This is a genomic window from Franconibacter sp. IITDAS19, assembly GCF_023079515.1.
In the GTDB taxonomy this organism is placed as follows: domain Bacteria; phylum Pseudomonadota; class Gammaproteobacteria; order Enterobacterales; family Enterobacteriaceae; genus Franconibacter; species Franconibacter pulveris.
Genome location: NZ_JALJCP010000005.1, coordinates 1 through 114680 on the forward strand (window position 1 = coordinate 1; position 114680 = coordinate 114680).

Consider the following 114680-nt stretch of genomic DNA (forward strand, 5'->3'; position numbering starts at 1 on the left):
TATGACCGGGTTTTTTGCTATTCAGCGGTACAGCAACGCCTTCTCCTGCCCGCTAAATCAGCTACTGAAAATATCCCACCCTCAGAACGAAAGGCCGTATATGTTTATGGATAGCTCACTTTACCTGTAAAGTCCCGCAAGCTTCCTTCAAAGCCCCTGTTCATCTCTCTGCGTTTTCAGCCATAAACGAATAAACCCGGCAATCTGTTCAACGTTATTAATATCAAATTGTGGAAGGGCGCTGCTAAGTTCAGTGTCTGTAGCAATAGCGATAACAAACTCATCAAGCCGCAGTTCATCAACCCTGTGTCCGGCAGCTTGTCGAAACAGCAGTAGTTTTGGCAGAGCTTCCTGTTTAAACCCCTCCACCAGAATAAGATCTAATGAAGCGGCGTCCATACGACTGGCCAGATAATTTAGATCAAGCTCCGGTAACTCCGGGGTTTCAGTCATCAATGCCCAGCGTTTTTGGCTGGCGACCAACGTCTGATACGCGCCGGCATGACGTAATTCATAACTGTCTTTACCTGGCTTATCGACATCCATCTCATGATGGGTATGTTTGATAATCCCAACGCGAATGCCCTGCTGACGCAGCAAGGGAATAAGCTGCTTGAGCAACGTTGTTTTCCCCGTACCGCTCCATGCGGCAATACCCAATAGTGGAACCATTATTTTTCCTGCCAGTAAGCCAGATCGTCCGTTGTATTAACGTTAATAAAACAGGCTGCTTCGTGATGAAAAGAGACACTATGTCCGCCCCTCTCGTGCAGAAACTGCATTACGCGACGTTCGCCTTTCACAAGATAATCGTAAAGCGGTTTTTCCAGTGAGCAATGAAGCAGTGCGAGGGTAGGATGATCCCGCTCTCCATCATGCACCCAGACGGCGCAAGCGTCCTGTCGCTCTTGCCATAGCCTTTCGGCCAGATCTGGCGGAATACGCGGCGTGTCGCAGGGGCAAAAGAGATACCATTCGCTTTTCATTTTTTGCATCGCAGCAAGCATGCCTGCCAGCGGTCCCGGGTAGTCTGGCAGCGTATCGCTGATAACCTCTAAACCGCTTTGTCGGTACTCTTCTGTATTACGATTAGCATTAATGGCGACTTGTGAAACCTGCGGAGATAAACGCTGAGCAACATGCTGCCAAAGCGGCATGCCTCTCAATAGCTGTAAACCTTTATCTTTACCCTGCATGCGTTTTGCCTGCCCACCTGCCAGAATTACACCGGTTATTAGGTTATTTCTCACAATGTATACCACCTCTTTTCTTGTGGGTTTGAGCCTGCTAACGTGTCATTCTCAAGCAAAAGGAGCTTATTATGAAGTGCAAACGCCTGAATGAAGTTATCGAACTGCTGCAGCCAGCCTGGGAAAAAGAACCCGATCTCAACTTGCTGCAATTTTTGCAGAAACTGGCGGCTGAGTCAGGTTATACCGGCGATCTCGTTGACCTCTCTGATGACATTCTTATTTACCATCTTAAAATGCGCGACAGTGCCAAAGATGCCGTCATTCCTGGCATTCAGAAAGATTACGAGGAAGATTTCAAAACCGCCCTGCTGCGCGCCCGTGGCGTAATTAAAGAGTAAAACCTTGTAAGCGGATCCACCACGAAGGTCACAAGATGCTATCCTGAGCCATTCGCTTTGCTTTGCGGCTATTGGAATGACAGATAAAGCTTTTACTTTCCAGACATTACATCCGGATATGATCATGGACGCCCTGTTCGAACAGGGTATCCGTGTTGATTCGGGCCTGACCGCGCTTAACAGCTATGAAAACCGCGTCTATCAATTTCAGGATGAAGATCGTAAACGCTACGTAGTGAAGTTCTATCGTCCGCAGCGCTGGAGTGCGGAGCAGATTGGCGAAGAACACCAGTTTGCGTTGGAGTTGCTGCAGGACGAAGTGCCGCTCGCCGCCCCGCTGCGCTTTCATGGAGAGACGCTGCTTACCCACCAGGGATACTATTTTGCCGTGTTTCCAAGCCTTGGCGGACGTCAATACGAAGCTGATAACCTCGATCAAATGGAGTGGGTAGGACGCTATCTTGGTCGTATTCATCAGTGTGGACGGCGCATGCGTTTTCAGCATCGTCCTGATATTAGCACTCAGGAATACTTAATTGAGCCCCGGCAGGTTTTTGAACAACACGCGCTTATTCCCGCTTCGCTCAAAGCCGCTTTTCTTAGCGCAACGGATAAGTTAATTGAGGCTGTGACAGCCCAATGGCATACCCGTTTTGAATCGCTTCGTTTGCATGGCGACTGCCATCCGGGCAATATTCTCTGGCGCGATGGTCCTTTGTTTGTTGACCTTGATGATGCGCGTAACGGTCCCGCTATACAGGATCTCTGGATGCTGCTCAACGGTGATAAAGCCGAACAGCGCATGCAGCTTGAAACCATCATTGAAGCGTACGAAGAATTTATGCCCTTCAACCTTAACGAGTTGTCCCTGATTGAGCCTTTGCGCGCTATGCGTATGGTCTATTACCTTGCGTGGCTGCTCCGCCGCTGGGACGACCCCGCTTTTCCCAGAAGTTTTCCCTGGCTTGCCGAGGAGGACTACTGGCGCAGACAGACTGCCATTTTTACCGAGCAGGTCAGGGTTCTTGGTGAACCCCCACTACAATTAACGCCAATGTATTAATCAGTAATATTCAGGAGAAAGTTGATTATGAAAAAAATTTGGCTGGCGCTGGCAGGCATGATCCTGGCTTTTAGCGCCTCGGCGGCGCAGGTTACCGATGGCAAAGAGTATATTACTTTGCAAAAACCGGTAGCTGGCGAACCCCAGGTGCTGGAGTTCTTTTCCTTCTATTGCCCGCACTGCTACCAGTTTGAACAAGTGCTGCATGTCTCCGACACGGTGAAGAAAAAACTGCCGGAAGGCACCAAAATGACCAAGTACCATGTCGAATTCCTGGGCCCGTTGGGTAAAGATCTGACTCAGGCGTGGGCGGTAGCAATGGCGTTGGGCGTTGAAGATAAAATTACTTCACCAATGTTTGAAGCTGTACAAAAAACCCAGAGCGTTCAGACTGTCGCAGACATCCGTAAGGTGTTTGTCGATGCGGGCGTAAAGCCGGAAGAATACGACGCGGCATGGAACAGCTTTGTGGTGAAATCTCTGGTCGCGCAGCAGGAAAAAGCGGCTGCCGATTTACAACTGCAGGGCGTGCCGTCCATGTTTGTTAACGGCAAATATCAGCTGAACCCGCAGGGTATGGACACCAGCAATATGGACGCGTTTGTCCAGCAATATGCGGATACCGTGAAATTCCTCGTCAGCCAGAAATAATCTCGATAATAAAACGCCGGTCATCGACCGGCGTTTTTGTATTTCTCTGCAATGTGTTCCAGCATCGCATCCTTCTCACTCCACAGGCTATTCAGCCAGAGCTGGAAACCACGCTTGAAGTTTTTATCGTTTACATAGTCTCCATGTAATTCTTCAGCAATCGGCAGTAAATTTACACGTACGACGATCCGCGTAAGTTTACCGCTGAGCATGTCATAGAAAGGTCTCTCGTTATTTTCCGGATAGCTCAGCGTCACATTGAGTAATTTATCAAACTGCTTACCCAGGACATTCAACGCCATAGCGATCCCTGCCGCTTTCGGTGGAAGTAAGCGTTTATAAGGAGAACGCTGCTGCTGACGTTTTTCTTCCGTAAAGCGCGACCCTTCCACAAAATTAACGATAGTCGTAGGGTGGTAACGGAATTTTTCACAGGAACGACGAGTGGTTTCTACATCTTTGCCGCGCCTTTCCGGATGACGCAGGAGATAGCTGCGTGAATAACGGCGCATAAAAGGCATATCCAGCGCCCAGCAAGCCAGACCAATGAAAGGGACCCAGGCAAGCTCTTGTTTCAAAAAGTATTTATTCATCGGGATATGTTTGCGGAATAATACGCACAGCACCACGATGTCGGCCCAGCTGTGATGATTGCAAATAAGCAAATACCAGTTCTTCTTGTTAAGCCCTTCTAATCCTTCTACATCCCATTTCAGACGCGGATTTAAATGGAGCAGTATGGCTAACCCCTCGCACCAACAATACATCATAAAATTGCAAAAGGCGGAGACGGAACGCCAGACCGACGGGAAAGGTAAAATAAGCTTAACGATGCCCGCCGCAATGATAGGGATAGAGCAAAAAATGGTTACCATGAAGGTAAGCGCGATACTAAGAACCAGCGTTATCGCGGCGAGTAATCTCGGCATAATGGCTTTTTCAACGAGTAATAATAAAAGAATATGGGCAATAAACTGAAGGAAACGATCTTACCAGAAAACCGCGGTCAGCAAGACGCCTAAACGTAACCGGGTTTAAAAGCGACAAATTTGTAAAAGAAAATAGCAGCTTAATAATCCAGCTAAGCTTTTTATATCCACATTAATATCTTACCTTAATGAGATAGTTAACCAAATTATTAATAACATAAATAATTGATCCACATGGATTTTTAGCTTGCGAAGCGGGAAAATTATATTTCGTTATTAATGGCTTAGAAAACTGTGCACAAAGTTATCCACAGACGGGCTCTGGAAGCGATCTCGCGGATCGACAATTCTTTCGCCTCCGGTGGCCTGAAAAGTTCATGTTTTTTGCCAGGCTATGGCATCCTTTATCCATAACTTGATAATCAGGCACGGACACATGGTTCAGATCCCAGAAAATCCCCTTATCCTCGTTGACGGCTCTTCTTACCTCTACCGGGCTTATCACGCTTTTCCACCGCTGACCAACAGCGCAGGCGAACCGACAGGTGCGATGTATGGCGTACTGAATATGCTGCGCAGCCTGTTATTGCAGTATCAACCAACGCATGCGGCGGTGGTTTTTGATGCTAAAGGAAAAACGTTCCGCGACGAATTGTTTGAACACTATAAATCCCATCGGCCGCCCATGCCGGACGACCTTCGCGCGCAGATAGAACCGCTGCATGCGATGGTGAAAGCGATGGGGTTGCCGCTGCTTGCCGTAAGCGGTGTAGAGGCGGATGACGTTATCGGCACGCTGGCGAAAGAAGCTGCTGCTGCAGGCCGCGCGGTACTCATCAGCACCGGCGATAAAGACATGGCGCAGTTGGTTACGCCGCAGGTCACCCTTATCAACACGATGACCAATACGATCCTTGGTCCGGAAGAAGTACAGACCAAATATGGCGTGCCGCCGGAGCTTATTATCGATTTTCTGGCGCTGATGGGGGACTCCTCGGACAACATTCCAGGCGTGCCGGGCGTAGGTGAAAAAACCGCGCAGGCGTTGCTGCAGGGGTTGGGCGGGCTTGATTCGCTTTATGCCAACCCGGAGAAAATCGCCGAGCTTTCATTCCGTGGCGCGAAAACCATGGCGGCGAAGCTTGAACAGAACAAAGAGGTCGCTTATCTCTCCTATCAGTTGGCCACCATCAAAACGGATGTGCCGCTGGATCTGAGCAGCGAGCAGCTTGAAGTACAGCAACCGCTGGTGGATGACCTGCTGGGGCTGTTCAAACGCTATGAGTTCAAACGCTGGACCTCAGATGTCGAGGCCGGGAAGTGGCTGCAGGCCAAAGGAGCTAAGCCCGCCGTTAAGCCGAAAGAGACCATCCAGATAGACGCGGAGCCCGAAGAAGAAGCGGTAGCGCTCTCTTTTGAAAATTACGTCACCATTCTTGATGAAGAGACGCTGCAGGAGTGGATTGGCCGTCTGAAAAAGGCGCCGGTTTTCGCTTTTGATACCGAAACCGACAGCCTTGATAACCTGACCGCCAGCCTGGTCGGCCTCTCTTTCGCCACTGAGCCGGGGCTCGCCGCCTATGTACCGGTGGCGCATGATTATCTGGATGCGCCGGATCAGCTCCCGCGCGAGCGCGTGCTTGAACTGCTTAAGCCGCTGCTGGAAGATGAAACGCTGCTGAAAGTGGGACAGAACCTGAAATATGACCGGGGCGTGCTGCAGAACTATGGCATTGAACTGCGCGGCATCGCATTCGACACCATGCTGGAGTCTTATATTCTCGATAGCGTCTCTGGCCGTCACGATATGGACAGCCTCGCCGAGCGTTGGCTTAAGCACCAGACCATCACTTTCGAAACCATTGCCGGCAAAGGTAAAAATCAGCTCACTTTTAATCAGATAGCGCTTGAAGAGGCGGGGCGTTACGCAGCGGAAGATGCTGACGTAACTCTGCAACTGCATCTGAAGATGTGGCCGAAGCTGCAAAAATACGCCGGCCCGCTCAATATCTTCCAGAATATCGAAATGCCGCTGGTGCCGGTGATTTCGCGCATTGAGCGTAACGGCGTGAAAATCGACCCGGCCGTGCTGCACGCGCATTCGGAAGAGATAACGCACCACCTGGCGGAGCTTGAGCAAAAAGCGCATGAAATTGCAGGCGAGCCGTTTAATCTCTCTTCAACCAAGCAGCTGCAAACCATTCTGTTTGAGAAGCAGGGCATCAAACCTTTGAAGAAAACGCCTGGCGGCGCGCCGTCCACTTCCGAAGAAGTGCTGGCGGAGCTGGCGCTGGACTATCCGCTGCCGAAAGTTATTTTGCAGTACCGCGGTCTCGCGAAGCTCAAGTCGACGTATACCGACAAGCTGCCGCAAATGATCAACCCGAAAACGGGCCGCGTTCATACTTCTTATCACCAGGCCGTGACGGCGACCGGACGGCTCTCCTCGACCGACCCGAACTTGCAGAACATCCCGGTGCGTAATGAAGAGGGCCGCCGCATCCGTCAGGCGTTTATCGCGCCAGATGACTATCTCATCGTCTCTGCGGACTACTCGCAGATTGAACTGCGCATTATGGCGCATCTCTCTCGTGATAAAGGTCTGCTGAAGGCGTTTGCCGAAGGCCAGGATATTCACCGCGCCACCGCCGCGGAGGTATTCGGCCTGCCGCTGGAGAGCGTTTCTGCTGAACAGCGCCGTAGCGCTAAAGCGATTAACTTCGGTCTGATTTATGGCATGAGCGCTTTTGGTCTTTCTCGTCAGCTGAATATTTCTCGTAAAGAATCCCAGAAGTATATGGATCTTTATTTCGAGCGCTATCCGGGCGTACTCGAGTATATGGAGCGCACCCGTAAGCAGGCGAAAGAGCAAGGCTATGTTGAGACGCTTGAAGGGCGTCGTCTGTATCTGCCGGATATCAATGCCAGCAACGCCGCGCGGCGTGCGGGTGCTGAGCGCGCGGCTATCAACGCCCCTATGCAGGGCACGGCGGCGGATATCATTAAGCGCGCCATGATAGCTGTGGACGCCTGGCTGCAGGAAGAGCAACCGCGGGTGAAAATGATCATGCAGGTGCACGATGAACTGGTGTTTGAGGTGCATAAAGATGACCTCGAGGCGGTGTCGCAGAAGATCCATCATCTCATGGAAAGCAGCACGAAACTGGATGTGCCGTTGCTGGTGGAAGTAGGCAGCGGGGAAAACTGGGATCAGGCGCATTAACGGCGGTGGCGTTATAGCCGTTTTATGTAACTAAGCAACATAACTCATAGCATTTTGTGATGATCATTAGAATTCGCTATGTAAAGAGTGAAAAAAAACTACAAAAAGTGCTTTGTAGGTCCGGGAAAAAAGAGTAGAGTTAAAGACGTAGGGTACAGAGGTAAGATGTTCTATCTTTCAGACCTTTTACTTCACGTAATCGGATTTGGCTGAATATTTAGCCGCCCCAGTCAGTAATGACTGGGGCGTTTTTTATTGTCTGAAGAAAAAGCGGCGCGGGGCAAACCCGCACGCCATCACGCCTCTTCGGCGTTCTCGTCAGCCGTCGCGGGCGGCACCTCATTAAACCAGCTATCCAGCTTGTGACGCAGTTTATCAACGCCCATTTTCTTCAGCGAAGAGAACATCTCTACCTGCACGTCGCCGTTAAACGCGATAACCGCTTCGCGCACCATATTGAGCTGCGATTTTCGCGCGCCGCTCGCCAGTTTATCCGCTTTAGTCAGCAGCACCAGCACCGGGATCTGGCTGTCCACTGCCCATTCAATCATCTGCTGATCGAGATCCTTAAGCGGATGGCGAATATCCATCAGCACGACCAGCCCCTTCAGGCACTGGCGTTTCTCCAGGTATTCGCCCAGCGCGCGCTGCCATTTGCGTTTCATCTCTTCCGGGACTTCGGCATAACCGTAGCCTGGCAAGTCCACCAGGCGCTTGCCTTCTGCAACTTCAAACAGGTTAATAAGCTGGGTGCGCCCCGGCGTCTTACTGGTGCGCGCCAGGCTCTTCTGGTTAGTGAGCGTATTTAACGCGCTGGATTTCCCCGCGTTAGAGCGACCGGCAAAAGCGACTTCAATGCCGCTGTCGGCAGGAAGGTGGCGGATATCTGGCGCGCTGGTGACAAAGTGCGTCAGTTGATAATTCCAGTTAGTCAAAACGGTTTTCTCCGTCAGAGGATAAGCAATTGCCGGGATTATACCTGAACATGGCCGAAAGGCTGTGTTAATCCTGGCGGCAGGCTTACAACGGTCCCCCGGCGGTTTGTAAGCGATCGGCTATTCCTGCTTTAAGATTTCTCAGGAAAAATCAGTAACATGCAAAATTTAAGTTAAGTAAAACAGCAAGTTATGCGTACAGAACTTTCTGAAAGTCCTCCCGTAATGGCTTCGCTTGCTTGTGAGACGGCGAGATCCTGGTAAAGTAGACAGCACAGGCAAGGCAGCCTCGGGAGAGGATTTCCGCAAGAGGATGCTGATGCGTCAGGATGACGAGAAAAGGATTATGGCCAGGCTGGCCCGCCCAGGGAAGCGGCGTTAAAAGGGAAAAGGAAAGCAACACGGAGCGTTGCAGGCTTAGGGAAAGACAGGGGTTGTCGAAAAGCTACAGGGACGGGAAAACCGGTGACCGGTATAGAGTCAAGAAAAAGGGCGACAGGTAAATAACCTGTCGCCTTTTTTCTTTGCTTGCTTTCTGCTAGATTCCGCCGCAATTCTATACTGATCAAAACGGCTCAAGACGATATCCCATGAAGCAACCAACCTCTGCAGGGCGCAGCAAAAGCGGCGCAAAAGCGCATCGTAAGACACGCGAAGAAATTAACCAGGAAGCGCGCGACCGCAAGCGCGAGAAAAAGCACCGCGGCCATGCGCCGGGTAGCCGCGCCACAGGGGCGACCGCAGGCTCAAAAGGTAAAGGCGGTGCGCAGGCGAAAGATCCGCGTATCGGCAGCAAAAAGCCGATTCCTCTGGGCGTAACTGAAGCGCCTGCCAAAAAGCAGCCTAAACCGAAGAGCGAGAAACCGATGCTTTCACCGCAAGCCGAACTGGATATGCTGGAAAACGACGAACGCCTGGATTCCCTGCTGGAGCGCCTGGAAGAGGGCGAAACCATCAGCGCTGAAGATCAAGCCTGGGTGGATGCGAAACTCGATCGCATCGATGAGTTGATGCAGCAGCTTGGCCTCTCGTATGACGATGACGACGAAGAAGAGGAAGAGGGCCAGGAAGATATGATGCGTCTGCTGAAGGGCGGCAACTAAGATCCGATGGGCCTGCCGGTTCTGCTCATACTCCTTCCAATAGTATGTTATCTGGTGTGGTTATTCGTTAAACTACAGCGGCTGTCGCGGCGGCAGAAATGGCTGCGCAGCCGGCTTATCCCTCATCAGGCGGGTAGGCCTGTTCGCCGAACGCGTCGGCGACACCGTCGGAAGGAGTGAGCATGTCTGAGCAGTTAATCGACTGGGATCTGGCCCTTATCCAGAAATATAACTATTCCGGGCCGCGCTATACTTCGTATCCCACCGCCCTTGAGTTCTCCGAATCGTTTGGCGAGCAGGCGTTTGCCGAAGCGGTGGCGCGCTACCCAGAGCGCCCGCTTTCGCTCTACGTTCATATCCCGTTTTGCCACAAGCTCTGCTATTTCTGCGGCTGCAACAAGATAGTGACCCGTCAGCAGCATAAGGCGGACCAGTATCTCGATGCGCTTGAGCAGGAAATTGTCCATCGCGCGCCGCTTTTTGCCGATCGTCGCGTCAGCCAGCTGCACTGGGGCGGCGGCACGCCAACTTATCTGAATAAAGCGCAAATCAGCCGCCTGATGGCCCTGCTGCGCGGCCATTTCCGCTTTAACGAAGATGCGGAAATCTCCATTGAAGTGGACCCGCGTGAAATCGAACTGGATGTGCTCGACCATCTGCGTGCCGAAGGCTTCAGCCGCCTTAGCATGGGAGTGCAGGACTTCAATAAAGAGGTGCAACGGCTGGTAAACCGCGAGCAGGACGAAGCATTTATATTCGCTCTGCTTAAACATGCGCGTGAGATTGGCTTCACTTCCACCAATATTGACCTGATTTACGGCCTGCCGAAGCAGACGCCGGAAAGCTTCGCCTTTACCCTGAAGCGTGTGGCGCAGCTCAACCCGGATCGCCTCAGTGTCTTCAACTACGCGCACCTGCCGAACCTCTTCGCGGCGCAGCGTAAAATCAAGGAAGCGGATCTCCCTTCCGCACAGCAGAAGCTCGACATTCTGCAACAAACTATCCAGTCGCTGACGCAGGCGGGCTACCAGTTTATCGGCATGGACCATTTCGCCCGTCCGGATGATGAGCTGGCGATTGCCCAGCGCGAGGGCGTTTTACACCGCAACTTCCAGGGCTACACCACCCAGGGCGATACGGATCTGCTGGGACTTGGCGTCTCCGCCATCAGCATGCTTGGCGATTGCTATGCGCAAAACCAGAAAGAGTTGAAGGTTTACTATCAGCAGGTGGATGAGCAAGGGAATGCGCTATGGCGCGGCCTCGCGCTTACGCGCGACGACTGCATCCGCCGCGATGTCATCAAGGCGCTGATTTGCAACTTCCAGCTGTCGTTTGCTGAGATTGAAAGGGCGTGGGCGCTGCGCTTTGCTGAGTATTTTGCTGAAGATCTGGCGCTGTTAAAACCGCTGGCGCAGGATGGGCTGGTGGATATCAACGAGCAGGGCATCCGGGTGACGCCGAAGGGCAGGCTGCTTATTCGCAACATCTGCATGTGTTTTGATATTTACCTGCGTCGCAAAGCGCGGCTTCAGCAGTTCTCTCGGGTGATATAAAAAAGGCGGGTTTAAAACCCGCCTTTTTTAACTAAAGAAATTGACCAGCGCCGCACAGAGCAAAGCCGCTATCGCCGTTTGCGGCGTATGGCTTGCTGCCGCGCCGGCTTCGGCGCTGTGCGACACCAGTTGAATTAATGATTCCAGCATGTTGATCCCCCCGCGTGAACGCGCACGATCATACTGAACTCATTATCACAGTAAAGTACAAAATTAACGCAGTTTGCGCGAAGTGGCGGTTTTTTACACAGAGCCGCCGCGTTACTCCATGCCCAGCTCTTTAAGCTTGCGCGTCAGGGTATTTCTTCCCCAACCAAGCAGCCGCGCCGCTTCTTGCTTATGCCCCTGAGTATGACGTAAAGCGGTGGTCAGCAACGTACGCTCCATCTCCGGCTGCGCTTCTGAAAGCAAGTTTTGATGACCGGAACGCAACGCCCGATCGGCCCACTGCGCCAGCAGCGTCGCCCAGCTGTCCGGCAGGCTCTGGGAGGGGCTGTCCGGCACGCTGGTTTCAAACAGTTCGCTGGGTAGATCCTGAATCAGCACCTCCTGACCCGCCGCCATCACCGTTAACCAACGGCAAGTATTTTCCAGCTGGCGCACGTTGCCAGGCCAGGCGAGGCGGGTCAGCGCCGCTTCGGTTTCCGGATGGAGCTGTTTAGCCTCTACGCCCAGTTCGCGTGCCGCTACCTGCAGGAAATGGCGCGCCAGACGCGGGATATCTTCCCGGCGTTCGCGCAGCGGCGGTAAATGCACGCGGATGACGTTCAGACGGTGGAAAAGGTCCTCACGGAATTTCCCCTCCTGCACGCGCAGCTCCAGGTTCTGGTGCGTTGCGGCGATAATACGCACATCAACCTTTACCGGCGCATAGCCGCCGACGCGGTAAAACTGGCCGTCGGCCAGTACGCGCAGCAGACGCGTCTGCACATCAAGCGGCATATCGCCGATTTCGTCTAAAAACAGCGTGCCGCCGTCGGCCTGCTCGAAGCGACCCTGACGAATCTGGTTAGCGCCGGTAAACGCCCCTTTTTCATGACCGAACAGCTCAGACTCAATAAGATCCTTCGGTATCGCCGCCATGTTCAGCGCGATAAACGGCGCCTTCACGCGCGGGCTATGGCGATGCAGCGCGTGAGCGACTAGCTCTTTACCGGTGCCCGATTCGCCATTAATCAGCACGCTGATTGAGGAACGGGAAAGACGGCCGATAATGCGAAACACATCCTGCATTGCCGGCGCTTCGCCGATGATATCCGTGGTAGGCCCGAAAACCTGCACGTTGCGCGGCTGCTGTTGCTCCTGATAGTGGCTGATGGCGCGCTCTACCAGCGCCACCGCCTCGTCGATATCAAACGGCTTCGGCAGATAATCAAACGCGCCCTGCTGGTAGGCGCTGACGGCGGCGTCCAGATCGGAATGCGCCGTCATTATGATGACCGGAAGCATGGGATGACGCTGTTTGATCTGCTTGAGCAGCGCCAGGCCGTCCATGCCCGGCATGCGAATATCTGAAAGCAGGACGTCGGGCGTTTTGGTCGCCAGCGCGTCCAGCACTTCGCTTGCGCTTTCAAACGTGGTGCAGCTTAAGCCTGCGCCGGTAAGCGCGCGTTCCAGAACCCAGCGGATGGAGCTATCGTCATCAACGATCCAGACTATCCCTCGTTGCATAGAGACCTCTACTTCCGAATAGGCAGGTAAACCGAAAACTCGGTATGACCCGGCCAACTGTTAAATTCGATTTTTCCCGAATGCTGATCGATAAGATTTCGGGCGATGGAAAGCCCCAGACCGGTGCCGCCTTCGCGGCCACTGACCATTGGGTAGAACAGCGTATCCTGCAAGTGAGCCGGGATGCCCGGCCCGTTATCTTCCACATCAATTCTGGCGGCAAGGCGATAGCGAACGCCGTGTAAGGTCAGCTGGAAGGCGGTGCGGGTGCGCAGCACAATTTCGCCGCCTTCCTCGCCCAGCGCCTGCAACGCGTTGCGTACAATGTTCAGCAACACCTGCTCAATCTGGTCCGGGTCATGGGCGAACTCGGGCAAGCTTGGGTCGTAATCACGCACCAGCGTTACGTTTTCCGGCAGCTCCATCGACACAAGCTTCACCACGCGCTCCGCGACTTTGTGGATGCTTTCCGTCACGTGCATGCCGGGCTGCTGCGGGCCGAGCAGTCTGTCCACCAGATTGCGCAGGCGATCGGCCTGCTCAATGATCACTTTGGTGTATTCGGTTAATGTCGGGTCCGGCAAGGCTTTACTTAACAGCTGCGCCGCCCCGCGCAGACCGCCGAGCGGGTTTTTAATTTCGTGCGCCAGTCCGCGAACTAAATCGCGAGCCGCTACCTGCTGCGCATGCTGCAGTTGTTCCTGGCTCAGGCGGCGCTGGTTATCCATCGGCGCCATTTCCAACAGAATAAGCCCTTCCGGCAGCCGTTGCGCCGTGAGGGAGAGAATATGCGAGCGGCCGTCAATCACCAGCGTGACTTCGTTATCAGTAAAGCCCTGCCCTGCGTTCAGGCTCTCCTGCATCAGGCTGATGTTAAGAGAAAAATAGCTCAACAGCTCCGGCAGTGGAGTGCCATAAAGCTTGCGAGAACTTTGCGCCAGCAGCTGTTGCGCCGCCGGGTTCGCGTAATGCACCGCGAGTTCGTCATCAACCAGCAAAATACTGTTGATGAGTGAATTGAGGATCTGCCCAGCATCGGGCAGCGTGCCTGTTGCCATTCAGCAGTCTCCCAGGTTGCACCAATTTAGTGCAGTATAACGTTTTGCGACATAAAATCGCCTGAAAACAGCGCCAGCATGGAGAAAAAAGCCCATCCGAAGATGGGCTGAAAGTTTCCACGGCAACAAAAAATGACTTCGGATTAAACGCTGTAATACAGTTCGAACTCTACCGGGTGCGGCGTCATGCGCACGCGGTCGTTCTCTTCGATACGCAGCGCGATGTACGCATCGATAGCATCGTCGGTGAACACGCCGCCTGCGGTCAGGAACTCGCGGTCCTGATCCAGCGCCTGCAGGGCTTCTTCCAGAGAACCGGCAACCTGCGGGATCTCTTTCGCTTCTTCCGGCGGCAGATCGTAGAGGTTTTTGTCCATTGCTTCGCCCGGGTGGATTTTGTTCTTAATACCATCCAGACCGGCCATCAGCAGCGCTGCAAAGCACAGGTACGGGTTAGCCGCCGGGTCCGGGAAGCGAACTTCGATACGACGCGCTTTCGGAGACGCCACCACCGGGATACGGATAGAAGCGGAGCGGTTACGCGCGGAGTAAGCCAGCATAACCGGCGCTTCGTAACCCGGAACCAGACGCTTATAAGAGTTGGTGGTCGGGTTGGACAGGGCGTTGATCGCTTTAGCGTGTTTGATTACGCCGCCGATGTAATAAAGCGCCTGTTCAGACAGACCCGCATATTTGTCGCCAGAGAACAGGTTGGTGCCATTCTTGGACAGAGACATGTGGCAGTGCATACCGGAGCCGTTGTCGCCGAACATCGGTTTCGGCATGAAGGTCGCGGTTTTGCCGAAGCGGTGAGCCACGTTGTGCACGACATATTTGTAGATCTGAATTTCGTCCGCTTTTTTGGTCATGGTGTTGAAGCGGGTTGCCACTTCGTTCTGGCCAGCAGTTGCGACTTCGTGGTGGTGAGCTTCAACGACGAGGCCCATCTCTTCCATGGTCAGACACATCACGGAACGGATGTCCTGAGAAGAGTCGACTGGCGGAACCGGGAAGTAACCGCCTTTTACGCCCGGACGGTGACCTTTGTTGCCACCTTCGTATTTGGTGGAGGAGTTCCACGCGCCTTCGATATCGTCGATAGCCACGTGAGAACCAGAAATTGAGCTGCCGAAGCGAATATCGTCAAACAGGAAGAATTCCGGTTCCGGCCCGAACAGCACGGTGTCCGCGATGCCGGTAGAACGCAGGTATTCTTCAGCGCGTTTCGCGATGGAGCGCGGGTCGCGGTCATAGCCTTGCAGGGTGCCCGGTTCCAGGATGTCGCAACGAATGATAAGGGTAGGCTCTTCATAGAACGGGTCAATGACAGCGGTGGAAGCGTCCGGCATCAGCACCATGTCGGATTCGTTAATGCCTTTCCAGCCACCGATGGAAGAGCCATCAAACATTTTGCCTTCTTCAAAGAATTCGGCGTTTACCTGGTGAGCAGGGATAGTGACGTGCTGTTCTTTACCTTTGGTATCGGTGAAGCGCAGATCGACAAACTTCACCTCATGCTCGTTCAGCATCGTCAAAACGTGTTCAGCGGACATACTTAACTCTCCCGGATTTGTCATTGTCGTCGTGGTAACGAGGTCTTCAAACACTGCTTAAAAAGGCATTGGCGCCATGAATAGAATAAAGCGAAAAGTGTGCCAACTTTTAAAATGCCTGCAAAAGGCGCTATGATGCGCACCATAGTGCAAAAGGGATGCACCATTGTGGATAAATTGCACCAATATAGTGCTTGTGTGTAAAAATAAAGCACTGTGTTGGTGCAATTTGCGTTATGTCTCCCTTTTATCGCTCCGTGAAAGCGATCACAAAGCCCGGCAGCTAAACTTGTTTGGGAAGGAAGTCTGTGATCCTGTTTAGTCCTTCGATTAATACGTGTACAATAACGCGCTATTTCTAATGCCTGAGGCAAAGTTGTGATCGAAAATCTGCGTAACATCGCCATCATTGCGCACGTTGACCACGGTAAAACTACCCTGGTTGACAAACTGCTCCAGCAATCCGGTACGTTCGACGAGCGTACTGAAGCACAAGAGCGTGTGATGGACTCCAACGATTTGGAGAAAGAGCGTGGGATTACCATCCTCGCGAAAAACACTGCCATCAAATGGAATGATTACCGTATCAACATCGTTGATACCCCAGGGCACGCCGACTTCGGGGGTGAAGTAGAGCGTGTCATGTCCATGGTTGACTCCGTGCTGCTGGTGGTTGACGCGTTTGACGGCCCAATGCCGCAAACGCGCTTCGTGACCAAGAAAGCATTTGCCCATGGCCTGAAGCCTATCGTCGTTATCAACAAAGTCGACCGTCCGGGCGCGCGTCCTGACTGGGTTGTCGATCAGGTCTTCGACCTGTTTGTAAACCTGGACGCTACCGACGAGCAGCTGGACTTCCCTATCGTTTACGCTTCCGCGCTGAACGGCATCGCAGGTATGGACCATGAAAACATGGCTGACGACATGACCCCGCTGTACCAGGCGATTGTCGACCATGTTCCGGCGCCGGACGTGGACCTTGACGGCCCGCTGCAGATGCAGATCTCCCAGCTTGATTACAACAACTATCTGGGCGTTATCGGCATCGGTCGCATCAAGCGCGGTAAAGTGAAGCCGAACCAGCAAGTCACCGTTATCGACAGCGAAGGTAAAACTCGCAACGGTAAAGTGGGCAAAGTGTTGGGTCACCTGGGTCTGGAGCGTATCGATACCGATCTCGCGGAAGCGGGCGATATCATCGCGATTACCGGCCTTGGCGAACTGAACATCTCCGACACCATCTGCGATCCGCAGAATGTTGAAGCGCTGCCGGCCCTGTCTGTCGACGAGCCGACCGTGACCATGTTCTTCAACGTCAACACCTCACCGTTCTGTGGTAAAGAAGGTAAATACGTTACCTCTCGCCAGATCCTGGACCGCCTGAACAAAGAGCTGGTGCACAACGTTGCGCTGCGCGTTGAAGAGACCGAAGACGCTGATGCGTTCCGCGTTTCTGGCCGCGGTGAACTGCACCTTTCCGTGCTTATCGAAAACATGCGTCGTGAAGGTTTCGAACTGGCGGTTTCCCGTCCGAAAGTTATCTTCCGCGAAATCGACGGCCGTAAACAAGAGCCGTTCGAAAACGTAACGCTGGACGTTGAAGAGCAGCATCAGGGTTCTGTCATGCAGGCTCTGGGCGAGCGTAAAGGCGATCTGAAAAACATGAACCCGGATGGCAAAGGGCGCGTACGTCTTGACTACGTGATCCCAAGCCGCGGCCTGATTGGCTTCCGTTCTGAGTTCATGACCATGACCTCCGGTACCGGTCTGCTCTACTCCACCTTCAGCCATTACGACGACGTTCGTCCGGGCGAAGTGGGCCAGCGCAACAACGGCGTGCTGATCTCCAACGGTCAGGGTAAAGCGGTAGCGTTCGCGCTGTTCGGTCTGCAGGATCGCGGCAAGCTGTTCCTGGGTCACGGTGCGGAAGTTTATGAAGGCCAGATCATCGGTATTCACAGCCGTTCTAACGACCTGACGGTAAACTGCCTGACCGGTAAGAAACTGACCAACATGCGTGCGTCTGGTACAGACGAAGCCACGGTTCTGGTTCCGCCTATCAAGATGACTCTGGAGCAGGCTCTGGAATTCATCGATGATGACGAACTGGTGGAAGTAACGCCGCAGTCTATCCGTATTCGTAAGCGTCATCTGACGGAAAACGATCGTAAACGCGCTTCGCGCGGTTCGAAAGAAGACTAATAGCTGCGTAATGGTCGTTGCTATGAAAAAGCCGCTGAGTTTAGCGGCTTTTTTTATTGCTTCACGTCATTGCTTTTCAAACGCCGGATAATAACGTCAGAAGGAATATCTCAATCCTAAACGAATACGATACTGTTCCTTGTTATACGCATTCCATCTGTCGAGCCACTGAAGCTCCAGGTAAGGCAGCCAGTGTTGATCCACTTTATATCTGAAACCATTGGTAATTTCCCAGTGATGATCTTTACCATTTTTGCTGTGGTAATCATTCACCCGCTGGAAAAAATGCGGCTCAAAGATATAAGTGAATTGATCGGTTAATTTAAAACTCCAATAGTTTGCAAACTCATGGGTGTCATTTTTATCCATGTTCCCATTAAAGTCGGGCGTATCATAATTTGTGCGGTTGTAACGATAACGGAGCGTCAGATTAAACCAGTCAGTGAATTTATATTTAGTATCTAAATAGACAGCGCCACCTGAACCGCTTCGATTGTCATTAATAAGCGCGCCAGGCTGGAATGTTAATCTGTCGGTGGGTTTGAACAGCGGATACCATGCTTCTATCTCATTATAGCTGTGCTTCAGTTCATCCCATCGGCCGACATTATAGGCATTTGTCGCCATAATGCCTGCGCCCATGTCAAAGTTATAGCCAGCCCGAAGAATAACCTCATGCAAATCAGAGGCGGTGTTGTAGGCCTCGCGTGTTTCGACATATGCGCCTGCCAGAACAGAGCAGGACACGGAAGAAAAAAGCATAACGGTAACGACTCTTTTCATAGTTTTTCCATGTATAAAGTACAGAAAGGCCTCCCCTCCTGTTTAACAGGAGAGAATTCATGGCCGGGTTTATAGTTATAAAGTGACTGCTGACGCTTTATTTTCAGTATTAGTTGCAGATTGCTGGCACGATTTATTTTTACGCGTACTTATCTCCTCAATAATAAAAGCGAAACGTTTTTCATTCAGTTTATAAAAGAAACCCATAATTAATGCAGCTATTATCGCCAGGCCACAGGGCCAAAGAAATATAAGCTGGCGCAGACCAAGCAACGTTGTCGCGCTTTGAAGCGTATTTGGAACATAACCAATCTGCGTCAGCATAATGCCGGGTAAAAAACCGGCCAGCGCTGCGGAAATTTTTCGAGAAAAAGTATAACCGGTGTAAACCGACCCTTCGGTGCGGATCCCGGTTTTCCATTCGCCATAATCAACCGTGTCCGGAACCAGCGCCCAGTTCAGGCTATTAACAAATGCCGTCCCGAAAAAAGCCATACAGGAAAAAAACACAAACATCAGCGAGCTGCTGCCCCAAAGAAAGTTCAGCACGTCGCCGGTTGCCCATAACGTTAGCCCGCCAAGATAAACCTGCTTTTTACCAAACCGCTTTACCGCGCCAGGCACCAGGAAAACGCCGATCAGAATGCAGCCCATGCTGAAAAAGCCCATCCATGAAAGCAGATGAATATCATTCAGCACGTACTGGGTGTAATAAACCTGAATGGCGAGTTTGATATTAAAAGCAGCCAGCGTACAGAGATTAGCGATACACAGCACCAACAGCGGCGGGTTACGGAAAATGGCGCAGAACGATTTAATCATGCTGGGTTTATGATGCTCAGGCGTTACCTCCACATAGCGCTCTTGCACCCCGTTATAGCACCACCACATGCAGAGTAATCCGCAGAGGGCGAACAGCAGCGCAGCGAAAAAATAGCCCTGGGAAGGGTTGGCGTTAAAAAGCGACTGCACTGGAATAAAACCTACCGTACACAACAATAGCCCAAGCGTTGCGCCTCCCTGACGCCATGCAGCAAGCTGCGCGCGTTCGTCAGGGTTTTTAGTGATGGCGGGCACCATGGCGCCATAGGAACAGTTCATCAGACTGTAAAAAAGGCCAAACATCATAAACAGGACGGTAGCGATGGCGGTTTTTACCGTCAGGCTAAAGTCGTTAGCCATAAATTGCGCCGTGGCGACCAGCGCAACGGGTACGGAAGCATAAAGAATAAAGGGCCGGAATTTGCCATTCTCACCAATATTGCGGCGGGAATCTAACAGCACCCCGGTCAGCATATCGGTAAAAGCGGTAAAAAACTTCGCCACCAGGAAGATAACCCCGCCATAAAATGCGGGCATGCCCAGTTCATCGGTATAAAACTTCAAAAGATAAAGCGTACCGATGCAAAGCATCAGGTTTGAGCCAAAATCACCCATTCCATAGGCGCATTTTTCACGCAGGCTCAGTTTTAGCGTCAGCGGATCAGCGTTACGGTTCATCATCGCCCCCACAGCGCCCTTGCGGGCGCTCTGTCAAAAACGTTCAGGCCATACGTTTACGCATTTCTATCTCTTCAACGATGCGGACATACATCTTCTCGTTGAGGTTATAGAAGCATCCCATCGCGACTATGGTGATAACCGCCAGCACGCAGGGGTAGATAAAAATCAGCTGTCGCAGACCTTCGACCGTGCCTGCGGATTGCGCCACATTAGGCACATAGCCTATCTGCGTGAGCATTATGCCAGGGAAAAAACCGGCCAACGCCTGAGAGACTTTGCGAAAGAAGGTAAAGCCGGTGTAAACCGTGCCTTCCGACCGTATGCCGGTGCGCCATTCCCCATACTCCACCGTATCGGAAACCAGCGCCCAGTTCAGGCTGTTGACGAAAGCCGAACCAAAGAATGCCAGGCAGGAAAACGCGACAAAGCTCACCGAACCGCCGCCCATCGTGTAGTTGAGCAAATCCCCCGCGATCCATATCAACAGGCCGCTGATATAAACTTTCTTTTTGCCGAAGCGGCGCACCGCGCCAGGCATTAAAAAGACGCCGATGAAAATGCATCCCATGCTGAAGAAACCCATCCAGGAAAGCAGTATCGGATCGTTAAGAACGTACTGGGTGTAATAGACCTGAATGGCCAGCTTGACGTTGAATGCCCCCAGCGTGCAGAGGTTGGCTATACAGAGAATGAAAAGCGGTCGGTTGCCCGCAATGGCGCGAAAAGATTGTAAAAGACCAGGCTTGTGCGCCGGGCTTGCAGGCTGTGCTTCTACGTAGCGCTCTTTCACCCCGGCATAGCACCACCACATAAAAAACAGGCCGCACAATGAGAACAACGTAGCGGCGAAGATATAGCCCAGTTGCTGATTGCCTTCGATAAGGTTCATTACCGGTACGAAGCCAACCGTACAGAGCAGCAGCCCAAGCGTCGCGCCGCCCTGTCGCCATGCCGCCAGCGAGGCGCGCTCATTGGGATTTTTGGTTATAGCGGGCACCATCGCGCCGTAAGAGCAGTTCATCATGCTGAAAAACAGCCCATAGAGCATGAACAGCACAGTCGCCATCACTGTTTTGCCGGTGATTTCAAAAGGCGTGCCGACAAAATTAGCGATAGCCAGCAGCGTCACGGGAAAGGCCGCATACAGAACGAAAGGACGGAATTTGCCTTTAGGGCCGATTTTACGCCGCGAATCCAGCATGATGCCGGTACCCATGTCGGTAAACGCGGTAAAGAACTTGGCTATCAAAAAGATAATGCCGCCGTAGGTGCCAGGGAGTCCCAGTACGTCAGTATAAAATTTCAGTAAATAGAGCGTGCCGATATCCAGCAGGATATTGGAACCTAAGTCGCCCATGCCATAGGCAACTTTTTCCTTGAACGGCAGGCGCAGGGTGGCCGGGTCGGATACGTGTTGACTCATTATATTTCTCCTTCTGCCCGCAGGAGAGTGTCCTGCGGGCGAGCCTTATCAGATAAGACGTAACGCATTGAACAGCGAAGCCCATTCGCTTTGCGCACGGTAAAAGACCGGTGGTTGACCGAGAGGCGCGTTGACAGTGATCTCTCCGCCGCCGCACTCTTCGCCCGTCCAGAGGTTGACCCAGCTATCCTGAGGCAGGTAAAGCGTCCAGTCGCGTCGCCCTTCCTCATAAACGGGAGCGACCAGCAGATCGCGGCCAAAAAGATACTGGTACTTGATCGTATAAGCGCGAGGGTCGTTCTCGTAATGAAGGAACAGAGGCCGCATTACCGGCAAGCCGCTTTTGGCGTTTTGCGCAACCGCCTGTTTGATGTAGGGCTTAAGCGTTGTGAAGACTGTTGTCATTCGTGCGAAATGGGCAATAGTTTGCGCATCGCTGTCGAACTGCCAGTTGTCGCCAGGGCGGTTCCCTTCGTGGGTGCGCATCATTGGCGTAAAAGCGCTGAAATCACACCAGCGAAGCAGAAGCTCTTTGCTGCGTTTCATATCAAACAGCGTGGTGTAGCCGCCAATATCGCTGTGGTGCAGGCCATGGCCGGACATGGCTAAAGAGAGCGCGGCCGGCACCACCGACGCCAGCCCGTCATCCAGGCTCCAGTCAACGTTCTGATCGCCTGCCCACATCATCAAGGAATGTTTCTGGCTGCCGGTGTAGCCTGCGCGCATGAAGAAAAGCACTTCGCCAAGCTTGCCTGTCTCTTCCAGCGCTTCGTAGTTGCATTTTGCCCACAGCGCAGGCCAGGCGTTATGCATGATCTCCGCGCTCACGCCGTTATGCAGAAAGGTATCGGTGGGCAGATATTCACCAAAGTCCGCCATCCAGCCGCCGCACCCCAGCGCAATCAGGTTTTGCTTGATAACGCCTTTGTACCAGTCGTACGCCTCTGGATTAGTCAGATCGATAACGCCTGCGTAAAATTCGCCAAACTCAACGTGGTAGTCTTTGCCCTGCGCATCTTTTGTCAGATAACCGCGTTTCGCCGCCTCCGCACATAAGTCGCGATCGCTTGCGACATAGGGATTGATATAAGAGAGAAACTGGACGCCTTCGCGGTTCCACTGCTGGATGCGTTCAGCGAGGTGCGGGTAAAGCTCGCCGTTCCATTTCCAGTTCCACATCACGCGCTTACCAAAAGAGGTCATACGGATGCCCGACCAGTCCTGCGCCCATATGCCGTTAACTTTCACGCCGCCGTTGCGCATCGTTTCCAGCTTCTGCTGACAAACCTCGGTGCCGCCCTGAATGCCCAGCGTCACGCCGTCATAGACCCAGTCGGGTAGCTCCGGCTGGCGTCCCAGCAGGTTGGTCAGTTTTTCCAGAAGCGCAACATAGGTTTCCGCGCATTCGAAACGCAGCGTGGCGTTATCCTCCCAGAATGCCAGTTCGTGAAACTCCGGCGCGCTGAAGTCGAAGTTCATGTAACAGCTGTTATCAACGTGGCAGTAGTATTTTTGCGTGCTGACAAAGGTCGGCTGTGGAAAGAAGGTCCAGTAATAGTCGCCTCCCGCATTCTCCTTACAGTCTGCAAGCCATGTCACATAGCTCTGTTTGTTGCGGCCGACGCCCTGTTCACTGGTCCAGAGCGGGAACGGCTTGCCGCGCAGATCAAAGCAGGAGAACTGTTCGCCGCAGCCGTAAATATGATCTTCCGGCTGCGCCGCCAGACGCAGCCAGATGCGGTTATGGCTGCTGGCCTCGTTTTGCAAGCGCAACTGAAGACGGCCTGCGGTATCGGTATCGATAATCAACGTCGCGCTGACAGCATCGCCGCGAGTAAAATGGATAGTCCAGCCTGTGCGTTGTTTCGTGACAGACGCGTTAGTCAGGGCGATTTTTTCGTTTAGCTTATCTTTAATGCTGAAGTTGCCGCGAAACATCGCGATGTCCGCCTCGCCCGCGCCAGTCCACAAGCAGGGCGCCTGAGCGGTATGGCGCAAAATGAGACGCTGTTGCCAGATAAGCGTAAAGCCGTCGTTTTGTTCAATAAGCTCAAGGTCATCTGAACCCGTTTGTTGAGAAGTCATAACGATCTCCGTTGTAAGGTAGTTCGGTAAGTTGTTCGTTTCTGTTTTTGTTATTCGCCGCCGATGGAAAAACGCAGCTGATGCGTCTGACCTGGCGCCAGCGAGAGTAAGTCCAGGCCGGAATTAAACGCGTCGGGCGGACAACTCATCGGCTCAACGGCAAGCCCAATCCGGTTTAGCTTGTCGCCGGTATAAATTTGCAGCCAGGGTTGATCGGAACGCAGAAAGGTGGACATGGCCTGACGCTGGCTGGTTAACCTCACCTCCCACGCCTTCCCATTTGCGAGCGTTTTAAAGGTATGATCGACAAGCGTCGCGCCGATTTTCCGGGGCGTTGAGAACAGCAAGCCCAGCTCATGCGCATCGACTAAATGCAGAGGATGACGTTGCGCATCCACACTGAACGCCTGTTCGGCGGGTATAACGACCGTGCAGCTGTCTACTTTTTCCAGATTGCAGGTTAAATAAGGGTGTGCGCCCGCACCGTAAGGCGCAGGCTCGTCCCCTAAATTTTGCGTAGCGATGCAGGCGCTCAGGCCCGCATGCGCGTCTAATCGCCAGGTCACTTCGCAGGCAAGCATAAAAGGGTAGCCATAGGTCGGTGGTAAGAAAGCCGTTAAGGTGACTTCAGAGGCCGACTGGTGCGCAACCTGCCAGTTTTGCCACGCCAGCAGCCCATGTATCGCCGAGCCAGACTCGCTATCGTTAATCGCGGGCGTAAAGGTTTTTCCCGCGTAGTGATAACGACCGCCAGCGATACGGTTAGGCCAGGGAAGTAAAACTTTTCCCATATGGGCCGGGGGCATCTCTTCCGGCTTATGCGGAACGACCAGATGTCGCCCGAGGTAAGTCAGCTCAGCGAGGCCTGCGCCCACCGTAACGATTTTTGCCTGATAGCGCCCGGCGTTCAGCACAAGGGTTTTTCCGCTTTTATGCATGCCTGTTCTCCCTGCGTGTCGCTTATTTAGCGTTCTTATCCAGCAGCCCGGCGGCAACGGCGGGCGCTAAGCCTGGCGCGAGGGGCAGGCGGGGGATAACAAGGCAGTGCAGCAGATGGTAAATATCCTGTTTTCCGTCCCAGACTTTAGTGGTGACCTGATTATTGGCGTCCAGCTCTTGCCACCAGGAGCCGTTTTCATAATCCATCAGGTACTTAATGCAGTAGTCCCACCATTTCTGATACCAGGCTTCGTATTGCGGATCGCCGGTTACGGTATAAAGGGCATAGGCGGTACCCATCGCTTCAACAATCGGCCAGCGAACACGTTCGCGAACAATAGGCGTGCCATCCCAGTCTACGGAATAGACGAAACCGTCTGCGCCGTCTGGCGCCCAGGCATCGCGAATAGTGGCGTGAAAAAGCCCTTTTGCATCTTCCAGCAACCATGCTGGCGGCGTTTCAAAACGGGCTTCGAGAGCAGCGCGAAGGTGCAGCATCAGCCGTCCCCACTCAATCCAGTGACCCGGCGTGCCGCCGTAAGCGCGAAAACGATGGGCGGGGTTTTCTTTGTTGTAATCGCGGATAGGATTCCAGTTGGCGTCAAAATGTTCGTTAACGCGATATTCGCCTTTGCGGGCTACGTCATGAATAATTACCGAAGCGATGCGTAATGCCCGGTCGAGCCATTTCTTGTCATGAGTAACGTCATAAACAATTAAAAACGCTTCCACGGCATGCATGTTGGCGTTTCCACCGCGGTAATCCTCCGTTTTGCTGAACGCCTCGTCCCATGACTCGAGGCACATCTGCTCCGTTTCGCTCCAAAAATAGTTTTCGATAACTTCGATGGCTTCATCCAGTAAAGGGCGGGCGGCGGGATGACCAGTGGTCACTGCGCTGGCGGCGCCAAGCAAGACGAAGAAGTGTTGGTAGCCCTGTTTTGAGGCGTCTACAACGCCTTCATCATTTACACAGGCATACCAGCCGCCGTATTGCTTATCTTTCAGCGCGCCGTTAAGGGCGTTGATGCCATGCTCCACCAGCGCCAGCGCGCCAGGGCGCCCCATCGCGGCGGCAACGGCGTAAACGTGCAGCATACGGGCAGTTATCCATAAATGCGTGCCCATATCCGTTCTGACCTGGCCGTTGTTGCCCAGCCAGCCGAAGCCGGTCGGCACCGCCGCCTTTTTGCCGAAATCAAAAATGCGATCCGTTTCCTGCTCCAGCCAACGGTTATGGCTCAGCGTATTAAACCATTTCATGTTCTGTTCCTTTTCTCAGCGGCCTGCCATCATTTCGTCAACAATCTCGCCTAAGCGCTGTAATTTCGGGACGGAGATATCTCGCAGCATTGCTTGCGCGTCGGGTAAGCCGATAACGGATGACCAGACGGCGCGGCCTGCAAGAAAACCTGAGGCGCCTGCGGTCATCGCCACCCGGACGGCGCGTGGAAAGAGCTTTTCATCCACGCCCGAAGAGAGAATGACCCAGGGCATATTGATGTGTTCGTTGAGCCTTTGCGAAGCGGCGAGCAACGCCTGTTGAGGGCCTTTACCATAGAGCGGCATCTCGACTTTATAGAGATCCGCGCCGCTATCTCCCAGCTCTTTTGCCGCGTCGATAATCGCCTGCTCTCGATCAAACTTATCGCCGCGACGCGGCGGACGAACAACGGGTTCGATGATGCTTAACAGACCGCTGGCATGGCATAGCTGATTAAATGCGTTGACCATCTCCAGCCGCTGCTGCGGGTCCTCGTCGCTGCGCCATAGCACCAGCAGTTTTAGCGCTTTCGCGCCATCGCGCTTCACCGCTTCCGGGTCGATCTTTTTATCAATAATCACGCTATCGACGGGAATCCCGTTGCCGGGAATAAACTCATCGGCGGCGACAATGGTGGCGCAGCTCTTCGCGATAGCCTTTTCCTCAATGACCTGGCGGTAGCAAAATTGCTGATCCACCAGAATTGCAGAGGCATAGGGCGACAGGATCCTGGCGGCGTTAACTTTAAAGTCCGTGAGCACCCGATCGCCTACAGGGGCAGGTTCGCCCGCCGCAGCAAACATTAAACGCATGGCCTCGCGCTGATCGACAGCCAGCATGGCGAAGCCGCCAGAAGGTCGGGTGATATCGTTAAGCGTGTAGTGGGACATATCTTGTTCCTTTTACTGGTTAAATTTTGCGGGCCAGGCCAGCTGACGTTCGCACCTGTTCAAGAATGGCTGTCCAGTCCTCGCGTCCGCGCCCGGCAGCACGCGCCTGGCTGTAGACTTCGCGAGAAGCGGCGCCGAGCGGCATCGGCACCTGCAGTTGATTGGCGACGTCCAGCGCGATCCCGAGATCTTTATGGGCGAGGTCGATCATGAAGGCGGGGGAAAGATCGCCTTTCAGCACTTTATTCGGCCAGGAGGTGGTGAAGTGCCCTTTACCGGCGGGCGTACCGCTCATGACTTTCAGCGCGACATCGAAAGAGAGACCAAGCGCCTCACACAGTACGGCGGCTTCTGCCGACAACGCGTTAAGCGCAATACTCATGTAGTTGTTGATAAGCTTGACGCGAATGCCCATCCCCGGTCCGCCCGCGTTAACCAGCTCGTTGCCCATCGCCATTAAAACCGGCCTGGCGCGTTCTACCTGCTCTGGCGTGCCGCCTGCCAACAGCAGCAGCGTGCCGGCGATAGCATGATCGGAAGTGCGGCCTACGGGCACATCCATCATGCTGAAACCGCGCTGCTTCATGTCAGTAATCAACCGATCGGTCTGCAAGGGATGAATAGTGGACATATCAATGACCAGCGCTTCGCGGGATAGCCCCTCGCAGACGCCGTTTTCATCAAACAGTACGGAGCGAACCAGGTCGCCGTTAGGCAGCATGGTGATAACAAATTCTGCATCGGTAGCGGCCTGCGCCGCCGTAGGCGAAGCGGTTGCGCCTTGTTTTGCAAGCTGCTCGACCGCCTGTGGGTTTACATCAAACACCTTAAGCTGGTGGCCCTGCTTAAGCAGGTTGCTCGCCATCGGCGCGCCCATTTGTCCAAGCCCTATAAAAGCGATTACCGGCATGTTTCTCTCCTGAAAGATGTTGATGTCAACTTGTGTCAATAATTGAGCGTTTGTTCTGGTTTTTTTTGATCGTATTTGTAATTTATGGTCAAAAAATTGACAGTCGTCACTTTTTAAACATTTGATGAACTTAAAATGGCGACATTCGGAAAAGCAGAAAGGAAACCTTATGGCTCGTATCGCTTGTGTCGGTATTACCGTTTTGGATCGCATCTGGTATCTCAATGATTTACCAGGCGAAGGGGGAAAGTATGTCGCTAACAATTACAAAGAAGTCGGTGGCGGGCCTGCTGCGACAGCGGCCGTAGCCGCAGCAAAACTGGGCGCAGAGGTCGATTTTATTGGCCGTGTTGGTGACGACGACACGGGGAAAAGCGTGCTCAGCGAGCTGGAGTCATTGGGGGTAAAAACACGTTATACGCGCGTATTTTCCGGGGCGCGATCGTCGCATTCTGGCGTTTTTGTGGATGCCCATGGTGAGCGGATTATTGTCAATTATCCTGGCCCGGAACTTCCGGCCTGCGCCGACTGGCTGCAGGCGATTGACTTTTCTCAATGGGATGTGGTGCTGGCGGATGTGCGCTGGCACGATGGCGCGAAACAAGCTTTTACTCAGGCCCGCCAGCATCACGTCACCACGCTGCTGGATGGCGATACTACCCCACAGGACATTTCTGACCTGGTTGCTTTAAGCGATCACGCTGTTTTTTCTTCCCCAGGTTTACAACGGCTGACCGCAAGCAAAGCGCCTGCGGAGGCGCTTAAAAGAGCGCAAACGCTCACAGAGGGTCTTGTTTATGTCACGCAGGGAAGTGACGGTTGCTACTGGCTGAAAAATGGGACGCTGTGTCATCAGCCTGGGTTTTCCGTCAAGGTTATCGATACCACTGGCGCGGGCGACGTTTTCCATGGCGCCATGGCCGTGGGGCTGGCGCAACAGGCGCCAACGGAAGAGGTCGTTCGCTTCGCCAGCGCAGTAGCGGCATTGAAATGCACCCGACCAGGCGGACGTGACGGTATCCCTGATTGTGATCAAACCCGCTCTTTTCTGTCACTTTTTGTATAAAATGCGGGGCGTGATGGTTTTTAGAGGACAGCCTATGAGCCTTACCGAACTAACCGGTAATCCGCGACACGATCAATTGCTGACGCTGATTGCCGATCGCGGTTACATGAATATTGACGAACTGGCGCAACTTCTGGACGTTTCAACCCAGACGGTGCGTCGGGATATTCGCAAACTCAGCGAGCAGGGTTTAATAACCCGGCATCATGGCGGTGCAGGCCGTGCGTCCAGCGTGATAAATACGGCTTTTGAGCAGCGCGAAGTCTCTATGACGGAGGAGAAACGCGCGATCGCAGAAGCTATTGCCGACTATATCCCTGATGGCTCGACGGTGTTTATTACCATTGGCACCACGGTTGAGCATGTGGCGCGGGCGTTGCTCAATCATAACCATCTTCGCATTATCACTAACAGTCTGCGGGTCGCGCATATTTTGTTTAAAAACCCCCGGTTCGAAGTGATGGTGCCGGGCGGCACGCTGCGCGCCCATAACGGCGGAATAATAGGGCCGGCCGCAACGGCGTTTGTGTCAGGGTTTCGCGCCGATTATCTGGTGACAAGCGTAGGGGCGATTGAGAATGATGGCGCAATGCTGGAGTTTGATGTTAACGAAGCAAGCGTTGTCAGGACCATGATGGCGCATTCCCGTCATATTTTGCTCGCCGCCGATCACACCAAATATCATGCTTCGGCAGCGGTAGAGATAGGCAATGTCGTGCAAGCCGCCGCGCTTTTTACGGATGAGCTTCCCGGCCCGGCATTGCATAACTTGCTCAAGGCGGGGCATGTTGAAATTGTGCAGGTTAGCGCCCTTGGCGAGCAGGAAAAGCGTTAATTTTTTATGCCGGAGAGCGTTATGCTATCCGGCCGCATGCGCCGAAAACTCCCCTTTATTCCTTTCTGTTTTGCAAGCCATGCGCTTGTGCGTAGTCAAATATCGCCTTTCCCGCTACAGTTACCTCTCCATGGCCGACAGGGGAGAGTGTCATGCTCTATATCTTTGATTTAGGTAACGTCATTGTCGATATCGACTTCAATCGCGTACTGGGTGTCTGGAGTGATTACAGCCGCGTGCCGCTGGCGAATCTGCAAAAAAGCTTCACCATGGGCGAAGCGTTCCATCAGCATGAACGCGGCGAACTCAGCGACGAAGCGTTTGCCCGTAAGCTTTGCGAAGAGATGGCGCTGCCGCTGAGCTTCGAACAATTTTCCGCTGGCTGGCAGGCGGTGTTTGTCGCCCTGCGTCCGGACGTTATCGACATCATGCATAAGCTGCGCGAGCAGGGGCATCGTGTAGTGGTGCTTTCCAATACCAACCGTCTGCATACCACTTACTGGCCGGAGCAATATCCGGAAATTCGCGCTGCCGCGGATAATATTTACCTTTCGCAGGAGATGGGCCTGCGTAAGCCCGAGCCTGCTATCTACCAGCAGGTGCTCGAACAGGAAGGCTTTCGCCCCAGTGAAGCGGTATTTTTCGACGATAACGCCGATAATATTAAAGGAGCCCAACAGGCTGGCATCACCAGTATTCTGGTGACGGGAAAAGAAACCGTGCCGGACTACTTTGCGAAGCTGTCATGTTAAAAACCGTTCATCAAAAAACGCGGCCCCTCGTGGCCTGGTTGAAGCTGCTCTGGCACCGTATCGATCAGGACAATATGACGACGCTTGCCGGTAACCTGGCCTATGTGTCGCTCCTGTCGCTGGTGCCTTTAGTGGCGGTTATTTTTGCGCTGTTCGCGGCGTTTCCGATGTTTTCGGATGTTAGCCTGCAGCTGCGGCACTTTGTGTTCGCTAACTTTATGCCGGCGACGGGCGACATTATTCAGCGCTATATTGAGCAGTTCGTCGCTAACTCTAACAAGATGACGGCGGTCGGGGCGATTGGACTTATCGTCACTTCTTTGCTGCTGATGTACGCCATCGACAGCGCGCTTAACACCATCTGGCGCAGCCAGCGGACGCGGCCGAAAATCTACTCTTTCGCTGTCTACTGGATGATCCTTACCCTTGGTCCTTTGCTGGCGGGGGCGAGCCTTGCCATCAGCGCCTGGGTGCTCTCCCTGCGCTGGGCAAGCGGCTTTGACAGCATGATTGACGAAGTGCTGCGTATCTTCCCGCTGCTGCTCTCGTGGCTCTCTTTCTGGCTGCTTTATAGCGTTGTTCCGACGACTCGCGTCCCGGCTAAAGATGCGCTGATAGGCTCGCTGGTAGCGGCGCTGCTGTTTGAACTGGGTAAGAAAGGTTTTGCCCTCTACATCACCATGTTTCCTTCCTATCAGCTTATTTACGGCGTGCTGGCGGTTGTCCCGATTCTGTTTCTTTGGGTTTACTGGACCTGGTGCATCGTCTTGCTTGGCGCGGAAATAACTGTCACTCTCGGCGATTACCGAAAATTAAAAGAAGCGGCAAAAGAAGAAGCTGAGGAGCCATGATTGCATTAATTCAACGGGTCACGCAGGCAAGCGTCAGCGTGGCGGGCGAGGTGACGGGTGAAATCGGCCCGGGACTTTTGGTGCTGTTAGGTGTCGAAAAGGATGACGACGAGCAGAAAGCTAACCGCCTGTGCGAGCGCGTGCTGGGATACCGCATTTTCAGCGATGACGCGGGCAAGATGAACCTTAACGTACAGCAGGCGGGCGGCAGCGTGCTGGTGGTGTCGCAGTTCACCCTGGCGGCGGATACGGAGCGCGGTATGCGCCCGAGTTTTTCGCGCGGCGCGGCGCCGCAGGAAGCGCAGGCGCTGTACGACTATTTTGTCGGTCGCTGCCGTGAACAGGGCATCACGACCCAGACCGGACGTTTCGCCGCCGATATGCAAGTCTCGTTGACCAATGATGGGCCGGTAACCTTCTGGTTGCAGGTATGAGCCAGATTGCCGCATGGCCGCGGGTAACCAGAGAGAGTACAGCTATGTATCACCTTCGCGTACCGCAGACTGAAGAAGAACTTGAGCGCTACTACCAGTTTCGCTGGGAGATGCTACGTAAGCCGCTGCATCAGCCGAAAGGCTCCGAGCGCGACGCTTACGATGCCATGGCGCATCACCAGATGGTGGTGGACGAAGAGGGCAATCCGGTCGCCATCGGCAGGCTTTATATCAACGCCGACAATGAAGCGGCTATCCGCTTTATGGCGGTGCATCCTTCCGTTCAGGATAAAGGCCTGGGCACGCTGGTGGCGATGACGCTGGAGTCAGTCGCCCGCCAGGAAGGGGTAAAACGCGTGGTGTGCAGCGCCCGCGAGGATGCGGTAGATTTTTTCGCCAAGCTGGGGTTCGTTAACCAGGGCGAAATCACCACGCCGCAGACCACGCCGGTGCGCCACTTTCTGATGATAAAACCGGTGGCGACACTGGATGATATTTTGCACCGCGCGGACTGGTGCGCCCAGCTTCAGCAAGCCTGGTACCAGCATATTCCGCTCAGTGAAAAGATGGGCGTGCGCATTCTCCAGTACACCGGGCAAAAATTTATTACCACCATGCCGGAAACCGGCAATCAGAACCCGCACCATACGCTGTTCGCTGGCAGTTTGTTTTCCCTCGCCACCCTGACAGGCTGGGGGCTCATCTGGCTGATGCTGCGCGAGCGCCACCTTGGCGGCACTATTATCCTTGCCGATGCGCATATCCGTTATAGCACCCCGATCACCGGAAAGCCGGGCGCCATCGCCGACTTAGGCTCGCTGAGCGGCGACCTCGACCGCCTGGCGCGTGGGCGCAAAGCGCGGGTGCAGTTACAGGTGGAGTTGTTTGGCGACGATACGCCGGGCGCGGTGTTTGAAGGTATTTATATCGTCCTGCCGGCCACCCCCTTCGGGCCGCTGGAAGAGGGTGGCAACGAAGAGGAGTAACGCTTTGCGTGCTTCGCTCGTGAAATGAAGAGAACAGGGCCGGTGACGCGTTGCTTGCCGGCTCTGTTCATCCACTCGATGACGTCTCGCGTCTCCCCGTTGAGATGAGGCGCAAAGCGGCTTACGCGCCCGGCACCACGCCGCCCTGCATCACTTGCTGAATCTGCTGCCCATTGGCGCCTGTCACTTGCAGCTGACCGTTTACGCTCGGGCGCAGCGGCGCGCCCGCCGCCAGGCTGCCGCTGGCGGTCAGTTGCAGGTTGCCGTCGCCTTGCAGCGGCACCAGCGCCCATCCCCAGTTGCGCAGCACGTTTACCGGCACCGCGCGTCCGTTCAGGCTGAGTGTGACCTGGCGCTGCGGCAATTGCGAAATAGCGGCCGTGGCTTCCAGCATGCCTTGTCCGGCAAACGCGCTCAGTTCGGTAACGTTGATCGTTGAAGCGTTCGCGTTAAGCGTAATGGAAGGGCGACGTACGTCGATGCGGTTAAATGTGCCGGCGGCGGCGTTAAGCGTGGCGTTGCCGCCCCAGATCCCCCACTGGCTGTTGCGCGCCAGCTGCAAATTATTGCCATAGCCATCCAGCGCCGTAAGCTGAAAGGGGAAGAGCGGGTCAATATCAATAATCAGGTTGCGGCTGGCGGCCAGCCTTTTTACCGTGATGCTGTTAAGCCAGTCAGGCAGCTTCTGCTGCCACTGCTTTTTCCAGTCTGCCGGCAGGGTGTATTCCAGCCCCGCCAGCGCCACTTCATCCAGCACCAGCGCGCGCCCGTCGCGCAGCCAGTTGCCGGAAGCGCGCGCCATGCCGCCTTCCCAGCGGGTCGTGAACTGGCGCAGCGCAATGCCCTGCGGGGAAAAATCAGCGTTAACTATCGGGTCGAAGAAATGGAGCGAGCCGGAGATAAACTCGCTGGCGTTCATAGAAAGCCTGCCGTCTTCGCTCTGCCAGTCGCCCTTCGCAATCGTCAGGTTGCGCACGCTAACATCAAGATCCGTCGCCGCCCAGCCGGGACCTTCCAGCCTCGCGTCGGTGATTTCAAGGCGGCCCAGCGCCAGAGAAGGGATCGTAGTGAGCGGTTTGAAAAAATCGCTCAGGCTTTTATCGCTCTGCAACCGGACATCGCTGATGCGAAGACTTTCCACCACCCAGCTGCCGTCGGCATTGCGCCGGGCGGTGCCCGTCAGCGCGCCGCGCGCCACGTCTGCGCCAATGTTGGAGAGCGTAACCTGGTCTTTATCAATCGCGCCCTGAATAAAAACGTTGCTGAACGGCACGCCGTTTAGCGTCATCGAACCTGCGCTTAACTGTATATTCGCCTGAGTGCCCAGGATCTTACCGGCTTCCGGCAGCCAGGGGCTGAGGCCGCCGTTTACGCGCTGCGCGCTCAGGTCCCATTCGGTATTAGGGCTGTTAAACGCCATCTCGCTGAGCCGTAAGTTATCGGCGCGGAAAGGCAGCGGAGCGGTGGAGGGCGAAAAGTTCAGCGTGCCTTTTTGCAGCAGAATGGTGTCCACATGGGAAGGCTCCGTAAGCTGACGACTGCTGAGGCCAATATCCACCTTCTGCGCCACCAGCGTGGCGGGCTGACCATTGCGGCCAAAAGTGACGTTTTTCAGCACCAGATGCGAGGGCGAAGAGAAGCTGTGATCCATTTCATCAAAGGTGATGTGGTAGTCACTGTGGCCGTTAACCCAACTGGTTATCCATCCGGCGCCCCAACGTGTCTGCAGCAGGATATAAAACGCCAGCAGAACAATCAGAACGGCCGCCAGTAAGGTAAGAATGAGCTTTCCAAGAAATTTCATTGTCTTCCATCCTGTGAAGTTCCGGTGATGGAGTTATGCCCCATTTAGGCATATAGCTCAAGGCAGGGATTGTCAAAGAGGGTAACAGCGATGGCGGCAGGGCGCCGCCATCGGAAAGTATTACGCTTTTTCGGGCGGGAAAATCAGGTTCAGTACGATGGCGGTAATGCCGCCTGCGGCGATGCCGGAGGAGAGCAGGTTTTTCACCCAGTCCGGCGCGAACTGCAGGATAAGCGGCTGCTGGGAAACGCCCAGACCCACCGCCAGAGAAAGCGCGATAATCATAATGGCGCGGCGGTTGAGCGGCTCGCGGGAGACAATACGCACGCCAGAGGCGGCGATGGTGCCGAACATTACAATCGTCGCGCCGCCCAGCACCGGTTCCGGAATATGCTGCACGAAGCCGCTGACGGCCGGGAAGAGTCCCAGCACAATCAGCATCAGCGCCACCACAAAACCCACGTAACGGCTGGCAACGCCGGTCAACTGGATGACGCCGTTGTTCTGCCCGAAGCAGGAGTTCGGGAAGGTGTTGAAGATGGCGGAAACGCAGGAGTTAAGGCCATTCGCCAGCACGCCGCCTTTCAGTCGCTTCATGTAAAGCGGGCCGGAGACCGGTTGCTCAGAGACATCAGACGTTGCAGTGATATCGCCGATGGTTTCCAGCGACGTCACCATAAAGACCAGCATCAGCGGCACCAGCAGGTTCCAGTCAATGCCGAGGCCGTAGTAGAGCGGCGTGGGCACCATAATGAGCGAGTCATTCGCTGGCGCACTGCTTTGCGGCAACATGCCCATCGCCCACGCCAGCAGGTAACCCACGGCCATGGCGATAACCAGCGAGGCGACGCGCAGATAGGGGTTGCGTTGGCGGTTAAGCAGGATGATCACCGCCAGTACCGCGCCAGCTAATAATAGGTTTTTCGGCGCGCCGAAGGTGTGATCGTTCATTGCCGCGTAGCCGCCGCCGATAGAGGTCAGCCCTACCTGAATCAGCGAAAGACCGATAATCATCACCACCACGCCGGAAACCAGCGGCGTGATGATACGGCGCGCCAGGTGCAAAACACGGGAAAGCAGCATTTCTGTGCAGCTTGCCAGCATCAGCGTGCCGAACAGCGCCGCCATCATCGTCGGCACATCCGCGCCGCCGTTTTTCAGCGCCAGACCGCCCATGATAAGCGGTGAAACGAAGTTGAAGCTGGTGCCCTGAATAGAGAGCAACCCGGATCCCACCGGCCCCCAGGCTTTAATCTGGATGATAGACGCCACGCCGGACGCAAACAGGGACATGCTGATGATGTGCTGCGTATCCTGCGCCGGTAAACCAAGCGCCTGACAAATCAACAGCGCGGGCGTAATGACCGCGACAAACATCGCCAGCAAATGCTGACAGGCGGCGAACAGCGTTTGCGGCAGGGGTGGCCTGTCTTCAAGACGGTAAATCAGTTCACTGGCACGAGCAGGCGCAACCGATTGCGCTTTTTCAGACTCTACGGTATCAACGGACATCAACGGCAATCCCACGATGGAAAAGCGGCCATTTTATCGGACTGAATGGTAAAAGCAAACGATTGCATAACGGGCGTAACTATATTTAAACGCACCAAAAAAGGATTTTATATAACGCTTTCGCAGCCAGGAGAGGCATGACTCAATAAAAGCAGAGTCATTGCTGGAGCGCCTAAAAAGCCAGCAGGGAAGTCTGGTAAGAGGGGGAGTCGCAACGCTGCGGCTGCGGCGTAGTCATTCTTATTGTTTCCGGCTTGAATGCATAGCATCGAAAACGCCCACCTTGCGATGGGCGTGATGATTAAAGCCGTTCAATCTGCACGGTTACGGTGCTGTTAATATTACCTGCAACCGCTTCCTGATTGGTTAGCTGCACCATTTGCAAACCAAAGGTGCCTCCTTCCTGCGCAACCAGGCGACCTGTATTTAATGGCACCGGCTCATTCTGGCTATTAAAAATGCCGATTCCCACGCCTTTTGCCGCGGTTTCATCAGTCAGAGAGTTTGCCAGCACCGTGCCGTCGGCATCGTCGGCAACCCCCATGAATTTGTAGGCAATTTTACCCTCATCCGCCAGTTTGTCGCATTCCGGGCCGCCATCAACGCTGGCCTGAACGGTAACGGGAGAGGTAGCATTGTCGCCTTGTTTAATGAGCGTATCTGAGTTTTCCAGCACAGATACGGAGCTCTCACTCAGCGCTACGCTACAGGTAAATTCGGCTGGTTTCAGCGTCCCTGAAATGATGATATTAGCCGACATATCTTTAGCCTGAGCTGTGCCAGCCATAAGCAGCGTTGCGCTTATCAGGCCCGACAATAATTTTTTCATATCATGATGTCCTAATTAATGAGTACGTACGGTCTGGTATTAATGGATTAACCCAAACCGCGCCCTTTACAGACGTTCAATCTGCACCGTCAGGTTTGTCGAGACGTTACCCTGCGTCGACTCCTGGCCTTTCAGGCTCACCAGTGAAAGATAAAGGGGGAAAGAAGCCGTTAAGTTGCTTGCCTCCCCGCTCTTATTAGCACCGGGGAAGGTCGCGACCGTCACGTTGGGCGTGATGAGTTTGTGCTCAAAGTCGGTGAGTTGAATGCCAATACCCTGTGCGGCAGTACTGCTGGTATCAGTATTCGCCAGGGTATTTCCTTCGATGCTATCCGCAGTACCAAGGAATTTCAGGCCGATATTTTTATAGCCTTCATCGGCATCGCAGTTTTTGCCGCCCAGTTGCACATAAACATGGTCGTCTGCATTGAAGGGGTTAATATCACTACCCTGAACAGGCAAATTTTTATTTTCATGATGAAGGGTCAGCACATATTTGCTCATTAATACGGTGCAGCCGCTTGCCGCTGTTTGTAGCCGACCGTAAATCACCATCTCGTGCCCGATATCCTGCGCCTGCACCGGAACCGAACCGGCGATAAGCGTAGCGCCCAGAGCGAGTGTTAATGCCAGTTTTTTCATAAAAGTCTTCTCATTTAAAAAACCTGATAAACGTATTCAGCGGGTTTTTTATTTCAGAGGCGCACGACTTCAATGGTCAGTGCGCTATGAATATTGCCTGCTTCCGGCGTCTGGCCATTAAGCTGAACCATATGTAAGCCCAGGCTAATTGGCATCGCGCTATTTATAACTGGACGGTAAGTATTAATGTTGAGCGGACTGCCGTCAGTAGCATACAGACCAACCCCTACACCTTTAGCTGCGCCTTCGCTGCTATCCGTATTGGCAAGCACCGTTCCATTGGCATTATCAACTGTGCCTGTGAATTTAATCCCTACGCGCCCGGCTTGAATTTTATCGATGCAAACCAGGTCGCCTCCAACCGTAACGGTAAACGTACTGTTGATATGGGCCGCAGCGCCATCCTGTATGGGGAGTTTATCGATTGAATCTTCAAGCGCGATGGAGGTGGTTGAAGGAAGGACCGTACAATCCCCTTCGCTTGGCGCGCTTAACACACCATTAATATCCACCACAGCGGAGCGATCTTCCGCGTGCGCTGCGCCTGCCACGAAAAAGGAAGAGAGTAATAAACCCAGTATCGCTTTTTTCATTTAAATATCCTTATAAGTATTAATTGGATAAAAGTGAATTAATCCGAAAGCGCACCGGCTTACAGACGCACCAGGTCAAGGGTCAGGGTGCCATGAACGGTTCCTTCGGTCGGCGTTTGACCATTTAACTTAACCAGTTGCAGATTAACTTCACTGATTACCCCGTTAAGAGGGATCACACCGCCGTTAATATTCAGCGGTGTTTTATTTTTATCAAAAACACCAATGCCAACGCCTTTTGCGCCATTTTCGCTTACATCATTATTGGCGATTACCGTCCCATCGGCATCATCCGCAACCGCATGTAATTGAATGGAAAGCTTTTCAGGCGCCGGGCAATAACCCCCCACATTGCCGATGGAGATAGGCAAATTTTTCGGTGCTGTCGCATTGGTCCCTTGTGGAATAAGCTGGTCAGTTTGACCACTCAAGGAGACAGACGATTCGACGTAAATATAGCAGTCAGAATTACCGTTCATAACGGTGCCGCTAATCTGCAGTGAAGCTGAATTATCTTCAGCACAGGCAGCGCTGGCGGCGAATAAAGAAGAGAGCATCAATGCCATTAATGCTTTTTTCATTTCCACTATCCTTATACAAAGCAAAAAAGCCTTCGTGACATCACGAAGGCTTTAGTTATGCTTACAGACGTTCGATCTGAACGGTCAGAGAGCCCTGAACGGCGCCTACGGTTGGTTCCTGGCCTGCCAGTTTCACCAGACCCAATTTCAGAGAATAGCCGTTGGTCGTTGCAGCAACAGTATCGTTAACTTTGACAACTTCATCATCGTAATTATAAAGACCAACACCTACGCCTTTTGCTGCAACATCTGCGCTGGCGGTGTTTGCAAGAGTGTTACCGTCTACGCTATCCGCAGTGCCGAGGAATTTATAAGCCAGTTTGCCTTGGGCAAGAGAAAGCCGGCAATTGTCATCACCTTTAATATTCATGACAACAGTTTTTGAGTTAGTCAGTTTTTGACCGGATTCAACCATTGTAGAAATATCTTCATTCAGAGCGACACTGGTATCAGAAAGGTCGACAGAGCAGTATGAATCGTTAGCAGTAACGGCACCCGTTACCGACAGGGTGGCAGAAACATCATTCGGATTTGTTGTTGCCTGAGCAGCGCCAACCATGAACAGTGCGGAAACAGCCAAACCTAATACAGTCTTTTTCATAATAAATATCCTTATATTTTCCTTGAATGTGAAATAGGCGAAGCGCACTCCCCTTTATGAAAAAAAGGTAATAACACTTCCATATTTCTTATTTGGTTGTGAATCTTTTAAAGATAATTAATGCGTAGCGTTATTTGCGCCTTTACATTTCCCTTTGTGATTTTTTCATTGGTTTTGGCATAGCGCACAGCAAGGGGCAAAGCGAACCCGTTTTGCTGTTGCGGCAATATTATTTCCATCGGTCGGCCCGGGAACAGGACGCTACTGTTATAGAGCATCTCAATCCCTACGCCGGATGCCGGGTTATCTGGCGCAACATTTTTAAATATTGACGGTATTTGAGGGTCGTTCGCACCTTCAACATTAATGCTGGCTTTTTTGGTATTCAGGCATAACAAATTAACGCTCACGGGATAAGGCTTTTTAGCTTCGCTGCTGGCCAGTTCCGTTGCATCTATAGGCGGCAAATCAATTTGCGGATTTGGCACCTGAATAGCGCAGTGCGCTTTCGCTGCTAATACATTTACCGCCATATTCACTACCAGCGAGTTATCATTAAGGGAAAGCAACGAAGGCAACCGCAGGTTCAGCGTCCCACTCTGCATAGCGCCCGTTTTCACAGCTTCAAAGCGAAGCGTTAAATCATCGGTAGTAATAGCGGCCAGGGATAAATCAGCAACCGGGGCGCTGAAAGGCAAAACCCATTCTTTGCGCGTGGCGCCCGGTTTGTCATAAATCACCGTCAGGCGCAGGCCCAGACCCGGTAGAGCGGTAGCGAAAGTGTTAAATCCTGTCTGTCGCGCCGTCATTCTCCCGTTCAGCACTTTCCTCACTTTCTCCAGACATGCGCTGGTAATGGGACGATGCGAGCCGGTCAATTGCGCCAGCGAAGCCTCTTTTTTATAAAGCACGGCCCCGACCGGCTCCGCCGCCACGCGAGCCGGCAACTGCACCGTAACCGGCACCGTTAAATTAAGCGGTTCGCTTCGCTTTATGTCCTGACACTCTGCCGCTATGGTCACGGCGCTGTGAAAAACCGTCGTTAAGATTGCTGCCCTGGCCAGGCGAGAAATGGTTTTCTTCATGATTATCAATGGCACTCCACAGCCAGTAAGGCGACCGGCAGTTTTGTGCCGCTTTTCGCCGGTAATTCCACAGGCGCGGAGCACTGCTGTTTATCACCCCAGGTAAAACGCACCACGCCTTTATCCGGCGCAGTGTTCAAATAGACCTGCCCCGCATCGCCGACATAATACGTTTCGTCATTACCTTCAATGCGCGCCCGGGCGCCAAAGGGCAAATAGTCGCCGTTGTGTTTAACCGTGAGCACCGCTTTACGCCCGCTTACCGCCGCAAACCGGGCCATTACAATCGCGTCTTTCGTCGGCACGACCTGGGTAGAGGTGCTGGTAAAATCGACCTCTTTACTGGCTCGTGTATCAATGCTTAACGGGTTGCGGTGATACGCGCGTAAATCCGGTACCAGCGCATAACCGCGCGAATCGGTCGCGATATTCTGTCCGCCCTCCAGCGCCACATCCGGCGTGTTGGGAATGGCGACCAGCGCCAGGCTATTATTCGAGTAGCGGCCAGCGGTAATGCCATGGCGATGGGCGACCAGACTGCCCGACGCGTTCCATGTCATGTACTGGTTCTCATCGGCGTTATAGGTAAGGTTCATTTCGCCGTACCGGCCCTGATAGTCGAGACCTGCCGAACCGCTCTGGGTATCACTCTGGCCATGCTGCGAAGCGTAGGAGAGCTGCGTATTCCAGCTCAGATCCTGACGATCGCCCACTTTCCCGGTGATCCCGACCTGGTTCGACAGGTCGCCCTGCAAGCCGGATGTCGCCGTGTAGTTGACCATCGGCTGAACGCGCGGGAACGCTTCGCTAAGCGGCAGCGAAAGCGTCAGCGCCAGTTGTTTATCCCACTGCGGATCGCCTTCGTTACGCGTCATGCTGTAAGCCAGCGAAAAACTGACCATTTTATACGAGCCGTTCCAGCCCACCTGCCACATCCGGGAAACGGAGTTATCTCTGTTTTCGCTGCGGTTTAGCGTGGCGAAGAAACTATGTTCGTCAGTCACCGACTGGTTAACCGTCAGGTTGTACTCGCGACGTTTGCGGGTGTCGGCAAACAGTGTTTCCGAATCCGCCCAGTCGCTGAACGACAGGTAATCACTCAGGTAGTAGCGATTGTCCAGTTGGATCTGCGTATCCGTTTCCGGGATGTCATTACGGTAAGTCAAACGCACCATATCGCCGGTATATTCCGGCGAGTTTTCCCGGCGCCCTCTACTGTGCGTAACGTCCAGAGCAATGCCGCCCAGGCTCTGGAAATCAAAGCCCAGGCCAAGACTGAAGGCTTTAAATTTATCCTGATACTGACTGCCGCCATACACAGTGGCGTTAAGCGGTAACCCCCAGGACAGCGCGGCCTGCAGAATTTCAGGCTTGTCATTGCCAGAGTCTGAAGACGAAAGGTAGCGGCCCGCCGTCAGGTTATATTTTATCTGCCAGGTGCGCAGCAGTTGCGGGACGCTGGAGTACGCAACGGTACTGCGCGACTCGGAGCCATCAGCTTCCGTTACCACCACCTCGAGCTTACCGCCATTGGATACCGATGACAGATCGCCAATCATAAAAGGCCCTGGCGGCACGGAACGCTGATAAATCACGTTGCCGTTTTCACGCACCGTTACGCGCGCATTGCTTTTGGCAATACCGCGAATAATCGGCGCGAAGCCCGTGAGCTGATCCGGGATCATGTCATTGTCAGAGCTTAGCTGCGCACCGCGGAGCAGCAGACTGTCAAACACGTCGCCAGGCGTGCTGGCATCGCCCAGCGTTAATTCGCCTTTAAGGGCATGGATAGCGGTCTCGACATAATTGCTGATGCTCTTCCAGCCTTCATCTTTACTCACCGTTGCGTTGTTACGGTAGCGCCAGCGGCCAATATTGATGCCATTAGTGAGGTTGGCGTAGACCGAGTCCGATACGCTGTCATTACGCGAAAGGTATTGCTGACCAGAAAGCTGGTACATCGTGATAAGCGCAGGAATACCGTCGTCCCACTCTTCCTGTGGGACACCCATCAGCGATTCATCACGCAGCACCGTCTGGGGAATAGCGATCTCCAGCGCCAGTTTTGAGAAGTCAAAACTGGTCCTGGTGCCAGGCACCTGCTCTTCCATGGATACGCAGGTGTTTTTAAGCTCATTATCCTGTGCTTTTGAATCCACTTTGCTCATATCCACTCCCAGTGTCTGGTAAGTTTTATAAGAGAGACACGGAACCAGTTGTTTCTCTTTATTCAGTTCAAATCTGACGCTGCTGACCGTCACTACGCTGCCATTTACGCTGATATGTACCCGGTAAGTTCCGGGCGGCTGATAACCCTGGCTCAGCAGGCTGGTATCGCTGATGGCTGCGTTTCCATTCACTGCCTGTAACAGACCAGGGTCAAAATATTCACCTGCTAATACTGAGCGAGCGAAAATCGCCGTTGCTACAAAAGAGGCAAGCCACTTAATCCTTGTGCCGTGCATAACGTCCTGTTAGTTAATTAAGACGTTGTGTAAACGTTTTAGAGGTGACGCCAAAGTCGTTAATAGCGCTCCATTCCACGCCTGCGCCAGCCGCTGGATTATGTTTAAGACGATAAGTTTTGTTCCCAAAAGGCGGGATAACAGTGTTGTTGTCGATAACGGAAACCGGTATAGATTCTTTATCCACAGCGATCTCACCCAGCACGACATAAAAAGGCGACGCGTTATCCACTTTCGCCGTATTACCGGAAAGCGACCAGTGCAGATTTTTAACCGCGTCGCCCGGATCGCCTTTCAGGCCCGCAGGGCGGAAGAAAAATTTAATACGGTTGTTTATCGCCAGCACCATGCGGTTTTCAACTTTAGACTCTTCATCGTTCAAACCCGGTACGCCTTTCACGTCCAGCCAGAAAAGACTTTCACGATCGGCAGGCAAACCATTTCCCAGATAAACCACACGAATAACGTTATCGCTTTTGGGCGCGAGTCGGAATAAAGGCGGCGTTACAACAAACGGTAAATTCTTTTTAACCGTACTGTCGCCTGCATCCAGCCATGACTGAATAAGATAGGCGCGCTCTTCATTACTGTGAACCGTAACAGAAGCATCGCCATCTTTTTCGTTGTAAATCAACCTGTCAGCATTTAAAGTTAATGCCGCATGAGACATTCCTGACCAGCAAGCCGCAGTCAAAAGAGTTGTCAGGAGTAATTTTTTCATTTTAAATCCATAAGAACGCAGTGAGAAATAACCTGCGAAGTAATTAAAAATTACCTCAAAGGTGGCTTTTTATATTAAATAGAATCAGAGTCTTTCAATTTGTACGGGTAATTACGCCTAGTCGTGGGCGTCTGGTTTTTTAATTTCACTATGCCTACCCGAAAGAGCAGCGGCCTTCCAGCGTCGGTTTCAGGGTAATATTGGGAACAATAACTTCACCTCCCATACCGTCATAAACGCCAACGCCTGCTGCTAATAGGTAATAATCATGTACTGCACATTATTTATTTTTACATCCGGTCAATCTGCACGGTTACTGAACTTTGTACTGAACCGGGGGTAGGTTCCTGATTTTTTAACTTAACCATCGCCAGATGAAATGGGTAACTATTAACACCTTGCATAATGTATCTGGCGCTAACGTTCGGCGTAATAATTTCGCCTGACGCGTCATAAACGCCTATGCCCACGCCTGTTGCGGCGGCGCTACCCTCATCGGCATTGCTAAGCGCAGAACCATCTCCGGCGACGGTACCCATGAAATTGAGCGCAATGCCTTTACAGTTGTCTCCCGTTAAAAAGGCCGACACGGCATCCCGGGAAATGGCATCAGAAAGCGGTTGACCCTGTTCCGGCAAAGCAGCAACATCCTGGCTTGCCAGGTGCACCAGTGAACGGCTCAACTCAACGGCGCAACCACTGGTGCTGTCCTGTACTGACCCACTAATATCCAGCACGGCCGGAATATCATTAGCGGCAATGGCTACAGCAGACGTTAATACGCTGCTTATAGCGATGATTAATGCTAATTTTTTCATCGTGGAATCTCATTTTAGAATGGTGGGGATCTATTTAACCCAGATGGTGGAATAAATATCCCATGCATCACCATCACCAGGTTATTTTGATCATAGAGTGGCGGCATAAAAAGAGTCAAATTCCCCCCCTGCGATGTTATCTTGTCAGAGCGTTAAATGTATTCTCTTTTTGAATGTATTAAGTTTTGATATTTTGTGCGGCAGGTTTTTTATAAGAATATAGCCCGGGTAAAAAGGGCGTATTGCTAATAAATAGAGTTTTGGGATTTTCTCAATCAATCAATTCAAAAGATCCATTTATAGAAAAAATGAAGAAATGATAAGTGGACAGAAGGTGATTGACGGAGTGAATTTATTTTGTTGTCGAAGAAAGTGTAATCTATTATTTATGCATTAGAGTATTTTTCCGTTTCCGGCATCCAGCGCTCAATCAAAGCGGCAGCCTGTTCAGGAAAATACTCATGAATATGGCGGGCGATGCGCTGCACTTCAGGAATAAGCGCTTGATCGCGCAGCAGATCCGCCACTTTAAACTCCGCGTTACCCGTCTGGCGGGTACCAAGCAGTTCGCCCGGACCACGGATTTCCAGATCTTTTTGGGCGATGACAAAACCATCATTGCTGTCGCGCAGTACCTGCAGGCGCACCTGCGCCGTTTTTGACAGAGGCGCTTTATAAAGCAGAACGCAATGCGAAGCGACGGCACCGCGCCCAACGCGGCCACGCAGCTGATGAAGCTGCGCCAGGCCGAGGCGCTCGGGGTTTTCGATTATCATCAGGCTGGCATTTGGCACATCCACGCCAACTTCAATGACCGTGGTCGCTACCAGCAGATCAACGTCGCCCTGCTTAAAAGAGAGCATCACCGCCTGCTTTTCCTGCGGCTTCATGCGGCCATGCACCAGCGCCACTTTTAGCTCCGGCAGAGAGGTTTTTAGCTCTTCCCACGTCGCTTCAGCGGCCTGTGCTTCTAATAATTCTGACTCTTCAATCAACGTACACACCCAGTAAGCCTGACGGCCCTCCTGAGTGCAGGCGTGCCGTACGCGATCGATAATATCGCCACGCCGCGTATCAGGAATGGCGACGGTGGTCACTGGCGTACGCCCCGGCGGCAACTCATCAATAACCGAGGTATCGAGATCGGCGTAAGCGGTCATCGCCAGCGTTCGCGGAATAGGCGTCGCGGTCATGATGAGCTGATGGGGATGAAAGCCTTGCTGCTGGCCTTTTTCCCACAGCGCAAGGCGCTGATGTACGCCGAAGCGATGCTGTTCATCAATAATAACCAGCGCGAGGTTTTTGAACTGGACCTGCTCCTGAAAAATGGCGTGTGTTCCAACGACCATCGGCACCTGTCCGTTGGCGATAGCTTCCTGTTGCGCCAGACGTGCTTTCCCTTTCTGTTTGCCCGCCAGCCAGCCCACGTCGATCCCGAGCGGGGCAAACCAGTTGCGAAAGTTATTCGCATGTTGCTCGGCGAGCAATTCCGTGGGCGCCATCATGGCTACTTGCTGACCGTGAGAAATAGCGCGCAAAGCGGCAAGCGCCGCAACCAGCGTTTTACCGGAGCCAACATCCCCCTGCACCAGGCGCATCATGGGGATATCGAGCGCCAGGTCGCGTTCAATTTCCGCAACCACTCGGTTTTGCGCCGCCGTGGGGGTAAATGGCAGTGAGCGAAGGAACTGGGTTTTAAGCTTATCTTTCGCATCAAGCGGCAGGGCGCGATAGCGCTGCGCGCCCGCCCGTAGCGCCAGCATGCTCAGGTTGTGTGCCAGCAGTTCTTCCAGAATCAGGCGACGCTGCGCCGGATGCTTGCCGCTTTCGAGGTCGGTCAACTGTAGCGAAGGAGGGGGACGATGCAGCGTGCGGATGGCTTCCGGCAGGCTCATTAAGCCTTGCGACAGCTCTACGGGCAGTAATTCAGCAACAGGACAGGTATCCAGCACTTCCAGCGCCTGGTCTGTAAGTTTGCGAAGCGTAGCTTGTCGAACCCCTTCGGTAGTGGGATAAACCGGCGTAAGCGTCTCCTGCAGCTCGGTTGTTTCCAGATCGCCCTGAACGCGGTATTCGGGATGTATCATCTCCGCGCCGTACTGGCCGCGCTTCACTTCGCCATACGCCAGAACCCGGCGGCCATGCGCAAGGTTATTCTTCATGCCCGCGTTGAAGTTGAAAAAGCGCAGCGTCAGCACGCCGGTGCCATCACTAAGCTGGCATACCATCATACGCTTACGGCCAAAGACAATATTGCAGTTCAGCACTTCGGCTTCTACGGTGGCATACACCCCCGGCAGTAAGTCGCTAATAGTGGAAAGTTGAGTACGGTCTTCGTAACGCAGCGGGAAATGGAACAGCAGATCCTGAACCGTATGCAGGCCGAGCTTCGCCAGCTTCGCGCTCTGGCTGGCGCCGACGCCGGTAAGCGAGCTTAACGGAACCGCATCCAGCAGACGGCCTTTCATGGTTTACTCCGCAGCCTGCATTGTCGCCCACCAGCCCGCATCAGCTTCGATTTCACCGTGCTGATTAACGTGGGGGTACGCAAGTCCTTTGCGCTTAGCGACTTTTGCCAGCACCGGATAGCCGCCTTCAAACAGCAGGCGCTGTTGCTCTGCTTGAGGCAGGGTGCTGTTTTCACGTTCGTACATGCCGGCGTTTTGACGCTGGCGCTGCGCTTCATAAAGAATTAACGCGGAGGCGACTGAAACATTAAGCGATTGCACCATGCCGATCATCGGAATGATGATGTCTTGATCGGCAAGCGCCAGCGCTTCCCTGGTGATGCCGGTCTTTTCCTGGCCCATCAAAATACAGGTTGGACGGGTATAGTCGATTTCACGAAAATCCACCGCTTTATCGGACAGGTGGGTCGCCAGCACTTGCATGCCCTGCGCTTTGAGTTCGCCAACCGCATCGCCAATAGTGCGATGTGTTTTTACCTCTACCCAGCTGTTGCTGCCTGCGGCTGAAGAGGCCATGGTGCGCATCCGGCTGCTCGGCCAGACGGCATGCACCTCGTGCACGCCAACGGCGTCTGCCGTGCGGATAATGGCCGAGACGTTATGAGGTTTATGCACCTGCTCCATGCAAACCGTCAGGTCTGGCTGACGGCGGGCAAGCATTTCACGGATTCGCGCATAACGCTGAGGATTCATAACGCTAGTTTCTGTTGCGGTTAACTTTAATCACATCAGGCATAACGCGGATCTTGCGCATGATATTCGCCAGATGGATACGGTCGCGCGCCGTCAGGCGAATGAACGCGCTGTAAACGCGGCCATCTTTCTCTTCCGTGTTCAGACTCTGAATGTTACTGCCAGCCGTATTGATTGCCGCCGTCAGGTTCGCCAGCGCGCCCTGATGGTTAAACATATCTACCTTAATTTCGGTGATAAATTCCTGCTCGGTCTCTTTATCCCACTCGACCGCCATGAATTTTTCCGGCTCTTTCTGGTAACCGCGAATATTTCGGCATGATTCATGGTGAATCACGAGCCCCTTGCCCGGGCTGACGTGCGCCACTATCGGGTCGCCAGGAATAGGACGGCAGCATTTCGCAAAGGTGATAAGCACGCCGTCCGCGCCTTTAATAGGCAGGTGGCTGTGACTGGCCGAGCCGCTTTGCGAGCCTGTAGCCGATGTTTCGCCTTGCAGTAGATTCTTCGCTACTACGACGCTCATGGCATTGCCAAGACCAATCTCAGAGAGCAGATCATCAAGAGTAGCGAGCTTCATACGCTCAAGCTCACGATGGATGTTCTCCTGGGGGATCTCGGCAAGCTTGCGGCTGCCGCCGAGCGCATGGTTGAGCAGGCGGCGGCCCAGGCTTACCGAATCGTCACGCTTTAAGTTTTTCAGCATCTGGCGAATCTTGGCGCGCGCTTTTGAGCTCACGACAAAGTTCAGCCAGGCGGCGTTCGGACGAGCACCCGGCGCGGTAATGATTTCAACTGTCTGACCACTGGAAAGCGGTTGCGAAAGGGGATAAGGCTGGCGATCGACGCGGGCGCCAACGCAGGCGTGGCCGATATCCGTATGCACCGCATAGGCGAAGTCGACTGGCGTGGCGCCAGCAGGCAGTTCGACAATGCGCCCTTCCGGGGTGAAAACGTAAATCTCATCCGGGAAGAGATCGGATTTAACGCTCTCAATAAATTCAAATGAGCTGCCGGCGCTCTGCTGAAGTTCCAGCAGGCTTTGCATCCAGCGCTGCGCGCGGATTTGCGCAGTGGTGCTGCTCTCGTTGCGCTCTTTATAAGCCCAGTGCGCAGCGACACCCATTTCCGCCATCTGGTCCATATCTTCCGTGCGGATCTGGACTTCAACTGGCACGCCGTGAGGGCCAATCATGGAGGTATGCAGAGACTGATAGCCGTTCGCCTTAGGGATGGCGATGTAGTCTTTCATACGCCCCGGACGCGGCTTATAGAGGCTGTGCATCTGTCCGAGCACGCGGTAGCACGTATCCACATCCTTAACGATTACGCGAAACGCGTAAATGTCCATAATGGAGTGGAAACGTTGCTCTTTAAGCACCATCTTGCAATAGATGGAGTAAAGATGCTTTTCGCGACCGCTGACGCGGCACGGAATCCCTGCTTCCTGTAAACGGCCTTCAATCTCAGAGAGGATTTTCTGAATCATCTCTTTACGATTGCCGCGCGCCGCTTTCACCACCTCTTTGATAACGCGGTAGCGGTTGGGGTAAAGCGCTTCAAAGCCAAGCTCTTCCAGCTCCGTCTTCAAATGATGAATACCGAGACGGTGAGCCAGCGGGCTGTAGATTTCGAGCGTTTCACGGGCGATGCGGCGACGTTTATCCGGGCGCAGAGAACCCAGCGTACGCATATTGTGGGTGCGGTCGGCAAGTTTGATGAGAATGACGCGGATATCCTGCACCATCGCCATAATCATCTTGCGAAAGTTTTCGGCTTGCGCCTCTTTCTTATCGCGGAACTTAAGCTTGTCGAGCTTGGAAACCCCCTCCACCAGTTCGGCAACGCTTTTGCCAAACAGCTGTTCCATATCCTGGTAGGTGGCAGGGGTGTCTTCAATCACGTCATGCAGCAGCGCGGCCATCAGCGTTTCATAGTCGAGTTTCATCTCGGCCAGAATACAGGCCACCGCCACCGGGTGAGTGATATAGGGTTCGCCGCTTGAACGTGTTTGTCCCTCGTGAGCATCACGTGCAACGAGATAAGCCTGCTGCAGGCGCTTAATCTGGTCCTGCGGCAGGTATTGTTGAATCAGCTGATTCAGGCTTTCAAACAGATACAAGGGCTACCCGCAGCGTTATTAACGACGACCTTCAGCAATAGCGGTAACGGCCTGCAGTTCTGCGGCTTCCTGCTCCTGCTGCTCCTGGCGCTCACGTACGTCGAGGATCTGATTGTTGATCAGGCCTTCTTCGATTTCGCGCAGTGCGATAACGGTGGTTTTATCGTTTTCTTCCGGTACCAGCGGATCCTTGCCGCCTACCTGCATCTGACGAGCGCGACGAGCGGCGACCAGCACCAGATCAAAACGGTTACCAATTTTCTCTACAGCGTCCTGAACAGTTACGCGTGCCATACTAAAAATGCTCCACAGATGAAGAAATGACTGGGCATAATACTGAAAGTGGCTTCAGTCTGCCAATAGTTTGGTGATTAATGCGTCATGCCGCTGCTTCTGGCGGCTCATGCGCAGACGTTCCGCGCGAAGGATGGTTTTCAGATCGGCGAGCGCCATATCGAAATCATCATTCACAATAAGATAATCATATTCAGCGTAGTGGCTCATTTCCGCTACCGCCTGCGCCATGCGCTTTGCGATAACTTCTTCGCTGTCCTGACCACGACCGCGCAAACGTCGGTCCAGCTCTTCTTTTGAAGGCGGCAGAATAAAAATGCTGCGCGCTTGCGGCATTTTTTTACGGATTTGCTGCGCGCCTTGCCAGTCAATATCCAGGAATATATCTACGCCAGTAGCGAGAACCTGCTCAATCGACGCGCGTGAAGTTCCATAATAATTGCCAAACACTTCCGCATGTTCAAGAAAAGCATCTTCGGCGATCATTTTTCTAAATTCATCATGATTGACGAAGAAGTAATGTTCGCCATGAACTTCGCCCGGGCGCGGGCCGCGAGTAGTGTGCGAGACAGAAACCTGCGAATCGTAAAGCGGTTGCGTCTTTAAAAAAGCCTGAATAAGACTGGATTTACCTGCGCCGCTGGGGGCGGAAATAATATAAAGCGTGCCTTGAGCCATGAGTGTGTTTACGTCCTGGTGTGCCAAAAGAGGAGGCGTATACGGGCTTATTATACACGTAGCGGCTGCGCGACGTAGCCTTTGTCACATTTTTCATCTTCAGCTTTTGATATTTGCGCGTTTTCATCCACCACGGCGCAATTTTTGCAGCTTCACGGCAATTTCTCTGAAAGCCTCTCCAGAAACGCGCATCACACAATAGCGTGGGTTCGCTATCGGGCTTATGTTCCGACGAAAGCGCACAGGAGGGCGGATGATGATAAGAAAAGCATGCTGGCTACTGGCAAGCCTGGGGTGTTTTAGCGTTCAGGCGGCTTGCCCGGACTGGCCGTTATCACGGGCAAAAGAGGAGATGGCGCAGCTACAGGCGCAGCTAAAGCGCTGGGATGAAGCCTACTGGCAGAAAGGCGAAAGCCAGACCAGCGACGCGGTATACGACCAGCTCAGCGCGCAGCTCGCCCTGTGGAGACGTTGTTTTCATCATGAAACCATTCCGGCGCTCCCGCCTGCGCTGGCGAGAGGCCGCCTGCCTCACCCTGTTCCGCATACTGGGGTGCGAAAACTAAGCGATGCGAACGAACTCAATGAATGGATGCGCCAGAAATCGGCATTATGGGTGCAACCTAAAGTAGACGGCGTAGCCGTAACGTTGGTTTATCGTTCCGGCTTACTACAGCAAGCCATCAGCCGGGGCGATGGCCTTTATGGGGAGGACTGGACAGAAAAAGTACGGCGTATCCCGGCTATTCCTCCTAAGGTTTCCGGAGCCCTGGAAAACAGTGTCTTGCAGGGTGAGATCTTCTGGCGGCGTAACGGGCATCAACAAAAAGCGGCTGGCGGTATTAACGCCCGAGCACTGGTGGCGGGAGCGATGATGCGCCGCGAGGCTTCGCCTTTACTTGGTGAACTGGATGTTTTCATTTGGGCGTGGCCGGATGGCCCGGCTGACATGGAGAGTCGGGCAACCGCGTTGGCCGAGGCTGGTTTCACGCTGACCAGAGCGTGGACAAAACCTGTCGCTACCAGCAAGGAAGTGGCCCAGTGGCGAGACCGCTGGTTTAATTCGCCGCTGCCCTTCGTTACGGATGGCGTTGTCGTACGCGCTGAAAAGGAGCCTTCCGGCAAAAACTGGCAGCCCGGACAAGGCAACTGGGTAGTCGCCTGGAAATATCCGCCAGTAAAGCAGGTCACAACGGTCAATAGCATTCGCTTCGCGGTTGGACGCACGGGGAAAGTGAGCGTAGTTGCGGAGCTGGAGCCCGTGTTGCTGGATGACAAATGGGTGCGCCGTACGAATATTGGCTCTGTTTCAAAATGGGACCAGTGGGATATCGCACCCGGCGACAGTGTGGCAGTGAGCCTGGCGGGACGGGGTATTCCTCGGCTGGATGAGGTCGTCTGGCGTGTAGCGAAACGCGATAAACCCCAACCGCCTGTTAAACAACCGCACGCAGCCGTAAGTTGCTTTTATGCATCCGCCGGGTGTGAGGCGCAGTTTCTCGCCCGGCTTGCGTGGCTAAGTCAGAAATCTGTGCTCGACCTGAACGGGTTGGGCGAAGCCACCTGGCAGCAGTTGCACCGCGCTCAACATTTTGAACACCTTTTCTCCTGGCTTGCGCTTACACCCGAAGCTTTATCACAGACGCCCGGATTCTCACCACAGCGCGCCGTTCAGCTCTGGCATCGTTTTTCATTTACTCGCAAATTACCGTTTCACCGTTGGTTAAAAGCGCTGGGCCTGCCGTTGCCCGCCAACGCGCTGCGGACGTTGCCAGACCAAAGCTGGCGGGAGCTTACCATGCGCAATGAAGCCAGCTGGCAGCAACTTCCGGGCGTTGGCGCTGGCCGCGCGCGGCTGCTTATACAATTCCTCCATCACCCCCAGGTAAGTTCGCTGGCAGAGTGGCTGGGAAAACAGCAGATAACAGGCTTTACCGTTCCTGCGCTATAGGGAATTTTTGCCAGCCTCTTTTACGGCAATCTCTGGTTTAAGGTCATTGAAATGAGTCCTGAGCGTTTGATATTCAAAAATATTCCGTCCGCCGTCCATGACCGGGAATGTTTTATCCGGGTGAAAACAAACGTCCAGTATTGACCGGCAGTTTTTCTCTGCTGTTGAAATGCCCATCCAGCTCAACATCAGGAAATAATTGTTGGCGGTAGACCACGGCGCTTCAACTTTGCCTGTATTACGAGGTTGGCTGCCAAGCGCTTTGTCGCTATACCAGATAAATTGAGGAACGTCATAGGCTTCTTTACTTGGGAAACGCGCGCCATGCATATAAATCGACTCAAGCTCAGCATTTTTTTCCAGCCCATGATCGGAAAAATAGAGCAATGACGCGGAACGGTTAGCCAGACGCGCCATAACTTCACCCAGGAAATAGTCGGTGAAGCGAATAGCATTGTTATAACAATCTTCATATTTATTACCGGTATGATAATAATCATGAGATTTGGGATAGCGCGTACAAGCCAGTTCATGGCTGCCGTTGATATGCAAAAAAATGACTTTTTTGCCGTGCTGTTTTAGGGCGTCATCGAACCAGGGTAATAATTCATCATCGTAATGACTTTCCACCCAGTTCAGGTGATGGCTTGTGGAGGCAATCGCAGCCACATAATTGTTGCTTTTACCGCTGTTTCCTTGCGCGCTTATCCAGTAGGTATTAAAGCCTGCTCTATTCGCTGCTTTGACAATGTTGTCTGAGAGGTTATCAATGGTGAAATGTTCCGCATCTGCGCGGCTTAAGATCATAGGAACCGCCAGTACGGTAGCCGAAGCAGGCGCAATAGCATGTTCGAAAATGAGCGCATTATGGTTAAGTTTCGTCTCGACAGGCGTAGTATCCAGCGAGAAGCCATAAAGTTGCATATTGTTACGTCGCGCGGATTCGCCGATAACCACGACATACGTCTCTATGTTTTGATCCTGCCAGGTCAGATGAGCATCATTTTGCCCACCCTGGCTGATTTTGGCTGCCAGTTGATTGTCCCGATTCGCGATAATGAAATCCGAGACTACGTAAAAAGGAGTATTAACTAATATACGCGATGCCAGAGGGTAATAGACCTCTTTATCCTTTTGTTTTTTGAACCAGCAAGCAAAAGAAAACCAGGCAATAAAAATAGCCAGCAAAGCGAAAGAGAGAATACTTTGCTTGCGGGTTAGCTTTTTCGACAGCAAATGTATTGCGGTAAACGTAATAGCAAAGTGCGCCACCGCGACGGGCATATAATAAAGATAGATGCCCGCCATGCTTTTAACTTCACGTAAGTGCGTGGTTAATATGCTCATCGCAAAGGCGACGTTAAATTCACTCTGGTAAATGCTATAAGTACTAAAATCAATAGCAAAGTTGAGAGACAGAAAAGCGCAAATTACCAGTGAAATAGCCTTCCCGGCCAGAGTCCTGTAAATTGCTGCGGCGCTGGCAATAAGCAAAGCATTACAAACTGCAATGCGTAAAATGAAGCGGGGCGGCTGTGTGAAAGCCACGGGCCATAATAAAAGTAAAAGAGAAAGCACAATGCACAGGAGAAATGCGCTACGTCGCTCTTCGCGTAACTTTGTAGTAATAATGCTGACAAAAGACATAATCTAAATTTTTGTGGTGACCGTAACGGGTCCTGAGTTTAATGCGCTAGTTTACATAATCTGGCGATGAGTGAGTAAACATATCCTGCTAAGTATAAATACTGGCCGATTATTTAATGATTTTCACACGGCGACCCGCTTGTTTATGCTCGTTGGCTGAATAGTAACATTTGTAATGAGTCTGGTTGACATTAAAAATATTTATTATTTGTACAAAATTGGAGCATTGTCTTTATCGCTATCCGAAACAGAAGTTTTCCTTCGGGAAAGAGGGCTGAACCAATAAAAAAACCCGCCTGAAGCGGGTTTATATGCGTTAACAGTATGTTTAGTCTGATTACTCAATATTCTGAATCTGCTCACGCATCTGCTCAATCAGCACTTTCAGTTCAATAGCTGAGTTGGTCACGTCGGCGTTAATTGATTTAGACGCCAGCGTATTCGACTCGCGGTTGAATTCCTGCATCATAAAGTCGAGACGGCGACCCACCGCCTCTTTTTTCTTCAGGATATTATAAGTTTCTTTAATATGCGCATCGAGGCGATCCAGCTCTTCGGCCACATCGATGCGCTGTGCCATCAGCACCAGTTCCTGCTCCAGGCGGTTGTTCTCAAGCTGTACCTGCGCTTCTTCAAGCTTCGTGACCAGTCTTTCACGCTGCCATTGCAGGACGGAGGGCATTTGCGCACGGACTTTAGTCACCTCCGCGCTCACCCCTTCCAGACGCTGCTCAATAAGCATTTTCAGCGCCTGGCCTTCGGTTTCACGCGCCACAATAAAGTCATCCAGCGCGCCGTCCAGCGCCGACAGGATATCAGCGGCGATAGCGTCCAGATCCTGTTCCTGCGCGGCCATTACGCCCGGCCAGCGCAAAATATCGAGCGGGTTTATCTCGCCTTCATCGCTTTGCATTTTCACCCAGTTCGCGGCGCTGACCAGCTGCTTCGCCAGTTTTTCGTTGAGGATGAGTTCCCCTTGCGCGCTGGCGTCAGGTTCAAAGCGCAGCGTGCACTCAATTTTACCGCGAGTCAGACGATTACGGATGCGCTCGCGGGCTACAGGTTCCAGGCTGCGGAACTGTTCCGGCAGGCGAATATAGGTTTCCAGATAGCGCTGGTTTACCGAGCGTAATTCCCAGGCGGCGCTACCCCAGTCACCCTTAATTTCACGCCGGGCGTAGGCGGTCATGCTGCGGATCATAGTCATACCTGTTTTTAAAAAGAGTGATGCGATTATAGCTACCCCTGGGCAGCCAGGATAGGAATAAGCGCCTTAAGCCCGTATAATGCGCAGCCACATCTGTTACAAGCCGGAGAGAAATTCATGCGTCCATCAGGCCGTAGCGCTACCGAAGTGCGCCCAGTTACCCTGACCCGTCACTACACTAAACACGCTGAAGGCTCCGTGCTGGTTGAGTTTGGCGATACCAAAGTGCTTTGCACCGCCACCATTGAAGAAGGCGTGCCGCGCTTTCTGAAAGGGCAGGGGCAAGGATGGATCACTGCCGAATACGGCATGTTGCCGCGTTCAACCCATACCCGTAACGCTCGCGAAGCCGCAAAAGGCAAGCAGGGCGGTCGCACGCTGGAAATTCAGCGATTAATCGCACGTTCGCTGCGCGCTGCGGTAGATTTAAAAGCGCTGGGCGAATACACCATTACGCTCGACTGCGATGTTTTGCAGGCGGATGGCGGCACCCGCACTGCTTCTATTACAGGCGCCTGCGTGGCGCTGGCAGACGCGCTGAACGCGATGGTCGCTGGCGGCAAGCTGAAAACCAACCCGATGAAGGGCATGGTGGCGGCGGTTTCCGTAGGCATCGTGAATGGCGAGGCGGTTTGCGATCTGGAATATGTGGAAGATTCTGCTGCGGAAACCGACATGAATGTCGTAATGACCGAAGATGGCCGCATTATTGAAGTGCAAGGCACAGCGGAAGGCGAGCCGTTTACGCATGAGGAGTTGCTCTCGCTGCTGGCGCTGGCCCGCGGGGGAATTGAATCCATTGTCACGTCGCAGAAGGCGGCGTTAGCAAATTAATTTTTAAGGCGACTGTGAAGTCGCCTTTTTTATGCCTGAAAAAACGCTATTTGAGGAGCAAAGCCATGAAACCGTATCAGCGCCAGTTTATTGAATTCGCCCTTAACAAACAGGTGCTAAAGTTTGGTGAATTCACGCTGAAATCCGGGCGCACGAGCCCCTATTTCTTCAACGCCGGGTTATTTAACACGGGGCGCGATCTGGCATTGTTGGGCCGTTTTTATGCAGAAGCGCTGGTAGATTCCGGCATTGATTTCGACCTGCTTTTCGGCCCGGCTTATAAAGGTATTCCCATCGCCACGACGACCGCTGTGGCGCTGGCAGAACACCATGAACGCGACGTGCCTTACTGCTTTAACCGTAAGGAAGCGAAAGATCATGGTGAGGGCGGCAACCTGGTGGGTAGCCCGCTGCAGGGGCGCGTGATGCTGGTGGATGATGTGATAACAGCCGGGACGGCTATCCGTGAGTCGATGGAAATTATTCAGGCTAACGGCGCTACGCTTGCGGGCGTGCTGATTTCTCTCGACAGACAAGAGCGCGGACGCGGTGACATTTCTGCTATTCAGGAAGTGGAACGTGATTACGGCTGCAACGTTATTTCCATTATTACCCTGAAAGACCTTATTGCTTATCTGGAAGAAAAACCGGAGATGGCGGTTCACCTGGCGGCGGTGCGCGAATATCGCGAGCAGTACGGGGTATAAAACAAAAAAGGGCCGTTCGGCCCTTTTTTGTTTATTGAAGCTGCGCGGCGAGCAGCGGCCAGCGAGAGTCAAACTCGTCGGTGGGGCTGTAGCGGAATTCGCTGCGCACAAAACGCGATAGCATGCCTTCACAAAACGCCAGCAGCTGGCTCGCCAGCAGGGTTTCATCGGTTACATACCCTTCGCCTTCGCGCATTTTGCGTTCACGCAAAACCTGCCTCAACTGCGCTTCGATACGTTCAAAAAGTTGGTTAATGCGACCTTGTAAACGGTCCTGTTCAAACATCAAAGCATGACCGGTAAGGATGCGCGTTAGCCCCGGGTTGCGTTCGCCAAAGCCGAGAATGAGCTGCACAATCAGCCGCAGGCGCGTGGTCGTATCCTTCTCATCCTTCAGGATAAGGTTGATACGGCTAATAAGGCTGTCTTCGATAAACTCAATGAGGCTATCAAACATCCGGGTTTTGCTGGGGAAGTGACGATAGAGCGCCGCTTCGGAAACGCCAACGGAAGCCGCCAGTTTCGCCGTGGTGATGCGCTGACTGCCATCGCTGGATTCAAGCATCTGGGCCAGAGACTGAAGTATTTCTTCGCGACGATTCCTTTTCGCAGTTTGTTTTTCTGACATGTTCTGAAAGACCCCTGAGAATACATTCTTGCCAGGCGAGCATCCACAAGCGACCACAGGCGTAATGCCTGTGGTAATTTATTCGCTTTATTTTGCTTAAGGGATGCGTTTAAACCGGGGGCTTATCGCCGCCCAGAGTGACCGAAACCGCCTTCACCGCGTTCGGTCTCATCAAAGGCTTCAACCAGGTTGAATTCTGCCTGTACTACTGGAACAAACACCATCTGCGCGATGCGTTCGCCAGGTTCAATAATGAAGCTTTGTTGGCCGCGATTCCAGACGGAGACCATCAATTGACCCTGATAATCAGAATCAATCAAGCCCACCAGGTTACCCAGAACAACGCCATGCTTATGGCCAAGCCCTGAGCGCGGCAGGATGACCGCTGCGAGAGACGGGTCGGCGATGTGAATCGCAAGGCCAGTCGGCAGAAGCGTCGTTGCGCCAGGCGCCAGCTCTACAGCGTCATCCAGACAAGCGCGCAGGTCAAGGCCGGCCGAGCCGGCGGTAGCGTAAGTCGGCAGCGGGAACTGCTGGCCCACGCGCGGGTCCAGAATCTTAACGTCGATTTTTTTCATCATAACGGGTAACGATTTCGTCCAGTAAAAGATGGCCAAGGCGTTCTTTCCGCTCAAGCGGTAAGCGTTTATCGCCCTCCTGCCAGAAAAGATGCAGAGCGTTGTTATCGCTGTTAAAGCCTTGATCAGATTTAGAAACGTCGTTCGCACAAATCAAATCAAGGTTTTTACGCTGGCGTTTTTGCCGCGCATATTCTTCCACATTATTCGTTTCGGCGGCAAACCCGACGACATAAGGGCGGTTAAGGGTAAGCGCAGCTACGCCCGCCACGATATCAGGGTTTTTCACCATGGTCAGGGTGAGTTCATCGCCCTGTTTTTTAATTTTTTCACTGGCGATTTCAGCTGCACGGTAATCCGCCACGGCGGCGCAACCAATGAAAATATGCTGCTGCTGCGCGCGTTTTTGCACTTCTGCTTCCATCTCCAGCGCGGTGGTGACATCCACACGCTGCACAAACGGCGGCGTAGATAACGATACGGGGCCTGAAACCAGCGTGACGTTGGCGCCTCGCGCTGCCGCTGCCGCAGCAATGGCGAAGCCCATCTTGCCGGAGCTGTCGTTGGTAATATAACGCACCGGATCCAGCCGCTCGCGGGTAGGGCCTGCGGTAATCATGATGTTGAGATGTTGCAGATCTTTTACAGGCGCGAAATGCAGCGCGGCCATTTCCACTATCGTCATCGGGTCAAGCATACGGCCCGGCCCTATGTCGCCGCAGGCCTGGCTGCCGCTGTCCGGCCCCCAGAGTTGCAACCCGCGGGAGGCCAGCACTTGCAGATTATGCTGGGTTGCGGCGTTGCGGTACATCTGCTGATTCATGGCGGGCACGACGGCAACAGGCGAAGGTGTGGCAAGGCAAATAGTCGTAACCAGGTCGTTCGCCATGCCAGCGGCTACGCGGGCGATAAGATCGGCGGTGGCGGGCGCAAGGATAACCAAATCGGCCCATTTGCCAAGCTCGATATGGCCCATCGCCGCCTCGGCCGCCGGGTCAAGCAAACTGTCGGAAACGGGATAACCCGACACCGCCTGCAAACTCAGCGGCGTAATAAACGCCTTCGCCGCTTCTGTCATGGCGACTCTCACTTCCGCGCCGCGATCGCGCAGGCGCCGCACCAGCTCAGGCGCCTTATACGCAGCAATACCCCCGCTGACGCCCAGAACGATTTTTTTTCCGGAAAGCCCAGTCATGATTTTTTCCGCTAGCAACAAATAAGGCGGCCATTTTACCACAATCAAAAAACCGGCGGAGCAGTACAAAAAATCAACTTTGCGAGATAGCGCGCAAGCGTGACAAACCAGCCTTCCAGTGAAACTTATCTGTGGCAGGATAACGCCGTCGTAACGCAGAGGAGGTGTGATGGTGGTTGAAAAGGCGCAGCCGGCGGGGCCGCGCGAAAAGCTGCTTACTTATGGCGCAAAAGAGCTAAGCGATGCGGAACTGCTGGCGATTTTCCTGCGCACAGGCAAGCGCGGGGTTTATGTCGTCACGCTGGCGGAACAGTTGCTCGGACATTTCGGCTCGCTGCGTCGTCTGTTATCAGCAACGCTTGAGGAACTGGGCGCGGTAGGGGGCATTGGTGTGGCGAAATATGCGCAGCTTAGCGCGATTGCTGAGTTAGGCAGGCGTTACGCTGCCTCCTGGATGCAGGACGAACAGCCATTATTAAACCCTGATATGACGCGTGAATTCCTTATGAGCCAGCTTAGCGATGAGCAGCGTGAGATCTTTATGGTGATCTTTTTAGACAATCAGCACCGCGTCATTAAAAACAGCCAACTTTTTTCAGGCACGCTTAATCATGTAGAAGTACACCCGAGGGAAATTGTGCGGGAGGCTATAAAAGTTAACGCGGCGGCGGTAATCCTTGCGCATAATCATCCTTCCGGTCACGCCGAACCCAGCAAGGCGGACAAAATGATTACCGAACGCATTATAAATTGCTGCCAGTTTATGAATATCCGAGTGCTGGACCATCTGGTTATTGGCCGCGGAGAATGCGTTTCTTTCGCCGAACGTGGCTGGATATAAGCCAGACGAGGCGATCCATGGCGATCTTTTCTGTTCGGGACTTGAGCAGACGGCCCCGGCAGCGTATACTACGCCACCTTTGAGAATCTCGGGTTTGGCATTTGGGCCTGGCATACGCGAGTTCACATTGAACCGCCAGACCGGGCTTTAGGCCTGACGAGGCGCCAATACCCTATACGAAGCTCGAGCTAATTTGATTTTTGGAGAATAGACATGTCCCGAGTCTGCCAAGTTACTGGCAAGCGTCCGGTGACCGGTAACAACCGTTCACACGCACTGAACGCGACTAAACGCCGTTTTCTGCCGAACCTGCACTCTCACCGTTTCTGGGTAGAGAGCGAAAAGCGTTTCGTTACTCTGCGCGTATCTGCTAAAGGTATGCGTGTTATTGATAAAAAAGGCATCGACGTTGTTCTTTCTGAACTGCGTGCCCGTGGCGAGAAGTACTAAGGAGCTAAATCATGGCTAAAGGTATTCGCGAGAAAATCAAGCTGGTTTCTTCTGCTGGTACTGGTCACTTCTATACCACCACGAAGAACAAACGTACTAAGCCGGAAAAACTGGAACTGAAGAAATTCGATCCGGTTGTTCGTCAGCACGTTCTTTACAAAGAAGCTAAAATTAAATAATTTTAGTGGATTGTACAAAAACCCCGCCTCGGCGGGGTTTTTTGTTTTCCGGCTACCCTCATATTAAGGTTATCCGATAAACACAAGGTCACGAGAGAAAGCATGCCTGAATTACCCGAGGTAGAAACCAGCCGTCGCGGTATCGAACCGCATCTGGTTGGCGAAACCATTCTTCACGCCGTGGTGCGTAATGGCCGCCTGCGCTGGCCAGTCTCTGATGAAATCCATGCCTTAAGCGATAAACCGGTTTTGAGCGTACAACGGCGGGCAAAATATCTGCTGCTGGAATTGCCGGATGGCTGGATCATTATCCACCTTGGCATGTCCGGCAGCCTGCGCGTGCTGCCGGAAGAGTTGCCCGCGGAGAAGCACGATCACGTTGACCTGGTGATGAGCAACGGCAAAGTGCTGCGCTATACCGACCCACGCCGCTTTGGCGCCTGGCTCTGGACAAAAGAGCTGGAAGGCCATAACGTCCTGGCGCATCTGGGACCGGAACCGCTTAGCGAAGCGTTTAATGGCGAATATCTGCATGCGAAGTGCGTGAAAAAGAAAACCGCCATCAAGCCCTGGTTGATGGATAACAAGCTGGTAGTGGGCGTGGGTAATATCTATGCCAGCGAATCGCTCTTTGCGGCGGGGATCCACCCTGATCGCCTTGCCTCGTCGTTATCGAAAAAAGAGTGCGAGCTGCTGGCGCAGGCGATTAAGGCTGTCCTGTTACGATCGATAGAGCAGGGCGGCACGACGCTGCGCGATTTCCTGCAAAGCGACGGCAAACCGGGTTATTTTGCGCAGCAGCTACAGGTTTATGGTCGCGAAGGAGAACCCTGCCGGGTTTGCGGTACGCCGATACAGGCGGGAAAACATGCCCAGCGCAGCACCTACTGGTGCCGTCGCTGCCAGAAATAATCAGGCAAGTCTTTCGAGCAGAGCCTGATGCACATGCTGCGGAAGGAAGTGGGAAACGTCGCCCTGGTGGCGCGCCACTTCCTTTACCAGCGACGAAGAGATAAATGACCACTCTTTGGCGGGCATCAAAAAGACGCTTTCCAGCTCCGGCATCAGATGGCGGTTCATATGCGCCAGCTGCATTTCATACTCGAAATCACCCGAAGTACGCAGGCCCCGCACCAGAATAGTGGCGTTTTGCGCTCGCGCGAAGTTAGCCATCAGATCGCTGAATCCTGTTACCTGCACGTTTTCCAGATGCGAAGTCGCCTTCTGCGCCAGCGCTACGCGCTCTTCCAGCGTAAACAGCGTTTTTTTATGCGGACTGGCGGCTATCGCCAGGATCACTTCGTCAAACAGGCGGGAAGCGCGGGTAAGAATATCGATATGGCCGTTGGTAATCGGGTCAAACGTGCCGGGATAAATAGCGCGAGTGGTCATAGCGGTCTCTTTTCCGTATAGCCATGGTTTAACGCCCACAGCTCGGTGTATTTGTTAAAGGTGTACTGTGCGTTCACGACGGCAAGCAGCCAACCTTGTTTGCCATCCAGTACGCCGCCCCGCAATAACAGCGTCTTACAAAAGGCGCCCAGCGTGTGGCCGAAAATGGCCGCTGCTGAAACCTTCTTTCCTTTCTGATGGCGCTCCTGCGCCCAGGCGGCGGCGTAAGCCAGCTGCTTACGCTGAAAGCCTGCGAAATCCCGGCACGTCAGATGCTCCAGATCGCCCTGTAGCGCTACCACGCGTGCGCCGGACGCTTCCAGCGATTCATGGACCCGGTTGTCATTATAGCGGTAACGTTCACGAGCATAGAGACGGGTTACGCGATCGGGATACCAGCCGCTGTGACGCATAAAGCGTCCAAGGAATAGATTCCGGCGCGCGATGCTGTAGACTGTGTCAGGCTGCGGGTTAGCAAGCGCCTGCCGAATGGCGTGCGCCAGTTCTGGCGTCACACGCTCGTCGGTATCGATCATCAAAACGTAGTCGCCGGTGGCGTACTGTTGCGCTCGCTGGCGCTGAATGCCGTAGCCTTGCCAGTCGGCTGAGGTAAATACGCGAACGCCCGCCGCTTCGGCCAGCGCGACGGTGTTATCGTCGCTGCCGGAATCCAGCAGCACAATCTCATCCGCCCAGCTTACCGAAGCCAGACAATCCGGCAGCACGTCCGCTGCGTTTTTGGCGATCATCACCACAGAAAGACGCGCGGTCATCAGTGGCTCCGCTGCGGCAGATAGGGCTGCAGAAGCTGCAAAAGACGTTGCAACGCGCCCTGATTCTGGTGCAGAACTTCCACCGCGTGGCGGCCATACCAGAGGCGATAATCTTCGTCCGTCAGCAGCGTTGAGATCTCTTTTACCAGCGAGTCTGCACCCGTGACGGTGATAAGCCCGTCCGCTTCCTGCAGCTTCGCGCAGATGTCTTTGAAATTGAACGTATGCGGGCCCATCAGCACCGGAATAGCGTGCGCCGCCGGCTCAAGCGGGTTATGACCGCCGCGCTCAACCAGGCTGCCGCCGACAAAGGCGAGGTCTGCGATACCATATAACAGCATCAGTTCGCCCATGGTATCGCCGATAACGACCTGCGTGCTGCCGGAAGGTATTTCACCCGTACTGCGCAGCGTGAAGCTGAATCCTGCCTTTTGCACCATCTCCCGCGCGTCTTTGAAGCGCTCCGGGTGACGCGGCACCAGAATCAGCAGCAGGTCAGGGAAGGTTTCCAGCAGCCTGCGGTGGGCTTCAAGAATAATGGTTTCTTCGCCGTCGTGGGTGCTGGTGGCTATCCAGACTTTACGGCGCGGCGCCCACTGCCGACGCAGCGTTACGGCGCGGGCCGCCAGCTCCGGCGTAACGGAGATATCAAACTTCAGGCTGCCTGTGACGGCCAGTTGATTGCGTTTGAGCCCAAGCGCAATAAAACGGCTGCCATCTTCCTCGTTCTGAGCAGCGATAAGCGTGATCTTGCTTAACAGGCGACGCATAAAGCCGCCCAGTTTCTGGTAGCCACGCGCTGAACGTTCAGAAAGGCGCGCATTGGCGATGACCAGTGGAATTTTGCGCTGATGCAGCGCGGAAACCATGTTTGGCCACAGTTCCGTCTCCATGACGATAACCAGCTTCGGATTCACCGTGTTAAGAAAGCGGTTCATCGCGCCCGGCAGATCGTAAGGCAGATAGACGTGATGCACATCTTTGCCAAAAGCGGAGAGCACGCGCTCAGAGCCGGTCGGCGTCATGGTCGTGACGGTAATAGGCAGTCGGGGATAACGGTGACGCAGCGCGCGAACCAATGGGATCGCCGCAAGCGTCTCACCGACGGAAACAGAATGAAGCAGAATGCCGTCTGGCTGGACTTTGCCCTCGCAATAGCCGTAGCGTTCTCCCCAGCGCTTGCGATAAGCCGGGGCTTTGCGGCTGCGAAGCAGCAGACGTAGCCAGACAAAAGGCTGTATAAGGTAGAGTAAAGCGGTATACAACGATTCCAAGCGAATATCCGTTATTTTCTTTATCGGCGGGCAAATTCTAAGCATTTAGCGTAGCTAAAGCTATCCTTTTGGCGTCGTGGGCGCGGTTTTGCCCCGCCAGGGTGCAAAGAGAGCGGATTATGATGATTAAGCGGGCAGCACAGGTCTGCCCGCGATAAGAAAAGCGTCTGCAAAAGAGGTTATCAGCGCTTATTTTCCGGCAAAGAATCAAGATGATAGGTTATACGCTCTGACAGGCCGCGAATATCACCGCCTGTGATAAAGAAACTATCGTCTTTGAGATTAGGGTTGGTGACGTCAAAGCCCAGCATTTTGTTGATGAGCGTAGCGAGCTGGAAATGGTTTTTCGGCTGCGCCGACGCGATGTCATCAAAGCGATACGCTTTTCCGTTGCTGAAGTAGATAAACGGCACCTGAGCGATTGGCATTTCCACCACCGAGTGGCCAAACAAACCGCCGTCGCCCACGCGTTCGCCATGGTCAGACGTAATAAAAACCAGCACCGGCAGCTTCGATTTCGCCATGACCGTGCGAATAGCCGAGGCCAGCTCTTTGTCGTACAGACGGATAGCATCGTCATACTCGTTTTTCTTCTGCGCAACGCTATCGGCAACCTTTGGCGTTGAGAACTTCGCAAAACCCGCCGGAATGTTTCGCTCATAAGGAATATGCGGCGCGCGGCTGTTCAGCACCATGAAAAACGGTTTCGCGTAGTCGAGGTCCGCTTTTTCTACGGAAGGGGTCAGTACGCTGTCCGCGCCCACTTCCGGCGCAGGGCGAACCTGCGTGTCTTCCCACAAATTGATATTGTGAACGCCTATCCAGTTACTCAGGCCTTCCAGCCCCTGGGCGGAGATAAACGCGGTCTGGTAGCCCTGTTTCTGCGCATTGGCGAACAGGTTCGTGGATTTTGATTTATAGGCGTAATAGTTGTCCGGCTCACGCAGGTTGTTCACCAGCATCGGGATCGCCACGCGCGTAGAGACCGCGTTAGAAACGATAATGCGTGACGTGCCCTGATACTGTTTCATCAGCGCAGCGAGCTCCGGCGTCGTCTCACGGTCATAGCCAACGGCGCTGACGTGATGCGGGTTCAGGCTTTCGCCAATGGCCAGAATGATAGAGTATTTACCGCTCTGGTAGCCCGGTACGGGTTTCACGGTGTAGGGATCATAATGCGCGATGTTCTGGTTTTCACCGGAGATAGCCTCTGGAATAAGGCGAATAGCGCTAAAGCTCATCGCTGAAAGACCGTTACGCAGCAGCGAATGGCGCAAATCCGGGTTGAACTTATACATCTGGCCGTCAATGGCTTTATAAAACTGCCCGGCAAACATCACCACGATAGCCATCAGGCAGGGGATCGTCAGCCATTTTTTCCACGCTGGCGCAAAGCGGCGGGCAACGTCGAGCGAGAAAACCACCGCCGCCAGCATAAAGATAAAATAGATGCCAAGCGTGCCGATGCTGTCGCTTATGCCGCTGGCGATATCTTTGGTCTCGACAAATGCCAGCCACACCTCGCTTGGGCCATAAAACTGGCCATAGAAGGTGTAATAGATGGCTTCGCTGATCTGCACGATGAACGTCACGGCCAGCAACAGGCGCGTCAGGAAGAAGCGTGCGCTGGCGGCCGCCAGCAAAGCGATAATCACGTAGAGCAGCAGATCATCCGGCTTAGGATGATACACATTATCTTTCAGCAGGATGCTGATTTCAGAAAGCGAAAACAGCAGCATAAACGCAAGCGTCAGGCCCAGCGTACGCAGCAAGTTACTGCGTCCTGCTTTGGACGCAGTCAAAGTAGTAACAGACATGGAATAACCTTAAACCATTACATTTTTCGGGTAAGCGGACGGATCGCTTTGCCGAAACCAAAGCGCAGCGCGCGGACGGCAGCGGGGCGTTGGTGCAGCCCCTTTTGCCAGATAGATTCAAAAAGAGCGAACCAGCGTGCGGCAACCGCTTCACGCGAGTAAACCTGCAGCCGTTTTTCTCCCTGCTCCAGCATGCTGCGAAACAGCGTCGGGTCATTTTTCAGACGCATAATCGCGGCGAAGGCTTCGTCCGGATTTTTCGCAATTAAGTAATCGAGTTCGCTTTCACGAATAGCGCGAAAAGAGGGCTCGTCATCACAGACCATGACCGTTTTGCCTAGCCAGCCGTTAATCAATTTGCTGGCGGGTTTGCGTGCAAGCTTGTGATCGTGGGATTTGCGGAAACTCACGCAAACATCCACGTCGCGATAGTCGGTCCAGTTATTGAAAGAGATACGCAGGTCAATGCCTTCAGCCGCCAGACGCTGTTTAAACTCCTCGCTGGCATATTCCGGCGGGAAGCTATCCACGCGGCCAAAGTAGGCGACGGTACGTACGGTGTTATCGGTGCGCTCGCGCGGCTGTACACCCGGCTGTGGCCAGTAAGGCACGAAGAGTCGGTTGCCATGGCCTGCCACTTCCGGATTCTGCTCAACGACGTAGTCTGCACCAATAATCGGCGGCCGATCGGCGCGTGCGACTACCGTTACCCCTTTCCAGGGCTTAACGCGGGAGCCAAAATCGTCGTTGTGCATCAGGTTAATGGCGTCGGGACGGCACTGCGCGCCGAACGAACATTCAATCAGATCCGGATAGTAATGATTGAGGGTCAACGCCGTCTGAAAGGTCCAGCCGCCGCGCCCGCCGCAATAAAAGCGTTCTGGAATGGTGTCCGGGTTAACGCGAGCGTCAAGCAACGCCTGAAAGTCGGCATAATTCTTTGCGATAAAATCGGCGCGCGAGACAGCGTGCAGTTTAATTTTCTTCATCATGAGGCTTTATAAATCTTCTTAAGACGAAAATAACGACGACCCAGACGCCAGCGCTGCTTAAAGCCGCGCGCGTTACGCCAAATCATCTCCCAGATCCCCCGCTCAAACAGTTCGCGGGTAATTTCGCGCTTCTTATCCGGATTTTCGATATTGTTGATGCTGTGCAGAATGCCCAGGCCCTCTTTAGCGATTTGCCAGTGGCAGGCCGGGACGCGTTTTACCTGTTCCGGGTAGCGCTCATTAATGGCGTTAAGCAGCTCCAGAATCTTCATGTAGTGACGTGCGGAACGCATACGTGTGTCATCGGTGCCGGGGGTATGCGAGACCGACGCGGAGTGAATCAAATAGTCATACAGCGCTTCGTCAATATATTGCACCCGCTCGGCGGTAAGTAAGACTTCTGTCGTCCAGGGGATATCCTGGTGCCGCAAACCCGGTTCGAACGTAAAACCCTGGCGTTTGATAAAATCATGCCGATAAATATTAAGCCAGGTAACGTGCAGGAATTTGCGGGAATCCAGCGCCATCTGCAGCCAGGTTGGGCCATCAATCACCCCGGTTGAAGCCAGGCGGTCGGACGGGAATATCTTTTTGGCCGGGCGACCGTCGTCATAGATATAGGTGCCATTGCAGGTCGCTACATCAAGACGGTTCTGCGTGGCGATTTCCAGCAGCCGGTTGTACATGCCCGGGTAAATCACATCATCAATATCAGGGAAAGCAAGATATTCGCCGTTCGCCAGCGCCAGTCCACTGTTGCGCGCCACTGACACGCCCTGATTTTCCTGAGTCACTACGCGAAAACGCGCAAACTCACTGGCATAGCGGCCAATGATTTCCGCGGAACGGTCCGTCGAGCCATCATCAACGACAATCAGTTCAACGCTGTTGAGATGCTGGTTTTTAATACTTTCAAAAAACGCGCTCAGGAACTTCTCGCCGTTATATACCGCGATAACGAGACTCAGAAGAGGGGTGTCAGACATACTTTCTCCGTAAAAACCGGGCCGTGCGAAAAATGCGTCAGTTTGACTGAATGGCGGTTGGACCGCAACGCTTAAGCAGAGTTCGCGCGCCAGCTTTTCTGACTGCAAGGGAAGAAAGAAAAGCTGGCTATCCGTGAAGGGGATTAAGAGCCGTTTTGCGTATGGGAGTCGCGAGAACGAAGACAACAGATGCCGATGAGCAGACCCGTCAGCATCATATACTGCTCCAGATAATGGTCCTTCAGGTTATGGTCAACCATGGTGCGCGAGAAGAAACCGATAGTGAAGAGCAGTAAAAACAGTCCTGGCATGGTCTTGCCGTGACGGTAATGCCGCCAGCCGATATACCAGCATGCCACAAGCAGCGCCAGCCAGCCCGCAATGCCCAGCACGCCGTTCTGTAACCCGAATTCAATCAGGCCATAATGGCTATGCGGAATGGTGACTTTATCGGTCTGAAGGTCACGGCGTAAGATGAAGCGGAACGCTTCTTTACGCGGGCCAATGCCAAAGGGGTGTTCTGCCACAATCTCCCAACCCCGATGGAAGAAGCTGGCGCGACACCCATTGGAATGGTTCATTGGTTGTCCTTCCGCATTAAGCGGGATAGCGCCGCCATTAACGTTATAGCAGTAGCTGGTAAAAGGCGCGTTCCAGCCCGTTTCGGCATCGCTTCTAAGGCTTTGCCAGCGTGGGTCCGTTTTCCATGAGGCGATGCCCAGGGCGATAGCGGCAACCAGCAGCACCAGGAAAATAGAGGCTATTTTCAAAATGTTGCCGCGGCGCATTCTGTGCAGCCCCAGCAGGATAAAAGTGGAGAACAGGCTACCGACCAGGCCAATCGTGCCCCAGCGGGTATCGACCAGCGCGGTACACACCAGGTTCGCCAGCAGCATAAAGGCCAGGAAAGGCGTTTTCAGGGTCAGAAAACGCTGGTGAATCAAGGCGCGAGCCAGCAGTTCTGCAATCAGAAAGCCGGTTATCATGTTGATCTGGAAGCTCATCCGCGTGCGGTTAAAAACAATGCGGGTTTCGCCCCAGTGAATAATCCCGTCACGCCAGTAGAGCCAGGCGGTATCCAGCAGATGAACGCAGATGACTCCCCAGAAGCAGAGCACAATCGCGGTAAACAGACGATCAGCCGTAATCGAAGGAAACTGGGACTGAATAACGGGCGCCAGCACAAATCCGCAGCAAAAAAGCAGCACCGGGCGCAGCCACTGGCCGTCCCAGGAATCCAGCATCTCTTTGATGTCTGGCGCAAAAATAAAACCGTTGATAAGAATAAATAGCGTCAATAAGAGCAAAATCAACAGCGCCGGGCGAGCCTGACGCTCATTAATCATTGCGCGAATCTGAGGCGTGCGGATAAATAAGCCCAGCGCCAGCAAAATGGCGGGATAAATAAAGCCGTTGCGGTGAAAAAGCAGGAGGTCGTTAGGAATCGGCCAGACAAAACAGAGCCCCATAACGCAAAAAAGCAACAAACCCGCCAAAGACTTACGAATATTCATCATAAAATTTATAAAGCTAAAATGTACGCTTGTAATTTGCTGGAAAGAACAATCAGTAAAGCAGCTGAATGCTAAGCTGGGTCTAAGAATAAAGATGAAAACGCCCGGCAAATTACCATAATTGCCCCCTCTACAGAAGAATAAAGTTTGTAACGTCTTATAAAGCAAACGCTATAATTCCGCCTTTTCAGACGGGTTCGCGAAGGAATAAAAGCTATGCATATCGTTCATACAGAGGCAGATGGCGGAAAGGGCGGCCAGCCTCTGCGCATCATCAATGAATCGCTCGGCATGGTGGAGCGTGGCCATCAGGTGACGCTGCTGTGTCCGGAAGAGGCGCCGCTCAGTGAGCTTGCTCGCAAAGCGGGTCTCACGGTGGTTAACCTGCCGCTGAAACGTAAAAATATCAGCAACCTGCTGACCTTGCGCCGCTGGCTTAACAGCCATCAGGTGGACGTTATTAATAGCCATAATTCGGCGGATACCTGGCTTGTGGCGCTGGCGAACCTTTTCTTGCCCCGGGCTGTGCCGCTGGTGCGTACGCGCCACGCCTCCGGCAAACCGCGCAACAACCGCGGCACCCGTTGGCTGTTTGGCACCGCCTGCACACATGTCGTGACCACGGGCGAAGCGTTGCGCTATCAGTTGGTTGATATCGGCGTGCCGCTCGAGCACAGCACCTCGGTGCCAAGCGGTGTGGACACGGCGCGCTTTAAGCCTGGCGATAAAACCGAAGCGCGCCGTCACTGCGGGTTGAGCGTCGATGATTTCTGGCTGGGCGTGGTGTCTCATCTGCGGCCTAACAAAGGGCACAGCGTGTTGCTGCAGGCGCTGGCGAAAATCGATAACCCGCGTATTAAGCTTGCTATTGTCGGCGAAGGCCCGCACCGCGAAACGCTGGAGCAAGAGATAGCGGCGCTTGGGTTGCAGGAGCGCGTCGTCATGGCGGGCCATCGCAGCGACCCGGAGCAGTGGTTTCCGGCCTTTGATATTGCGCTGAGCCCTTCGCACGATATGGAAGGGGTGCCGCAGGGCGTATTGCAGTCGCTCGCGTCACGCGTGGCGACTATCGCCACCGATGCCGGCGGCACGGGCGATGCGATTAAGAATAACGAAACGGGCTTGCTGATCCCTCAGCGTAATGCGGATGCGCTAATGGCGGCGATTGTACGGCTCTATAACGACGGCGCGCTGCGTAAACAGTTTGCGCAGCAGGGATATGATTTCCTGTGCCGCCACCTTACCCGTGAATGCATGCTGGATGCGATGGAAAACGTCTTTACCAACGCCTGCCGCGCGGGACAGGCGCGATAAACTAGCTCAGCAGTTCGCGGTACAGCGCGTTTAACTCCTGCGCCATGCGGTCGAGCGTAAAAGGCTCGGCGGTATGGCGCGCCGCCTGGCGATAATTTTCGCCGCGTGCGCGGCCCGCCAGCCAAAGCGAGATAGCCTCGCGATAGCCGTCTACATCCAGCGCATCGCGCACCCAGCCGTTTTTGCCTTCTTCAATCCATTCCGCCGCGCCGCACTGGGTACTGGTCAGCAGCGGCAGCCCGCAGGCCAGCGCTTCCACGCAAACGTTCGGAAAGGGATCGTAAAGCGTGGGCAGAATGAGCGCATCGGCGCTGCCATAGACCTGCTTAACGTCGGCGACCGGGCCGAGAAATTTTACCCGCTCCGCCACGCCAAGTTTCGCCGCCAGCGCCTCAAAACGCTTCGCATGTTTGTCGCGGCCCGCAACGACCAGCCAGACGGACGGATGCGCGGCGATAGCCTTGAGCGCCACGGCGACCCCTTTACGGGTGAAACCGGAGCCAACATAAGCCAGCACGGGCGCCTGCGCCGGTATTCCCCAGGTTTCACGCTGCGAAAAACGTTGCACGTCCGGGTGAAAAGCGGCGGTGTCGACGCCGTTATAAATTACCGTAAGCTTTTCAGCGCCCAGCCCAAAGCGACGAGCGATATCGTCCCGCACCAGCCTGGAATTACAGATAACCTTGCGCAACTGCGGATGAGTAAACATCTCACGCTCCGCCTGCAAAATGTAGCGGTGGTAAGCGCTGAAGGCCTGCGCCCAGCGGCGCAGCGGCGAAAGGATACGGCTGTATTGTTCAAGCCAGGCGGCATGTACGCCGTCGCCGGCGCGAAAGAGAGTGGCGCCCGGAATGCGTTCGTGGCTTTGCACTATGTCGAATTGCGAAAAGCGCTTCGCCGCTTCGCGGGCAAATCCCTCTTCACGCGACTGGCGATTGCGAAACGGCGGATTTACGGTCAGCGTCTGCCAGCCTGCGGCATCTTCCCACTGGCGGGCTATTAACGTGACGTCCAGCTCGCCGCTTTGCGACAGCACGTTCAGCGCGCGCGAAACAAAACGCTCGGCCCCGCCGTTGGGGTTGTAGGTCTGGCGAACGATTGCAAGCTTCATGGTTTGCTTTCCAGCAGCAGGGTATCGATAGCGCTCAGCACCTGCTGCGGCGTAATGGCCATGATGCAGTCGGAAACGCCGCTGCCGCCGCAACCATCTTTGCCGCACGGCTGGCAGGTAAAGCCAGCCGTAATAACGCGATGCGGTACGCCCCAGGGCGCCCATTTAATCGCCCCGGTAGGGCCGAAAATGGCGACCGTCGGCGTACCTACGGCGCTTGCCAGGTGCATTGGCATCGAATCGACGCCGAAATAAACGCGGGCGTGCTTCATTAGCGCGCCAAGCTGCTTAAGGTTCAGTTTGCCGCTGAGATCGAACACCGGCTGGGTAATCGCAGCGCGCAGTTTATCCATATACTCCGTCTCTTCACGCGATGGCGCGGCAGAGAGAATAACCGGCAGCCCCCGGCTGGCAAGCGCGTCCACCGTGGCCGCAAGACTTTTGATATCCCAGGATTTAAACATCCAGCGCGAAGTGGGATGAACAAGAATATACGTCCCGCTGGTCAGGCCGAACGCTTTCAGGCGCTCCTGAACAAACGCTTCCGCTTCCTCACCCGGCACAAACAGCGTGCGCTTGTCGTCGCTGGTGGCAGGATGAATGCCGATACGGCGCAGCGCGTCGAGGTTGACCTCCACCATATGACGGGTGTTGTCCTGTATCGCCGGGTAAAGCGTGGTAAAGGCGTTGACCCATCGCCAGCGCGCCAGGCCGGTGCGCTTGTCGGGACGAAAGCCCACCGAAATACGCGGTTTGAGACGGCGTGCGAGCCGTGCGCCGTGCCAGTGTTCAGTAAGGTTAATCAGCACGTCATACTCGCGCGCTTTCAGCGTTTTCACCAGGCCGCGATAAAGGCTGAACTGTTTAAAATAGCCCTGCTTGCGCCAGTTGCGCCCGATGGTATGCACCTGGTCGATATAAGGGTGACTGGTGAGCATCGCCTGCGTGTCGTCATAAACCAGCGCATCCACTTCTACGTCCGGCCACGCTTTTTTCAGCACGGTGAACATCGGCGAGGTCAACAGGACATCGCCATGGTGGCGCAGCTTAATAATCAGCACCCGACGTGGCGGGCGCTCGGGGGTAAAAAATTCAGCCATGGACATCACCGGATTCAAAAGGCTTGTTGCCAAGCAATGGCGCAACGGCGGCGAAAACCGCCTCCGCGCTCAGATCGTTGAGTTGTTGAGAGTGCTCAGGCTTGCAGGTGTGCTGGTTTTGCCCGTAGCCGCCAATCAGCCCGGGGTCAGTCGGGCCGTACAGCGTGACGTTAGGCCTGTCCAGCGCGGCGGTCAGATGGCTTAACCCTGTATCAACGGAAACCACTGCGCGAGCGCCCGCCAGCACGTGAGCAATTTGCTCAAGGCTCATGCGCGGCAGCACCTCGACCAGACTTGCGCCGTCGGCCAGGCGCCTGGCCCGCGCTTCCTCATGCGGCGCGCCCCACGGCAGCTTGATGCGCAGCCCTGTCGGCGCCATCAGCGCAATCAGTTGCCGCCAGTGGCTCTCCGGCCAGTGTTTATCGTCGCGCGTGGTGGCATGTAAAAACACCACATAACGGCCTGCATCGGCAGGCAAATGATGTAAAAAATGCTGAGCGATGGCGTAATCGCCTTTGGTTTGCGGTTTCGCATACCCCAGGCTTTTGGCGAACAGCTCTCGCGTGCGCTCAACGGCGTGCTGCTGTTTTTCAACAGGATGTCGCTTGCGGTAAAAAAGGCTCGCGAGCGGCTCGCGCGCGCTGCACCAGTCCATGCCATGCTTGACGCCATGGGCCAGACGCGTCACCAGCGCGGCGCTTTTGATAAGCCCCTGGGCGTCGATAACCGCATCGTAATGCACCGCCTGCAGCGCTTCGCGAAACGCGCGACGCTCGGCTTTTACCGGCGCGGAAAACCAGTCTTTGCGCCAGCGGCGAATAGCCACCGGCAAAACACGCTCTACCGCCGCATGCCAGGCGGGAATTTGCGCAAAGCCTTCTTCCACCACCCAGTCGAAACGGATGCCGGGAATAGCGCGCATGGCGTCCGTCAGCGCAGGCAGCGTGTGCAGCACATCGCCCATCGAAGACGTTTTAACGATAAGCACCCGCATCCGTCAGGCTTCCTCGTCCAGCAGCAGCGCGTTTAGCGCTTCAAGCACGCGGGCAGGGGTAATATCGATCAGGCTCTGGTGATAACCTTCCGCTGCCTCGCCTTTGCGCACTTTGTGATAGCCAGTGATCAGGCGAATGACCTTCGCCTTGTGCGACAGCGGCGGCGTAAAATCAGGGCTGCTGGGGCCGTAAAGCGCCACTAGCGGGCGGTTCAGGGCCGCCGCGACGTGCATCAAACCCGAGTCGTTCGTCACCACCGCTTTGCAGGCGGCAATCAGCACCACGGCCTGCTCAAGCTGGGTCTCGCCCGCCAGGTTGCGGCACCAGGCCTGCTGTTCGACGCTTAACGAGGCGAGGATTTCATTACCCGCTTCGTGGTCTTTCGCGGAGCCGAACAGCACCACCTGATACCCCTCGTCAATCAACTGCTTCGCCAGTTCCGCATAGTGATAATGCGGCCAGCGCTTGGCCGGCCCGAACTCCGCGCCCGGACAAAAACCGATAATGGCGCGCTCGGCAGAAAGCGAAAACGCGGCGCAGGTTTGCGCCTTCTCGCCTTCGTTTACCTGAAGCTGCGGCCACAGCAACGGCTGCGGCAGATCTTTCGCCGACTGCATCACGCCTTTGTCATAAGCCAGCGCCACGTAGCGCTCCACCATCAGCGGCCAGGCTTGTTTATCAAGTACGCGCACATCGTTCAGCAGGCCGTAGCGCATTTCGCCACGCCAGCCGGTGCGCTGAGGGATACCGGCAAAAAAGGGCACAAGGGCGGATTTAAAGGAGTTAGGAAGCACATAAGCGCGGTCGTAACGCCGCTCGCGCAGGCTTTGACCTAGCTTGCGTCTTTCCGCCAGCGCCAGCGCGCCGTGGCCGAGCGGCATCGGGATCGCGTCGTTGACTTCCGGCATACGCGATAAAAGCGGACGGCACCACGCGGGTGCCATCACATCGATTATCGCCTGGGGATAGCGCGCCCGGAGCGTGCGGTAAAGACTTTGCGACATCATCATGTCGCCCACCCATGACGGGCCGATCACCAGTATCTTCATGCATTAACCTGCTTATGCATCGCGGTTCAGCCAGGCCATATATTCCGTTACCCCTTCGGCAACGGTTTTAAACGGCTTGTCATAGCCCGCAGCGCGCAGGTTGGTCAGGTCCGCCTGCGTGAACGCCTGGTAGCGCCCTTTCAGCTTATCCGGGAACGGGATGTACTCAATGCTGCCTTTCTTATGGAAAGCGAGCGTGGCGTCCGCCACCGCCTGGAAAGATTCCGCACGGCCGGTGCCGCAGTTAAAAATGCCGGATACGCCGTTCTGCCAGAACCAGAGGTTCACAGCGGCGACGTCGCCTACGTAGATGAAATCGCGCTTAAAGTTGTCGCTGCCTTCAAACAATTTCGGATTTTCACCGGCGTTCAGCTGGGTGTTCAGATGATACGCCACGCTCGCCATGCTGCCTTTGTGGTTTTCACGTGGTCCGTAGACGTTGAAATAGCGGAAACCTACGATTTGTGAATCCGCTTCCGGCAGGATTTTGCGCACATATTCGTCGAAAAGGAATTTGGAATAGCCGTAAACGTTGAGCGGCTGTTCAAACTCGCGGGATTCTTTGAAATCGCTGGTGCGACCGCCGTAAGTCGCGGCGGAAGAGGCGTACAGGAAAGGGATCTGACGCTCCAGGCAGTAGTGGAGAAGCTCTTTGGAGTACTGATAGTTGTTATCCATCATGTACTTGCCGTCCCACTCGGTGGTGGAGGAGCAGGCGCCTTCATGGAAAACGGCGTCGATGTCGCCGAACTCTTCGCCTGCCATGACCTGAATCAGGAAGTCTTCTTTATCCATGTAGTCTTCGATATTCAGATCCACCAGGTTCGCAAACTTGGTGCCATCTTTCAGGTTGTCGACCACCAGGATGTCGGTACGGCCGATATCATTCAGGGCCTTGATAATGTTGCTGCCGATAAAGCCGGCGCCGCCGGTAACAATGATCATAATCCTGTCCTTCAAAAGTGAGCCGGGCGCAATCTCCGGCATGAATGGTTCTAATCATACCATCACATCGGGTGCCCTTCAGCCATCCCCTGTTTTATCCGCCGCCGCGATGCGACGCCAAGCGTGATTTATGCTGCAAAACGGAGAATCCCTGAATCGTCGTCTCGTCTGTTTGGGAAGCTTTGGGTAATAATATGTGCCGAATTGGCCCCTGCCTGGAGAATCGCAATGCGAGGGAATTTTTACCAACAGTTAACTACCGAGCTGGAAAACGCCCGCTCGGAAGGGTTGTTTAAAGAAGAACGCATCATTACTTCTGCCCAACAGGCAGATATCACGGTGGCGGATGGCAGCCATGTTATTAACTTCTGCGCCAATAACTATCTTGGCCTCGCCAACCATCCGGCGCTTATCGACGCTGCGAAGCAGGGCATGGATACGCACGGTTTCGGCATGGCTTCCGTGCGCTTTATCTGCGGCACGCAGGACAGTCACAAGCAGCTGGAAAACAAACTGGCTGCGTTCCTCGGTATGGAAGACGCCATTCTTTACTCTTCCTGCTTCGACGCCAACGGCGGGCTATTTGAGACACTGCTCGGCGCGGAAGACGCCATCATTTCGGATGCGCTGAACCACGCCTCCATTATTGACGGCGTGCGCCTGTGCAAGGCGAAGCGTTACCGTTACGCCAACAACGATATGCAGGAGCTGGAGGCACGCCTGAAAGAGGCGCGCGAAGCGGGTGCTCGCCATATTCTTATCGCAACTGACGGCGTTTTTTCCATGGACGGCGTTATCGCCAACCTGAAAGGCGTGTGCGATCTGGCGGATAAATATGACGCGCTGGTGATGGTCGATGACTCCCACGCGGTGGGTTTTGTCGGCGCGAATGGCCGTGGCACGCATGAATACTGCGACGTGATGGGCCGCGTGGACATTATCACCGGGACGCTCGGCAAGGCGCTGGGCGGCGCATCCGGCGGCTATACCGCTGCGCGTAAAGAGGTGGTGGAGTGGCTGCGCCAGCGTTCTCGCCCTTATCTGTTTTCTAACTCGCTCGCTCCCGCTATCGTCGCCGCCTCCATCAAGGTGCTGGAGATGCTGGAATCCGGCGCGGAACTGCGCGAGCGCCTGTGGGCTAATGCGCGCCTGTTCCGCGAAAAAATGACCGCGGCGGGTTTCACGCTGGCGGGCGCCGACCACGCCATTATTCCGGTGATGCTCGGTGATGCGGTCGTGGCGCAAAACTTCGCCCGCGAACTGCAAAAAGAGGGCATTTACGTGACCGGTTTCTTCTATCCGGTTGTGCCGAAAGGGCAGGCGCGTATTCGCACCCAGATGTCGGCGGCGCATTCGCCGGAACAGATTGAGCGCGCGGTGGAAGCTTTCACCCGCATCGGTAAACAGCTTGGCGTGATTGCCTGAGGATGTGAGATGAAAGCATTAGCGAAACTGAAAGCGGAAGAAGGCATCTGGATGACCGATGCGCCGAAGCCGGAGATGGGTCATAACGATCTGCTGATCAAAATCCGTAAAACCGCTATCTGCGGCACCGATGTGCATATCTATAACTGGGATGAGTGGTCGCAGAAGACCATTCCGGTGCCGATGGTGGTGGGGCATGAATATGTCGGTGAAGTGGTCGGCATCGGCCAGGAAGTAAGAGGCTTCGAAATTGGCGACCGCGTTTCCGGCGAAGGGCATATTACCTGCGGCCATTGCCGTAACTGTCGCGGCGGGCGCACGCATCTGTGTCGCAACACCGTGGGTGTAGGCGTAAACCGCCCGGGCTGCTTTGCTGAATATCTGGTGATTCCGGCTTTTAATGCGTTCAAGATCCCGGACAACATTTCTGACGACCTGGCGTCGATTTTCGACCCGTTCGGCAACGCGGTGCATACTGCGCTTTCCTTTGACCTGGTGGGCGAGGATGTGCTGGTGTCTGGCGCAGGCCCGATTGGCATCATGGCTGCCGCTGTCGCGAAGCACGTTGGCGCGCGCCATGTTGTCATCACGGATGTGAATGACTATCGCCTTGAGCTGGCCCGCAAGATGGGCGTAACGCGGGCGGTAAACGTCTCTCGGGAAAACCTGAAAGATGTGATGGATGAACTGGGCATGACCGAAGGGTTCGACGTGGGCCTTGAAATGTCTGGCGCGCCGCCAGCGTTTCGTACAATGCTGGATACCATGAACCACGGCGGTCGTATCGCCATGCTGGGCATTCCGCCTTCGGATATGGCTATCGACTGGAATAAGGTCATCTTTAAGGGACTTTTCATCAAAGGCATCTATGGACGCGAGATGTTTGAAACCTGGTACAAGATGGCGGCGCTGATCCAGTCCGGTCTCGACCTGACGCCGATTATCACCCATCACTATTCCATTGATGATTTCCAGAAAGGCTTCGATGCGATGCGCTCCGGACAATCGGGTAAGGTAATCCTTAACTGGAATAAGTAATTATTATGACAAAGCGCCTGCGGGCGCTTTTTGATCGTTAATTATGACCCCTATCACAACCCATCCGTAATCGCACAAAATCAGCATCGCTTTTTAGGAAATTGCTTAATATAGTCTGTTCAGGCTTTGTTTAACTTTGTTAAAACTATGTTTAAGCTATCCGTCTGTCTGCTCACTCATAATTCAGCCCGCTTATTGCGTGAGGTATTGCCTCCTTTAATAATCGTTGCTGATGAAATCGTAGTGCTTGACTCCGGCAGCACTGATGAAACGGTAGAAATATGTCGGGAATATGACATCTCGCCCCATACGCATCCTTACGCCATGCATGGTCAGCAAATGAATTACGCTATTGATCTTGCTAAGAATGACTGGGTGTTGTGTATGGATAGCGATGAAATTCTTGACCGGGAGACCGTGGATTTCATTCTCGCGCTTAAGGCAGGTGAAACGCCTGCGCCTGATAAAGCCTGGCGTATTTCCCGTTACTGGCATGTATTAGGCCAACCGGTAAAAACGATATATCCTGTATCGTCTCCCGATTATCCCGTACGCCTCTTTAACCGGCGTCAGGCGCGTTTTAACGATCGCCCGGTGGATGATAAAGTGGAAGGAAATATTGAGACCGTGAAAATACCCGGTTATGTTCGCCACGACACGTTTTACTCTATCCATGAAGTTTTTAACAAGCTAAACGGCTATACCAGCCGACTGGTAAAATATAAATATGTTAAACCTTCGCTCTGGCGCGGGGTGATAAGCGCTATCGGCGCCTTTTTTAAATGGTATCTGTTTAGCGGCGCGTGGCGCGAAGGGAAAGTTGGCCTGGTGACCGGGCTGTATGCGACTTTTTACAGTTTTCTTAAATATTTCAAAGCCTGGTACGCGCACGATAAAAAAAGCGCCAGGGTAAAAACGGCTTCCGATTCTCAATTTATTCGCTAAAAAAAAGACCAGCATAAGCTGGTCTTTTTTTAATTTGCTTTAATTTGTCCCCAGCCTTGCCACTGGTGTCGGAAATAAGCCACTACACTGCTCTGGCTGACGCTTTCGCTAATCACGCTAAAGAAGCGCGTGGCATAAATCGGCTCTGGCGGATGCTTAGGCTTGCATAACTTCACGCCGCGGAAAGGGTTTCTCGGCGCGGACTGGCCAGGGGGCGTGAGATTAGGCGTTGATGTATCCGTCTGCGGCTCATTAAGCAGGCTGCTCGGGCGCACCAGCGTGATGTCCGGCGGCAGGTTATAAACCATTTGTTGCAGCACCCGCACGGTAGTCGGGTGCGGATGCCCGATAGCAATGGCCGAGCCGCTGCGCCGGGCAACGGCTATCGCCCGGTTAAACTGAAAGCGAATATCCGCCTCGTTTTGCGAATCGTCGAGAAAGACCTTGCGTTTGATGACTTTCACGCCCGTGCCTGCGGCGGCGCGCATCGACTGGCTGTTGCCAATGGTCATGCTGTCGAGAAAGTAAAGGTTATAGCGCCCCAGCGCCTGCATCACTTTCTGCATGCCAAAGAGGCTGGAGGTCATCGCGCTGCCCATATGGTTGTTCATTCCCACCGCATAGGGCACTTTATTTACCGCCTCCCGGACGATGCGGTCGATCTCATCGCTGCTCATTTCGGGGCGCAGCGTATCTTTTTCCAGCGGCTGCTTGCTGAGCGGCGCCATGGGCAGATGAATTAATACTTCGTGGCCGTCGTTATGCGCTTTGGTCGCCATTTCACGGGCATGGGGCGCGTTCGGTAAGACGGCGACGGAAACGGCAGGCGGCAGCGCCAGAACCTGATTTTCATTATGGGGACGATAACCGAAGTCATCGATAACGAGGGCGAGTTTACCGGCGTAAACCGGAGCGACGAGCGCCAGCGTACTGGCAAAAGCAACAACGAGACGACGCAAATAAAGCAAAACTTATCTTCCCAACCACGGTTGTGGATTGACTGCCTGACCCTGGCGACGAATTTCAAAATAGAGCGAAGGTCGGCCCTGACCGCCGCTGCTACCGACCAGCGCGATAGGCTGGCCGGCGCGCACCTGGGCGCCCACGCTCACCAGCGCGCTCTGGTTATAGCCATAAAGGCTCATATCGCCTTTGCCGTGCTCCACCACGACCACCAGGCCGTAGCCCTGAAGCCAGTCGGCAAGGATAACGCGCCCGTCCGCCACAGCTTTCACTTCCGTGCCTTCCGACGCGCCAATAACGATACCCTTCCACCGTAGCTCACCCTGTAACTGTTCGCCATAGCGATGCAGCAACGGGCCGCGAACCGGCCAGAACGCCTGGCCATTGGGGGAGCCGAGACCGCCCGTACGCGCCATAAGTGAGCGCTCGCTTTCAGAGGGCTTGTAGGTCGTGCCTTTACGGGAGGCTTCTTGCTGGCGGCTTCGCACCTGTTCTGCTTCGCGCGCCTCTTTTTCTGCCCGGGCGCGGGCCGCCGCTTCAGCGCGGGCGAGGCGATCGCGCAGGCGCGATTCGTTCTGTCGCAATTCGCTCAGCTGCGCCTGACCCTGCTGTATAGAAGACTCCAGCCCTGACAGCGTCTTTTTACGCTCGTTGCGCGCCTGTTCAAGCTTCGCCTGCTGCGCCTGCTGCTCATAAAGCAGCGTTTGCTGCTGGGTCTGCTTCTCTTCCAGCTCCGCTTTTTGCGAGGCGACCTCTTCGCGGGTTTGCTTTAGCTGCGCGATAGTCTCCTGACGCGCCTCGTTAAGGTAGCCGAAATAGGCCTGCAGCCGCTGACCGCGCTGGCTCTCCTCACCGCTCAGGATCATCTGTAAACCGCTGTGCTGGCCCTGACGGAACGAAGCGTCAAGCTGGGCCGCCAGGTTGCGTTCCTGCGAGGCTTTTTGCTGTTCGAGTTTCGCTATGGAGGCGTTCATCTCGTCAATCTGGCGATTGAGCTGCGTCAGGGTGCTTTGCGTTTCACGCAGTTTGCGGGCTGCGGCGGCAATCGCCTGCTCCTGCTCTTTTAACTGGGCGAGCAGCTTAGCGCGTTGCTGCTGCTGCTGGCGTACCGCGCGCTCTTTGGCGGCGATATCCTGCTGAATGGATTTAAGTTGATCGCGGTCATCCGCGTGGGCGGAAAGCGGACATAACAATACGCCAGCGCTGAGCGCGCTGGCGTAGATCAGAGACCGCAGCGAATGCCGTTTCGGCTGTGCGGCCCATGTTATTGAAAAAATCGCCTTTCCCCTCATGGGGAGGGATTATTCCACGATGAACAGCGGCTTGCCAGTCATCTCTTGCGGGATTTCCATACCCATCAGGGCGAGCATGGTCGGCGCGATATCGGAAAGCTTACCGCCTTCCACTGCTTTCAAGTGCTTATCGCCAACGTAAATCAGCGGCACCGGCAGGTTTGTGTGCGCCGTATGCGCCTGGCCGGTAGACGGGTCGCGCATCTGCTCGGCATTGCCGTGGTCAGCAGTAATTAGCAACTGGCCACCTGCGGAGCTGACAGCGTCAGTCACCTGCGCGATGCAGCGGTCCAGCGCTTCTACGGCCTGCACGGCGGCGTCGAATACGCCGGTATGCCCGACCATGTCGCCGTTCGGGTAGTTACAGATGATGGCGTCGTAGTTGCCGCTCTTGATGGCCGCGACCAGCTTTTCAGTCAGCTCTGCGGAGCTCATTTCCGGTTGCAGGTCATAGGTGGCGACTTTCGGTGAATTAATCAGCGTGCGATCTTCGCCCGGGAACGGTTCTTCCACGCCGCCGTTAAAGAAGAAAGTAACGTGCGCATATTTTTCCGTTTCAGAGATACGCAACTGCGTTTTGTTATGCTTAGCCATCCATTCGCCAAAGGTATTGGCAAGGGAAGCGGGAGGATAGGCGCAGGCGGTTTTGATATCCGCTGCGTACTCGGTGAGCATGACAAACTCGCTGAATTTAACCACTTTTTTACGGGCGAAACCGTCGAAGTTAGCGTTTACAAACGCACGGGTGATTTGGCGGGCGCGGTCGGCGCGGAAGTTCATGAAAATCAGCGCATCACCATCTTCCATGGCGGAATCGCAATCGCCTGCTTTGCGGATGACGGTTGGTTTAACAAATTCGTCGTTTTCGTCGCGGGCGTAAGCCGCCGCCAGTCCCGCCACCGCGCTTTCCGCCTGATACTCGCCCTGCGCCTGAGTCAGCAGGTCATACGCCAGCTCAACGCGCTCCCAGCGATTATCGCGATCCATTGCAAAGTAACGACCAATAATCGTCGCTACGCGACCTTTGCCCAGCGAGGCGAATTTCGCTTCAAACGCTTTCAGGGAGGATTCAGCGCTGCGCGGCGGCGTATCGCGTCCGTCCAGGAAGGCGTGCAGGAAAATTTTCTCTGCGCCGCGCGCGGCGGCAAGCTCCGCCATCGCCATAATATGATCTTCATGGCTGTGCACGCCGCCTGCCGAGAGCAGACCCATAATATGCACCGCTTTGCCTGCGGCGACAGCTTTATCCACCGCACCGGTCAGCACCGGGTTGCTGAAGAAAGTACGTTCTTTAATTTCAACGTCGAGACGGGTTAAATCCTGATAAACGATGCGGCCCGCCCCGAGATTAACGTGACCGACTTCAGAGTTGCCCATCTGGCGGTCCGGCAAGCCCACTTCCAGCCCGGAGGCGTCGATAAGCGTATGCGGGCGAGTGGCCCACAACGCGTCCATCACCGGCGTTTTGGCGTTAAAAATAGCGTTATCCTGCTGATCTTCACGGTAGCCGTAGCCATCCAGAATCACCAGCACCATTGGTTTTTTAGAACCCGACATTGTGACAACCTCATACGCTAAAGACAAAAATTGGCGTAACTTTACTACACCGCAACGCGCCAGATAGCCGCAGGAGATCAAAGAAAAGGGCCGGTCGGCGAGCGCTTTTCGGCGCTTTTTGCCATTTTTTTCGTAACGCGCCGCAGAAAACGCAGAACCTCTCTTCCACTGGCTGTAATTGCCACAACGCGCAGGTATACTCCTCACCTGATTTTTTTTTCACTCACATCGGGAGTCCGTACCCCCCATGCAAGAAATTATGCAATTCGTTAGCCGTCACCCCATACTTAGTATCGCGTGGATTGCGTTACTGGCGGCGGTGATTTACACCACTTTCAAAGGGCTGACCTCCAAAGTGAAGGTCATCACCCGTGGTGAAGCCACACGTTTAATCAATAAAGAAGATGCTGTGGTGGTGGATATTCGCCAGCGCGACGACTTCCGCAAAGGGCACATCTCCGGCGCCGTTAATGTGCTGCCGAACGAGATTAAAGCCGGCAACGTTGGCGAACTGGAAAAGCATAAAGCTAAACCGATTATCGTCACTGACGCTAGCGGAATGGCGGCCCAGGAATCCGCTTCGTTGCTGAACAAAGCAGGCTTCGAGCAGGTCTACGTGCTGAAAGAGGGCGTAGCGGGCTGGAGCGGCGAAAATCTGCCGCTGGTGCGTGGTAAATAACTTACAAGAGGTAACGTCATGGCCAACATTGAAATGTACACCAAAGCCACCTGTCCTTACTGCCACCGTGCAAAGGCGCTGCTGACCAGCAAGGGAGTGACTTTTATCGAGTTGCCTATTGATGGCGATGCCGCAAAGCGCGAAGAGATGATTAAGCGCAGCGGGCGCACTACCGTGCCACAAATTTTTATTGACGCGCAGCACATCGGCGGCTGCGATGACTTGTATGCACTGGACGCACGTGGTGGACTCGATCCGCTTCTGCGCTGATGCGTTTTAGCCGTGACGGCAATTTTAAGGACATAACGTAAAAGGGTTCACTCATGTCAGAACAAAACAACACTGAAATGACCTTTCAGATTCAACGTGTTTACACCAAGGATATCTCTTTTGAAGCACCCAATGCCCCGCACGTGTTTCAGAAAGACTGGCAGCCGGAAGTCAAACTGGATCTGGATACCGCTTCCAGCCAGCTGGCTGACGATGTGTTTGAAGTGGTGCTGCGCGTCACGGTAACGGCTACGCTTGGCGAAGAAACCGCTTTCCTGTGTGAAGTGCAGCAGGCGGGCATCTTCTCCGTAGGCGGCATTGAAGGTACGCAGATGGCGCATTGCCTCGGTGCCTACTGCCCGAACATCCTGTTCCCGTACGCCCGCGAGTGCATCACCAACCTCGTTTCCCGCGGCACTTTCCCGCAGCTGAACCTCGCGCCGGTTAACTTCGATGCGCTGTTCATGAATTATTTACAGCAGCAGGCTGGCGAAGGTGCGCAAGACCATCAGGATGCCTGATGAACACCATTAATGCGTCAATGACAGTGATCGGTGCCGGCTCGTACGGCACCGCTCTCGCCATCACCCTGGCGAGGAACGGCCACCACGTTGTGCTGTGGGGCCATAACCCGGATCACATCGCTACGCTGCAGGCAGAGCGCTGCAACGCGGCTTTCCTCCCTGATGTGCCTTTTCCTGATACGCTCCATCCTGAAAGCGACCTGGCCGCCGCGCTGGCCGCCAGCCGCAATATTCTGGTGGTGGTGCCAAGCCATGTCTTTGATCAGGTTCTGCGTCAGATAAAACCGCTGATGCGCCCGGATGCCCGTCTGGTATGGGCAACTAAAGGGCTGGAAGCGGAAACAGGGCGTCTGTTGCAGGATGTCGCACGCGAAGCGCTCGGCGACGACATTCCGCTGGCGGTGATTTCCGGGCCGACCTTTGCGAAGGAGCTGGCCGCAGGGTTGCCAACCGCCATTTCTCTCGCTTCTACCGATGACGCTTTTGCAAACGATCTGCAAGAGCTGCTGCACTGCGGTAAAAGCTTCCGCGTTTACATCAACACCGATTTTATCGGCGTGCAATTGGGCGGCGCGGTGAAGAACGTCATCGCTATCGGCGCCGGGATGTCTGACGGCATCGGCTTTGGGGCGAATGCGCGCACGGCGCTTATTACGCGCGGTCTGGCGGAAATGACCCGTCTGGGCGAGGCGTTAGGCGCAGACCCGAGCACCTTTATGGGTATGGCTGGTCTGGGCGACCTGGTGCTGACCTGTACCGACAACCAGTCACGCAACCGCCGTTTCGGCATGATGCTCGGCCAGGGGATGGACGTGCAAGGCGCGCAGGCGCAGATCGGTCAGGTGGTCGAAGGTTATCGCAATACCAAAGAGGTGCGTGAACTGGCGGCCCGCTATGGCGTCGAAATGCCAATAACCGAGGAAATTTATCAGGTATTGTATTGCGGAAAAAATGCTCGCGAGGCAGCATTAACGCTGCTGGGTCGTGCGCGCAAGGATGAGCGAAGCAGTCACTGACGGAACGTCCGTAATTATAAAGCGCGCCGGTAACATAGCTTACCGGCCGCCGTTTGTTTGTCTGGAGAAAGCAATGCCGTGTGAAGAACTGGGTCTGGTCTGGAATAACATCAAAGCCGAAGCGCGTGCGCTTGCTGACTGTGAGCCGATGTTGGCCAGTTTCTATCATGCTACCTTGCTCAAGCATGAAAATCTCGGCAGCGCCCTGAGCTACATGCTCGCCAACAAACTGGCTTCGCCCATTATGCCTGCTATCGCCATTCGTGAAGTGGTGGAAGAAGCGTATGCCGCCGACCCGGAAATGATCGCCTCCGCCGCCTGTGATATTCAGGCTGTCCGCACTCGCGATCCGGCGGTAGATAAATACTCAACGCCGCTGCTTTATCTTAAAGGCTTTCACGCCCTTCAGGCTTACCGCATCGGCCACTGGTTGTGGAACCAGGGACGCCAGGCGCTGGCGATTTTCCTGCAAAACCAGGTATCGGTTTCTTTCCAGGTGGATATCCACCCCGCAGCGAAAATTGGCCGCGGCATCATGCTCGACCACGCGACAGGCATTGTGATCGGCGAAACGGCGGTAGTGGAAGATGATGTCTCCATTCTGCAATCCGTCACGCTCGGCGGTACGGGTAAAACCACCGGCGATCGCCATCCGAAAATCCGCGAAGGGGTAATGATTGGCGCAGGCGCGAAAATTCTCGGTAATATCGAGGTGGGCCGCGGCGCGAAAATCGGCGCAGGTTCAGTCGTGCTGCAACCTGTTCCACCCCACACCACGGCGGCAGGCGTGCCGGCGCGTATTGTGGGTAAACCGGAAAGCGATAAACCGTCCATGGATATGGATCAGCATTTCAATGGCATCAACCACGGTTTTGAATACGGCGACGGTATTTAAAATTCAGTTCTGAGCGCCTGAAAGAAAAGGCGCTCATCTTTATCGGCTAGCTGCGTAAAACCGCGCCCGGATAACCCATCTGACGCCACGCTTCATAGACTACTACCGAAACCGAATTCGACAGATTCATGCTGCGGCTGTCCGGCATCATCGGAATGCGAATTTTTTGCTCTTTCGGCAGCGCGTCGAGAATCGTTGCGGGGAGCCCGCGTGTTTCCGGACCAAACAGCAGATAATCGCCTGCCTGATAGCTCACCGCGCTATGCGCAGGGGTGCCCTTGGTTGTTAAGGCAAACAGGCGCTGCGGCTTTTCCGCTTCGAGAAACGCGGCATAATCGTGATGGCGGGTGACGGCGGTAAATTCATGATAGTCCAGTCCGGCGCGGCGCAGGCGTTTGTCATCCCAGGTAAACCCCATCGGCTCAATAATATGCAACCGAAAGCCGGTATTGGCGCACAGGCGGATAATGTTGCCGGTATTAGGTGGGATTTCAGGTTCAAACAAGACGATATTCAGCATACAACTCCCCTTTACGAGGGGCGCAGAATAACAGAATTGGCGGATGGGAGACACACGCGCCGGCACCACTTTCTTCAAAGGCAAAGACTGATGGCTCCCTCCCGGCTTTGCGAGGGAGCCGCGTCTCAGGATCGTTGGTAGAGCGGCAGCCAGAGCGTCAGACGCAAGCCGCCAAGCGGGCTGTCGTCCGCTTTCACCCAGCCGCGATGCTGCTGAATCGCCGTTTCGACAATCGCCAGACCCAGCCCGGTACCGCCAGATTCACGGTCGCGCGCCTCATCGGTACGGTAGAACGGCCGGAAGATTTGCTCTCTGTCTTCGGGGCTGACGCCAGGGCCGTCATCGTCAACGTTAATGGTGATGCCCTGTTTATCTACCGAAAACGCCACGGCAATCTTGGTGTGCGAGTAGCGCAGCGCGTTGCGGACAATATTTTCCAGCGCGCTTTCCAGCGCGTTTGGGTTGCCATAAAGCGGCCAGGGTCCTGGCGGATAGGTCACTTCAAACGTTTTACCCATCTGTTCAGCTTCAAACGCCGCATTATCAAGCACTTCATTCCAGAGCTGATTCGCCTTCATGGTTTCGCTAACCAGCGCGTTCTTCTGCTGATTACGCGACATCACCAGCAGATCGTTAATCATGCTGTCGAGCCGCTGGGCTTCGGTCTCTATGCGCTCCAGCTCTTTGCTTTCGCCGCTGCGACGGCGCAACAGGGCGGTGCCAAGCTGCAGGCGCGTGAGCGGCGTACGCAGTTCGTGCGAGATATCGGAAAGCAGGCGCTGTTGGGTCGTCATCATGCGCTCCAGCGCCGTGACCATCTGGTTAAAGCTGGCCCCCGCAGCGATAAATTCCTGCGGGCCTGCTTCGAGCTCCGGATGCTGCCGCAGGTTGCCGCGGGCTACTTCGTCGGCTGCGTTTTTAAGCTTGCGGGCCGGGCGTGCCAGGCTCCAGGCGAGCCATAACAGCAGCGGCGCGCTCACCAGCATCGTCACGATAAGCAGCAGCAACGGTCTGTCGAACAGCAGATTAATAAAGTCAGATTGCGAACTGCTTGCCGGGCGAATGAGGTAAAGCTGATAGTTATCTTCGCCATCGCGCACCGAAAACGGCCCAACCAGCTCAACGCGGCCATATTTTTTCTTTTGCGGGTGATCGGCGTTATCAGACTGACCAATAAAGTTGCGAATTATCTGCATTTCATTGCGTTCTGCGCCGATAACGCGACCTTCGCTGGTCACCAGCAACAGGCGCTGCCCCGGCGGCGCCCATTTATCGATGGCGCGAAAAAGACGGCGCCACCACATCAGATCGTTCGGCGGGTCGTTTTCCAGCTCGGCTTCAACATGCTGCTCAATCATTACGCCCTGACGCTGTTCGCTTTCCAGCAGTTCCGTCATCTGACGGGTGTCCAGCTTTGGCAGCATCAATACCAGCATCAATACCAGCGCCAGCGTTAACCAGAAAATGGCGAAGATGCGGGCGGTAAGGCTGCCTATCATGAAGTCGCCACCATCAGGTAGCCGCGACCGCGCAAGGTTTTAAACCAGGGATGACCATCTTTGCGATCCGGCAATTTGCGGCGCAGGTTGGAGATATGCATATCAATGGCGCGGTCGAACGGCGTCAGGCGCTTGCCAAGCACTTCCTGGCTTAAATGTTCGCGCGAAACCACCTGGCCCAAATGCTGAGCCAGCAGGTAGAGCAGGGTAAATTCGGTGCCGGTCAGCTCCAGGGTCTGGCCGTCGAAACTCGCTTCCTGGCGTCCAGGATTGAGGCTTAACGCGTCAACTTCCAGCGTCGGCGAGCCGCTGTCGCTGTTTTGCTGCTGCTCGCTCCAGTGCGAGCGGCGCAAAATAGCGCGGATGCGTGCGACCAGTTCGCGGTCATTAAACGGTTTAGGGAGATAGTCATCGGCGCCGAGTTCAAGGCCCAGCACGCGGTCCAGCTCGCTGCCTCGGGCGGTGAGCATAATAACGGGAGTCTGGTGAGTCTGGCGCAATTCTTTAAGCGTATCGATACCATTTTTCTTCGGCATCATTACGTCAAGCAAAAGCAGGTCAATGCTGTCATCCAGGAGGTCGAGCGCCTGCTCCCCGTCATGGGCAACGAGTACGTTAAAGCCTTCCATGTCGAGCAATTCCTTTAACAGGGAAGTCAGCTCGCGGTCATCATCAACTAACAAAATTTTATTCATTGTTAAGTACCTCCGAGGCAGAAATTACGTCATCAAGGCTCGCTAATCCATGACTTTACGTTGTTTTACACCCCCTGACGCTTGTTTGCAGCCCAAATCGTAGACTCATTTTCGTGGAATCGCAGCACACAAGTTTTTCAGGAGTCAGTGATGCGCAAAGTTACTACTGCCGTCATGGCCTCAACACTGGCGTTAGGTGCCTTGGCCAGCCAGGCTGCTGAAGTCGTAAACGGCGATAACTGGCATCCGGCTGAAGCGCTTTCACAACGTAATAGTGTGCAGAGCCATATGTTTGACGGCATCAACCTGACAGAGCAACAGCGTCAGCAAATGCGGGACCTGATGCAGCAGGCGAGGCACGAGCAGCCCCCTGTTAATGTTAGTGAAATGGACACCATGCACAGGCTGGTGACCGCAGAAAATTTTGATGAAAACGCTGTGCGCGCTCAGGCAGAAAAGATGGCGCAGGAACAGGTCGTCCGCCAGGTTGAAATGGCGAAGGTGCGAAACCAGATGTTCCGCCTGTTAACGCCCGAGCAGCAAGCGGTTTTAAACGAGAAGCATAAGCAACGTATGCGACAGCTTCGTGAAGTGGCGCAGGTCCACAGGCCCGACACGCCACCTGACATTTTTAGTAGCAGTACCCGTAGTAACCAGTAACAACCCTGTTTTCCTTGCCATAGACACCATCCCTGTCTTCCCCCTCATGACGAGGGGGTTTTTTTTGTCTTTTTTCCGCACCCGCCATGGCCTTAACCTGTTAAGTTCAGAAAAGATAGCGGCGGGCCGTGCGTCATAGATGAAAATACAGCAAGAATGGTCTTTTTCCTTCGCGAGAACAGACGTACTGCAGTGCGCTTTTTTTCACCTTTGTGTGTAAGGCTATCCGTTATACTTGCCGCTTAAGGTGCTGGAGTCGTTATGGTTCATAATTATGCGCAACTGGTAAACCGGGCCGCTGTCGCCGCCACGGTCATGGCTTCGCTGCTGCTGATCATCAAAATTTTCGCCTGGTGGTATACCGGTTCTGTCAGCATTCTGGCGGCGCTTGTGGATTCGCTTGTAGATATCGCCGCCTCGCTCACTAACCTGCTGGTGGTGCGCTATTCCCTGCAGCCTGCGGATGAAGAACATACCTTCGGCCATGGAAAAGCGGAGTCTCTGGCGGCGCTGGCGCAAAGCATGTTTATTTCCGGATCCGCCCTGTTCCTCTTTTTAACCAGCATCCAGCATCTGGCGCAGCCGGAGCCTATGAACGAACCGGGCGTGGGGATGGTCGTCACCCTTATCGCGCTCGTTAGCACATTGTTGCTGGTGACGTTCCAGCGCTGGGTTGTGCGTAAAACCCGCAGCCAGGCGGTACGCGCGGATATGCTTCACTATCAGTCTGATGTTATGATGAACGGCGCGATTCTGGTTGCGCTGGCGCTGTCTTGGTATGGCTGGCACCGTGCCGATTCGTTGTTCGCGCTCGGTATTGGCATCTATATTTTGTATAGTGCTTTACGAATGGGGTACGAGGCGGTGCAGTCTTTGCTGGATCGCGCTTTACCTGATAACGAACGTCAGGCAATCATTGATATCGTCTCCTCCTGGCCCGGCGTCAGAGGAGCGCACGATCTTCGCACGCGGCAGTCAGGGCCGACCCGCTTTATTCAACTTCATCTGGAAATGGAAGATAATTTGCCGCTTGTTCAGGCGCATTTGGTTGCTGAACAGGTGGAACAGGCGATTCTGACGCATTTTCCGGGGTCAGATGTGATTATTCACCAGGATCCTTGCTCGGTAGTACCCCAGCCGCAGCAGGGGCAGTTTGAACTTAAGTAAACCGCTGTTAACGCCCTCAGGCGCAGCCATTTTTGGTAAAAGTCAGTATCCTGTGGCCTGACCTGAATCAATTCAGCAGGAAACGCTTAAGTTACTATTTGCAGCATGGTCGGCCGTTTCGCCTGAGCGCGGCGGTATTCGGCAACAGAATTCATTTTGTATTCTACGTTCAGAGGTAGTCATGATTAAGAAAATCGGTGTGTTGACGAGTGGCGGTGATGCGCCGGGCATGAACGCTGCTATTCGTGGCGTGGTCCGTGCGGCTTTAACAGAAGGGCTGGAAGTATTCGGCATTTATGATGGCTACCTGGGCCTGTATGAAGACCGTATGGTTCAGCTCGACCGCTACAGCGTTTCCGACATGATCAACCGCGGTGGCACCTTCCTGGGCTCTGCGCGTTTTCCGGAGTTCCGTGAAGAGCACATCCGCGCCGTGGCTATCGAAAACATGAAAAAACGCGGCATTGATGCGCTGGTGGTCATTGGCGGCGACGGCTCCTACATGGGCGCCAAACGCCTGACTGAAATGGGCTTCCCGTGCATCGGCCTGCCGGGCACTATCGATAACGACGTAGCGGGCACGGATTACACTATCGGCTACTTCACCGCGCTGCATACCGTTGTTGAAGCGATTGACCGCCTGCGCGATACCTCTTCTTCTCACCAGCGTATCTCCATTGTAGAAGTGATGGGCCGTTACTGCGGCGACCTGACGCTGGCGGCAGCCATTGCAGGCGGCTGCGAGTTTATCGTGTTGCCGGAAGTGGAATTCAACCGTGAAGATCTGGTAGCGGAAATCAAAGCCGGCATCGCGAAAGGCAAAAAACACGCTATCGTCGCCATCACCGAGCATATCTGCGATATCGACGAACTGGCGAAGTATATTGAATCAGAAACGAAGCGTGAAACCCGCGCTACCGTGCTGGGCCATATTCAGCGCGGCGGCTCTCCGGTGCCTTACGACCGTATCCTGGCTTCACGTATGGGCGCTTACGCTATCGAACTGCTGTTGCAGGGCCACGGCGGCCGCTGCGTGGGCATTCAGAACGAGAAGATGGTGCATCACGACATCATCGACGCTATCGAAAATATGAAGCGTCCGTTCAAAGGCGACTGGCTGGAGTGCGCCAAAAAGCTCTACTAAGTTAGCAAAAAGCCGGGGAAACCCGGCTTTCTTTTTCTTTGTGATATTCCTCGCAGTTATAGCCAATCTTTTTTTATTCTTTAATCAACGCAGCGCTTTCTGGCACGCTCTTTTCATCACAACATAACTTTTGAGAGAACGTGCGATGAACAAGTGGGGAGTAGGGTTAACATTACTGTTGGCGTCGACGAGCGTACTGGCGAAGGATATCCAGTTATTAAACGTCTCCTATGACCCAACTCGTGAACTGTACGACGCTTATAACAAAGCGTTCAGCGCGCACTGGAAGCAAGAAACCGGCGATAACGTCACTATTCGGCAGTCGCACGGCGGTTCCGGCAAACAGGCGACCTCGGTAATTAACGGTATCGAGGCGGATGTGGTGACTCTCGCGCTGGCCTATGACGTAGACGCCATCGCAGAGCGCGGCCGCATCGATAAAAACTGGATCCAGCGTCTGCCGGACAACTCGGCGCCTTACACCTCTACCATCGTTTTCCTGGTGCGTAAGGGCAACCCGAAACAGATCCACGACTGGAGCGACCTGATTAAGCCGGGCGTATCGGTGATTACGCCGAACCCGAAAAGCTCCGGCGGCGCTCGCTGGAACTATCTGGCTGCATGGGGCTATGCCCTGCATCAGAACAACGGCGATCAGGCCAAAGCGCAGGATTTCGTCAAAGCGCTCTATAAAAACGTTGAAGTGCTCGACTCCGGCGCGCGTGGTTCAACGAACACCTTCGTCGAACGTGGCATTGGCGATGTGCTGATCGCCTGGGAGAACGAAGCGCTGCTGGCGGCCAACGAGCTGGGTAAAGATAAGTTTGAAATTGTCACGCCGAGCGAGTCTATCCTTGCTGAACCGACCGTTTCCGTCGTGGATAAAGTGGTCGATAAAAAAGGCACCAAAGCGGTGGCGGAGGCTTACCTGAAATACCTCTACTCGCCGGAAGGCCAGGAAATTGCGGCGAAAAACTTCTATCGCCCGCGTGATCCGGCGGTAGCGAAGAAGTATGAAAATGAATTCCCGAAACTGAAGCTGTTCACCATTGATGATGTCTTCGGTGGCTGGACAAAAGCGCAGAAAGCGCACTTCGCTAACGGCGGTACTTTCGATCAGATCAGTAAACGCTAAGCATCACGGGCCACAGGGAGGTGGCAATCCAGAAAACAAGGCGGGTAAGCGTGGCGCTACCCGCTTTTTCTTGCCCTAAGCCCCGTTAAACCCTCAATGGCCGCCTTAAACGTTTATTTCGCTCATGCCTGCGCTTTTTTGCGCTACGCTCTCACTCTTAAAAAGAAAAAGGACGAAGCATGAAGCGAACGCTGTACGTCACCGGCGTGCTCTTTGCCTTACTGGCAGCAGGGGCTGCGCTGGCCTGGCATCATTTCAAACCTGGTAACCCCGACGTGCTGCGGCATATTGTGACCGCACAGTGCGTACCCCATCAGCAGCGCGAAAATAATCCGGCTCCCTGCGCTCAGGTCAATCTTGCAGATGGCTATGCGGTGCTGAAAGACCGCAACGGGCCGCTCCAGTATTTATTGTTGCCAACCTATCGCATCAACGGTATGGAAAGCCCGCTGCTGCTTGAGGCGAGAACGCCGGATTTTTTCTGGCAAGCCTGGCAGGCGCGACGTTTCATCAGTGAAAAACGCGGCGAGAAAGTGCCGGATGAAGCGATATCCCTGACCATAAACTCCCGGCTGGGGCGCACGCAAAACCATCTGCATATTCATATCTCTTGCCTGCGCCCGGACGTGCGCCAGCGTCTCAATGAGAGCGTTCACCAGATAAGCAGCCAGTGGCAACCTTTTCCCGGCGGCCTGCGCGGCCACGATTACCTGGCGCGGCGCGTGACGGAGCCAGAACTTTCAAGGCGCAGCCCGTTTATGATGCTGGCAGAAGAGGTGCCGCAGGCGCGAGGCCATATGGGGCGTTACGCGCTGGCGGTGGCGAAGCAAAACGATGGCTCGTTTATCTTGCTGGCGACGGCGCGCAACCTGCTCGACTTCAACCTGGCTTCGGCGGAAGAGATTCAGGATCACGACTGCGGCATCCTCAATTCTCAGGGGTAAAGCCGCGTTTACTTAGCAGTGCGGCAGTGTAAACTTGCCTGAATTTTCAACAGGAGACAGGTATGTCGCACTGGTTTTCTCACCCTCTGTTTCTGCCCACGCTGGTTATTTTTATCACTATTATCCTGTGGGCGACCTCGCTGCTGGCGGAGTTTATTACCGCGCTGCTGTTTTTCACGGTAGCGATGATGTTAAAAATCGCCCCGCCGGAGACCATCTTCAGCGGTTTTGCCTCCTCCGCTTTCTGGCTGGTGTTCAGCGGCTTCGTGCTCGGCGTGGCTATCCGTAAAACCGGTCTGGCCGACAGGGCCGCGAGGGCGTTGTCGGCGCGGCTTACCGGCGAATGGTGGCAGATGGTCGGCAGCGTTGTGTTGCTGAGCTACGCGCTGGCGTTTGTGATGCCTTCAAACATGGGACGCATCGCGCTGCTCATGCCGATTGTGGCGGCGATGGCGAAGCGCGCCGGCGTGGAAGAGGGCACGCGCGGCTGGTACGGGCTGGCGCTGGCGGTGGGGTTCGGCACTTTTCAGCTCTCCGCCACCATTCTGCCCGCCAACGTGCCGAACCTGGTGATGAGCGGTGCGGCGGAAGGCTCTTACGGCCTGCACCTTAACTATCTCCCCTATCTGCTGTTGCATACCCCGGTACTCGGTCTTCTCAAAGGGATGATATTGGTTGCGCTTATCTGCTGGTTGTTTCCGGGCAAAGCGCAGCCACCGCAGCATTTGCCGCCCACGCAGCCGATGAGCGGCGCGGAAAAGCGGCTCGCCTGGCTGCTGCTGGTAGTGTTAGCGCTGTGGGTAACCGAAAGCTGGCACGGCATCGGCCCTGCCTGGACCGGCCTTGCCGCAGCCGTCGTTACGCTGCTGCCGCGCGTGGGTTTTATCTCGGGCGAAGAATTTTCCAGCGGTGTGAATATGCGCACCTGCATTTACGTTGCGGGCATTCTCGGGCTTGCTACCACGGTAACGCAAACCGGGCTTGGCCGCGCGGTGGGCGAAGCGCTGCTGCACGTGATGCCGCTTGATCCGGACAAGCCTTTCACCAGCTTTGCGGCGCTGACGGGCATTACCACGGCGCTGAATTTCATTATGACCGCGAACGGCGTACCGGCGCTTTATACCACGCTCGCGCAAAGCTTTTCGCAGGCGACAGGTTTTCCGCTGCTCTCTGTGATTATGATTCAGGTGTTGGGCTATTCAACGCCGCTGCTGCCTTATCAAGCCTCGCCGATAGTGGTGGCGATGGCGCTTGGCAAAGTGCCTGCCCGGGCGGGCATGAAGCTCTGTCTGTGGCTGGCGGTCGCGACCTTTCTGATTCTGCTGCCGCTGGATTACGGCTGGTTTCAACTACTTGGCAAGCTCTGAAATAAAAAGCCCGGCAGCGATGCGCTTGCCGGGCTTTAAGCCGTGGGGCGGATAAACGACGCGATTACGCTTGCTTAGCTTCCGCCGCCGCTTTCACGATGACAGCGAAAGCATCCGCTTTCAGCGACGCGCCGCCTACCAGCGCGCCGTCGATATCCGGCTGCGTGAACAGCTCAGCGGCGTTAGCAGCGTTTACGGAGCCGCCGTACTGAATGATGACCTGCTCAGCGATTTTAGCGTCGGCTTTAGCGATATGGTCGCGGATGAACTTGTGTACCGCCTGCGCCTGCGCCGGCGTAGCGGATTTGCCGGTACCGATAGCCCATACCGGTTCGTAAGCAATCACTACGCCTTCGAAAGCGGCTGCGCCCTGCGTTTTCAGCACGGCGTCGATCTGACGAGCGCAAACTTCTTCGGTTTTACCCGCTTCGTTTTCCGCTTCGGTTTCACCAATGCACAGCACCGGCACCAGACCCTGCTCTTTCAGCACGGCGAATTTTTTGGCGATGAACTCGTCAGACTCCGCGTGGTAGGTGCGACGCTCGGAGTGGCCGATAATGATGTACTTCGCGCCGATATCTTTCAGCATTTCAGCGGAAGTTTCGCCGGTGAAGGCGCCGGACAGGTTTACGTCAACGTTCTGCGCGCCAAGAATGATATGGCTGCCTGCAGCGGCCTGCTTCGCCAGATCCAGGTACATCGCTGGCGGGGCGATTGCCACGTCGCAGCCGGTTACGCCCGCCAGTTCTTTACGCAGGTTGCCGATAAGCTCGTTAACCATGTGGCGGTTGCCGTTGAGTTTCCAGTTACCCATCACTAAAGGATGTCGCATTTTTATTCTCCACGCGCTAGGCGAATTAAGGAATATTGCTGCCCTTCAGGGCAGCGCGGTCTGTGAAACAGTATAGAGATTCGCGTACGGAAAGGCTTTGCTTTTTGTCATTTATTGTTGCCTTCCAGAGCATCCGTAAGTGCAAGCTTAATCGGTTCAACAGCGAAAGTTAGCCCCTTTTCGCCGCTATCTGAAACCACATAGCGAATCGCTCCTTCCGTCTGGCTAAAGTAGCGCTGGTTTTTCCCGGCGCTCAGCAAACGCGTCAGCCGCGCTTGGCTTTGCGCAGCCGATAGCCCCGGCGTAAAGCTTCTTAATACCGCCGCCATATACTGCAACGCTTTCGCTCTGGCGGCTTTCTGTTCCGGCCCCTGAATCGGCAGCCAGGTTATCTGCATACTTTTAATTTTTAACGTGCCGCGCTCAAGCGCCGTTGAGGCATACAGGTTTTCATTGATTTTGGTCGCCGCCCGGGTGAGGTTCGTTTTATCGCGGCTGGTTTCAATGGCGCGAAATTCATTCAGCGGTAAACCAGGGTTGGTAGTATTGAAACTTTCCCGGAAGCGGGAGATGGTGACATCAAATACGGGCGCGCCTGGCAGCAGATAGGGCGCGGCGGGCGTCTCGCTTTCTTCCGGCGTCAGCGGATCGGCATGGCCTGCCGCCAGCGGCAGTATCAACAATAAGGCATAAGGCAGAAACTTCATGACACCCACTCCCGGTTGCTTGTCACAGCGATTAAAACGAGAAGCGGCGGCCTTGTCAAAAAGGCGTCGCGCCAGGGTAAACTACGCGGCATTACGATAAAAGGAAGATGGCATGACCTTACAGCAATGGTTATTTTCGTTTAAGGGCCGCATTGGCCGCCGTGATTTCTGGGTATGGGTCGTTTTATGGCTGGTCGCCATGACGGCGCTGTTTATGCTGGCAGGCAACGATATGCTGAATTCGCAAACGGCGGCGTTTATGCTGGTTTGCCTGCTGTGGCCAACCGCGGCGGTGATGGTAAAACGTCTGCACGATCGGGGGAAATCGGGCGCATGGGCGTTTTTATTCATCCTCGCGTGGATGCTGCTGGCAGGCAACTGGGCCATACTGGCCGGCGTCTGGCAGTGGGCCGTGGGGCGCTTTATCCCCACGCTGATTATTGTGATGTTGGTCATCGAACTGGGCGCCTTTATCGGCACCCAGGGCGAAAACAAGTACGGCAAAGAGACGCTGGATGTGAAATACCGCTGAGATTACCAGTAATGCTCGGCCGTCATGTGGCCCGGACGACGACGCAAATGTTTGGTCATCTGCCGGGTATCTTTTAACAGCTGTTGGGTATCGCGCACCATTTGCGGATTGCCGCAGAGCATCACATGGCTGGTTTGCGTATCCATCGGCAGCCCGACCGCGTCTTCCAGCGCGCCGCTGCTAATAAGCGCAGGCACGCGCCCTGTAAGCGACCCTGCCACTTCTTCGCGGCTCACCACAGTCTGAATGCGCAGCTTGCCTTCATAGCGCTGCTGTAGCGCCAGCATCAGCGGCAAATAGCTTAAATCTTGCGCATAGCGCACGGCATGCACCAGCACGATATTGTTAAAGCGGTCCAGATCTTTGCCTTCCTGCAAAATGGAAAGATAGGGGCCGATGGCCGTCCCCGTGGCCAGCATCCACAGCGTTTCGCATTCCGGCACCTCTTCCAGCACGAAAAAGCCCGCCGCGTCGCTAACCAGCATCACTTCATCGCCAGGCTTCATGGCGTGCAGGCGCGGACTGAGCTTCCCCTCCGGCACGGTGACCAGATAAAACTCAAGGTCCGGATTGCCCGGCGCGTTGACGTAGGAATAGGCGCGCTGCACGCGTTCGCCGTCAATTTCCAGCGCCAGTTTGGTAAATTGGCCAGCAGTAAACGGCGCCACAGGCGCATGAACAATGAGAGAAAAAAGAGCATCGGTCCAGTGCTCAACCCGTACGACTTTACCGGTGACCCAATCCGCCATCTTGCACTCCTGTCATTACTTTTGCTTTATCTTCGCCAGGGGGAGCGGAGATTTCCAGCCCGCCGGGGCCGGAAAGCTCATTCAGACAAATGTCTTAAAGTATATGCGTTTGTACGTCCGGATCTTTGCGATCCAGGTAATGGATTGATTTTATGCGGCGAATGGTGCGGGATTTGCCCCGAATCAGCAGCGTTTCGGTGGTGGCGATATTGCCCTTGCGGCTGATGCCGTCAAGAAGATCGCCTTTGGTGATACCGGTGGCGGAAAAAATCACGTTATCGCTGCGCGCCATCTCATCAAGCCGCAGTACTTTATCCGCTTCGATGCCCATCTGTCGGCAACGCTCCAGCTCCTGCTCGCCAATGGCGCGGTTTTCCGGCGTATCGCCTTTTACCTGATGGCGCGCCAGCAGGCGGCCCTGCATATCGCCATCCAGCGCGCGGATAACGGCGGCGGAAACCACCCCTTCGGGCGCGCCGCCGATGCCGTAAAGCACATCCACTTCGCTATCTGGCATACAGGTGAGGATAGAGGCCGCCACATCGCCATCGGGAATCGCGAAAACGCGTACGCCCAGCTGCTGTAGCTCAGCGATAACCGCATCATGGCGCGGTTTCGCAAGCAGGGTGACGGTCAGTTCGCACAGCGGCTTATGTAGCGCGCTGGCGATGTTATAGAGATTTTGCGCAAGCGGCAGGTTAAGGTCGATAACGCCTTTCGCGCCGGGGCCGACAATCAGCTTTTCCATATACATATCCGGCGCGTTCAGGAAGCTGCCTTTATCGCCCACCGCCAGCACCGCCAGCGCGTTAGCCTGGCCCATCGCCGTCATGCGGGTGCCCTCGATAGGGTCGACGGCGATATCCACCGCGTCGCCTTTGCCGGTGCCCACCTGCTCGCCGATGTAGAGCATCGGCGCTTCGTCTATCTCTCCTTCGCCGATCACGATCCGCCCGTCGATATTGACCTGGTTGAGCATGATGCGCATGGCGTGCACGGCGGCGCCGTCAGCGGCGTTCTTATCGCCGCGGCCAAGCCATTTATAGCCCGCCAGCGCGGCGGCTTCCGTAACGCGGGAAAATTCGATAGCAAGCTCTCGTCTCATAACTCATTCTCACAAAGTAAATTGCGACGGAGTGTAGCACAGCGTGGGAAAGGCCTGATATTGGGCAGGATAGGCGCTGGGTAACGAGGTTACGCCACCGCCGGAGTCACTTTTTTTGAAATGCTTTTTTTAAGCTGATTTTAGAAATCAGCTCAGTCAGGGAGAGCACCATGGTGGAGCGCAGGATCTGCTGATAACGCTGCTTTTGCATTGCCAGCAATTCCGTGTCGCCGCCTTCGATCAGGGTCGGCGCTGGCGGCAGCGCGGCTACGCAGTGCAGCTCGCCAAAAGGGCCGAGGATCTCGTCATCGGTAAAGAGATATTCGTTACCGTCATGATTCAGCTCTTCGCGCAGCGCCATCAGCAGCTCGCAATCTTCATATTCCGCACGGCTAATCACGCCAAGACCATAGATGAGCTTAAGACGAACGGAGAGATCGCCCAGCGGGCCATCGCCATCAAGCAACGGTTCGACGGCATATTTCACCGCGTAGTCATCTTTGCGGAACACCTGAAGCACCAGGATATTTACCGCCTCGGTCAAAAGCTCCACGGCGGCAATCAACAGGCTTCTTACGGTTTTGCCAGCATTCAGACGCTCAAGCACTCGGTTTTCAAAGGCCTGTGTTTCTTCCATCGTTGCCTGCATATCTGACAATAAAACGCCGGGCGCAGACTCAGCCGCGCCCGGTACTCATTACGCTTTCGCGTTGTATTCTTTAATGATTTCAGCGACCACGTCGCTACCTGCGTCGAGGCCGGAAATCTGCACCAGCGTCTCTTTCGGGCCCTGTTTCTCAATAAGCTCAGCCAGCTCTTGCGCCTGCGGATCCTGCTCGCTGCGGTAGTGCATCGCGGCGGCAATCCCTTTCACCAGATTATGGTGAGGCAGATTGTATTCCAGCGTGCCGAGCAGCGGTTTAATTAAGCGATCTCCGGCGTTCAGCTTGCGCAGCGGCTGACGGCCCACGCGCTCCACATCATCTTTCAGATACGGGTTTTCGAAGCGGCCAAGAATTTTTTCGATATAGGCCGCGTGCTTCGCGTCGTCAAAACCGTAGCGCTTGATCAGCACCGCGCCGCTCTCTTCCATCGCGCCTCTGACCACGAGGCGAATTTTCTCGTCCAGGATGGCGTCGCGAATGGTCTGATGACCGGTCAGTTTTCCGAGGTACGCGGTTATAGCATGTCCGGTGTTTAGCGTGAAGAGCTTACGCTCGACAAAAGCCATCAGGTTTTCGGTGGGCTCCATACCCGCAATGGCCGGCAGTTGGCCTTTGAATTGCGTTTTATCGACAATCCACTCGCTGAAGGTTTCTACGGTCACTTCCAGCGGGTCGTTGCTGGCGGAGGCGGCTGGCGGCACGATGCGGTCCACGGCGGAATCGACAAAGCCTACGTGCTCTTCCATCCAGGCGATATCTTCCTGCGACAGCGCTTTCAGCACATGATCTTTTAACTGCGAGGTGCCGCGCACCATGTTTTCACATGCGATAATATTGAGCGGCTGGTTGTTGCCCTGCGCTTTGCGCTTTGCCAGGCCTTTGGCAATCGTCGGCGCGATGCGCTCCAGGATTACCGGGCCGACCGCGGTGGTCACCAGGTCAACCTGCGCGATAAGGTCTACCACTTCTTCGCCCGCGCTGCTGACCGCGCTTACGCCCGATACGGTCTCGACCTGCTCCTGTTCGCCGACTACATGAACCTGGTAGCTGCGACGTGCGTTCAACGCGTCCAGCACCGCCTGGTTTACGTCGGCGAAAGTCAGTTCAATGCCCGCGTCCGCTAACAGTTTGCCGATAAAGCCACGTCCAATATTACCTGCGCCGAAATGTAATGCTTTCATTGTCTGAACCCTTCTTAAACTTGAGTCGTTCGCCCGAGAGGGCTGGGGAAAGAGGTGTTGCAGAAACTCCCTTTCCCTTGCCCTCTCCCGAGGGGGAGAGGGAAGGGTTGCCCTGGTGCAGGCAAAACCTTCAACGTTAAAAGGGAGAGGGACTGTCATCCTCTCCCTGATACATCAGGCCGCTTTTTTACCGGCCAGCAGATCAAGCACTTCCTGAACGTTGGTGGTGTGCGCCAGACGCTCAATTACGCTCTCATCATCCAGCGCGTTAGTCAGGCTGGTAATAACCTGGATATGTTCATTGTTACGCGCCGCGATGCCTATCACCAGCCGGGCGATATCGTCTTCTTCTTCGCCGAAGCGTACGCCCTGCGGATACTGGCAGAAGACGACACCGGTTTTCAGTACGCGATCTTTCGCTTCAACAGTGCCGTGCGGAACGGCGATAGACTCGCCCAGGTAAGTCGGGGTCAGCTTTTCACGCTCCAGCATCGCCTCAACATATTCCGGCTGCACATAACCGCCTTTCACCAACTGCTCGCCTGCGAAACGGATAGCTTCTTCTTTGGTCGCCGCGGTACGGCCGAGGAAGATGTTTTCCGCGCCCAGCCTGAAGAGGTTGCTGCTGCTGTCGTCAAAGCTGTCCTGCAGGCTGGTGCGCACTTTCGCTTCGTTGTCAGTATGGCGCTGCGCGGCAACCAGACGTTCGGTCAGGTTGGTGTACAGGCCGCTGTCGAGGAAGTTGGTCAGCGAAATGTGCTGCGCCTGCGGCGCCTGGCGCATAGCGCGCTCGGTCAGGTCGCGGTGGGTAATGACCACGTCCACGTCCGACGGCAGACTGTTAATCGCGCTGTTGGTTACAGAGATATTGCTCAGGCCGGCATCCTGCACTTTCTTACGCAGCACGCCCGCGCCCATGGCGCTGGAGCCCATACCGGCGTCGCAGGCGACGATGATTTTACGCACGTGGCTCAGGTCGTTAGTCACATCGCCAGCGGCCAGCGGGGTGGCTGCCGTCGCGCCTTTGGACTGCGCTTTCATATCGTGCATGCGACGGGTCGCCGCTTCCAGATCGTCTTCTTCTTTCACCTTGCTGGTTTTCAGCAGGATAGAGGAGATAACGAAGGAAACCGCCATGGCCGCAAAGATAGCCGCGAGGTTCGCAAAGTAAGCGCCTTTCGGCGTCATCGCCAGCACCGCCAGGATAGAACCCGGAGAAGCCGGAGAAACCAGGCCGCCGTTCAGCACGCTCAGGGTGAACACGCCGGTCATACCGCCGAGGATAACGGCGATCAGCAGACGCGGGTTCATCAGCACGTACGGGAAGTAGATTTCGTGGATACCGCCCAGGAAGTGGATGATAGCCGCGCCGCCAGCAGACTGTTTAGCGCTACCGCGACCGAAGAAAATGTAAGCCAGCAGCACGCCCATCCCCGGACCCGGGTTAGCTTCAATCAGGAAGAAGATAGACTTGCCGAGTTCATGAGACTGCTGAATGCCCAGCGGCGAGAAGATGCCGTGGTTGATGGCGTTGTTAAGGAACAGGATTTTCGCCGGCTCAACAAAGATGGACGCCAGCGGCAGCATGTCGTGAACCACCATGAAGTTGACGCCCGCAGCCAGCGCTTTGGAGAGAACTTCAACGGCCGGACCGATGCCAAGGAACGCCAGAATCGCCAGGATCATACCGATGATGCCGGCGGAGAAGTTGTTCACCAGCATTTCGAAGCCGGATTTGATTTTGCCGTCAACCCAGTTGTCGAAATGTTTAATGGCCCAGCCGCCCAGCGGGCCGGCGATCATCGCGCCGAGGAACATCGGCATGTCGGCGCCGACGATAACGCCCATGGTCGTGATAGCGCCTACTACGCCGCCGCGGTCGCCGCCAACCAGACGGCCGCCGGTATAACCGATAAGCAGGGGCAGCAGATAGGTGATCATCGGACCCACGAGCTTCGCCAGCGTCTCGTTCGGCAGCCACCCAGTCGGAATGAATAATGCGGTGATAATACCCCACGCGATAAACGCGCCGATATTGGGCATTACCATATTGCTGAGAAAACGACCAAAGCTTTGCACTTTGATCTTGATATCGGATGACATAAAACACCCCTTCTTATGGTTACGCGCAGGCCAGCAGCCCGAGGTTTATTGTTAACGTGGCGGCAGAGGTAGCCGGCCGAATGCTCTGGATGACGCGAATCTGGCACCGAATAAAGCAACTGTCCAGATGGTGGGTTTAAGTGTGATCTATATCACATGAAGCGAGGGGGATCAGGGGCTTATTTAGTGACTTCAATCACAAAACATTCGTGTAAAAAAAGAACGATGACGAATTTATGAACGTAAAAACGATGAAAACGTGAATATTGTCACAATTTAATGTGGCGTTTTTGTTTTTATTTTGTGATCTAAATCACATGCGATTTTTCCTTCTTTTTATTCTCTGTGATCGACCGCAAACTGCCTGGCGGCGCATTGCCGCGCTGTAATTTTATTACGCATGTACCGGCCCTCAGTATAGCGCGTTCCCGCCCGCCTGCTTTTAACGTAACCTGAGCCATACTTAGCCACTGTCGGCGTTGACGCATAAAGGAGCAGGCCATGAAGCTTATCGGTAGTTACACCAGCCCGTTTGTCCGGAAAATCTCAGTCATTCTGCTGGAGAAAGGCATTACCTTCGAGTTTGTTAATGAATCGCCTTACGCGGAGCAAAGCGGGGTGGCGCAATACAACCCGTTGGGCAAGGTGCCGGCGCTGGTGACCGACAGCGGCGAGCAGTGGTTCGATTCACCGATTATCGCCGAATACCTTGAACTGCTCGAGGCTGAGCCAGCCCTGCTGCCGCGCGACCCGCATGAGGCGTTGAAAGTGCGTCAACTGGAAGCGCTGGCCGATGGCGTGATGGACGCCGGGCTGGTCCATGTGCGTGAACTGCAGCGCCCGGCAGCGCAACAGTCGGAAACGGAACTGCTGCGCCAGCGGGAGAAAATCAGCCGTGCGCTTGATGCGCTGGAGCAGCATGCCGCCAACGGCACGCTGAGCGCGGATAACCTCTCTGTTGCGACCATCGCGGCAGGCTGCGCCATCGGCTATCTTAACTTCCGCCGCGTTTCGCCGGGCTGGTGCGTTAACCGACCTCATCTGGTAAAGCTGGTAGAAACCTTATTCCAGCGCGAAAGCTTCGCTCGTACCGAGCCGCCGAAAACCTGAAGCTCTCCTCTCCTTTACCTCCCGGCGTAAACGCGCCGGGCTTCGCGTAAAGCGCTACGGCAACTGAATCTCCCGTTATTTGGTGGTAGATTAGCGCTAAATTCAGCCAACCTACATTTTTCATGACAAGCCAGACTTCTTCACTTTACAGCCAGCTGCCCGCCACGGACCGGCTGCTGCGCGCTGCGGCGTTTCAACCCGTGCTCGACAGCTACGGACACAGCCAGGTCGTGGGTATCCTGCGCACATTGCAGGATGAAGCGCGGCAGACCATTCGCGAAAGCCAGACGCTGCCCGACTGGTGCGCCGACTGGGCGAAAGAGACGGTTTCTCGCCTCCAGAGCCGCACGCAAAGCGCGCTACGCCCGGTTTACAACCTCTCAGGCACGGTGCTGCATACCAACCTTGGCCGCGCTTTGCAGGCGCAGGCGGCGGTAGACGCCGTTACGCAGGCGATGCAGTCCCCCGTCACGCTGGAATACGATCTCGACGGCGCCGGACGCGGCCACCGCGACCGGGCGCTGGCCGACCTGCTTTGTCAACTCACCGGCGCGGAAGACGCCTGTATCGTTAATAACAACGCGGCGGCGGTGCTGCTGATGCTGGCCGCCACGGCGGCAGGCCAGGAGGTGGTGGTTTCCCGCGGCGAGCTGGTGGAAATTGGCGGCGCGTTCCGTATTCCGGATGTCATGCGCCAGGCGGGGTGCAGGCTCGTGGAAGTGGGCGCCACTAACCGCACGCACCTGAAAGATTACCGCCAGGCGGTGGGAGAAAATACCGCGCTGCTGATGAAGGTACATACCAGCAATTACGCTATTGAAGGCTTCACCAAAGCGGTGGAAGAGACCGAACTGGCGGCGCTCGGGGAGGAGCTTGGGGTGCCGGTGATTGCCGATCTCGGCAGCGGCTCGCTTATCGATTTAAGCGAGTACGGCCTGCCAAAAGAGCCGATGCCGCAGGCGCTTATCGCGGCGGGCGTAAGCCTGGTGAGTTTTTCCGGTGACAAACTGCTTGGCGGCCCACAGGCGGGGATCATCGTCGGCAAAAGGGCGCTTATCGAACGTCTGCAGACGCACCCGCTCAAGCGTGCGCTGCGCGCCGACAAGATGACGCTGGCGGCGCTGGAGGCGACGCTTCGTCTTTATCTGCACCCTGAAACGCTGACGGAAACGCTGCCTACGCTGCGCCTGTTAACCCGTAGCGCCGACGCAATCAATGAGCAGGCGCAGCGGCTGTTACCAGCTTTGCAGGCGCGCTATGAGGCGGAGTTCACCGTCCAGGCGATGCCTTGCCTTTCGCAGATTGGCAGCGGTTCGCTGCCGGTTGACCGCCTGCCGGGTGCGGCGCTGGCTTTTACGCCGCGCGACGGGCGCGGCAGTCGTCTGAACGCGCTGGCCGAGCGCTGGCGCGCGCTGCCAAAACCGGTAATCGGCCGCATTTATGACGGCCGCTTATGGCTTGATTTACGCTGCCTTGAAGATGAGGCGGGACTGATGGAGATGTTGTTGCAATGATTATCGCCACCGCCGGGCATGTGGACCACGGCAAAACCACGCTGCTTGAACGGCTTACCGGGATTAACGCCGACCGTCTGCCGGAAGAGAAAAAGCGCGGGATGACTATCGATCTCGGCTACGCCTACTGGCCGCAGCCGGATGGCCGCGTTATCGGCTTTATCGACGTGCCGGGGCATGAGAAGTTTCTCGCCAATATGCTGGCAGGCGTGGGCGGCATCGATCACGCGCTGCTGGTCGTGGCGTGCGACGACGGCGTGATGGCGCAAACCCGCGAGCATCTCGCGATTTTGCAACTCACCGGGCAACCGGCCCTGACCGTGGCGCTCACTAAAGCGGACCGGGTGGATGACGCGAGAGTGGAAGCGGTACGTGAAGAAGCGCTCGCTACGTTGCGGGCGTTCGGCTGGCGGGAAGCGAACGTGTTTGTCACCGCCGCCACGCAGGGGTTAGGCATTGACGCGCTGCGCGCGCATCTGAGCCAGTTGCCGGAGCGGGAGCGCCTGACCGCGCACCGATTCCGCTTAGCGATAGACCGTGCTTTCAGTGTAAAAGGCGCGGGGCTTGTGGTCACCGGCACCGCGCTTTCCGGCGAGGTTAACGTGGGCGAGACCCTGTGGCTCACCGGCGCGGAAAAACCGATGCGCGTGCGCGGAATGCATGCGCAGAATCAGCCCGTTGAACAGGCGCATGCGGGGCAACGTATCGCCCTGAATATCAGCGGCGAGGCGGAAAAGGCGGATATTACGCGCGGCGACTGGCTGCTTTCGCAAAAGCCGCTGGCGGCGGTCGAGCGGGTCATTGTTGAACTACAGCGCCACGCCCCGTTGCAGCAGTGGCAGCCGGTGCATATTCATCACGCCGCGAGCCATATCACCGGGCGCGTATCGCTGCTGGAAAACGATCTGGCGGAGCTGGTGCTGGATTCCCCGCTGTGGCTTGCCGATAACGACAGGCTGGTGCTGCGCGATATCAGCGCTCGCGTGACGCTGGCGGGCGCGAAAGTCGTGCTGCTGGAGGCGCCAAAGCGCGGCAAACGCCAGCCTGAATTTTTAGGCTGGCTGGCAAAGCTTGCCCGTGCGCAAAACGATGCGGAGGCGCTGTCGCGCCACCTTGAGCGCGGCGCCGTTTCGCTTTCCGCCTTTGGCTGGGCGCGGCAGCTCACGCAGGCGGGGCTGCGGGACCTTATTTCCACCCAAAGCGTGCTACAGGCGGGTGACTACGCGCTGAGCGAAGGGGTGGCGCAGCGCTGGCGGGAAAAATTGCTCGCCACCCTTGCCCGCTATCATGAAAGCCACCGCGAAGAGCCAGGGCCGGGACGCGAGCGGCTGCGCCGCATGGCGCTGCCCTCTGAAGCGGAGCCGCTGGTGCTCGCGCTCATTGAACAGATGCGCCGCGATGGCGCGCTGGCCAGCCGCGAAGGGTGGCTGCACCTGCCGGGCCATGAAGCTGGCTTTAACGCCGCTCAGCAGGCCGTCTGGGAGAAAATCGCGCCGCTGTTTGGCGACGAACCCTGGTGGGTGCGCGACCTGGCGCGCGAGGCGGGAGAAGAAGAGCAGGCGATGCGCCAGCTGTTGCGGCTGGCGGCCCAGCAAGGGTTTATCACCGCGATCGTTAAAGATCGCTACTATCGCCACGATCGCATTGTGGCCTTCGCCGACATGATCCGCGATCTGGATCGGGAGAAAGGAACGACGGTTGCCGCTGATTTTCGCGATCGCCTTAATGTTGGCCGCAAACTGGCGATTCAAATCCTCGAATATTTTGACCGTATCGGCTTTACCCGTCGTCGCGGCAATGAACATCTGTTACGCGACAGCGCGCTTTTCCGCCTCGCGGAATAAACCCGAAAGTGTGGAAATAACGGCTTGTTTATTTTCACACTTTTTTGCTGTTATTACTGGAAATACTATTGATTTTTATGGTTTTTATTTGAGCGCATACCGTTTTTCTATTCCTTTTTCCTAAAAGTCTTTTCTTTGCTTTTTCCCTGCGGATAACAGGGCTATTTTCGGCGGTGCTTACTTCACTACCAGGGAAAAGATGATGACTACTGCGACTTTTTATATCCCCTCCGTCAATATCATTGGTGCGAATGCTTTAGAGGAAGCGCTGGACGCGATGCATGGCTACGGCTACCGCAGCGCGCTGATCGTGACCGATATTATGCTCAGCAAGCTCGGCATGGCGGACAACGTGCAGCGCCTGCTGGCGGCCCGCGATATCAAAAGCGTTATTTTCGACGGCACGCACCCTAACCCCACCACCGCAAACGTAAAAGCCGGGCTGGATTTATTGAATCAGCATCGCTGCGACTGCGTTGTTTCGCTGGGCGGCGGCTCGCCGCACGACTGTGCGAAAGGGATAGCGCTGGTCGCAACCAACGGCGGCCATATCTGTGACTATGAGGGCGTGGACCGTTCCGCGAAGCCGCAGCTGCCGATGATAGCCATCAACACTACCGCAGGCACCGCTTCGGAGATGACCCGTTTCTGCATCATCACCGACGAGAGCCGTCATGTGAAAATGGCGATTGTCGATAAACACGTTACGCCGGTGCTTTCGGTAAACGACCCGGCGCTTATGGTCGGTATGCCCGCCTCGCTGACGGCGGCGACCGGCATGGACGCGCTTACGCACGCCATCGAAGCTTATGTTTCCACCGCCGCCACGCCCATAACCGACGCCTGCGCGCTGAAAGCCATCGCCATGATCAGCCAGAACCTGACGCAAGCGGTAGCGCAGGGCAACAACATGGCGGCGCGCGAAGCCATGGCGTATGCGCAGTTCCTGGCCGGCATGGCTTTTAACAACGCGTCATTGGGCTATGTTCATGCCATGGCGCATCAGCTGGGTGGTTTTTACGATCTGCCGCACGGGGTATGCAATGCGATTCTGCTGCCGCATGTGCAGCGCTTTAACAGCGCGCTGGCCGCCGGACGCCTGCGGGATTGCGCGCAGGCATTGGGATGCAACGTGAGCGGGCTTTCAGATAAAGAGGGCGCCGCGCTTTGCATTGAGACCATCCAGGCGCTGGCGCGACAGGTTCACATTCCGGCTGGCCTGCGTGAGCTGAACGTGAAGGAAGAGGATATTCCGGTGCTGGCGGCTAATGCGTTGAAAGACGCCTGCGGCCTGACCAACCCGATTCAGGCCACGCATGAGGAGATTATGGCGATTTTCCATGCTGCTATGTAAGTTCTCAGCCCCGCCGTTCGGGCGGGGCTACTGTTTGCGTACGGCCTGCCACACCGCGCCAAGGCGCCCGGCCTGGTTGCCCAGTTCACACGGTTGAATCGGTACGCGCAGCGCATCCCAGAAGGTGTATTTTTCCAGCGCGCGCTCGAGCATGGGGTAAAGCTTCTGCTGCTGACAGACGCCGCCGCCAATCAGCACCACTTGCGGATCGAACATCGAAACCACGCTGTAAATACCGCGCGATAAATAGCTCACCCATTTATCCACCACTTCGCGCAGATGCACATCGTTCTCCATGCGCTCGAAAATCTCCTTACCATGCAGCGGCGCGTCGGCCGGGAGCGACAGCGCCTGACGGCTTGCTTCAATCAGCCCGCGCGCCGAGGCAATCTCATGCATATTCTCGCCGTTATTCCCTACCGGCATAACGCCGAATTCCCCGGCGCGAAAGTGCGAACCGCGCAGCAGCTGGCGCTCCAGGATAATGCCGCCGCCGATGCCGGTGCCGATAGTCATGCAGATAAGCGATTCGTACTGCTTGCCCGCTCCGCGCCACATTTCACCCAGCGCCGCGCAGTTGGCGTCGTTTTCAATAGTAATGGGCAGGTCGGTCAGCTCGCCAAACATCTCCAGCAAGTTGACGCCGTCGAGAAAATCGAGCGCGCCCGCTTTAGGCACATCGCCGGTATAGGGATTGATATAACCGGGAAAGCTGATGCCGATGCCCGCTATCTCCTGCTCTTTCTGATACGTTTCCACCACCTTTTTCCAGGCGCTTTTAAACGCCTCTTTGTCGTAGGACGTATCAAATTCGTCGCTGCTGAGCTCCTCGCCCTCTTCGGTAATCAGGCCGTGCTTAATATGTGAGCCGCCCACGTCAAAGCCAATGAAATGTCGCATCATCTTTCCTTATCTGACCCGTCTCTGCTTTTGAGTATGGCTGAAAACAATGGGCGAAACGTAAAAGAACGTAATCCGTGAGGCGTGTCGTAAAGCAGGCAGAAGGCGGACATAAAATGAGCGGTCGCCGTCTACGCTTGAAGGGTACCCCGACCAGGAGAAAACCATGACTAATAATCCTCCGAACACCCGCATCAACCCCGCCGAATATGGCTACCCTCTGAATCTGAAAGCCCGCTATGACAACTTTATCGGCGGCGAATGGGTGGCGCCCGTAGAAGGCGATTATTACCAGAACCTGACGCCAGTGACCGGCCAGCTGCTGTGTGAAGTAGCAAGCTCCGGCAAAAAAGATATCGACCTGGCGTTAGATGCCGCCCACGCGGTGAAAGAACAGTGGGGAAAAACCTCGGTGCAGGAGAGAGCATCTATCCTGCTGAAGATCGCCGACCGGATGGAGCAAAACCTGGAACGGCTGGCGACGGCGGAAACCTGGGACAACGGCAAGCCTATCCGTGAAACCAGCGCCGCCGACGTGCCGCTGGCGATTGACCATTTCCGCTATTTCGCCTCCTGCATCCGCGCGCAGGAAGGGGGCATCAGCGAGGTGGATAACGAAACCGTGGCGTACCATTTCCACGAGCCGCTCGGCGTTGTCGGGCAAATTATCCCGTGGAACTTCCCGCTGCTGATGGCGAGCTGGAAAATGGCTCCGGCGCTGGCGGCAGGCAACTGCATTGTGCTCAAGCCTGCCCGGCTGACCCCGCTTTCGGTTCTGCTGCTGATGGAAATTGTCGGCGACCTGCTGCCGCCCGGCGTGGTTAACGTGGTCAATGGCGCAGGCGGCGAGATTGGCGAATATCTGGCAACCTCAAAACGCATCGCGAAAGTGGCGTTTACCGGCTCGACTGAAGTAGGCCAGCAGATCATGCAGTACGCGACCCAGAACATCATTCCGGTCACGCTGGAGCTGGGCGGGAAATCACCCAACATCTTTTTTGCAGATGTGATGGACGAAGAGGATGCTTTTTTCGAAAAGGCGCTGGAGGGCTTCGCGCTTTTCGCCTTTAACCAGGGAGAGGTCTGCACCTGCCCGAGCCGTGCGCTGGTGCAGGAGTCCATCTACGAGCGCTTTATGGAGCGCGCCATTCGCCGCGTGGAGGCCATTCGCAGCGGCAACCCGCTCGACACCCTGACGCAGATGGGCGCGCAGGTTTCCAAAGGCCAGCTCGACACCATTCTTAACTATATCGATATCGGTAAAAAAGAGGGGGCGGATGTACTGACCGGCGGGCGACGCAAGGCGCTGGAAGGCGAGCTAAAAGAGGGATATTACCTTGAGCCCACCATATTGTTCGGCCAGAACAGCATGCGCGTTTTCCAGGAGGAAATTTTCGGGCCGGTGCTGGCGGTAACCACCTTCAAAACCATGGACGAGGCGCTGGAAATCGCCAACGACACCCAGTACGGCCTGGGCGCAGGCGTCTGGAGCCGCAACGGCAACCTTGCCTATAAGATGGGCCGCGGCATCCAGGCGGGCCGCGTCTGGACTAACTGTTACCACGCCTATCCTGCGCATGCCGCTTTTGGTGGCTACAAGCAGTCCGGCATTGGTCGTGAAACCCACAAAATGATGCTGGAGCACTACCAGCAAACCAAATGCCTGCTGGTGAGCTACTCCGATAAGCCGCTGGGGCTGTTTTAATCGCATCGCAGGCTGCGCCCGCAGCCTGCTTTTTTCCTGCCTGATTACTCCACGACGTTAATATCCAGACGGCGGAAGCGGCTGTAAATCCACAGCCCTGCACAGGTCAGCGTGCCGATCAATGCCGTCAATATAACGGAGAAAAAGAGGCCCATCGCCAGTGATGCTGGCAGCGCCAGCAGGCCATGGATCGGCTTGTTATTCCAGTTCAGCGTGTCGTAGCCAAAGCAGGCCAGCAGACCGAAAAGAAAGCAGAGCAGCATCAGAGAGGTGCCAAGTCCGGTTAACAAAATCCGGTAGATGCTGCCGGGCTTAATCTGCTTCACGCTGACAACGGTGGTAATTTCCTTATTCATAGGAGGTCCAGAAAGGGAGAGCGTGCGCCGAGTATCGGGCATCTTTATGTTAAGCGCCAGAATGCCCTACAAAAAATGGCGGGGCGTTGAAAATGAAAAAGCGCCGGCAAGCGGCGCTTTTTGTTGCGTGAAAGCGGTTTACTGCCCGGCTTCGCGCCAGGCCAGCTCTACTTCTTCCGCCAGGATCTTTACCCCCGCCTCGATTTTTTCCGGCTCCGGCACATAGTTCATGCGCATGCACTGGTGTGTGTGCGGCCAGGGTTTATCAAGGCCCGGGAAGAAATAATCGCCCGGCACCATCAGCACGCCGCGCTTTTTCAGGCGCTGATAAAGCAGTTCGGTGGTAATCGGCAAATCTTTAAACCACAGCCAGAGGAAAATCGCGCCTTCAGGTTTGTGGATCAGGCAGCGTTCCGGGGATAAATAGCGGCGAATGGTCGCGATCGTTTCCTGAACGCGCTGCTGGTAGAACGGCTTAATGACGGTTTCAGAAAGACGCAGCAGGTCGTTACGTTTAATCATTTCGCAGGCCATCGCCGGGCCGATGCCGCCGGGCGCCAGGCTGATAATACCGTTCATATTGCTGATAGCGGAAATGACTTTCTCATTGGCAACGATAATGCCGCAGCGACTGCCCGGCAGACCCAGTTTCGACAGGCTCATGCACAGGATAATGTTCGGGTTCCACAGCGGGCGCGCCTCAGTGAAAATAATGCCCGGGAAAGGCACGCCGTAAGCGTTGTCGATAACCAAGGGGATATCGTGCTGGTTTGCCAGCGCATCGAGCTTCATCAGCTCATCGTCTGTAATAACGTTACCGGTAGGGTTAGTCGGACGGGATACGCAAATCATTCCCGTCTCTTCACCGATATGAAGATGTTCGAAATCGACGTGATATTTGAACTGGCCATCCGGCAGCAGTTCAATGTTGGGCCGCGCTGAAACAAACAACTCTTCTTCCAGACCCGCATCCGCGTAGCCGATATACTCCGGCGCCAGCGGGAAAAGCACCCTGCGCGTCGTGCCGTCGGCGCGTCGACCCGCGAAGAGGTTAAATAAGTAGAAAAATGCGCTCTGGCTGCCGTTTGTTAGTGCAATATTTTGTGGTTCGATATCCCAGCCGGATGTTTCACGTAGCATCGCCGCCAGCGCCGCGAGAAGCTCGCTTTTGCCCTGCGGACCGTCATAATTACAAAGCGCGTCAGTCACTTTGCCGCTCTGCAGCATGTCGGCAAGCAGTTGCTGGAAGTAGTCATTCATGGCGGGAATTTGCGCCGGGTTTCCACCGCCCAGCATGATGGCGCCGGGAGTGCGCAAACCGTCGTTGAGATCCTCCATCAGGCGCGTGATGCCTGCATGGCGGGTAAATTTGTCGCCGAAAAGGGAAAACGTCATAGCCGTATTGTGTCGCATTTCTTTTAAAAGAGGCTAACGATAACGCTACATATATCGCGGTGCAAATGGTCGTAAAGCCAGACGAAGCGGAGGATATGTTTTCCTGAGCTTAATTTTCAGTATGAAATATCGCTTCGCTGGCTTTCTTCATCACACCTGCCGGGGCGGCTTATTCAGGGTTGCCCGCCCAGACGATGATAACCTTGTCGTCGCCCTGCTCACGCGCGAAACCGTAGCCCTGGCCCAACGCTAGCGTGGTTTGTTTGCCCGCGCCGATAGCGGGATGGCGGGCGCGGAACTGGCTTATTCGCTGCCAGTGCTCAAGCATGGCTGCGTTTTTACCCAGGGCGTCCTGCCAGTTCATGTCTGAACGCGTCCCCTGTAGCGAATCGGAGCCGGTCGGGCCGAAGGGGCGCGCCGTTTCATCGCCATAAAAAATCTGTACGGCGCCGGGCGTGAGCAGCAGCAATTCCGCGGCGCGCTGCCCGCCTTCCCGGAACAGGCGCGTGTCATGTGAGGAGAGATAGCTCAGTACATTGAACTGCTGAAGTTTTTCCGCCATCTGCTGCCAGGTGGTATCGATCTCCGCCAGGCAATCCGCCGCCTTCGCCGCCTGCTCCTGATAATCGAAATTAATCATCGCGTCGAAGCCGTGCTGATAGTACTCGCTCTGCATCACGCCGTGGCCCCAGGCTTCGCCGGTCATCCAGAAAGGGGCGTCATCCAGTTTTTTGTCCGGGTTGGCGGCTTTCCATGCCTGCAGCGCTTCGCTGGCCTGGGTTTTAAGCTGCCGCCAGGCACCCATCTCCACATGTTTTGCGGTATCTACGCGAAAGCCGTCAATGCCGAAATCTTTCACCCAGCGGCTAAGCCAGTGGGTGAGATAGTCCCGCGGCGTGAAGTCCGCTAATTCCCGGGCGGCGGTATCGGGCTTATGGCGGTAGAAGCCAGGCAGCCCGGAGGGCTCGACAGATTCCGTTTTCAAATCCGGTAGAAAAGAGAGCGACATCGTGAGGTCGTCAAAGCCCGGGTTGTCATAGTCGCCAATATCGGTGCGGATCCATTTTTTACCCCACCAGTTTTCCCAGGCGGGGCCGTCATTGAAATTAATATAGTCGTTAAAGCTGTGCCAGCTCTGGCCGGGCCCGGGCCGCCAGTCTGTCCAGCGGTCGCCCAGCGTCTTTTTTATTTCGTCATCTTTAAGGTAAAGCGCGCCAAACTGAAACTCCTGCATATCCGCAAGCGTGGCGTA

General features: G+C 54.9%; 107 protein-coding genes (1 of these 107 running past the window's edge). 41 read left to right on the plus strand and 66 right to left on the minus strand.

Annotation, left to right across the window (positions count from 1 at the left end; genetic code table 11):
- Positions 1 to 147 precede the first annotated feature (147 nt).
- A complete protein-coding gene (gene mobB, locus MT962_RS14440) occupies positions 148 to 672 on the minus strand; it encodes a molybdopterin-guanine dinucleotide biosynthesis protein MobB (protein ID WP_024559175.1) in 525 nt (174 codons plus the stop codon).
- A complete protein-coding gene (gene mobA / locus MT962_RS14445; protein ID WP_125454285.1) occupies positions 672 to 1253 on the minus strand; it encodes a molybdenum cofactor guanylyltransferase MobA in 582 nt (193 codons plus the stop codon). Before mobA ends, mobB begins: the two co-directional genes overlap by 1 nt.
- Positions 1254 to 1321: 68 nt before the next feature.
- Between mobA and MT962_RS14450 the strand changes: the two genes are divergently transcribed.
- From MT962_RS14450 to dsbA, 3 genes are all read left to right on the plus strand, one after another.
- Positions 1322 to 1591 (plus strand): YihD family protein, encoded by a 270-nt coding sequence (locus tag MT962_RS14450; protein WP_024559173.1) that lies wholly within the window; start codon positions 1322 to 1324, stop codon positions 1589 to 1591.
- 76 nt (positions 1592 to 1667) lie between these two features.
- Complete coding sequence (locus MT962_RS14455; RefSeq protein ID WP_247365940.1) at positions 1668 to 2654, plus strand: serine/threonine protein kinase; 987 nt, start codon at positions 1668 to 1670, stop codon at positions 2652 to 2654.
- 27 nt (positions 2655 to 2681) lie between these two features.
- The gene (dsbA, locus tag MT962_RS14460) at positions 2682 to 3305 is read left to right on the plus strand and encodes a thiol:disulfide interchange protein DsbA (protein ID WP_024559171.1); all 624 of its coding nucleotides are present in this window, start codon (positions 2682 to 2684) and stop codon (positions 3303 to 3305) included.
- 20 nt (positions 3306 to 3325) lie between these two features.
- On the opposite strand, the gene MT962_RS14465 is transcribed toward dsbA, so the two are convergent.
- Positions 3326 to 4234 carry an acyltransferase gene (locus MT962_RS14465; protein ID WP_247365942.1) on the minus strand — a complete coding sequence of 303 codons (909 nt, stop codon included), beginning with the start codon at positions 4232 to 4234 and terminating at the stop codon, positions 3326 to 3328.
- Between the two features lie 436 nt (positions 4235 to 4670).
- Here MT962_RS14465 and polA point away from each other — a divergent pair, with 436 nt between their 5' ends.
- The gene (gene polA, locus MT962_RS14470) at positions 4671 to 7457 is read left to right on the plus strand and encodes a DNA polymerase I (RefSeq protein ID WP_024559169.1); all 2787 of its coding nucleotides are present in this window, start codon (positions 4671 to 4673) and stop codon (positions 7455 to 7457) included.
- Positions 7458 to 7753: 296 nt separating this feature from the next.
- Here polA and yihA read toward each other — a convergent pair whose 3' ends face one another.
- The gene (yihA, locus tag MT962_RS14475; protein WP_024559168.1) at positions 7754 to 8392 is read right to left on the minus strand and encodes a ribosome biogenesis GTP-binding protein YihA/YsxC; all 639 of its coding nucleotides are present in this window, start codon (positions 8390 to 8392) and stop codon (positions 7754 to 7756) included.
- 590 nt (positions 8393 to 8982) lie between these two features.
- On the opposite strand from yihA, the gene yihI reads away from it, so the two are divergent.
- Positions 8983 to 9495 carry a Der GTPase-activating protein YihI gene (gene yihI / locus MT962_RS14480; RefSeq protein ID WP_024559167.1) on the plus strand — a complete coding sequence of 171 codons (513 nt, stop codon included), beginning with the start codon at positions 8983 to 8985 and terminating at the stop codon, positions 9493 to 9495.
- 182 nt (positions 9496 to 9677) lie between these two features.
- A complete protein-coding gene (gene hemN, locus MT962_RS14485; protein ID WP_024559166.1) occupies positions 9678 to 11051 on the plus strand; it encodes an oxygen-independent coproporphyrinogen III oxidase in 1374 nt (457 codons plus the stop codon).
- Positions 11052 to 11078: 27 nt separating this feature from the next.
- On the opposite strand, the gene MT962_RS14490 is transcribed toward hemN, so the two are convergent.
- The 4 genes from MT962_RS14490 to glnA form a co-directional block, all read right to left on the minus strand.
- On the minus strand, positions 11079 to 11201 hold the full coding sequence (locus MT962_RS14490) for a YshB family small membrane protein (RefSeq protein ID WP_139025660.1): 123 nt from the start codon (positions 11199 to 11201) through the stop codon (positions 11079 to 11081).
- 111 nt (positions 11202 to 11312) lie between these two features.
- Entirely contained in the window at positions 11313 to 12722 is a 1410-nt protein-coding gene (gene glnG / locus MT962_RS14495; protein ID WP_024559165.1) for a nitrogen regulation protein NR(I), read from the minus strand.
- A gap of 8 nt (positions 12723 to 12730) precedes the next feature.
- Positions 12731 to 13780, minus strand: a complete 1050-nt coding sequence (gene glnL, locus MT962_RS14500; protein ID WP_024559164.1) for a nitrogen regulation protein NR(II) — start codon at positions 13778 to 13780, stop codon at positions 12731 to 12733.
- A gap of 143 nt (positions 13781 to 13923) precedes the next feature.
- On the minus strand, positions 13924 to 15333 hold the full coding sequence (gene glnA, locus MT962_RS14505) for a glutamate--ammonia ligase (RefSeq protein ID WP_024559163.1): 1410 nt from the start codon (positions 15331 to 15333) through the stop codon (positions 13924 to 13926).
- Positions 15334 to 15711: 378 nt separating this feature from the next.
- On the opposite strand from glnA, the gene typA reads away from it, so the two are divergent.
- The gene (gene typA, locus MT962_RS14510) at positions 15712 to 17535 is read left to right on the plus strand and encodes a ribosome-dependent GTPase TypA (RefSeq protein ID WP_024559162.1); all 1824 of its coding nucleotides are present in this window, start codon (positions 15712 to 15714) and stop codon (positions 17533 to 17535) included.
- Between the two features lie 96 nt (positions 17536 to 17631).
- Here the strand turns inward: typA and ompL are convergent, their stop codons facing one another.
- The 8 genes from ompL to yihU form a co-directional block, all read right to left on the minus strand.
- The gene (gene ompL / locus MT962_RS14515; RefSeq protein ID WP_024559161.1) at positions 17632 to 18318 is read right to left on the minus strand and encodes a porin OmpL; all 687 of its coding nucleotides are present in this window, start codon (positions 18316 to 18318) and stop codon (positions 17632 to 17634) included.
- 75 nt (positions 18319 to 18393) lie between these two features.
- Positions 18394 to 19818, minus strand: a complete 1425-nt coding sequence (locus tag MT962_RS14520) for an MFS transporter (RefSeq protein ID WP_247365943.1) — start codon at positions 19816 to 19818, stop codon at positions 18394 to 18396.
- Positions 19819 to 19861: 43 nt separating this feature from the next.
- Positions 19862 to 21244 (minus strand): MFS transporter, encoded by a 1383-nt coding sequence (locus tag MT962_RS14525; protein ID WP_048888714.1) that lies wholly within the window; start codon positions 21242 to 21244, stop codon positions 19862 to 19864.
- Between the two features lie 48 nt (positions 21245 to 21292).
- Positions 21293 to 23329: an alpha-glucosidase gene (locus MT962_RS14530; protein WP_247365944.1), complete on the minus strand. Its 2037-nt coding sequence runs from the start codon at positions 23327 to 23329 to the stop codon at positions 21293 to 21295.
- A gap of 50 nt (positions 23330 to 23379) precedes the next feature.
- A complete protein-coding gene (locus tag MT962_RS14535; RefSeq protein ID WP_024559157.1) occupies positions 23380 to 24267 on the minus strand; it encodes an aldose-1-epimerase in 888 nt (295 codons plus the stop codon).
- A gap of 22 nt (positions 24268 to 24289) precedes the next feature.
- On the minus strand, positions 24290 to 25531 hold the full coding sequence (yihS, locus tag MT962_RS14540) for a sulfoquinovose isomerase (RefSeq protein ID WP_048888716.1): 1242 nt from the start codon (positions 25529 to 25531) through the stop codon (positions 24290 to 24292).
- Between the two features lie 15 nt (positions 25532 to 25546).
- Complete coding sequence (yihT, locus tag MT962_RS14545) at positions 25547 to 26422, minus strand: sulfofructosephosphate aldolase (RefSeq protein WP_048888717.1); 876 nt, start codon at positions 26420 to 26422, stop codon at positions 25547 to 25549.
- Positions 26423 to 26441: 19 nt separating this feature from the next.
- Positions 26442 to 27332, minus strand: a complete 891-nt coding sequence (gene yihU, locus MT962_RS14550) for a sulfolactaldehyde 3-reductase (RefSeq protein WP_024559154.1) — start codon at positions 27330 to 27332, stop codon at positions 26442 to 26444.
- A 169-nt stretch (positions 27333 to 27501) separates the two neighbouring features.
- Here yihU and MT962_RS14555 point away from each other — a divergent pair, with 169 nt between their 5' ends.
- From MT962_RS14555 to fabY, 6 genes are all read left to right on the plus strand, one after another.
- Positions 27502 to 28398 carry a sugar kinase gene (locus MT962_RS14555; protein WP_247365945.1) on the plus strand — a complete coding sequence of 299 codons (897 nt, stop codon included), beginning with the start codon at positions 27502 to 27504 and terminating at the stop codon, positions 28396 to 28398.
- 34 nt (positions 28399 to 28432) lie between these two features.
- Entirely contained in the window at positions 28433 to 29233 is an 801-nt protein-coding gene (locus tag MT962_RS14560) for a DeoR/GlpR family DNA-binding transcription regulator (protein ID WP_247365946.1), read from the plus strand.
- A gap of 152 nt (positions 29234 to 29385) precedes the next feature.
- Positions 29386 to 29985, plus strand: a complete 600-nt coding sequence (gene yihX, locus MT962_RS14565) for a glucose-1-phosphatase (RefSeq protein ID WP_024559151.1) — start codon at positions 29386 to 29388, stop codon at positions 29983 to 29985.
- Positions 29979 to 30836 (plus strand): virulence factor BrkB family protein, encoded by an 858-nt coding sequence (locus MT962_RS14570; protein ID WP_024560797.1) that lies wholly within the window; start codon positions 29979 to 29981, stop codon positions 30834 to 30836. Before yihX ends, MT962_RS14570 begins: the two co-directional genes overlap by 7 nt.
- Positions 30833 to 31270: a D-aminoacyl-tRNA deacylase gene (dtd, locus tag MT962_RS14575; protein ID WP_024560798.1), complete on the plus strand. Its 438-nt coding sequence runs from the start codon at positions 30833 to 30835 to the stop codon at positions 31268 to 31270. Before MT962_RS14570 ends, dtd begins: the two co-directional genes overlap by 4 nt.
- Positions 31271 to 31314: 44 nt before the next feature.
- On the plus strand, positions 31315 to 32256 hold the full coding sequence (gene fabY / locus MT962_RS14580; protein ID WP_024557846.1) for a fatty acid biosynthesis protein FabY: 942 nt from the start codon (positions 31315 to 31317) through the stop codon (positions 32254 to 32256).
- Between the two features lie 121 nt (positions 32257 to 32377).
- Here the strand turns inward: fabY and MT962_RS14585 are convergent, their stop codons facing one another.
- The 16 genes from MT962_RS14585 to gmk form a co-directional block, all read right to left on the minus strand.
- Complete coding sequence (locus MT962_RS14585; protein ID WP_024557847.1) at positions 32378 to 34060, minus strand: AsmA family protein; 1683 nt, start codon at positions 34058 to 34060, stop codon at positions 32378 to 32380.
- Positions 34061 to 34180: 120 nt separating this feature from the next.
- Entirely contained in the window at positions 34181 to 35572 is a 1392-nt protein-coding gene (locus MT962_RS14590; RefSeq protein WP_024557848.1) for a uracil-xanthine permease family protein, read from the minus strand.
- 301 nt (positions 35573 to 35873) lie between these two features.
- A complete protein-coding gene (locus MT962_RS14595; protein ID WP_024557849.1) occupies positions 35874 to 36401 on the minus strand; it encodes a fimbrial protein in 528 nt (175 codons plus the stop codon).
- A gap of 66 nt (positions 36402 to 36467) precedes the next feature.
- Entirely contained in the window at positions 36468 to 37043 is a 576-nt protein-coding gene (locus tag MT962_RS14600) for a fimbrial protein (protein ID WP_024557850.1), read from the minus strand.
- 53 nt (positions 37044 to 37096) lie between these two features.
- Positions 37097 to 37636 carry a fimbrial protein gene (locus tag MT962_RS14605; RefSeq protein ID WP_024557851.1) on the minus strand — a complete coding sequence of 180 codons (540 nt, stop codon included), beginning with the start codon at positions 37634 to 37636 and terminating at the stop codon, positions 37097 to 37099.
- 59 nt (positions 37637 to 37695) lie between these two features.
- Positions 37696 to 38217, minus strand: a complete 522-nt coding sequence (locus tag MT962_RS14610) for a fimbrial protein (protein WP_024557852.1) — start codon at positions 38215 to 38217, stop codon at positions 37696 to 37698.
- A 61-nt stretch (positions 38218 to 38278) separates the two neighbouring features.
- Positions 38279 to 38818 (minus strand): fimbrial protein, encoded by a 540-nt coding sequence (locus MT962_RS14615; RefSeq protein ID WP_024557853.1) that lies wholly within the window; start codon positions 38816 to 38818, stop codon positions 38279 to 38281.
- Positions 38819 to 38925: 107 nt separating this feature from the next.
- Positions 38926 to 39729: a fimbrial protein gene (locus tag MT962_RS14620; RefSeq protein ID WP_247365947.1), complete on the minus strand. Its 804-nt coding sequence runs from the start codon at positions 39727 to 39729 to the stop codon at positions 38926 to 38928.
- Between the two features lie 179 nt (positions 39730 to 39908).
- Positions 39909 to 42368 carry a fimbria/pilus outer membrane usher protein gene (locus tag MT962_RS14625; protein WP_247365948.1) on the minus strand — a complete coding sequence of 820 codons (2460 nt, stop codon included), beginning with the start codon at positions 42366 to 42368 and terminating at the stop codon, positions 39909 to 39911.
- A gap of 13 nt (positions 42369 to 42381) precedes the next feature.
- On the minus strand, positions 42382 to 43089 hold the full coding sequence (locus tag MT962_RS14630; protein ID WP_024557856.1) for a molecular chaperone: 708 nt from the start codon (positions 43087 to 43089) through the stop codon (positions 42382 to 42384).
- A 290-nt stretch (positions 43090 to 43379) separates the two neighbouring features.
- Positions 43380 to 43907, minus strand: a complete 528-nt coding sequence (locus tag MT962_RS14635) for a fimbrial protein (RefSeq protein ID WP_024557857.1) — start codon at positions 43905 to 43907, stop codon at positions 43380 to 43382.
- Between the two features lie 386 nt (positions 43908 to 44293).
- On the minus strand, positions 44294 to 46375 hold the full coding sequence (recG, locus tag MT962_RS14640) for an ATP-dependent DNA helicase RecG (protein WP_048888725.1): 2082 nt from the start codon (positions 46373 to 46375) through the stop codon (positions 44294 to 44296).
- A 3-nt stretch (positions 46376 to 46378) separates the two neighbouring features.
- Positions 46379 to 47068 carry a tRNA (guanosine(18)-2'-O)-methyltransferase TrmH gene (gene trmH / locus MT962_RS14645; RefSeq protein ID WP_024560803.1) on the minus strand — a complete coding sequence of 230 codons (690 nt, stop codon included), beginning with the start codon at positions 47066 to 47068 and terminating at the stop codon, positions 46379 to 46381.
- 4 nt (positions 47069 to 47072) lie between these two features.
- Positions 47073 to 49190, minus strand: a complete 2118-nt coding sequence (spoT, locus tag MT962_RS14650) for a bifunctional GTP diphosphokinase/guanosine-3',5'-bis pyrophosphate 3'-pyrophosphohydrolase (RefSeq protein ID WP_024557860.1) — start codon at positions 49188 to 49190, stop codon at positions 47073 to 47075.
- A gap of 18 nt (positions 49191 to 49208) precedes the next feature.
- Positions 49209 to 49484: a DNA-directed RNA polymerase subunit omega gene (rpoZ, locus tag MT962_RS14655; RefSeq protein ID WP_000135058.1), complete on the minus strand. Its 276-nt coding sequence runs from the start codon at positions 49482 to 49484 to the stop codon at positions 49209 to 49211.
- Between the two features lie 54 nt (positions 49485 to 49538).
- Positions 49539 to 50162, minus strand: coding sequence for a guanylate kinase (gene gmk / locus MT962_RS14660; RefSeq protein ID WP_024557861.1), 624 nt, complete (start codon positions 50160 to 50162; stop codon positions 49539 to 49541).
- Between the two features lie 253 nt (positions 50163 to 50415).
- Between gmk and ligB the strand changes: the two genes are divergently transcribed.
- Positions 50416 to 52113: an NAD-dependent DNA ligase LigB gene (gene ligB, locus MT962_RS14665; protein ID WP_247365949.1), complete on the plus strand. Its 1698-nt coding sequence runs from the start codon at positions 50416 to 50418 to the stop codon at positions 52111 to 52113.
- On the opposite strand, the gene MT962_RS14670 is transcribed toward ligB, so the two are convergent.
- Positions 52108 to 53760, minus strand: a complete 1653-nt coding sequence (locus MT962_RS14670) for a phosphoethanolamine transferase (RefSeq protein ID WP_247365950.1) — start codon at positions 53758 to 53760, stop codon at positions 52108 to 52110. The genes ligB and MT962_RS14670 overlap by 6 nt on opposite strands.
- 337 nt (positions 53761 to 54097) lie before the next feature.
- Complete coding sequence (locus MT962_RS14675) at positions 54098 to 54961, minus strand: YicC/YloC family endoribonuclease (protein ID WP_024561840.1); 864 nt, start codon at positions 54959 to 54961, stop codon at positions 54098 to 54100.
- Positions 54962 to 55084: 123 nt separating this feature from the next.
- Here MT962_RS14675 and rph point away from each other — a divergent pair, with 123 nt between their 5' ends.
- Together rph and pyrE are read left to right on the plus strand one after the other, a co-directional pair.
- Positions 55085 to 55801: a ribonuclease PH gene (rph, locus tag MT962_RS14680; protein WP_024557865.1), complete on the plus strand. Its 717-nt coding sequence runs from the start codon at positions 55085 to 55087 to the stop codon at positions 55799 to 55801.
- Between the two features lie 65 nt (positions 55802 to 55866).
- Positions 55867 to 56508, plus strand: coding sequence for an orotate phosphoribosyltransferase (pyrE, locus tag MT962_RS14685; protein ID WP_024557866.1), 642 nt, complete (start codon positions 55867 to 55869; stop codon positions 56506 to 56508).
- A gap of 31 nt (positions 56509 to 56539) precedes the next feature.
- On the opposite strand, the gene slmA is transcribed toward pyrE, so the two are convergent.
- From slmA to coaBC, 3 genes are all read right to left on the minus strand, one after another.
- Positions 56540 to 57136, minus strand: a complete 597-nt coding sequence (gene slmA, locus MT962_RS14690) for a nucleoid occlusion factor SlmA (RefSeq protein WP_024557867.1) — start codon at positions 57134 to 57136, stop codon at positions 56540 to 56542.
- 122 nt (positions 57137 to 57258) lie between these two features.
- Positions 57259 to 57717: a dUTP diphosphatase gene (gene dut, locus MT962_RS14695; RefSeq protein WP_024557868.1), complete on the minus strand. Its 459-nt coding sequence runs from the start codon at positions 57715 to 57717 to the stop codon at positions 57259 to 57261.
- On the minus strand, positions 57695 to 58909 hold the full coding sequence (coaBC, locus tag MT962_RS14700) for a bifunctional phosphopantothenoylcysteine decarboxylase/phosphopantothenate--cysteine ligase CoaBC (RefSeq protein ID WP_247365953.1): 1215 nt from the start codon (positions 58907 to 58909) through the stop codon (positions 57695 to 57697). The genes dut and coaBC overlap by 23 nt, the downstream gene beginning before the upstream one ends.
- Positions 58910 to 59078: 169 nt before the next feature.
- Here coaBC and radC point away from each other — a divergent pair, with 169 nt between their 5' ends.
- The 4 genes from radC to mutM all read left to right on the plus strand — a co-directional run bounded on the left by radC (position 59079) and on the right by mutM (position 61291).
- On the plus strand, positions 59079 to 59750 hold the full coding sequence (radC, locus tag MT962_RS14705; RefSeq protein ID WP_024557870.1) for a DNA repair protein RadC: 672 nt from the start codon (positions 59079 to 59081) through the stop codon (positions 59748 to 59750).
- A gap of 213 nt (positions 59751 to 59963) precedes the next feature.
- Positions 59964 to 60200: a 50S ribosomal protein L28 gene (rpmB, locus tag MT962_RS14710; RefSeq protein ID WP_004388471.1), complete on the plus strand. Its 237-nt coding sequence runs from the start codon at positions 59964 to 59966 to the stop codon at positions 60198 to 60200.
- Between the two features lie 11 nt (positions 60201 to 60211).
- Positions 60212 to 60379 (plus strand): 50S ribosomal protein L33, encoded by a 168-nt coding sequence (gene rpmG / locus MT962_RS14715; protein WP_003024094.1) that lies wholly within the window; start codon positions 60212 to 60214, stop codon positions 60377 to 60379.
- A 102-nt stretch (positions 60380 to 60481) separates the two neighbouring features.
- Positions 60482 to 61291 carry a bifunctional DNA-formamidopyrimidine glycosylase/DNA-(apurinic or apyrimidinic site) lyase gene (gene mutM / locus MT962_RS14720; RefSeq protein ID WP_024557871.1) on the plus strand — a complete coding sequence of 270 codons (810 nt, stop codon included), beginning with the start codon at positions 60482 to 60484 and terminating at the stop codon, positions 61289 to 61291.
- Here the strand turns inward: mutM and coaD are convergent, their stop codons facing one another.
- From coaD to MT962_RS14755, 7 genes are all read right to left on the minus strand, one after another.
- Entirely contained in the window at positions 61292 to 61771 is a 480-nt protein-coding gene (gene coaD / locus MT962_RS14725; protein WP_188724066.1) for a pantetheine-phosphate adenylyltransferase, read from the minus strand. It abuts the gene before it with no gap.
- Positions 61768 to 62544 carry a glycosyltransferase family 2 protein gene (locus MT962_RS14730; RefSeq protein WP_024557873.1) on the minus strand — a complete coding sequence of 259 codons (777 nt, stop codon included), beginning with the start codon at positions 62542 to 62544 and terminating at the stop codon, positions 61768 to 61770. The genes coaD and MT962_RS14730 overlap by 4 nt, the downstream gene beginning before the upstream one ends.
- Positions 62544 to 63818 carry a lipid IV(A) 3-deoxy-D-manno-octulosonic acid transferase gene (waaA, locus tag MT962_RS14735; protein ID WP_024557874.1) on the minus strand — a complete coding sequence of 425 codons (1275 nt, stop codon included), beginning with the start codon at positions 63816 to 63818 and terminating at the stop codon, positions 62544 to 62546. The genes MT962_RS14730 and waaA overlap by 1 nt, the downstream gene beginning before the upstream one ends.
- Before the next feature lie 182 nt (positions 63819 to 64000).
- The gene (locus MT962_RS14740; RefSeq protein ID WP_247365956.1) at positions 64001 to 65635 is read right to left on the minus strand and encodes a sulfatase-like hydrolase/transferase; all 1635 of its coding nucleotides are present in this window, start codon (positions 65633 to 65635) and stop codon (positions 64001 to 64003) included.
- Between the two features lie 17 nt (positions 65636 to 65652).
- Entirely contained in the window at positions 65653 to 66624 is a 972-nt protein-coding gene (locus MT962_RS14745) for a hypothetical protein (protein ID WP_024557876.1), read from the minus strand.
- Positions 66624 to 67613 (minus strand): glycosyltransferase, encoded by a 990-nt coding sequence (locus MT962_RS14750; protein ID WP_024557877.1) that lies wholly within the window; start codon positions 67611 to 67613, stop codon positions 66624 to 66626. Before MT962_RS14750 ends, MT962_RS14745 begins: the two co-directional genes overlap by 1 nt.
- Before the next feature lie 143 nt (positions 67614 to 67756).
- Positions 67757 to 69082 (minus strand): O-antigen ligase family protein, encoded by a 1326-nt coding sequence (locus MT962_RS14755; protein ID WP_051373958.1) that lies wholly within the window; start codon positions 69080 to 69082, stop codon positions 67757 to 67759.
- A 261-nt stretch (positions 69083 to 69343) separates the two neighbouring features.
- Between MT962_RS14755 and MT962_RS14760 the strand changes: the two genes are divergently transcribed.
- Entirely contained in the window at positions 69344 to 70441 is a 1098-nt protein-coding gene (locus MT962_RS14760) for a glycosyltransferase family 4 protein (RefSeq protein ID WP_247365958.1), read from the plus strand.
- Position 70442: 1 nt separating this feature from the next.
- On the opposite strand, the gene MT962_RS14765 is transcribed toward MT962_RS14760, so the two are convergent.
- Genes MT962_RS14765 through rfaD form a run of 5 tightly spaced genes read right to left on the minus strand, consistent with a single transcriptional unit; the run spans position 70443 to position 75641 of the window.
- Positions 70443 to 71552, minus strand: a complete 1110-nt coding sequence (locus tag MT962_RS14765; RefSeq protein ID WP_247365959.1) for a glycosyltransferase family 4 protein — start codon at positions 71550 to 71552, stop codon at positions 70443 to 70445.
- The gene (gene rfaQ, locus MT962_RS14770) at positions 71549 to 72652 is read right to left on the minus strand and encodes a putative lipopolysaccharide heptosyltransferase III (RefSeq protein ID WP_188724069.1); all 1104 of its coding nucleotides are present in this window, start codon (positions 72650 to 72652) and stop codon (positions 71549 to 71551) included. Before rfaQ ends, MT962_RS14765 begins: the two co-directional genes overlap by 4 nt.
- Entirely contained in the window at positions 72645 to 73646 is a 1002-nt protein-coding gene (rfaC, locus tag MT962_RS14775; RefSeq protein WP_247365961.1) for a lipopolysaccharide heptosyltransferase RfaC, read from the minus strand. Before rfaC ends, rfaQ begins: the two co-directional genes overlap by 8 nt.
- A 3-nt stretch (positions 73647 to 73649) precedes the next feature.
- Positions 73650 to 74696, minus strand: coding sequence for an ADP-heptose--LPS heptosyltransferase RfaF (gene rfaF, locus MT962_RS14780; protein WP_024557883.1), 1047 nt, complete (start codon positions 74694 to 74696; stop codon positions 73650 to 73652).
- Positions 74697 to 74708: 12 nt separating this feature from the next.
- A complete protein-coding gene (rfaD, locus tag MT962_RS14785; protein WP_024551577.1) occupies positions 74709 to 75641 on the minus strand; it encodes an ADP-glyceromanno-heptose 6-epimerase in 933 nt (310 codons plus the stop codon).
- 228 nt (positions 75642 to 75869) lie between these two features.
- Here rfaD and kbl point away from each other — a divergent pair, with 228 nt between their 5' ends.
- The 3 genes from kbl to MT962_RS14800 all read left to right on the plus strand — a co-directional run bounded on the left by kbl (position 75870) and on the right by MT962_RS14800 (position 79049).
- Positions 75870 to 77066, plus strand: coding sequence for a glycine C-acetyltransferase (gene kbl, locus MT962_RS14790; protein WP_024560057.1), 1197 nt, complete (start codon positions 75870 to 75872; stop codon positions 77064 to 77066).
- Between the two features lie 9 nt (positions 77067 to 77075).
- Positions 77076 to 78104 (plus strand): L-threonine 3-dehydrogenase, encoded by a 1029-nt coding sequence (tdh, locus tag MT962_RS14795; protein WP_024557885.1) that lies wholly within the window; start codon positions 77076 to 77078, stop codon positions 78102 to 78104.
- Positions 78105 to 78251: 147 nt separating this feature from the next.
- Positions 78252 to 79049 (plus strand): glycosyltransferase family 2 protein, encoded by a 798-nt coding sequence (locus MT962_RS14800; RefSeq protein WP_048888733.1) that lies wholly within the window; start codon positions 78252 to 78254, stop codon positions 79047 to 79049.
- Positions 79050 to 79078: 29 nt separating this feature from the next.
- Here the strand turns inward: MT962_RS14800 and MT962_RS14805 are convergent, their stop codons facing one another.
- Genes MT962_RS14805 through gpmM form a run of 3 tightly spaced genes read right to left on the minus strand, consistent with a single transcriptional unit; the run spans position 79079 to position 82861 of the window.
- Entirely contained in the window at positions 79079 to 80017 is a 939-nt protein-coding gene (locus MT962_RS14805) for a divergent polysaccharide deacetylase family protein (RefSeq protein WP_247365964.1), read from the minus strand.
- Between the two features lie 3 nt (positions 80018 to 80020).
- Positions 80021 to 81280: a murein hydrolase activator EnvC gene (envC, locus tag MT962_RS14810; RefSeq protein ID WP_229701862.1), complete on the minus strand. Its 1260-nt coding sequence runs from the start codon at positions 81278 to 81280 to the stop codon at positions 80021 to 80023.
- Positions 81281 to 81313: 33 nt separating this feature from the next.
- Positions 81314 to 82861, minus strand: a complete 1548-nt coding sequence (gene gpmM / locus MT962_RS14815; protein WP_024557889.1) for a 2,3-bisphosphoglycerate-independent phosphoglycerate mutase — start codon at positions 82859 to 82861, stop codon at positions 81314 to 81316.
- Positions 82862 to 83108: 247 nt separating this feature from the next.
- Between gpmM and MT962_RS14820 the strand changes: the two genes are divergently transcribed.
- The 5 genes from MT962_RS14820 (at position 83109) to cysE (ending at position 86245) form a co-directional block, all read left to right on the plus strand.
- A complete protein-coding gene (locus MT962_RS14820; RefSeq protein ID WP_024557890.1) occupies positions 83109 to 83540 on the plus strand; it encodes a rhodanese-like domain-containing protein in 432 nt (143 codons plus the stop codon).
- An 18-nt stretch (positions 83541 to 83558) separates the two neighbouring features.
- Entirely contained in the window at positions 83559 to 83810 is a 252-nt protein-coding gene (gene grxC / locus MT962_RS14825) for a glutaredoxin 3 (RefSeq protein WP_024557891.1), read from the plus strand.
- A 53-nt stretch (positions 83811 to 83863) separates the two neighbouring features.
- Complete coding sequence (gene secB / locus MT962_RS14830) at positions 83864 to 84331, plus strand: protein-export chaperone SecB (protein ID WP_024557892.1); 468 nt, start codon at positions 83864 to 83866, stop codon at positions 84329 to 84331.
- Positions 84331 to 85350 (plus strand): NAD(P)H-dependent glycerol-3-phosphate dehydrogenase, encoded by a 1020-nt coding sequence (gpsA, locus tag MT962_RS14835; RefSeq protein ID WP_024557893.1) that lies wholly within the window; start codon positions 84331 to 84333, stop codon positions 85348 to 85350. The genes secB and gpsA overlap by 1 nt, the downstream gene beginning before the upstream one ends.
- Before the next feature lie 73 nt (positions 85351 to 85423).
- Positions 85424 to 86245, plus strand: a complete 822-nt coding sequence (gene cysE, locus MT962_RS14840; protein WP_024557894.1) for a serine O-acetyltransferase — start codon at positions 85424 to 85426, stop codon at positions 86243 to 86245.
- A gap of 46 nt (positions 86246 to 86291) precedes the next feature.
- Here the strand turns inward: cysE and trmL are convergent, their stop codons facing one another.
- The 3 genes from trmL to cpxR all read right to left on the minus strand — a co-directional run bounded on the left by trmL (position 86292) and on the right by cpxR (position 88959).
- Positions 86292 to 86765 carry a tRNA (uridine(34)/cytosine(34)/5-carboxymethylaminomethyluridine(34)-2'-O)-methyltransferase TrmL gene (trmL, locus tag MT962_RS14845; protein ID WP_024557895.1) on the minus strand — a complete coding sequence of 158 codons (474 nt, stop codon included), beginning with the start codon at positions 86763 to 86765 and terminating at the stop codon, positions 86292 to 86294.
- 125 nt (positions 86766 to 86890) lie between these two features.
- Entirely contained in the window at positions 86891 to 88264 is a 1374-nt protein-coding gene (cpxA, locus tag MT962_RS14850; RefSeq protein WP_024557896.1) for an envelope stress sensor histidine kinase CpxA, read from the minus strand.
- The gene (gene cpxR / locus MT962_RS14855) at positions 88261 to 88959 is read right to left on the minus strand and encodes an envelope stress response regulator transcription factor CpxR (RefSeq protein WP_024557897.1); all 699 of its coding nucleotides are present in this window, start codon (positions 88957 to 88959) and stop codon (positions 88261 to 88263) included. The genes cpxA and cpxR overlap by 4 nt, the downstream gene beginning before the upstream one ends.
- Positions 88960 to 89109: 150 nt before the next feature.
- Between cpxR and cpxP the strand changes: the two genes are divergently transcribed.
- The 6 genes from cpxP to MT962_RS14885 all read left to right on the plus strand — a co-directional run bounded on the left by cpxP (position 89110) and on the right by MT962_RS14885 (position 95376).
- Complete coding sequence (gene cpxP / locus MT962_RS14860) at positions 89110 to 89619, plus strand: cell-envelope stress modulator CpxP (protein WP_024557898.1); 510 nt, start codon at positions 89110 to 89112, stop codon at positions 89617 to 89619.
- 261 nt (positions 89620 to 89880) lie between these two features.
- Entirely contained in the window at positions 89881 to 90786 is a 906-nt protein-coding gene (fieF, locus tag MT962_RS14865) for a CDF family cation-efflux transporter FieF (RefSeq protein ID WP_024557899.1), read from the plus strand.
- Positions 90787 to 90967: 181 nt separating this feature from the next.
- Positions 90968 to 91930, plus strand: a complete 963-nt coding sequence (pfkA, locus tag MT962_RS14870; RefSeq protein WP_024557900.1) for a 6-phosphofructokinase — start codon at positions 90968 to 90970, stop codon at positions 91928 to 91930.
- 145 nt (positions 91931 to 92075) lie between these two features.
- On the plus strand, positions 92076 to 93065 hold the full coding sequence (locus tag MT962_RS14875; RefSeq protein WP_024560063.1) for a sulfate ABC transporter substrate-binding protein: 990 nt from the start codon (positions 92076 to 92078) through the stop codon (positions 93063 to 93065).
- 179 nt (positions 93066 to 93244) lie between these two features.
- On the plus strand, positions 93245 to 94009 hold the full coding sequence (locus MT962_RS14880) for a CDP-diacylglycerol diphosphatase (RefSeq protein WP_188724074.1): 765 nt from the start codon (positions 93245 to 93247) through the stop codon (positions 94007 to 94009).
- A 62-nt stretch (positions 94010 to 94071) separates the two neighbouring features.
- The gene (locus MT962_RS14885) at positions 94072 to 95376 is read left to right on the plus strand and encodes an SLC13 family permease (RefSeq protein WP_188724075.1); all 1305 of its coding nucleotides are present in this window, start codon (positions 94072 to 94074) and stop codon (positions 95374 to 95376) included.
- 64 nt (positions 95377 to 95440) lie between these two features.
- Here MT962_RS14885 and tpiA read toward each other — a convergent pair whose 3' ends face one another.
- The gene (gene tpiA / locus MT962_RS14890; protein WP_024557904.1) at positions 95441 to 96208 is read right to left on the minus strand and encodes a triose-phosphate isomerase; all 768 of its coding nucleotides are present in this window, start codon (positions 96206 to 96208) and stop codon (positions 95441 to 95443) included.
- Between the two features lie 107 nt (positions 96209 to 96315).
- Complete coding sequence (locus MT962_RS14895; RefSeq protein ID WP_247365966.1) at positions 96316 to 96915, minus strand: DUF1454 family protein; 600 nt, start codon at positions 96913 to 96915, stop codon at positions 96316 to 96318.
- A gap of 112 nt (positions 96916 to 97027) precedes the next feature.
- On the opposite strand from MT962_RS14895, the gene MT962_RS14900 reads away from it, so the two are divergent.
- On the plus strand, positions 97028 to 97447 hold the full coding sequence (locus MT962_RS14900; protein WP_024557906.1) for a DUF805 domain-containing protein: 420 nt from the start codon (positions 97028 to 97030) through the stop codon (positions 97445 to 97447).
- Between the two features lie 2 nt (positions 97448 to 97449).
- Here MT962_RS14900 and fpr read toward each other — a convergent pair whose 3' ends face one another.
- The 5 genes from fpr to MT962_RS14925 all read right to left on the minus strand — a co-directional run bounded on the left by fpr (position 97450) and on the right by MT962_RS14925 (position 103250).
- Complete coding sequence (fpr, locus tag MT962_RS14905; RefSeq protein WP_024557907.1) at positions 97450 to 98196, minus strand: ferredoxin--NADP(+) reductase; 747 nt, start codon at positions 98194 to 98196, stop codon at positions 97450 to 97452.
- Between the two features lie 94 nt (positions 98197 to 98290).
- Positions 98291 to 99301 (minus strand): class II fructose-bisphosphatase, encoded by a 1011-nt coding sequence (glpX, locus tag MT962_RS14910; RefSeq protein WP_024557908.1) that lies wholly within the window; start codon positions 99299 to 99301, stop codon positions 98291 to 98293.
- Positions 99302 to 99407: 106 nt separating this feature from the next.
- On the minus strand, positions 99408 to 99950 hold the full coding sequence (gene mtlR, locus MT962_RS14915) for a mannitol operon repressor MtlR (RefSeq protein WP_024557909.1): 543 nt from the start codon (positions 99948 to 99950) through the stop codon (positions 99408 to 99410).
- Between the two features lie 48 nt (positions 99951 to 99998).
- Positions 99999 to 101147 (minus strand): mannitol-1-phosphate 5-dehydrogenase, encoded by a 1149-nt coding sequence (gene mtlD, locus MT962_RS14920; protein ID WP_247365968.1) that lies wholly within the window; start codon positions 101145 to 101147, stop codon positions 99999 to 100001.
- A gap of 174 nt (positions 101148 to 101321) precedes the next feature.
- Positions 101322 to 103250, minus strand: a complete 1929-nt coding sequence (locus MT962_RS14925) for a PTS mannitol transporter subunit IICBA (RefSeq protein WP_024557911.1) — start codon at positions 103248 to 103250, stop codon at positions 101322 to 101324.
- A gap of 501 nt (positions 103251 to 103751) precedes the next feature.
- On the opposite strand from MT962_RS14925, the gene MT962_RS14930 reads away from it, so the two are divergent.
- The 4 genes from MT962_RS14930 (at position 103752) to yiaY (ending at position 109072) form a co-directional block, all read left to right on the plus strand.
- Positions 103752 to 104360, plus strand: a complete 609-nt coding sequence (locus tag MT962_RS14930; RefSeq protein ID WP_024557912.1) for a glutathione S-transferase — start codon at positions 103752 to 103754, stop codon at positions 104358 to 104360.
- A 122-nt stretch (positions 104361 to 104482) separates the two neighbouring features.
- Complete coding sequence (selA, locus tag MT962_RS14935) at positions 104483 to 105874, plus strand: L-seryl-tRNA(Sec) selenium transferase (RefSeq protein WP_024557913.1); 1392 nt, start codon at positions 104483 to 104485, stop codon at positions 105872 to 105874.
- Positions 105871 to 107718, plus strand: coding sequence for a selenocysteine-specific translation elongation factor (selB, locus tag MT962_RS14940; RefSeq protein WP_247365969.1), 1848 nt, complete (start codon positions 105871 to 105873; stop codon positions 107716 to 107718). Before selA ends, selB begins: the two co-directional genes overlap by 4 nt.
- A 202-nt stretch (positions 107719 to 107920) precedes the next feature.
- Entirely contained in the window at positions 107921 to 109072 is a 1152-nt protein-coding gene (gene yiaY / locus MT962_RS14945) for an L-threonine dehydrogenase (protein ID WP_024557915.1), read from the plus strand.
- Positions 109073 to 109099: 27 nt separating this feature from the next.
- On the opposite strand, the gene MT962_RS14950 is transcribed toward yiaY, so the two are convergent.
- Positions 109100 to 109972 (minus strand): ROK family protein, encoded by an 873-nt coding sequence (locus MT962_RS14950; protein WP_247366044.1) that lies wholly within the window; start codon positions 109970 to 109972, stop codon positions 109100 to 109102.
- Between the two features lie 166 nt (positions 109973 to 110138).
- Between MT962_RS14950 and MT962_RS14955 the strand changes: the two genes are divergently transcribed.
- On the plus strand, positions 110139 to 111677 hold the full coding sequence (locus MT962_RS14955) for an aldehyde dehydrogenase family protein (RefSeq protein ID WP_024560068.1): 1539 nt from the start codon (positions 110139 to 110141) through the stop codon (positions 111675 to 111677).
- 44 nt (positions 111678 to 111721) lie between these two features.
- On the opposite strand, the gene MT962_RS14960 is transcribed toward MT962_RS14955, so the two are convergent.
- The 3 genes from MT962_RS14960 to MT962_RS14970 form a co-directional block, all read right to left on the minus strand.
- Complete coding sequence (locus tag MT962_RS14960) at positions 111722 to 112033, minus strand: hypothetical protein (RefSeq protein WP_247365971.1); 312 nt, start codon at positions 112031 to 112033, stop codon at positions 111722 to 111724.
- Positions 112034 to 112171: 138 nt separating this feature from the next.
- Positions 112172 to 113428: a valine--pyruvate transaminase gene (gene avtA / locus MT962_RS14965; protein WP_247365973.1), complete on the minus strand. Its 1257-nt coding sequence runs from the start codon at positions 113426 to 113428 to the stop codon at positions 112172 to 112174.
- 169 nt (positions 113429 to 113597) lie between these two features.
- Positions 113598 to 114680, minus strand: partial view of an alpha-amylase gene (locus tag MT962_RS14970; RefSeq protein ID WP_247365974.1) — the 3' portion only. The gene runs 951 nt beyond the window's last position; the window shows 1083 of its 2034 coding nt (coding positions 952-2034); its start codon lies off the right edge, out of view; its stop codon occupies positions 113598 to 113600.

What these genes read in the sequence shown, in the direction of transcription:
- fabY (WP_024557846.1), top strand. Translation starts at nt 31,315, where the DNA reads ATGTATCACCTTCGCGTACCGCAGACTGAAGAAGAACTTGAGCGCTAC.
- yihT (WP_048888717.1), bottom strand. Translation starts at nt 26,422, where the DNA reads ATGTCCCACTACACGCTTAACGATATCACCCGACCTTCTGGCGGCTTC.
- MT962_RS14560 (WP_247365946.1), top strand. Translation starts at nt 28,433, where the DNA reads ATGAGCCTTACCGAACTAACCGGTAATCCGCGACACGATCAATTGCTG.
- glpX (WP_024557908.1), bottom strand. Translation starts at nt 99,301, where the DNA reads ATGAGACGAGAGCTTGCTATCGAATTTTCCCGCGTTACGGAAGCCGCC.
- yihX (WP_024559151.1), top strand. Translation starts at nt 29,386, where the DNA reads ATGCTCTATATCTTTGATTTAGGTAACGTCATTGTCGATATCGACTTC.
- secB (WP_024557892.1), top strand. Translation starts at nt 83,864, where the DNA reads ATGTCAGAACAAAACAACACTGAAATGACCTTTCAGATTCAACGTGTT.
- cysE (WP_024557894.1), top strand. Translation starts at nt 85,424, where the DNA reads ATGCCGTGTGAAGAACTGGGTCTGGTCTGGAATAACATCAAAGCCGAA.
- mobB (WP_024559175.1), bottom strand. Translation starts at nt 672, where the DNA reads ATGGTTCCACTATTGGGTATTGCCGCATGGAGCGGTACGGGGAAAACA.
- MT962_RS14880 (WP_188724074.1), top strand. Translation starts at nt 93,245, where the DNA reads ATGAAGCGAACGCTGTACGTCACCGGCGTGCTCTTTGCCTTACTGGCA.
- MT962_RS14950 (WP_247366044.1), bottom strand. Translation starts at nt 109,972, where the DNA reads ATGCGACATTTCATTGGCTTTGACGTGGGCGGCTCACATATTAAGCAC.
- trmH (WP_024560803.1), bottom strand. Translation starts at nt 47,068, where the DNA reads ATGAATCCTCAGCGTTATGCGCGAATCCGTGAAATGCTTGCCCGCCGT.
- rpoZ (WP_000135058.1), bottom strand. Translation starts at nt 49,484, where the DNA reads ATGGCACGCGTAACTGTTCAGGACGCTGTAGAGAAAATTGGTAACCGT.
- mtlR (WP_024557909.1), bottom strand. Translation starts at nt 99,950, where the DNA reads ATGCAGGCAACGATGGAAGAAACACAGGCCTTTGAAAACCGAGTGCTT.
- yihI (WP_024559167.1), top strand. Translation starts at nt 8,983, where the DNA reads ATGAAGCAACCAACCTCTGCAGGGCGCAGCAAAAGCGGCGCAAAAGCG.
- dut (WP_024557868.1), bottom strand. Translation starts at nt 57,717, where the DNA reads ATGATGAAAAAAATCGACGTTAAGATTCTGGACCCGCGCGTGGGCCAG.
- MT962_RS14605 (WP_024557851.1), bottom strand. Translation starts at nt 37,636, where the DNA reads ATGAAAAAAGCGATACTGGGTTTATTACTCTCTTCCTTTTTCGTGGCA.
- MT962_RS14730 (WP_024557873.1), bottom strand. Translation starts at nt 62,544, where the DNA reads ATGACCGCGCGTCTTTCTGTGGTGATGATCGCCAAAAACGCAGCGGAC.
- MT962_RS14465 (WP_247365942.1), bottom strand. Translation starts at nt 4,234, where the DNA reads ATGCCGAGATTACTCGCCGCGATAACGCTGGTTCTTAGTATCGCGCTT.
- trmL (WP_024557895.1), bottom strand. Translation starts at nt 86,765, where the DNA reads ATGCTGAATATCGTCTTGTTTGAACCTGAAATCCCACCTAATACCGGC.
- selB (WP_247365969.1), top strand. Translation starts at nt 105,871, where the DNA reads ATGATTATCGCCACCGCCGGGCATGTGGACCACGGCAAAACCACGCTG.
- MT962_RS14625 (WP_247365948.1), bottom strand. Translation starts at nt 42,368, where the DNA reads ATGCACGGCACAAGGATTAAGTGGCTTGCCTCTTTTGTAGCAACGGCG.
- coaBC (WP_247365953.1), bottom strand. Translation starts at nt 58,909, where the DNA reads ATGACTGGGCTTTCCGGAAAAAAAATCGTTCTGGGCGTCAGCGGGGGT.
- MT962_RS14490 (WP_139025660.1), bottom strand. Translation starts at nt 11,201, where the DNA reads ATGCTGGAATCATTAATTCAACTGGTGTCGCACAGCGCCGAAGCCGGC.
- cpxP (WP_024557898.1), top strand. Translation starts at nt 89,110, where the DNA reads ATGCGCAAAGTTACTACTGCCGTCATGGCCTCAACACTGGCGTTAGGT.
- MT962_RS14595 (WP_024557849.1), bottom strand. Translation starts at nt 36,401, where the DNA reads ATGAAAAAATTATTGTCGGGCCTGATAAGCGCAACGCTGCTTATGGCT.
- kbl (WP_024560057.1), top strand. Translation starts at nt 75,870, where the DNA reads ATGCGAGGGAATTTTTACCAACAGTTAACTACCGAGCTGGAAAACGCC.
- gpmM (WP_024557889.1), bottom strand. Translation starts at nt 82,861, where the DNA reads ATGTCGGGTTCTAAAAAACCAATGGTGCTGGTGATTCTGGATGGCTAC.
- MT962_RS14615 (WP_024557853.1), bottom strand. Translation starts at nt 38,818, where the DNA reads ATGAAAAAGACTGTATTAGGTTTGGCTGTTTCCGCACTGTTCATGGTT.
- MT962_RS14555 (WP_247365945.1), top strand. Translation starts at nt 27,502, where the DNA reads ATGGCTCGTATCGCTTGTGTCGGTATTACCGTTTTGGATCGCATCTGG.
- avtA (WP_247365973.1), bottom strand. Translation starts at nt 113,428, where the DNA reads ATGACGTTTTCCCTTTTCGGCGACAAATTTACCCGCCATGCAGGCATC.
- MT962_RS14670 (WP_247365950.1), bottom strand. Translation starts at nt 53,760, where the DNA reads ATGTCTTTTGTCAGCATTATTACTACAAAGTTACGCGAAGAGCGACGT.
- MT962_RS14740 (WP_247365956.1), bottom strand. Translation starts at nt 65,635, where the DNA reads ATGTCTGTTACTACTTTGACTGCGTCCAAAGCAGGACGCAGTAACTTG.
- rfaQ (WP_188724069.1), bottom strand. Translation starts at nt 72,652, where the DNA reads ATGGCTGAATTTTTTACCCCCGAGCGCCCGCCACGTCGGGTGCTGATT.
- glnG (WP_024559165.1), bottom strand. Translation starts at nt 12,722, where the DNA reads ATGCAACGAGGGATAGTCTGGATCGTTGATGACGATAGCTCCATCCGC.
- MT962_RS14600 (WP_024557850.1), bottom strand. Translation starts at nt 37,043, where the DNA reads ATGAAAAAACTGGCATTAACACTCGCTCTGGGCGCTACGCTTATCGCC.
- MT962_RS14630 (WP_024557856.1), bottom strand. Translation starts at nt 43,089, where the DNA reads ATGAAAAAATTACTCCTGACAACTCTTTTGACTGCGGCTTGCTGGTCA.
- mutM (WP_024557871.1), top strand. Translation starts at nt 60,482, where the DNA reads ATGCCTGAATTACCCGAGGTAGAAACCAGCCGTCGCGGTATCGAACCG.
- tdh (WP_024557885.1), top strand. Translation starts at nt 77,076, where the DNA reads ATGAAAGCATTAGCGAAACTGAAAGCGGAAGAAGGCATCTGGATGACC.
- hemN (WP_024559166.1), top strand. Translation starts at nt 9,678, where the DNA reads ATGTCTGAGCAGTTAATCGACTGGGATCTGGCCCTTATCCAGAAATAT.
- MT962_RS14750 (WP_024557877.1), bottom strand. Translation starts at nt 67,613, where the DNA reads ATGTCTGACACCCCTCTTCTGAGTCTCGTTATCGCGGTATATAACGGC.
- recG (WP_048888725.1), bottom strand. Translation starts at nt 46,375, where the DNA reads ATGAAAGGCCGTCTGCTGGATGCGGTTCCGTTAAGCTCGCTTACCGGC.
- MT962_RS14570 (WP_024560797.1), top strand. Translation starts at nt 29,979, where the DNA reads ATGTTAAAAACCGTTCATCAAAAAACGCGGCCCCTCGTGGCCTGGTTG.
- gpsA (WP_024557893.1), top strand. Translation starts at nt 84,331, where the DNA reads ATGAACACCATTAATGCGTCAATGACAGTGATCGGTGCCGGCTCGTAC.
- ompL (WP_024559161.1), bottom strand. Translation starts at nt 18,318, where the DNA reads ATGAAAAGAGTCGTTACCGTTATGCTTTTTTCTTCCGTGTCCTGCTCT.
- MT962_RS14760 (WP_247365958.1), top strand. Translation starts at nt 69,344, where the DNA reads ATGCATATCGTTCATACAGAGGCAGATGGCGGAAAGGGCGGCCAGCCT.
- glnA (WP_024559163.1), bottom strand. Translation starts at nt 15,333, where the DNA reads ATGTCCGCTGAACACGTTTTGACGATGCTGAACGAGCATGAGGTGAAG.
- rph (WP_024557865.1), top strand. Translation starts at nt 55,085, where the DNA reads ATGCGTCCATCAGGCCGTAGCGCTACCGAAGTGCGCCCAGTTACCCTG.
- MT962_RS14525 (WP_048888714.1), bottom strand. Translation starts at nt 21,244, where the DNA reads ATGAGTCAACACGTATCCGACCCGGCCACCCTGCGCCTGCCGTTCAAG.
- fieF (WP_024557899.1), top strand. Translation starts at nt 89,881, where the DNA reads ATGGTTCATAATTATGCGCAACTGGTAAACCGGGCCGCTGTCGCCGCC.
- rpmB (WP_004388471.1), top strand. Translation starts at nt 59,964, where the DNA reads ATGTCCCGAGTCTGCCAAGTTACTGGCAAGCGTCCGGTGACCGGTAAC.
- rfaD (WP_024551577.1), bottom strand. Translation starts at nt 75,641, where the DNA reads ATGATCATTGTTACCGGCGGCGCCGGCTTTATCGGCAGCAACATTATC.
- rfaF (WP_024557883.1), bottom strand. Translation starts at nt 74,696, where the DNA reads ATGAAGATACTGGTGATCGGCCCGTCATGGGTGGGCGACATGATGATG.
- yiaY (WP_024557915.1), top strand. Translation starts at nt 107,921, where the DNA reads ATGACTACTGCGACTTTTTATATCCCCTCCGTCAATATCATTGGTGCG.
- MT962_RS14895 (WP_247365966.1), bottom strand. Translation starts at nt 96,915, where the DNA reads ATGAAGTTTCTGCCTTATGCCTTATTGTTGATACTGCCGCTGGCGGCA.
- polA (WP_024559169.1), top strand. Translation starts at nt 4,671, where the DNA reads ATGGTTCAGATCCCAGAAAATCCCCTTATCCTCGTTGACGGCTCTTCT.
- rpmG (WP_003024094.1), top strand. Translation starts at nt 60,212, where the DNA reads ATGGCTAAAGGTATTCGCGAGAAAATCAAGCTGGTTTCTTCTGCTGGT.
- MT962_RS14900 (WP_024557906.1), top strand. Translation starts at nt 97,028, where the DNA reads ATGACCTTACAGCAATGGTTATTTTCGTTTAAGGGCCGCATTGGCCGC.
- MT962_RS14635 (WP_024557857.1), bottom strand. Translation starts at nt 43,907, where the DNA reads ATGAAAAAATTAGCATTAATCATCGCTATAAGCAGCGTATTAACGTCT.
- MT962_RS14745 (WP_024557876.1), bottom strand. Translation starts at nt 66,624, where the DNA reads ATGAAGAAAATTAAACTGCACGCTGTCTCGCGCGCCGATTTTATCGCA.
- MT962_RS14820 (WP_024557890.1), top strand. Translation starts at nt 83,109, where the DNA reads ATGCAAGAAATTATGCAATTCGTTAGCCGTCACCCCATACTTAGTATC.
- mtlD (WP_247365968.1), bottom strand. Translation starts at nt 101,147, where the DNA reads ATGAAAGCATTACATTTCGGCGCAGGTAATATTGGACGTGGCTTTATC.
- yihS (WP_048888716.1), bottom strand. Translation starts at nt 25,531, where the DNA reads ATGAAATGGTTTAATACGCTGAGCCATAACCGTTGGCTGGAGCAGGAA.
- MT962_RS14530 (WP_247365944.1), bottom strand. Translation starts at nt 23,329, where the DNA reads ATGACTTCTCAACAAACGGGTTCAGATGACCTTGAGCTTATTGAACAA.
- fpr (WP_024557907.1), bottom strand. Translation starts at nt 98,196, where the DNA reads ATGGCGGATTGGGTCACCGGTAAAGTCGTACGGGTTGAGCACTGGACC.
- pyrE (WP_024557866.1), top strand. Translation starts at nt 55,867, where the DNA reads ATGAAACCGTATCAGCGCCAGTTTATTGAATTCGCCCTTAACAAACAG.
- slmA (WP_024557867.1), bottom strand. Translation starts at nt 57,136, where the DNA reads ATGTCAGAAAAACAAACTGCGAAAAGGAATCGTCGCGAAGAAATACTT.
- MT962_RS14755 (WP_051373958.1), bottom strand. Translation starts at nt 69,082, where the DNA reads ATGGGGCTCTGTTTTGTCTGGCCGATTCCTAACGACCTCCTGCTTTTT.
- selA (WP_024557913.1), top strand. Translation starts at nt 104,483, where the DNA reads ATGACAAGCCAGACTTCTTCACTTTACAGCCAGCTGCCCGCCACGGAC.
- MT962_RS14520 (WP_247365943.1), bottom strand. Translation starts at nt 19,818, where the DNA reads ATGAACCGTAACGCTGATCCGCTGACGCTAAAACTGAGCCTGCGTGAA.
- MT962_RS14925 (WP_024557911.1), bottom strand. Translation starts at nt 103,250, where the DNA reads ATGTCATCCGATATCAAGATCAAAGTGCAAAGCTTTGGTCGTTTTCTC.
- MT962_RS14800 (WP_048888733.1), top strand. Translation starts at nt 78,252, where the DNA reads ATGTTTAAGCTATCCGTCTGTCTGCTCACTCATAATTCAGCCCGCTTA.
- MT962_RS14955 (WP_024560068.1), top strand. Translation starts at nt 110,139, where the DNA reads ATGACTAATAATCCTCCGAACACCCGCATCAACCCCGCCGAATATGGC.
- tpiA (WP_024557904.1), bottom strand. Translation starts at nt 96,208, where the DNA reads ATGCGACATCCTTTAGTGATGGGTAACTGGAAACTCAACGGCAACCGC.
- MT962_RS14875 (WP_024560063.1), top strand. Translation starts at nt 92,076, where the DNA reads ATGAACAAGTGGGGAGTAGGGTTAACATTACTGTTGGCGTCGACGAGC.
- pfkA (WP_024557900.1), top strand. Translation starts at nt 90,968, where the DNA reads ATGATTAAGAAAATCGGTGTGTTGACGAGTGGCGGTGATGCGCCGGGC.
- grxC (WP_024557891.1), top strand. Translation starts at nt 83,559, where the DNA reads ATGGCCAACATTGAAATGTACACCAAAGCCACCTGTCCTTACTGCCAC.
- cpxR (WP_024557897.1), bottom strand. Translation starts at nt 88,959, where the DNA reads ATGAATAAAATTTTGTTAGTTGATGATGACCGCGAGCTGACTTCCCTG.
- dsbA (WP_024559171.1), top strand. Translation starts at nt 2,682, where the DNA reads ATGAAAAAAATTTGGCTGGCGCTGGCAGGCATGATCCTGGCTTTTAGC.
- yihU (WP_024559154.1), bottom strand. Translation starts at nt 27,332, where the DNA reads ATGCCGGTAATCGCTTTTATAGGGCTTGGACAAATGGGCGCGCCGATG.
- radC (WP_024557870.1), top strand. Translation starts at nt 59,079, where the DNA reads ATGGTGGTTGAAAAGGCGCAGCCGGCGGGGCCGCGCGAAAAGCTGCTT.
- MT962_RS14765 (WP_247365959.1), bottom strand. Translation starts at nt 71,552, where the DNA reads ATGAAGCTTGCAATCGTTCGCCAGACCTACAACCCCAACGGCGGGGCC.
- cpxA (WP_024557896.1), bottom strand. Translation starts at nt 88,264, where the DNA reads ATGATAGGCAGCCTTACCGCCCGCATCTTCGCCATTTTCTGGTTAACG.
- ligB (WP_247365949.1), top strand. Translation starts at nt 50,416, where the DNA reads ATGATGATAAGAAAAGCATGCTGGCTACTGGCAAGCCTGGGGTGTTTT.
- glnL (WP_024559164.1), bottom strand. Translation starts at nt 13,780, where the DNA reads ATGGCAACAGGCACGCTGCCCGATGCTGGGCAGATCCTCAATTCACTC.
- MT962_RS14675 (WP_024561840.1), bottom strand. Translation starts at nt 54,961, where the DNA reads ATGATCCGCAGCATGACCGCCTACGCCCGGCGTGAAATTAAGGGTGAC.
- MT962_RS14590 (WP_024557848.1), bottom strand. Translation starts at nt 35,572, where the DNA reads ATGTCCGTTGATACCGTAGAGTCTGAAAAAGCGCAATCGGTTGCGCCT.
- MT962_RS14535 (WP_024559157.1), bottom strand. Translation starts at nt 24,267, where the DNA reads ATGCATAAAAGCGGAAAAACCCTTGTGCTGAACGCCGGGCGCTATCAG.
- MT962_RS14930 (WP_024557912.1), top strand. Translation starts at nt 103,752, where the DNA reads ATGAAGCTTATCGGTAGTTACACCAGCCCGTTTGTCCGGAAAATCTCA.
- MT962_RS14960 (WP_247365971.1), bottom strand. Translation starts at nt 112,033, where the DNA reads ATGAATAAGGAAATTACCACCGTTGTCAGCGTGAAGCAGATTAAGCCC.
- gmk (WP_024557861.1), bottom strand. Translation starts at nt 50,162, where the DNA reads ATGGCTCAAGGCACGCTTTATATTATTTCCGCCCCCAGCGGCGCAGGT.
- MT962_RS14885 (WP_188724075.1), top strand. Translation starts at nt 94,072, where the DNA reads ATGTCGCACTGGTTTTCTCACCCTCTGTTTCTGCCCACGCTGGTTATT.
- coaD (WP_188724066.1), bottom strand. Translation starts at nt 61,771, where the DNA reads ATGACCACTCGCGCTATTTATCCCGGCACGTTTGACCCGATTACCAAC.
- MT962_RS14610 (WP_024557852.1), bottom strand. Translation starts at nt 38,217, where the DNA reads ATGAAAAAAGCATTAATGGCATTGATGCTCTCTTCTTTATTCGCCGCC.
- MT962_RS14455 (WP_247365940.1), top strand. Translation starts at nt 1,668, where the DNA reads ATGACAGATAAAGCTTTTACTTTCCAGACATTACATCCGGATATGATC.
- MT962_RS14585 (WP_024557847.1), bottom strand. Translation starts at nt 34,060, where the DNA reads ATGAAATTTCTTGGAAAGCTCATTCTTACCTTACTGGCGGCCGTTCTG.
- dtd (WP_024560798.1), top strand. Translation starts at nt 30,833, where the DNA reads ATGATTGCATTAATTCAACGGGTCACGCAGGCAAGCGTCAGCGTGGCG.
- MT962_RS14450 (WP_024559173.1), top strand. Translation starts at nt 1,322, where the DNA reads ATGAAGTGCAAACGCCTGAATGAAGTTATCGAACTGCTGCAGCCAGCC.
- rfaC (WP_247365961.1), bottom strand. Translation starts at nt 73,646, where the DNA reads ATGCGGGTGCTTATCGTTAAAACGTCTTCGATGGGCGATGTGCTGCAC.